We start from the raw sequence: 88,548 nt of genomic DNA, 5'->3' as shown, positions 1-88,548 counted from the left end.
TTGATCGGATTGATGGAAGTGATTCCGGCCATGTCTATGGCTTTGTTTGCTGGGCATATTGTCGATCAATCGGAAAAGCGGAATCTACTGGTGAAATGCATTCTCGGTTTCTTGGTACTTAGTACTGGTTTGTTTCTTCTTACTTGGCCTGTTGTGACTGATGGATTCACAACAGAAACATTGGTTCAAGCTATTTACGGTGTTGTCTTTCTTGGCGGAATTGTGCGTTCGTTCATTGGTCCAACGGTCTTTTCATTGTTTTCACAGGTTGTTCCTAAGAATGCATATCCAAATGGAGCTACTTGGAGTAGCGTGGCTTGGCAATCTGGCGCGGTGGCCGGGCCTGCCATTGGTGGTCTGACCATCGGCTACCTAGGTGTTCATTGGTCCATGCTGCTGATTGTGGCAATTGCAATCATTGCCTTGTTGTTGCTTTTTAGCATACCGAATCAGGAAATCCAGAACAAAAAGACGGGTGAACCAATTGCACAAAGTCTGAAAGAAGGGCTTCGGTTTGTGTTTCGCACCAAGGAAGTGCTTGGGGCCATTTCACTCGATATGTTTGCGGTTCTTTTTGGCGGGGCCGTAGCCTTGCTTCCTATCTATGCGCAGGATATTCTGAAAGTTGGTTCTGTCGGATTCGGTTTTCTACGGGCAGCACCAGCAGTTGGTTCGTTTCTCATTATGATGTTCGTGGCCTACTTTCCCTTGAATAAGAATGCAGGCAAGAAGCTACTTGCCGCCATATTCGGTTTCGGTCTTTGCATAATCGTTTTCGGATTATCAGAGATCTATTGGATTTCGCTCGTTGCCCTGTTCCTAAGCGGAGTGACGGATGGCATCAGCGTGGTGGTTCGGCAAACCATCCTTCAACTATATACTCCTGATCACATGCGTGGACGCGTGTCTGCTGTGAATTCGATGTTTGTTGGATCTTCAAACGAACTAGGTGCTTTTGAAAGTGGCTTGGCCGCCCGAATGATCGGAACAGTTAACTCCGTAGTGGCCGGTGGAATCATCACCTTACTGACCGTAGTTGGAACAGGCGTCATGATTCCAAGCCTTCGGAATTTGGATTTCAACGAGACGTTGAATAAAGAAGAGAGTCAGGAGACTACGGCTTCCGACTGATCTTCATTCGAATGCAAGTCGTCATAGTCGGCTTTGACGTCTTCGTAAAACTTCACCATTGTTACTTGCGCAAATGGCATCAACCAAAGAAATGCGATGCCGAGCGTAAATACACAAAGTAGGCCGAGGCCAAAGAACATGAGCATCAGTCCAAAGAGCTTCATTTTGTATCCATCCATCATCTTTTTGCTCAACGCGATGGCATCATAAGCACCCATTTCCGGATTGTCTGAGATGATATACATGCTTTGCGAATAGGCCAATCCCATGATGATGCCAGGAATGATCAGTAGAAGAGTCCATAGAATTGTGAAAACCGCAGTAAGTAAATAGGTGGCAAGCGCTGTACCAAGGTTTTTGAAGCCATCAAAGATCTGCTCCAATCTGGCTTCATTACCGCTCGAGATGTTCTTCGCGAAAATGATAAGTCCAAGAGCAAAAGGGCCACCAATTACGAGCCCGATAAATGGACCGATTGTCGGAATTGCTTGTAGCGCGCCCACAAGAATCATGTAAACGAGAAAAGTTCCTATTGCGATGCCCCATTTTCCGTTCAACGAGGTACGGGCTTCGCTCATTAAAATGCTATTTGCTGTCATGATTCAGATGGTTTAAAGGTTTAACGAATTTAATGTTATCCCTCAGTTTTGAAAACACCATGTCATCAAATTAAATCCACGTTTTTCCGTAAGTGACAGTTATCACGTCTCAATTTCATTCAATGACTTACTTGCAGTATGCAAAGTTTTATTCAGTTGGTGGCGGTAATTTGGTTGATAGCCTTTTCTGGATGCAACAAGCTTATTTACAATTCTCCCACTGTTCAGCAACTTCCTAAAGAAGCTTACTTGGCCAAATTGAGAGAGGTGGATAAAGCCTATGTTCTTGACATTCGAACGCGGATGGAATATAAGCGCGGGCATATTGAAGGCGCAGAAAGTATGAGTGTGATTGGAAGTGGGTTTGACGAGAAGATTGAATTGCTTGATACAACCCGAACGGTCTTCGTTTATTGCGAAACGGCACATCGAAGTCCCATTGCAACTATGAAGTTAAAACGTGTAGGATTTACGCGGATCTATGATCTGGAAGGAGGTTATTCCGTTTTACGAGAGGATTGACCAAGTGCTGAATTCCTTTTAATCGCGAGCAACATTTCCTCGAATCCGTGGTTAATTTTAGTCCACGAAAAATGAAAAATCATTCACTCGTTAGTACTCAATTGTTGGCGCTGCTTTTCGTGCTATTCTCGTATTCAGCCAATGCTGAGCGAATCGTGTTTGACATGAGCGTTTTCGGATTCAAATTCGGGGAGATGGTGCTGACGCACACGGTGGTCAACGATTCGATTGAACGTTATACGCTCAACGCCAAGGGGAAAACCGATTTTCTGTGGATGAAGCGGGAAGAGGAGAGCATCTTCAAAGTGGAATACCGAAATGGGAAGTTATTTTCATCCGATTATGAGTACTTGAATAAAGGTGAACGCGAAAAGTGGAGTACCATTCAGTATGATGGTTCTAAGTATGTGGTCCGTTCAAACGAAGGAGTGAAGAACTTCAACGATGCGCCTGATTATTCGCTCATCAAACTCTATTTCGACCCTAATTGGAAACGCGAACGCGTTTTCTGCGAAGAGGATTGTACCTACGCGCAAATGACACGTGATGCTGAAAAGAAGACCTTGAACATCAAGTGCCAAGATGGGAGCAAAAGCACTTATCACCTTAACAATGGTAGAGTGGAAGCGATGGAGATCCACTTGCCCGTGGCCACCGTCAAATTGACTCGGGTTAACTGATAGCCGAAGCCTTTTTGGCTTTGAGGTCTTCTCTTGAAGTCTTGCAAACCTTATCCCAGAAATAGGAAACCTCTCCGAAATTGGCGTTCACATCGCTGTGGTGCACATTATGCCATGCAGAGGAATTCAGTAAGAATTTAGGCAACACCGCTTCCAATACTTTGGAGTGAATACCACTGTGCAAATAGAGATTCAGTAGAACGAACGATACAATGGCTGTGAAGTACAGCGGTGCAAAATGCTTTGCCTCTGGAATACAGATAAGTAGCAATGGCCAAAACGTAAGAATCGTTTCCACAGGACCCACGGCAAAACCAGCAAACGGAGTCGGATCTCTAAAAGAATGATGGTGCTTATGGAATGGAAAGAACAGTTTGGTGTGCAGTAATCGGTGCTTCCAATAGGTCATGGCATCAATCAAAACGATTCCACCATAGATCTGCAAGAGCGCCATCCACCATGTAAGACCCATTTCTTCCAATGTCCAGGCCATGCCAGTCGGATAACCCAATTTGTAAAGTCCCATCGGCCAAGCCGCCATGCACGAAACAATTAGGGCAGCACGTGCCGTTCCAAAGGCTTCCATGGCGATTGGTGCTGGTTTCTTACGCTTTCCTTGAATGCGGTTAGCGTGGCGTTCAGTGTATAGATAAGCCGCAAATGCAAAAGCAAATAGTGGAATGCTGATACAGAGAAAAATAAATATGACACTTTGGTAGTAGACCGAAATACTAGGATGGAGTAATCCGGAACCTAAGGCGATCAACACTACTAATGCATCGATGTAAGGAGCGGCTTTTAGCATGGCGCGAAATTAGGGCCAACTAAATAAAATAGTATGGCGTTGTGTCAAACAGCCTCGTCAATTCAAATGCAACGATTGCCTCAGGAAATGGTATGTTTCGGTCTATGCAAATATGGATTGTTTTCGAATTTGGTGATAAGCCGCTGTTGGGAAGGATCAAATTCCTTGATTTTATATCAGTCTTTGCCCTGCGAGCACCTGGCAAAGTAACTTCGGAGCTGAGACTTGTATGTGTTTGTTCATGACCACAGGTTATTAGCGAAATGATTTTATGATTGTCACAAATTGGATAATCAGTTAAAGTTTTTAGGATTGATTAATGTAACTTCGGAGTCCTTATTCCATCTAAATAAATTATGCGAACACTTCTTTTACTACTGGCTTTGGCCATTGCCTCTCCGTCTTTTGCAACCGATCCAGATCCAAACGCACCGTATTTGGTGAGTTATACGCTGGTGAAATCGCATACCAAAAAGACCATCAATGAGCTTTGGAAAAAGAAGGAGGTGCCTAAGATTGCGCTTCCAGTAAAGAATGGGGTAGACATCTATGAGATAATATATCGCGTGAAATGGATTGACGGCACTTGGCGAAATGCCTCTGGCATTTACTATGTGCCAAAAGTGGAAAAGACCGTTCCTTATATGATGTTCGGTCATGGGACGCAGATTCAGAAAGAGCGCACTATTTCTGATGACGATTCGCAGCAGTTTATTTGCCTAGCGCACGCTACTGATGGTTATGCCACCATGTATCCTGATTACTATGGAATAGGAAAAGGCGAAGGAAAGCACCTTTACCAACACGCTTGGTCAGAGGCGCATGCGTTTATCTATATGCTAATGGCCATTGACGAACTGAACAAGAAGTTGGAAGTGGAACCGAGCGGCCAGTTGTTTCTTACAGGTTATTCTCAGGGTGGTCATGCTTCGTTTGCTGCGCATAAATATCTGGAGGAACTGAACGACCCACGATTTCAGGTAACGGCATCTTCTCCTATGTCTGGCGCTTATGATATGACAGGTGAACAGGCGAATTACATGTTTCAGGAATATCCACGTCCATTCTATCTGCCGTATCTCTTGCTTTCATACCAAGAGGCGTATCACATTTTGGACACGAAGAATCCGTACGATGCTTTTAGAGCACCATTCGATACCCTTTTTCCAGCGTTTTTCGAACATAATGATAGACGGACCTTGGAGGAGTTGGATAAACTGTTACCTAAGATTCCAAGCGATGTGGTAGATGCCGATCTGATCAATGAGTACAAAACAGATCCTAATTTTCCGTTTAAACTCAGATTGCAAGAGAACAACCTAACCGATTGGACACCTAAAGCGCCTGTTCAGTTGTGCTACTGCAAAGGCGATAAGGAGGTGAACTACATGAACTCAGAAGTAGCATACGAACGCATCAAAGCATCTGGATTTGATCAGATCAGGTTAAATAACCTAAGCGATCACCTCGATCATAATACTTGCGCTGCTTTTGCCGTGCTTGCTTCCAAATACTATTTCGACCGCTTTAAAAAGCACGGCAAGAATCCGAAAATGAAAGAGATGCCTCCATTCAAACGTTGGGTGCGCGGTTTAGTAAAACGTAAGGTAGAGAAGGAATTCAAAGAAGGCGGGAAAGACCACTCTTACCTGTAACACTTAACAGTGTAATCTTATTTTTCGGTAAAGTTGACCACAGAATGCGCAAATCGATAATCTATCCGCTCATCATTTTGTTCGGTCTTGGTCCTTTGTGGCTTGAAGCACAGACTGTAGCCGACCAACGTTGTGCCTCGCTTGGTAAAGGAATGAATGTCTCAAACTGGCTTGAGCGCGGTTGGGACGGAAATTGGCCCACTAGTAACGGTTATACAAAGCAAGACCTTGAACTGATGCAAGAGGCAGGCATCGGTTCCATCCGGCTTCCTATTTACTTCCACGCTGTGGTTGATACAATTGCACCTTATACCGTTGATACGGAACATTTATTATTTGACATGGTGGATAGCGTGATTCAATGGACGGACGAGTTGAACATGAAGCTGTTGATCGATAACCATCATGGTTGGGACCTGACCAACGAAACTTGGCGGCAAGATCTTCCACGGTTTTCGCATATGTGGGCAGTGGTGGCAGAACGCTATCAAAACCTTGATCCGGAAAGAGTGATGTTTGAGTTGATGAACGAACCAAGCTTATTGTTTGATAAGGATTCCTTAGTGATCATGTACATCGATGCCATTGATTCCATTCGGCAACATACAACGCAACATTCCATTGTTGTCTCGCCACATTGGGGAGGAACGGCCATGGTTTTGCCTGATTTTGAACCGTTGGCTGATACCAATCTAATCTACACGTGGCACGTGTATGATCCATTGGATTTTTCGCACCAAGGCCTTACATGGCACAATCCATTTTTTCCTTCCGGAAATCCATTTCCCAATTCAGATACAACCTTTTTCGAAGGTTGGCTTTATGATGGATGGCAGAACCTAATAGAGTGGAAACAGACCTACAACAAGCCAATCTTCCTTGGGGAATTCGGATTGAGTAGCTACTGCGATTCCGCTAGTGCGTGCAATTGGCTCGACTACAACGCCACGCGATTGATTCAGAATGATATTCCATGGTTTTATTGGGATTGGCAATGGGATTTCTCCATGTTCAATTCGCATGTCATTTCGGAAGACAGCATTTACCCCTGTTTCAAGTACTACTTGGGACTGTATGGAGATGATTCGTTCACGAGCGTTGATGAGATTGTAAAGGGTGATTCACCACAGCTCCATATCTATCCAAATCCGAGTTCCAATGGTCAATTTACGGTGGAACTAAACTCAACAAGCGCTACGATGGGGCAGTTTCAGGTGTATGATCAATTGGGGCAACTTGTCGTTTCCGGAAAGTTGAATTCCGATAAAACTGTTATTGATCAGCAGCTTAGCTCAGGATTATATCTTGTTTCTGTTGAAACCAATGGAGATAGAATAGTGCGTAAGCTAATTGTCCGATAATGCGACTACTTCGAGTGATCTTCTAAATACCGCTTAGCCAAACCATCTGGGTCCTTCAGTACTTTGCGTATCCACTGGTATTTCAGTTCCTGATGTTCTTCCTCAGATAGTTGCCAGTTTATTTCAGATTGCCTCAGTTTGGTGGTGATGTAGTGCAGGCAAATAGCCGCAGATACCGAAATATTCAGGCTTTCTGTGAAGCCGTACATTGGTATATACATGCAATGGTCGGCCTGCCTTAAGGCTTGCGCTGAAAGTCCGCGCTTCTCATTTCCGAAAATCAAAGCCATCGGTTTATCAAGCGGCAGTTCGTGTAGCGAAATGCTATGGGTATGTGGTGTGGCGGCAATAATGGAATATCCTTTTGCTTTCAATCTTTCCAAGCAGAACTCGGTATTTGATTCGTGATGCGAGTAGCGATGCAGGTCTATCCATTTCAGGGCTCCTTTTACCACGCGTGGATTGAGGTCGTAGATATTTGAATCTTCGATAACGTGCACATCTTGAATACCGAAGCACTCGGCCGTTCTGATCACCGCATTGGCGTTTTGCGAATGGTAGATGTCTTCTAAAATAACCGTTACGTGCCGCGTGCGATCGAGCAGGCGTGCGGCCATAAGTTCTTGCTTGTTCTGCGTGACGAACGAAAGCAAATATTCGAGCAATTTCTCGTGTTGATTCTCCGTGCTCATCACATTAATTGTGTGACTAAACTAATAGCTAATACCTTATTCCTAGAAGCTTCATTCAGGCATTCGACCATTGGAAGCACCCATCAAATTGCAGAGATGCAGCAGCATGCGTGCCCCTACATTCAGGTCCCAATCTTTGGTGGAAGGTCCTACTTCAACCAGGTCGAAACCAATGATGGTTCTTCCAGAACTGACCACTTTCTTGATGAGAAAAACGGCTTCTTCAAAGCTCAATCCGCCAGGTACAGGTGTTCCGGTAGCAGGGCAGAGCGAAGGATCCAGTCCATCAATATCGAAGCTGATGTATACGTTTTGGGGTAATTCGTTCACGATATCGTTGCAAACCGTATCCCACGTTAGACCAAAGAAGGCCTTGTGCTTCAATTGTTCATCAAAAAAGGCTACAATCCGTTCGTTCGAGTTGAAAATGGTTGACATTTCTTCTTCGCACACATCGCGAACTCCAACAGAAACCAATTTAGTTACATTTTCAAGCTCCATCGCATTGGTCATAATACTTGCGTGCGAATACTTGAAGCCTTCGTAGGCGTTGCGGAGGTCGGCATGTGCATCTATCTGTAAGATTCCAAACGAATCGTGGGTTTCAGAAAGCGCTTTCATCAACCCAAGCGGTGTGCTATGGTCTCCACCCAAAATTCCAACCAGTTTCCCTTCTTTCAGTAGGGCCAAGGAGCACGAATACACGTATTCCACCAACTCGCTGCATTGTTCGTTTATCTCCTTTAGTAAGGAAGCAAGTTCCGGACCTGTAGCATCTGCGCCATTCTCAATCCTGCGGATAACCTCTTGGGCCATTTTCCGATAATGCTTGTTCAGGTCCAACCAATCCATTGGAACTTCATCCATGGCGATTCCCATTTTCCAAGCTTCCTTGTAACCTGAATAATAGAGGTCAATCTGTTTGGATGCCCACAGAATGGCTTCTGGCGCCTCTGAAGTGCCATCGGCAAAAGAAACGGTCACATCCCACGGAACGGGAAGTATCACCACTTCAGCTTCATCAACGTTAAAAGGCAGACCGAACAGGCCAGAATCTTTCAATCCTGGACCATTTGGGTCAAAACGGTCAATCTTTTCCTGCTTGCTCATCATATCCCGAAAATAAGAAAGGCCCCGTATTCGGAGCCTTTCCTTGTCAACTAATTCACATTCACTATTTCACTGCGTCAGCAAGTTCGCTGCCGGTTTTAAAGCGCACTACTTTTTTAGCTTCAATTTTGATTTCAGCTCCAGTCTGTGGGTTTCTTCCTGTTCTAGAAGCTCTGTCAGAAACCGAGAACGAACCGAATCCTACCAATGCTACACGATCGCCATTTTTAAGCGCCTTTGTAGTAGCGTTAACAAATGCATCCAAAGCCCTTTTCGCGTCTGCCTTAGAAAGACCTGCTTCAGCGGCAACTTGATCAATTAATTCTGCCTTGTTCATGATAAAATATTAATGGTTTGACTCTGTTTGAGTCCTCAAATATATACGGCAAGCAAAGCGCAACAATGGCTCACAACTAAAACCTAAGGTTTTGTTAATAAAAGCAATCGTTTGTTGATAACTGCGGCTGTAATGCCCGTGAATAAAGGGATTCAGCGCATTTAGTGTTTTAGTCCGAAAAAGGTAAACGACAAAACTACTAGCTGCAGCGGTAGTTGGTGACGTCAAATCCACGCAAGAAATCTCCTGTCGACATGCGTTTCTTTCCTGCCATTTGAAGTTCTAGAATTTCCAACCAGCCGTCAGCACATTTGATGAACATGGATTGATTTTCACTAGCGATGAATCCGTTTTCGCCTTTTTCCTTTTTTTCCGTTTTCCGTGTTTCAAAGACCTTCATTCCAATTTCTTCATCGCCTGAAGTAAGTGTTGTGTAAGCAGTCGGGTAGGGCGATAGGCCTCGGATCAGGTTGAAAACTTCATCTACGTTCTTATTCCAATTGATTTTGCAGGTTTCTTTGAACAGCTTTGGAGCTTCCTTCAGTTCGCCAACAATGGTAGTCTGAGGAATGGAAGGTGCGTTTCCACTTTCTATCGCTTCAAGTGTTCTAACTACCAATTTGGCGCCAACAGTCATCAATTTATCATGCAGTTCGCCAGCGGTTTCGTTCTCTGCAATGGCAACTTTCACCTGAAAAATGATGTTTCCAGTATCAATCTGATGTTGCAGGAAAAAGGTGGTCACACCCGATTCCTTTTCGCCATTGATGACGGCCCAATTGATTGGCGCGGCACCGCGGTACTGTGGTAGGAGCGAAGCGTGCAGATTGAAAGTTCCTTTCTCTGGCATGTTCCAAACCACTTCTGGCAGCATACGGAATGCAACCACAACTTGGAGCGTAGCTTTCAGTTCTTTCAATTCGTTGAGAAACTCTTCTGACTTCAGGTTGGTTGGCTGGAGGACGGGCAAACCATTTTCAACGGCAAACTGTTTTACAGCCGATGGTTGCAATTTCATGCCACGCCCCGCTGGCCTATCGGGAGCTGTGATGACGCCCACGACATTAGCATCAGCATCCAACAGTGCTTTCAGCGTTGCCACAGCAAAATCGGGCGTACCCATAAAAATGATTCTTTCTTTATTCATTCTATTTACTTCGAAGACATTTTAATAGCCACAGATTCACTGATTTTCACCGATTCCATCGATTGTTTTTCATGTCATCTGTGAAAATCCGTGTTAATCTGTGCATCAGTGGCAAAAAAAGATATCACAGTAGGTTATTCGTGAACCTTCGCATTTTTCCATTTTCCGCTCCAAAGATAGAGCGCGGAAAATAGTCCCATAAAGGAGAAATAAACGATCTCTGAAGTCCAAACCATATTTAATGGTTGATGCCACTGATGCACCATTCTGTAGGTGAAATTGAGGTAAATGATAAGCGTACTCATTTCAATAAGCAGCGTCATCAGCGTATTTCCTGTTCCAGAAACAACGGATAGGAGAATCATTGCTACCGCAAAAAGCACAATGGAAATGGATATAACGTGAACTACTGGAATCGAATCTGTGATCAGCGTGGCATCGTTCGTGAACACAGAAAGCAATAAGCGCGGGTTGATCAGGTTGAGCAGCATCAATACGACAGATGAGGCCACGGTCAGCAGTATCAGGCGCTTGATGAGTGTCCAAACCAAGTGCGTTCCACCTTGGCCAATGAGTTTACTTACCAAGGTCTGTGTTCCTTGGCCAATACCGATCAACGGAATCATCAGTACTGAATAGCCACTTCTCACAACATTTGAGATTGCCAGTTCGCGCTCGCCCATGCCTTCGATGATGAGAAAGAACGTCATCCAAGAACCGATGGAAACGATATGCTGCACCATTACAGGCGTGGCAATCCGCATGATGGATCTAATCTGTTTGAAATTCGGTTTCGGGAAATGAAAGCAGTTGAACTGAACGCCCAATCGCTTTCTGCGAACCCAACCAATGAGATAAAGCAAGCTGAAGGTTTCCGACAGTACTGAGGCGTAGCCCGCTCCTTCAATCTCCATACGCGGAAAGCCCCAATTCCCGAATACAAAGAGGTAGTTGAAAACGAAATTGAATGCCGCCATGATTCCTGCAGCGTAGGAGATGGCGCGTGTGTCGCTCACTCCCGTAAGGAAACAGCGATAGCCCACCACAATGGCGGCAGGAATCAATCCAATAACGCGGATGTTGGTGTAAGCAAGCGTACTTTTAAGAATGGCTTCCGATGCGATGATTCGCGACAAGATCTCCTCGGCAAAGAAGAAATGGAAGACGATCATGCCTCCAGCCATGGCTAAAAGCATGTACATCAAATGGTCGAAAACAGGTCCGATCTTCTCTGGCTTTTCTTCACCATGAAAGCGCGCCATGATGATCTGCGCGCCAATTCCCAGTCCGAATGCAGCCATTAGCATAATGAGTACATAGATGCCGCCAAGTCCAGACGCACCGATGGCTACTTCGCTCACTCTTCCCAAGAAGGCAGTATCGGTCACATTGATTATCGTCACCGCCACAAACCCGAGGATGAGCGGGTAGGAGATGCGCCAGATGTTACGATATGAAATCGTGTCGTTCAAACCCCTCTGCCTTCGGCATCTCCCCGAAGGGGAGAGTGGATTCTAGGAAAAAATAGAGATCCCATTCTGTCTGAATGATTGACTCTAGGAAACATGCAACATCAAGCCTTTCAGATATTCTCCTTCTGGATGATAAATGTTCACGGGATGATCGACCGCATGGCCCAATCGTTTGAGCACACGAACGTTTCTGCCAGCGTTGATGGCAGCAGCAAGCACCGCACTTTCAAACATCTGCGGATTGACCACCTGCGAGCACGAAAACGTGAACAGCAGACTATTTGGGGCAATCACTTTCAAAGCCGTCTCATTCAGGCGCTTGTAGCCCTGCACAGCACGATGTCTGGCTTTTATCGATTTGGCAAATGCAGGTGGATCGAGGATGATCATGTCGTAACCATCGGCTTTCTCCACAAACTTGAAAGCATCTTCGCAAATAGCCTCATGGTTCTTGTCAAAGCCGTTGATGGTGGCATTCTCAGCAGCCAGATCAATAGCAGGTTGGGAAATATCTACGGATGTTACCTGCTTCGCTCCATTGGCCAAGGCATAGACCGAGAAACCTCCTGTGTAGCAGAAGGTATTCAACACCTTTTTGCCTTTTGCGTATTGCCCAACCAATGCACGGTTATCCCGTTGATCAATGAAAAAGCCAGTCTTCTGTCCGTTCACCCAGTTCACTTTGAACTTAAGGCCATTCTCCAACACTTCGGTTTCTTCCTTCTTTCCTTTCAGGAATGCATGTGTTTTGGAAGCCAAGTTCCGATGATAGATGGAATTCAACTTCAATCCTTTGATGTTCTCTAAGGCTTTGGTGATCTCTTTGGCGCAATTGGCCATGCCATCGGTGTGACTTTGCACCACCGCGCAATCATTGTAAATATCTACCACACAACCAGGCAGTCCATCGCCCTCGGCATGAATGAGGCGGAAACAGTTGGTTTCCTTTGAGAGCAAACCCAAGCCCTTGCGAACCGCAAATGCTTCCTGAAAACGTACGTTCCAGAAGGTCTGGTCAATGCGTTCCTTCTCAAAAGTGAGTATGCGTACCGCAATAGAACCATTATGGTAATGGCCTGCGCCAATGTAATTTCCGGAGGAATCCTCTACGCTTACCAACTCGCCATTTTCAGGCTTTGCAGAAGTTTTGGCAATGGCTCCCGAAAACACCCAACGGTGCTTTCTCAGTAATGAACTCTCTTTGCCTTTGTTTAGAATGATCGTTTTCATGGGCGGCAAAGGTATTTTTTAAAAGGGTGTTGAACGATGGGTGATGAGAGACACGGGAAAGTAATGAGGGGAAAAGGAAAAATGAGAAAAGGTGAAAGGAATAACGAAGCGCGAAGTACGAAATCGGAAGCACTAAAAATGAATAATGAAAAAAAGGGGAAACGAAATACGGGAATGAGCTTCTAACACAGTTTATTGAACAAACCCTCAAGAAATGATCGTTGCTGTTCAACAAATGTTGTTTTACGTCATTGAATATCGTTTGACTGTAGCAAAAGAATTGTTGGACTACGCTGACTATTGGCTACCGAGTATGGTTGATTGGTTGCATATTATATTGTTATTTTAAATAACTTCGGTCATTGGAAGCACCGAACATGGCGATAAGGACCGTGTCTCTCACGTTGGTTATTGCCTTTGTGGCGACCATTTCGGGATGCATAAAAGAACCGTACTGCGAAGTCGGTTATATCATTGATAAGCACCATTCATACGACACCATCTATCCTTCCATTTTTTTAGCGAGGTATCCAGGTTCGTGGTGGGAGTATTCGAATGGAAGTAGGGATAGTTGTCACAATTGGGAAGCTGTACCTATCTGGCTTGCATCTGATGATATAAGTTGTCCGATTGTGTCCGAAGACATGGTCTATCTTCCAAGTGGACATGTTTACAATAACCAGTATGTCTGGACCCCGGAAGGGAAATTAAATACAGTATTTAACCCCATCGTAGACACCTTGATCGGAGTGGTCTATTCCACGGTAGATTATGGTGGATCTGCCAGAATAACTGTTTCTTTGGTAACAGTGGATCGATCGGATACCATGCAAGTTAATGGGGTCATCTATTCGGACGTGATCCATATGAAGTACTCATACGAAGTTTATTATTGGCACATAGATGGGGGGCCACCAGCGACCGTCACCGACAGTTATTATGCACGGAATGTCGGGCTTATTAAGCAAAAGAGATTTGATTATTTTCGGAACATTGATGATCAGATTGAACTCGTAAATCACTACATCGCGCCACACTGATGAAATGCATTGGACTTCATAAGCCTATTGCAAGACTATCCATTTTTATGTGCTTATACTGTTCAACAATGCTTGCAATGGCTCAGGAGGCAGACAGTGTAAAGAAGCATATGACTGTTCTAGAACGGATAGAATTGGAATCATTGTTTTCGTTGCACGTTGGGTCTGGAGCAAAGGTTGGTGGAGGCATGCAACTGGGTGTGCATCTGCCACTATACAACGGAAGACTTCGTCTGGGAATTGATGCAGGGTTTGGCCGCCATAATGGTGCCTTTAAGGCGGATAATACAACACTTAACCTACAACTGAACATGGTGAATCTTGATCTAAGGGTAGGAACCGATTTGTTGGCCAAGCACCCCGTTGATCTTATTGTTGATGTTGGAGCAAGAATGTTTATTCCTACAAATGGACTCTACAATTTCCAATATTACATGCCATACATCTATGCAGATGGCCATTATTTTAAGATTGAAAACAGACCGGTCCCTGCCATTCTTTGCGGGCTTTCCTTTAGAATGCCAGTAAGCTTTCGTTCGATATTGACATTCAGCTATTCATTCAGTTATACCTTCTTGAGCGTGAAGCCAAAAGCAAATACTGAATCGAATGGGGTTTATTATTCTGACCAGCTTGAGAATTACTTTGTAACCCATCCACCAGCCCCTTATCCGCCTGATGGCAAGCAATTTGAAATACCCATTTTAGGCCAAGTACATTATTTTCGAGTAGGTTATTGTTATCGATTTGCTCTTCGCAAATAAGAATATGTTCGATCAATCCTGTAATAGATGAAAAGCCTATTCATTTATCAGCTAATCGCAAGACTAATCGTAGTGGTTAGCTTTCTTACTATCGCGTTTGTCTCTAGGGGTCAGAAATCTGATAGTGCCATGGTTTTTAAATCGATAATTGACCACATTGAGCTTGAGCAAACAGCGGTCGTTTACATTAGTAATGAAGCGACTGCAGACGTTGGTGGTGGATTGAAATTAGGTTGCCATATATCGCTTTTGGATAGTCGCTTACGGATCGGTCTGGATGTTGGGTACGGATTTCATCGGTACAATTACCATCCTGAAAATGGCAACAACAATCCCGATATCCTACTCCGTATGAGTGCTGTGAATTTTGACCTCACATACGGTACTGACCTCCTTCCTAAAAAAAGAACCGATCTTATACTAGGCGCGGGTGTAAGAATGTTCATTCCTGTGGGAGGAAGTTACGGATACTATAATTTGGGATATCCTCAAAAAGATGTTGTTTATGACATTGATAAAAAGTTCTTTCCCGCAGCGCTTTGTAAAATCGTAGCAAGATTTCCTATAGGTCCTCACTCATGCTTTTCACTTGGATACCTTTTTAGCTTTACGTTCGGTAATTTGGAACAGGTGCCTAATGCTGGGGTCGGATATGTGGATAACGTGGGTAAGGAGCACCAGATTAATTTTGGATACTGTTACTACTTTGCCGCTCTAAAGAAACGATGATGATTTGTTATTGTATAAAGGTCCGTTTGTCCACTCCTGTGCTGCGCGTAATGCGAAGCAGCTAAAGCCCTATGTTGATTAGCTGAGAAACCAAGGGAGCCCGATGATCTGAAATTCGTTAAAGCTTGATTTAATCACTTCGAATGCAAAATGCTGACAAGCCAATTCAAAATCAACAGGTGACAAGCCGACAATGGTGGTCAGATAGAAGAGACCATTACAACATTGGGTTGATAGTTGCCGGTATTCTGGCCTTTTTCACTTATGCCATTGTTGGTTCGCTATTATTTGCAAACGACATTGGATTTGAAATCACCATTTTCACAACTGCTTTTCAAGGATTTGGTTACATGATAATGATGGTAGTAGCGAACCTGCTTTACAGTTTAGGTTCGTTTGTAGACCGAATGTTCAATAAAACGAATGACGAGAGCTTCAGGCAACGGCTTTTTATTCTTGGTTGCTTGTTTTCATTCTCACTGCCTTTTCTTGTTCCTGTGATGCTGATAGTAGTCTATTATGTAGGGGGTTGATGTAATTTACAAAGCCGACTAAGTGCTTGTCTTTCCTCTCGCAATCAATCAAAACGATACATTTAAGACCATGAAAAAACCATTCAGCGTAATTTTGCTTGCTGCCTTGTTGGCAAGCTGCGAACCAATAACGAAAGAGACCCAGAACATGGAAGACCAAAAGGATCAAACTGAAAGCGCTTCAACCATAGACACCACGCCAAGAGTGACGGGCATTGGTGGTATTTTCTTCTTTTCAGATAATCCGAAGGAAACGAGAGAATGGTATGCCAAGAATTTGGGCCTTAAGATCAACGATTGGGGTTCATCGAGTTTTGAATCGAGAAGTCTTGAACGACCTGAAGAGATCAATACCCTTGAATGGAATCCTTTCAAGAAAGGCAGCGATTATTTTGCGCCATCCGAAAAAGAGTTCATGATCAACTACCGTGTGCAGCATTTGGAAGCACTCTTGGAAAAACTCAAAGAAAACGGTGTGACCATTGTAGACAGTATTGCTACGTACGACTATGGCAAATTTGTGCACATTATGGATGCAGATGGCAATAAGATAGAACTTTGGGAACCAGTGGCTAGCGAAGAAAGCCACTGATAGCTGTCAACTTCAGTTAGCACGTTTCCATAGAAAGCGATAGGGCAGAAGGGCATCTTCGCCTGCGTAGTCAACCCCAATGCGAGGTCCAATGGTAACTTCATTCGGGTTGACCGCGATGCCATGGTCTTCTATCCAAACGGAATCTCCCGAAAGTTCGAGGTTATTGTGCTGACGGAATTCGATGCCTAAGGCCTTACTCAATTTACCCGGCCCATCGGCAATTCGGTGCAAGGGTTCTTTCGTTTTTCTTCGTGCTACGATTGCTTCAATTCCTTCCAAAGGATGGATTCCACGAACGAGCACTGCGTGTGGAATGTCTTTTTTGTTCGTCACTACATTGAACAGCGAATGCACTCCATAGCATAGATAAACATACGAGATGCCTGGTTTTCCGAACATGATTTCGGTGCGATCGGTGCGTTTGCCACCAAAGGCATGCGAAGCTTTGTCTACCACACCCGCATAAGCTTCCGTTTCGGTAATGATTCCTTTTGTGACTATGCCGTCAACGTTGGTGCAAAGCACTTTGCCGATGAGTTCCTGAGCAATCAGCACCACATCTTCCCGGTCGTAAAAATGGGTAGGCAGTTTTTTCATATCGGACCAACCGTTCCGTTCATGAGGTAGACCAGTTCGTTCGCATCTAACAGAATTTGAAGCGCTTTCAGCACATCCTTTTCTGGTTTTTCTAGCTTTTCAAATAGTTCGAGAATACTGATTTCTTCGCTCACATTCAATTTCACTAGATCGATGTCCTCTTGCGAGAAATCAATCTTAGAAAGCCCGCGGCACACATCGCATTTGCCACAGCTCTTGCTATCCGTTTCGCCAAAATACTTGAGTAGCATCTGGCTACGGCAGACCTTGTCGCTTTGCATAAAATGCAGCGCTGCGCTGATGCGTTCTTGAATGAGGCCGATTCTCAGTTCGTAGACTTCTTTTGAAATATGGATATCCTGCTTACGGACACGACCTCCTACGAAATTCAGCTTCGGAAGTCCGCTTGATGGGCGATAATCCAACACTTCCAGTTTGTGAAGCTTGTGCAAAATGGCCACTGCTTGTTCGGTAGAATAGCCAGAACGTTTGGCAACGAGTTCTTCGTTTATCGGAACAAATTCCTCAAACATTCTTCCGTAGGAGCGAAGCAGAATCTTGGTCAAACGTCCCACTTTTGGATTGCGCATTTCGAGGTCGTAAAGCGAATCGTGGTTCACAAGAATTTTCAATGTGGAGCGGGGATCTGAGCTGGCAGCAAGAATAAGATGGTCGGCCTTTTCTAAGAATGAAACGGCTTCCATGATCTCTTTGGGCTTCCATTTGTATCGTTCCGCCAGTTTAGGAAGATCAAAGTCGAACCATTCGTCTTCGCCACTTCCTTCGGCCAATTGCAGCGAACTTCCAATGGAATAATAAACCTCTTTGATCCGTTCGCGTGTTGGGAAAGCGTGCAGCAGTTTTTGTTCCAGTTCTGTAACGTCATGTTGATTGACCAGTGCCACCGCATAACTCTCTTTTCCATCGCGACCACCACGACCGGCTTCCTGAAAATAGCCTTCCAAACTGTCTGGAAAACCAAGATGGATCACCACGCGCACATCTGGTTTGTCAATGCCCATTCCGAAGGCATTGGTGGCAACAATAATGCGTGTGTTGTCGTTGATCCAATCGTTCTGCCGTGTTTGTCGTTCGTCAAACGAAAGTCCAGCATGGTAAAATGAAGCAGATACGCCCTGCGTTTGCAGGAACTGCGCAAGTTCCTGTGTCCGTCTTCGGTTGCGCACATAGATGATGGCGCTACCAGGCGTTTTGGATAGAATACGCAGCATGCGTCCCTTCAGGTCATCTTCGCGCAAGATCATGTACGAGAGGTTTTCGCGTGCAAAGGATTTCCGGATAACATTCTTCTTTTTGAACTCCAGTTTCTCCTGAATGTCTTCCACCACTTTAGGTGTGGCGGTGGCCGTCAAAGCCAACACCGGAACCTTTGGCATCAATTGCCTGATTTCGGCTATCTGCAAATAGGGCGGACGGAAATCATAGCCCCACTGCGAGATGCAATGCGCTTCATCCACTGCCAGCAAGTTCACTTTCATTTTCTGCAGTCGAACCTGAACCATTTCGTTCCGCAGTCTTTCTGGGCTCAGATATAGGAATTTCACATCGCCATAAACGCAGGTGTCGAGCGCGGCATCTATTTGCGAAAAGTGCATGCCTGAATGCAAAAGCATGGCATTGATGCCCTTCTTTTTCAGGTTTTCCACCTGATCTTTCATCAGCGCAATAAGCGGGGAAACAACCACGCAGATTCCTTCCCTGCAAAGCGCTGGAACTTGAAAACAAATGGATTTACCGCCTCCCGTTGGGAGCAATGCGAGCACGTCTTTACCATCCAACGCTTCTTGAATGATCTCGCGCTGCTGCGCACGAAAGGCATCGAAGCCCCAATATTTCTTGAGAATGGATTCTGGCGTGGGATTCATCTACGCCAAAGATAAGCGGCTATTTCCCCGTATCAGTGGTTGACCACGCGTGGGCTGGAACAGAGAACAGTGATTTGGTCACTTTCCATGTGTTGCGGAAAAGATCCGATTCGCGATATGCGTTTAGCGCTTCTTCGCTTTCCCATTTACTGAGTGTGAAAAACACGTAAGGGCGATACATGTCCTGAACAAGTTCAACTCCGTGGCAGCCCTCGAATGCACGGATCTTTTGGCTATTCACTTCAAACGTTTTGATGAATTCATCAACCAAATGTTCTTGAAATGTGAGTTGTACGATGCGAATGATCATCTGAATGTTATGCTAATGACGTCCTCATGCTTAACCCCAAGAAGTTGAGATGCATTTGAACGATTGATTGCTATTTCTAAAAGTCCTGAAGCTCCAAATAAAGCCATTTTTTCTCCATGTGGCACATCTTCATACGAATCGTAAATGCGATTGATGACGTGCTGTTCCTTACGGAAACGGATTTCGAACGGACGGCCTTGGCCAACAGTGCCAAAAAGCGTTCGGTCAATATTGGTGATCACATTTCCGTAAACATCCACATGAATGGCCAAACCTCGGATGGTTTTTCCATCAATGACAGGAACAAAAGCCGTTTTTTCGTTGATGATGTCGGCTGGTCTTCCAAGAATCTCCATGATTCCGCCTTGCGCCAAATGGCAAGCGGCAATGGCAAAGATGTCGCGACTTGGGAAAATGACCGAAGTGGCTGTCTGTGTGATCAGACTTAGATCGAAGATCCGTGTAGGCGGACGGTCGAAAATGAGCGGAAACATGCCATTGTCTGCACCAATGAAATATTGCCCTTTAAACTCAACCGCCAAATGGTTGATGCGTTCGGTTCTGTTCGGACTTACTCCGATCAAATGCACCGTTCCTTTCGGGAAATCTGCATAGGAATTACGAACGATCATGGCCGCTTCGGGCACATAGAACGACTTTACCTGATGCGATAGGTCGATGACCTTGGCGTTGGGAAATAGCTTGTAGATGGTGCCTTTCAGAACACCAACATAATGATCGCGCAGACCCATATCCGTGGTAAGGGTTATTATCGACATCTGTTGGTTAAATGGCTGATCTTCGAGTAAGTTCTGAGGGCAATTTGCGTTACTTTGTACGCGTTCCAAATCTACATAATAAGAGCACGCACCAAAAGTTGAAACACCTTAATTTGAAGGCTTCTTGAGCGAAAAGACATTCAGTATTGAACCGATTCCCCCGTTAGAGTTCTTTGGGGTGAATGAGCGGAAACTCAAGACCATTGCCAAGTATTTTCCAAAGCTGAAACTGATTGCGCGCGGTCAGGAACTTAAACTGATAGGAGATGAAGATTCGGTAGAGGAATTTGAACAGCGTTTCAAGCAGTTTCAAGGTCATTTCAAGAAATTCGGAACACTTCCAATTCTCGAAATCGAACGCTTGTTGTTAAGCGAAGCACATCACGAAGGAGAGAAATTGGACGATTCTGTTCTGGTTTACGGTCCTGCGGGAAACCTGATAAAAGCGCGAACGCCCAATCAGAAGAAGATTGTAAGTGCAGTAGATAAGGACGATATGATCTTCATTATCGGCCCTGCCGGATCAGGAAAAACCTACACGGCTGTTGCATTGGCTGTCCGTTCCCTCAAGCGGAAAGAGGTGAAACGGATCATTCTTACCAGACCAGCGGTGGAAGCAGGAGAGAGCATTGGTTTTTTGCCAGGCGATATGAAAGAGAAATTGGATCCATATCTGCAACCGCTTTATGATGCGTTGATGGACATGTTGCCTCCGGTAAAGTTGGCCCAATACCTCGAAACTGGCGTGATTCAGATCGCACCTCTTGGTTTTATGCGCGGAAGAACACTCGATCATGCGTTTGTTATTTTGGATGAAGCACAGAATGCTACCGATGCACAAACACGCATGTTCCTGACACGAATGGGAAACTCGGCCAAGTTCATTATTACAGGCGATGTGACCCAGATCGACCTTCCAAAAAAGGTACAGAGTGGACTTCGAAATGCATGGAATATGTTGAGCGGAGTAAAAGGAATTTCCTTCATAGAATTGGGCGGATCGGACATTGTGCGCCATCCGTTGGTTAAAAGAATTGTGGACATTTACGCTAAGTCGGACGAAAAATGAATGAAGCTTTGAAACTTCCAGAAACCTTAACAAAAACAGATTTTGAATTCCCTGGACAAACCCATGTCTATAAGGGAAAAGTGCGTGATGTGTATTCAATAGGCGAAGATCTATTGGTGATGGTGGCCAGCGATCGCATCTCTGCATTTGATCACATTCTCCCGAAGGGAATCCCTTTTAAAGGACAAGTGCTGACGCAGATTGCCGCCACTTTTCTGAATGCAACAAAAGACATCGTTCCAAACTGGTTGGCCGCCACGCCCGATCCAGTGGTTTCGGCTGGTTTCAAGTGCCAACCATATCGGGTAGAAATGGTTATCCGTGGTTATTTGGCAGGGCATGCATGGCGCGAATACAAATCGGGGAAACGCATCCTTTGTGGTGTTCAAATGCCTGATGGAATGAAGGAGAACGACCGCTTTCCAGAACCGATCATCACGCCTGCAACCAAGGCGGAAGAAGGTCATGATGAAGATATATCGAGAGAAGACATTATCGCCAAGAACATCATCCCGCAAGCGGAATATGAAGTGATGGAAAACTACACCAGAAAACTATTTCAGCGAGGAACAGAAATGGCTGCTGCACAAGGACTTATACTGGTTGATACAAAGTATGAGTTCGGGAATAGAAATGGCGAAATAATCCTAATAGATGAGATTCATACACCTGATAGTTCGCGCTATTTCTATGCGGATGGCTACGCGGAACGACAGGCAAAAGGCGAAGTTCAAAAACAGCTTTCAAAGGAGTTTGTGCGCGAATGGTTGATGGAAAATGGATTCCAAGGTTTGGAAGGCCAACAAATGCCTTTTATGCCAGATGAATTCGTTCAGACGGTTTCTTCGCGTTACATCGAATTGTACGAAATGATCGTTGGACAAAAATTTGAGCCGATCGTTTCAGAAAGCATTACAGATCGCATCGAGCAGAACGTGAAATCATTCTTAAACGGATTTAAAGGATGAGGAAGCGACTCTCCAATCAGCAACCCTTAAAGGAAGTCATCGATGATTGGTTGGCCAAACATCCTGCGGCCGACAAGGCCAAGGAAACGCGTGTAGCGCATCTTTGGGGCGCCCTTTTGGGCCCTTCTGTCAAGAACAGAACTACCAGCCTTTATTTCCGAAATGGGATATTGCAAGTGAAATTGGATAGCTCGGTACTCAGAAATGAATTGTCGTTTGCAAAAGCAAGCATCATACAGAATATGAACAAGGAACTTGGCGAAGAGCTGGTTCTGGAAATTATAATGAAGTGATATGAGAAACTTTTTGACCCTATTGTTCATGTTGCCGCTGTTGGCAATGGCACAGGATGATTTCAGGGAATTGTGGCCAAATGGCACAGTAAAGGAAGAAGGCAAACTTGTGGATAACCTGAAGCAAGGCGTTTGGAAGAGCTTTTATGATGATGGAAAGCCTTTCTGCGAAGGCAAATACAAGGATGATAAGAAAACCGGCCGTTGGAAATGTTGGTACCGAGATGGTCAATTGATGAGCGATCAGGAAATTGAAAACGGGAAAAACGTAAGCTATTTTCCTGATGGAAAAGTGGAGTTTCAAGGTTCGCTAAAGGATACCGAAAAGAACGGATTGTGGGAATATTTCTACAAAACGGGGCAGGTAAAACGTAAGGTGAATTTCAAGCTCGGAAAGCAACAAGGCAAGGAAGAGCAATGGCATTTGAACGGTCAATTGAGCATGACCGGCAATTTCGCTGACGGCAACAAGGAAGGTAAATTCACATGGTATTATGAGAACGGAAAGGTTGAAATGGAAGGACCTTTCACCTCGGACAAGCGAAATGGTGAGTGGCAGTTTTTTTACGAGAATGGAATGTTGGGAAGCAAAGGCCTTTTCAAAAACGACAAATTGGAAGGTGAGTGGGTTTATAACTACGAATTGGAAGGCACGAAATGGAAGAACGGGCATTTCGAAGATGGTCTGAAGACAGGTTTCTGGGACCGTTTTTATGAAACTGGAGAAGTGTACAGCAAAGGAGCATTCCTGAACGATAAGGAAACTGGTGTTTGGACATCGTGGTACAAGAACGGACAAGTGAAGGAAACCGGAGAATTCGTGGAAGGCGAAATGCACGGAAAATGGGTCGGTTTTTTTGAAGGTGGCGAACCAAAGTTTGAGGTCGTTTACAAGAATGGAAAGAAAAATGGCAAAGCCTTGCTATGGTATCCGAACGGAAACAAGCAATACGATAAGGCTTACACGGATGACTTGGAAGACGGCCACAGCATCGAATGGCACGAAACAGGGGAATTACGGGCTGAAGGGAATTACAAGAAAGGGGAGAAGGATGGCCTTTGGAAGCTCTTCTATTCCAACGGTTTCAAATTTCAGGAGCTGACCTACTTAGACGGAAAGCTGGAAGGTCTTTCTCAAGCGTGGTATGAGCATGGCGCAAAATGGTTCAGCATCACTTATCATGAAGGAAGACTGAGCGGAACCAACACCTATTGGGATATGGACGGCAACATTTCCTATCGTGCTAAATACGATAACGGAAAACTCGTTAAGGTGATGCAGAAAGGTTCAGGACTCGACAAGTTCTGATATAAAGAAATCGCACGCTGAATTCTAGTTCCGGACGACACGATAGGTTTTTCGTAACCCGTTGGATGTGCTTACGGTGAGGAAGTACATTCCATGATCTTTCAAATTGATAGTTGCCCTATCCACATTTTCCACATCAATTGCCTGTAATTGCTGTCCTGCCACGTTGTAAACGGTAATGCTAGCATCATTCTGAGCTTCTCCGAATTCCACCATCACCGATTGAGCAGTTGGATTTGGATAAACACGAAGCGAGATTTCAGAGTTGGCAGTTTCCTTTACGCTAACCGTCAACGGACAGGCTCCATTTCCTTCAACTGGAAACAGTGTTGTTCCATTCACGCTCATGCATTCAAGGAAATTTGCATACATCGATACGTTGGTCCATGGTTCCATGAAAAGACCTGTTTCGCATCCGATTCCTTCAATCCAGCGAAAGTTATCGGCCCAAACCACGCGTCTGGTCACTCCACCAATGATTTCCGTGCCTATTTGCTGCACAGTGAAATCCTGAAGCATAAAGGATTCATCATTATGGTTTCCTACGTATACGTTCTCCAGCACTTGCGACACTTGTGCGGCAAAATCATACAGTAAGTATTCATCAGTTGAATCAGCAGGAACGAAATAAACAGCGCTGTTCACCTCGCGTAGCGCGCCTTTATATGCATCATCACAGAAGAAAACCTGTGTGTAATCATTACCTTGAATGGTCGTGTCCTGACCGTTCACACAGTAATTGTCCACATCATTCAAGTACGAATCTGGAATAGGATTGGGTGGATTGAACGAATAAGTGTATTCCGTGTTCACCCAAATGGCGCCATCCGTTGGGAAAGGAACCTGAGCATGAAGACTTACGAATAACAAGACAGATACGGAAAGGATTAGGAGTTTTTTCATGCCATTAAAATTAAGCACTCCATTAAATCTGCTTAGGAAAATGTTACACTCAACTCAGTTGAATGTATAACTGTCCAGAAAAGCGCTATTGGTGTTTGGTTGCTTTCCAATTCTCATCAGCCTGCTTTCGAAGCTTATCTGGGCCTTCTTTCTTCCAACTCTCGAAGGTATTGTTGAAAAAAGCATTGTAAAACAGGTACAACTTCCCATCGCGAATCTCAAAGGTTTTAGGGTTGATGGTCACTTTTTCGCCCTTGGCGCCCATCGCGTAAGCACACCAGCCACCATATTGTGGAATGTACTTTTCGGGTGACGAAACGAACTTCTTCGTGTTTTCATCAGAGGAGAATTGAAATGTCACGCCATCATGTTTTACACTGAACTTATTGGAACCTTCCATGGCTTTTCCCTTGAAGTATTCCACCACATCATAGCCTTGGGCTATCAAGCCATCTTCGGTATTGTAAAACGGTTTCTGCGCATAGGTTTCGAGCATACCGAGCGAGATGAATGCGAGGATGAACAGGATTGGTCTCATGGGAGTTTGCTGCCAATGTTCGGAATGTCCTTTCGATAAAAGAACAAAACGGTAATCGAAAGGATTTCGGTAATAAGTGCCAAATAGAAAAGCGAGCCACCATCTCCATTGATGTCGATTCCCAATTGGGTGAGATGCATCATGATGGCTCCACCAATGATGCCAACTGTGAGTCCAGCGCCAGCCCAAACCGTTTTTGGAATCAAGATGAGAATGGCTGAAATGAGTTCCAGCACGCCAATGCCAACTCTGCCGTAAGGCTCAAGACCGACCTGCGTGAATATGTAGACACTATCAGGATGTGCGGTGAATTTGAAACGAAGAGTCTGTACGAGAATGACTGCGACCGCAATGCGTAAGGCCAGTAAGAAGTATTTGATCATGTCGTTTGGTTCTGAACTCCAAAGCTAATTGTGACTCAATCTACGGTGGTGTTGGCCAAGCGACACTCACATCTAAAACCTGAAATAAAAACTCGGCTTCACGATAAAGCCAAGGATGTTTGAATCTTATGACCTGAGAATACCCGACCGAAAGCTGTTGATTTTCTTTCACATTCGGATTGCCGAAAAAGGCTTTGTTTGCTTTGACGTTGGATGGGTAGAAGCTCCATTGCTAATTCTAAAACTTCCAATTGGATTTCTTGATTCCTTCCATAATGATGCTATCACTCAAAGATCCTTTGTACTCGGACAACAGCACTGTTCTTGCTCCTGTTTGTTCAGCAAGATCTCGATACGCACGCTTTTCAACATCAGCCCAACCATCAGGAATTTCATCAACCACATGCATAACCATTGTCACTTCTCTCAATGGGTTCAAATGGCTCTTAACTTCTACAATCATTGAGTTTAATAATTCACGAGCGATTTCAAATTCTGCAAGAATCATCCGTTGATTTGAGAATGGCACAGAGGCGGTTCGTTTAAGACTTCTACCACTTTCCAGATTTTTGATTTCAATTTCATTGAAACGAAATTGAATATAGTAGACTACAGGTTTAAATAATCCAATCATCAGAAGCGAAAGTAAAAACTCGGCTTTACGATAAAACCCAGGGTATTTGAATTGCCAAGTTGCGTAACCCGCCAAGTGAAATCAATACGCGATATTTTGAGGATGTTCTCAATACCGAAACCAACTTCTACATAAGGAATCCGTGTGTTGGTCATTCCATCGGCCAAAATGTATTTGCCGTTCAGATTGTCAGTTGTGAGTCCTCCGTAGTAGAGTTTTCCGATCAGTAAGGACCGCAGTTTGAGTTTTCGAACACCGGGAATAAGGTTGAACAGCAAGCCGTTGAAATGATGTTCCAACTGTAATGAAACATACTTGTCGCTAACGAATTCCATGTAGTTCATCAGGTTAAAACCGTGATCATCGTTGAACACCAACGGATTGCCATCGGGAACGTGCAGGAGTTGATATGGAAGATAACCGTTGATGAGACCACCTTCGGCCAAAATATTGAGGTAACCGGCCTTGTTGGCGCGCAGTTGGTATTCTAGTTTTAGTTTGTATTGCTGATAATTGAACTGCGAACCGAGAAAATCCTTGATGCCAACAGCCGCTTCCAACGAAACCATCGGGTACTTGCGGAAGAAGAATGGCCCATCAACTTGATCGAAAGTTGCAGGCAGCTTATCCTCGCCCCAAGCAAAGCGAAGATTGAACTTGAATCCAGCTGTTGAATATCCTTCCAAGTTCAGCGTGTCGCCTGCAGATCTCATTCGGAATGGATTGCCCAATGGACTGTAATTGTCTCTGAAAACTGACAAGCGTGAAGAAAGACCAGTGAACCATTGGCGTTCAAGATAGACGCTGTAACTCTCTAGCATACTTCGTTTTTCGGATCCGCTGATGCGTACGAAAGAGGTCAACACTTGATCCAAGGGCAGCATGTTCTGACTTCGCCCTTGCTGGAAAAGATCGTTGCGGTATTTGCCACCGAAAATCCAACGCTTACTTAGCTTTCCGGGAAAGATGAAAGCCGCTTCGCCACCACCTTTGAAACGTTGGTCGCCAATGCCGTAAGCGAGGTAGCCACTCAGTTTCACCTGATCACTGAAAAAGTCGTTGGTTCTAAAACCAAGTTTCACGCGCGACTGTTCGTATTGATTCCAACTGTAGAAAGTGAATACGTTTCCAATATCGATCTGTCTGAACGGAATCCAACCTTCGGCCAAGAGTTTCAGTCCGCCAATAAGCAATTTCCACTTCTTGTCGTGGTTCATACGATCGATCATCGAGACCAGATTCTGCTGCTCTGTGCTAAAAGTGTCTCGTCTGACCTCGTTCCAAAAAGCTTCATCGCGGATATTGGCACTGTCGGCCACAATTACTGGGTCGATGGTAGAGTAGAAGCCTGCATTTCGAGGCTCGTTGATCTTGATGTTGCGCAATTCGGTTGTCTTCTTTCCGAAAAAACCGGTCATATCCTTGTCGTTCTCAATCACCGTGAAATCACCGATCACGCGGCTTTTGGTAAGGAACCATTGCTTGTCATCTACGAACGAATAGTTCTGCTGAATCCAATAGTTCCGCACAAAATTGATGTTAGCCTCTACACTGAATTCCAGGTCAACCTGCACCACGGCATAGCTCACAGTATCGATGTACATATCGCCCGTAAAGGCCACATCGCTTTTGCCTTTTGGTTTGAAAAAGATGTGGTGGCTCGGAAACCCGTTGATGTTGTGAATGCCCGAATCCAACACGAAATTGTAATTCCGCTTGTAGAAATCGTTGATCGGACTCGGGAAACTACGGTCGAGGATGATCACGTAATTGTCGTAGATGTTCGGGTCGATGTACATATCCTGCACAAACTCCATGATCTTTGGTGCCTGAAAGAATTTGAAGGTGCGCTGTCCATTGATGACCTTCTTTTTGGAATAAGGTTTCTTGCGATAGAAATGCTCTTCGCTGCTTTCGGTAAGAAGCATCGGTAGGTAATTCACACCATCTTCGGTGGTATCCGTGTTCTCCCACATGTAATCGAACGGACGCAAGAAGAGGTTTTTCTTGATCTTCTCTGTGAAGTTGTTCAAGTCGAACTGCACACGGTGATAAACCTCATATTCGTAGGATTCCAATCGTTCAGGCGTGTTGATCGGTTTATTGGCAATCACCTTCCGAAGGATTTTGAATGCAGGATTTTCGCCTGGTCGCACGTCAACCATTCCGAGTTCGAAGGAAGATGGTGAAAGTTGAACTTCAATTTCCTCCGTCACACCTCGATTGACGGCCAAGGTTTGGCTTCGATAGCCGATCAATGAAACGGTCAGAGAATCGAAATTCCGATTGGTTTCAAGCACAAAATTCCCAAGCGAATCACTGACCGTTCCAATCGTACTTTTCTGAAAGAAAACGTTCACAAAAGGGAGTGGAAGTTCTGTCTTGGCATCAGTCACCGAACCGAAAATGCGGGTTCGCTGAGCTGATGCTTGGAGCGAGAAAAGGAAAAATGAGAAAATGAAAAACGCGAATCTTAGCACATGCGGAGTAGTCTTTATGGAGGTCTTAGAGGTCAATTCCGCATATTTGCCGCCAAGTTAGAAAACGAGCACGAGAGCCCTTTCATTTGAACAAGATCATCGGACCTAAAAGTCATTTCGATTTCTCTGCACCTACGGTGATGGGAGCGAACCTGAGCACTTGGCTGGGAATGGTTTGGCGTTATCGTGCTCAAATTGAATGGCGTTTCATTCCTAAATGTATCGTCATCACACTCTTGATCGTGCTTTTTACCCCGCTCATTTGGTGGGAGCGGTTGAGATGGGATAAGCAAATCCGCGAAACGGAAGTGAAAGCACCTGTGTTTATACTTGGTCATCAGCGTAGCGGAACCACGTATCTGCACTACCTGCTTGGCCGCGATCCGCAGTTTGCCTTCCTGTCCGTAAAGGAAAGTTTCATGCCTTGGTTATACCTCTCATTTGAGAAGATGCTGCAGCGCATGCTCGGAAACCGCGTGCCGGAAAAACGTCCAATGGACAATCTTCGCCTAAGCGTAGATATGCCCACAGAACCAGAGTATTCCATCGGAAATATGAGTTGGGCAAGCATGCTACCAGGCTACATGTTTCCAAAGATCATGTACTGGTCATTCAGACAATTTGTAATGTTTGATGATGCTGAAGCGAAAAAGGAGTGGCAATCAGCATTCAAGTACTTCATGCAAAAGCTGACGTTAAAACACGGTGGCAAGCAACTGATCATCAAGGCGCCAGAGAATCTCTCGAGAATTGAAGCCATTCTGGAGGTTTTTCCCGATGCCAAGTTCATTCACATCTACAGAGATCCGTACCGAGTCTATTTCTCCACTGAACGGCTTTATGCGATTACGCTCCCTTTGGTGGCTTTGCAGCATTGGCCGCAAGAGGTGGTGAACGATTTCATCATAAAGTCATACCGAGAAACGTTCTTAAGGTACTTTGAAACGAGAAAGTTGATTCCTGAAGGAAATCTAGTAGAGATCAAATACGAAGAGCTTATTGGTAATGAAATGGAAACGCTTAAAGGAGCTTACCAAACGCTCGGATTCGATTTTGAAGCAGCTGCGCCATTCATCAAAGCCGAAGTGAAAAGCTATGAGGGCTACAAGACCAATAAGTATGATTACGACCCCAAACAAATGGAAGAGGTGCGTATCGCTTGGGGTCTTGTATTCAATGAGTTAGGTTACTTGTAATGGTTTGTCACGGCAAACCGCTACAGAAGGGTTTTTCGGAACGAAATCTCCATTTCTTCAATCTCCTTTTGGTTCAAGGCTTCATCAAAATAAGCCCATACGAACGCTAGTTCACCATTGTTCTTACTAGCGATCACATTGAATCCGGGAGGTGATGGAACAGGCGGATAGTGATGCATCCGCAGCACTTTTGCTCCGAGGAAATCCTTCACAATTGTTTTCTGCTCACCAAGATCTGAGTAGCCGAAACTGGACATTTTACCTTTGGAAGCAAGATCAACCATGCCCTCGTAAATGAAGAGCGGCATCCTGCGCAAGGCATCCTGAAGCTCGGAATAGCGCTCGATGATTCGTGCTTTGAGCTGTTGTTTCAGTTGGTAGTTGATGGATGAAACAGAGCTGGTGATTTCAGTCAGATCCTCCTTATGTAGGCGGAAAAACAGGAAGCTAAGTTGATTGGAAACCAAGTGTCCAAGCGTTCCTTTTCGTCTGTTGTTGTGCGGTACCGAGAACCAGAGATACGGTGGTTCATCGCCTCGCTTGCAGAGGGTTTCGTTTACGACTTTCGCAGTGGCCGATAAGTAGAACGCGCTCTGTCCGATGCGTGAACCTGCTTTCCAAGCATTCGCTTCTATGCTTGCTGTTTCTTCTTTATTGAAGTGGATTAACTTGAATTTAGGTCTTTCTTTCGGTTTTACATGTTTACCGATCAAGGTGCCAAGTTGGCCGCTGCTTCTGCAAAGCATATAGACGGTCATGTAATGCCCACTACTTAACTTTCTCCAAAAAGAGGAGGGTTCTTTTGCCGGAAACAACGGAAACTCAGCATGAGGCTCTGCCAGCGAATGCAGAAAATTCATCATGCCTTGATGGTCGAAAAGCACGTGATGCATGGAAATGACCATGTGTTTTGTACCGTCTTCCAATTCACATAGGTCGATAAACACTAAGCCGTTATCGTTGTCAACTTTTCTATTGAGAACGGTAGCGTTGAATTCCGAATTTGACATGTTAAACTGAACGAGGACACTTTTCCTTTTTCCTTTTTCCTCATCCCACTTGGGCAGCAATGGCCACCGATGAACCACTTTCAGTTGCCCAACCGTGTTGAGTACCTGATTTTGGTCCAAGCGTTCAGCAATTAAAAGGAGGTTTGCATCCGAATCCAGTTCCAAATGAATCCGCGAGATATTCCCAACCAGACCATTCCGCAGCATTTTTCGGTCCACAAGGAGGTGGAAGTAATCGGAACCGGAAAGGCTTGGATAGTTCATTTGGCCTGATTAGCCATTGCGCAGTTTACCAACGATTCCAGCGATTTGAGATTGTCTCCAGTCAGCTGATCGGCAGGAATCTCTATACTGAATTTCTCTTCAATGTGCATCACAAGTTCCACCACGGTCATCGAATCGATGCCGAAGTCGGCAAAGGGAAGGGCAGCATCCAATTGCACGCCCTTAGCCAAAAAGCGTTTGGACAGGTAGGAGTGGAGCTCGTCTTGAATTTGACTTTGAGTATATGCCATGCTTGACGGCAAATTTAACCGTTGTTATTCCGAATAGAGCATCCGAAGGAAAGAACGTCCATGTACTTGGTTTTTTCCTTGAACAAAAAGTCGCAAGTAGAACGCGCGGAAGGAGTAGAGCAGCGCGCCATTTCCAATCTTGGCAATGCGCTGATTGGTGCGGTTCTTCTTCTTTTCTGCTTCCGAAATCGGGCCATAAAAAGCATGGAATGGTTCGAAGGCTTTCAGATCGGAACGCCCGGCAGCGTTGGCTCTAAGCGCCTCGCTTATCTGCGTGAAGAATGCCAGTTGTTCATCCAAATAACGATGGTAGTCTTCCTTCTTTGGACGGGTCATCAGTCCGATGGCGCTTTCGATGAAAAGCCGTTTGATGGCCAAATTGCAGAACTCGAAATGATGCGCGTCTTCCGTTGCTTCAGCCCATGTTCTGAACTCAGCCTGCAAGGCGCGATTGACAACAGAAAGCTGCTTCACCTTTTCCGCATACATCCGAATAAACTCCGTATCGCCCATAAATCCGCAGAGGAATGGATGCGAATACACGCGCCAGTAGTAGATCGTGTCCCACAGGAATTTGGTGGCCGCCACAGCCGTATTTCCGAAGGTGTGGTAACCATTAATGAAATAGCTCAACTGATCGGGGAAACGCACGTCAAGCACTTCATGGTTCAACAGATCGACCATTTCCTTGCTGAACGTTCCATTCATATCGGAAAGAATGAGATTGCAGGTGTAGGTATTGGTAATGGCGATGGTGTCTGAACCCGGACTGTAAAACGGATCGGAGAAGAGCCCAGCTTCGCCCACGCAACTCCATCGGTTTTCAGAGAAAAGCTGTTCTGAACCGTAGCTATAGTTCTTGATCTTTCGGAAGTCGATGGGCCCTTGTTCTTCTAGATGCTTGGCAAGTTGAGGTTCGTGCGTTTGGAGCCACTGAAAACTGGTTTCGTACGAACGCGAATAGGCCGCGAAATCGTGAATGTCGTTCTGCGTTACGATTCCGATGCTTGTATTTCCAGTCGCCAGTGGAATGAGCCAGACCCAATAACCATGACCCATGAGGTGATTGGTAGAGAGGTAGCGATCTTCAATATTTCGCTGATGCCAGTCGGTGTTTGAAGCAGGAACAAGATCATTGACCGACACTTGTCCTTCTATCCTGAACCAGACAGCACTGGCTGAGTGCAGACTTTCCTTCTTCAGTCCGAACTTGGTCTGCAGGTATCTTCTTCGCCCCATGGCATCAACTACCCAATTTGCCGAAACGCTTCCGCTTTTCCCGTTCAAGGAATAATTTACCTGATGCTTTTCTCCAATCTCCGCGAACTGAATATCCTCCAACGAAGCGCCTTCAAGCAGTTGTATACCAGCCTTTAACGCCATCTCCCGAAGGTCCGATTCAAAAGTGCCGCGGTCGAGTTGATAGGAAGGAACGGGCGAATACATGCTAGTGCCCAATTCGGGACGTTGCTCCAATGGCAACTTTCCACCTCCGTAGAAATAGCGCAGACCCAGTTTGGGCATTTGATGCTGTTGCAGATAGGACTTCAGCCCGAGCACTTCTCCGAAGTAATGCGCCCCGATCTCCACAGTCGATTCGCCCACCTTGTGAGCAGCATCGGGCAGGGGGCGGGTGGTTTTCTCGATGACGGTTACCTGAAGTTCAGGTCGCAGTTTTTTGAGTTGCAGTGAAAGGGTCAATCCCGCCAATCCGCCACCGCAGACCACCACATGATATGGTTGGTTTTGATTGTTGACTCTGGCCATGGCCTAAAGGTATTGCTTATGATGTTGAAGGTCGATATTGAATGATTTCAAGATGTTGTCTTGACATGAAATAGCCACAGATTCACAGATTTCCTCTGATGTCACTGTTTTTTCTCATCTGTGTAATATCCGTGATAATCAGTGAATCTGTGGCTTAAATCATGTTTCGTTCGTTGGCCTGAATTTCTCCTGTATCAGGTCGCTGGCAATTTTGGCCGAAAGCAGACACAATGGAATGCCAGGACCAGGATGAGCTGTTCCCCCGCAGAAAAAGAGGTTTTCCAGATCGGAAGAGAAGTTCGGATGACGCAGAAATGCGGAGAACATGCTGTTCGAACTATTACCGAAAACAGCTCCAAAGGCAGCACCTGTTTCCGAGCTCACTTTCCGCGGATCGAGCACATCTTCAAATACGATATTCGCTTCGATGTCTGTTTTAAGAATGGCATTCAACTTACGGATGATGCGCTTGCGCGAAGAAGAAACCAGCGCATCCCAATCTTGCCCTGTATCGTGCGGAACAGAAATGAGCGCTGCCCAGTTTTCGTGTCCTTCAGGCGCATCCTTCGCGTTCATTTTACTGCTGATAGTGAGGTGAACCGTAGGGTCATTGTAGAGCGTTCCATGTGTGAACAGATGTTCGTATTCCTTCTTGGAATCATTCGTCAGAAACATGTTGTGCACGCCCAATTGAGAAAAGCTTCTGTCCATACCCCAATAGAAGACAATAACCGAACTGGAGCGTGGTTGTTCAATGAAACGCTTTGGCGCCACTGAATTCGGCAACAGCCGCTTGTACGTGTTATACACATCTCCATTGCTTACCACCAGATCAAAATCTTCTTTTCCTTCCTTGGTTCGGATGCCAGTTACCTGTTTTGCTTCGGTGAGTAACTCAAGAACAGGCGTGTTGAAACGGAACTTGACGCCCATTTCTTCGGCCAATTGTTGCAAAACCTGAATGATGCGATGAATGCCACCTTCGGAGAAATACGTACCGAGGGTGATCTCGTAATGCGCAATCACATTCAGTGTAGCAGGAGCGAGGTAAGGGTTCGAACCGTTGTAGCTCGCATAGCGATTGAAGATATCCACCACTTTCTGGTCTGCAAACTGCTTGCTGTTGGCCTTGTTCATCGAACGGAACACATCCACCTTGGCAAAGTTGAGCACACCACGAAGCGTGCTCCAGTTGAGGTAATTCTTGAATTTATGAAGCGAGCGTTGCAGAAAAACCTCGTCTGTGAGCTCATGCTTTGTCTCCGATTGCTTGAGGAAATCGAGCACAGAACTGGCCGATGCGTTGGTTTTCGCCTCAACCTCTGCTGCAAATTTCCGTTGGTCTTTGGATGAACGTATTACGGTGCCATCATCAAAGAAATAATGGAAAATGGGTTCCACAGCCGTGTAGCTCCATTTGCCAGTGATGGACTTGCCGCAAAGCGCAAACAATTCCTCTACATATTCGGGTTTGGTGAGTACGGTTGGGCCTTTATCGAAGCGATAGCCATTGGCTTTCAACTCACTCATTTTGCCACCAGCTGTGGCATTGGCTTCAAACACGGTCACATCAAAGCCTTGCTTTGCCAAACGGATGGCAGCGGCCAGACCGGCAATACCCGAACCCACCACTGCACATGTCCTTGCTTTTTTCAATCCAAGCGTGTTTCAGGCTGTAATATTCGGAAGAAGGAGTGAGAAGCGTATCGTTCCGCTGAAAACCTTGCTATTTATCTTCCGTTGGATCGGTAGCATCTGGAATCTCCTCCGTAGTTTGAACATCTGGTTCTTCCGCTACTTGCGAAATGGCTTCGGGTAGCTGCTCATCGATCGGGTTTTCTGAAGGAGCATCATCTGCCATCGCAGGTTCTAGTTCCGTCTTTTTACTGGAGCCGCTGGCCATCATACCAAAGGTCATGACCAATACAGTGAGAACAATTACCTGAATGATAAGCGAGCGGTTTACCAGTTCAATACTTTCTGCAGGCGTGATATAAAGGAAAAGCAGAATGGTGATGAGCCCACGAGGAGCTACAAATAGGAGAGGAGCAAGGGGTAGTCTGGAAATGGCCAGTTGAATGATCCGAACAATCATGAAAAGACAGACCATTGTAACCGCTAAAAGCCCTGAATCGATGTCAGTAAGTTCGGACGTTTCCAACAGAAATCCGAAAACGAAGAAGAATAAGGAACGGATAAGGAAAGTGCCTTCGATTGTGAGTACGGTGAACAGTTCCACATCCTTTTCTGGATCGTAAGGAATCAGCTTTGCTGCCCAGGGATGATCCTTGAACTTATGCAAATGCCCAATGAACAAGCCGAACAGCAGAATGAATATCAGACTTGGAAGATGATATTCCTTGAGCACTGTATAAAGCAGTACCACTAGCAGGATAATGGGAACGAACTTGACATGATGGGTAATGCGTGCAAGCAGAAACGATAAGGCAAGGGTTGCTGCAATGGAGATGACCAGCATGAGCAATATCTGCAGTCCGAAATGGAGGAAAGTGAATTGGTCGTAGACCTTATTAAGGAGAAGAAAATTGAAAATGAGCACACCCAATATGTCTGAAAGACTGCTTTCATAAATGACGAATTCCTTGGTTTCCGCATCCAGATTCACAGCACTTGGAATAGCGATGGCACTGCTAATGATGCAAAACGGAATGGCGTTGATGAAGCACAGACGAAGGTCATAGTCACCCAAGTAATGGAACCCGTAGGCGATAACTACGGCAAGAAGAATGATGGGAATGAGGGCACCGAAAAACGATTTGGTGATGAGCCCGATCTTCGTTCTGTCTACTTTCAGTTCCAAAGAACCTTCCAACACAATAAGAACCAGACCGATGGTGGCAATGACGGGCAATGCCGGGTTGAAATCAGGTAATTGAATATGTAGGAACACGGTGGCTTGCTTGGCAGCCCATCCCAAAATAAGCAGCAACAGTACCGATGGAATCTTGGTCTTGGCAGAGGTGAGCGCAAAAACGTAGGCCACCAAAAGCAGCGAACAAAGGGTGATGATGATGGCTGTTGTCAATTCCGAGTGTTTGAGAAAGCTACAAGATGCGAATTAGTTCAACAACTTGATGACTATCGATCTGTCATTCTTACAATGGGACCTGCGTAACCTTGGGGTAGCGCAAACGTATGTCTTTAGATTAATCAGCTACACCATGAAGAAATTGGCCATTGTTATCAGTTTGTTTGCCGTTGCATTGGTTTCGAATGCGCAAGATTGCGCCTCGTCTATGGCCACTATCAACGATCTACCTTTCATTGAGGTGGGAACATCCGCTTTGCTGATGGGGGCGGATTCGTTGGCATTGGTCGATGAGCCATGCAATTTGGTTTATAAGGTAAGTTCCTTTGAAGTGCATGTGGCAGATAAGGTGTTTTCTGCTAAAGGCAATCGGATGACCGATGAGATGAAAAAAACCTTTGCCACGCTACAAGACGGTGCCACGGTTGTATTTGAGAATATAAAAACCCAAGGCCGAAAAGATGCAAGTTTGAAAGGAGAGCTTACTGCCTTATCGGTTCAGATTCTTGCTGGAGAGGGGAATTAGATTTTTTTTAGAAACGCTCTACGTGCGACATTGGGCTTTAGTTGTTCTTCCTCGCTAGCGGCCTTCAGTTCAAGGGGTGTAGATGTCAAGACGTTGGGATGATTATATTTCACGGTTCTGGCCCATGGCGGGGAGCTTTCCAATGTGGCCATTTGAACTGTTTTTAGTGATTTTTGAGTCAAACGCACGCTTGGCTTTTCAGTAGACAAGCATCCCTTCATTTCTCTAAACTTAAACCTCTAGCATCACAGCAAGCAATAAAGTACTGCAAAAATGTAAGAAGCTTGTTACATTAGCATTTCCGTTAATGTCAGTTAGCATTAAGCGGAGGATTAATAGAAATAGGATGAACGTTTTTGGCCAATTCCCGACCCGTCAACATGATGGTCCATCTGGCATCGGTATTGCCCTGACAGTGGTTCTTGTGGTGATATTTACGGTAGTAAGTGTAGTGGTACGTGCCCAAAGCACGCCCCTTGCAGATACGTTATATTTTGACAAGAAGTGGGAGCTATGCAATAAGAAAAAACACAGCTATTATCGGGTATGCACCTTTAAAGACTTGCTTTATGTGATCAAGGATTACTATGCCGATGGGCAAATACAGTTCGAGGGCACATGGCTTTTAAAAGACACTAGCCAAACAAGGATACGCTTTAACGGCCATCCGACAGACGACCGAGCCATTGGTACCGCCAAGTACTATTACAAGAATGGAAACCCAGCTAAGCGGATAGATTTCCTACCCATTGGTGAGCCTTGCAATGTGGCTACCAATTACCTGACGGAGCATACCGAGTATTATAAGAATGGGGGTATAGGTGCCACTTGGCAGGAGCGAAGACGAAAAGAACACGGAACCATTTACATGTATGATGAGGAGAAAGGTGCTCTGGTGAAAACCATGGAAATGGCGAACGGATTGGCCCACAGAAGCAGACGCAGTTCTACACAAATGGCACTATATACAGTGTGACAGTATACGAGGACGGTAAAAAACACGGCTATTACACGGAATATTACAGTTACCCCTTTAAACCAAAGTACAGGGAGGAATACGAACACGGCAAACTGATATCAAGAGAAGAATTTTAATAAAGATCCATCATCATTTATCTGATTTTAACGTATGCTTGGAAAGTCTGCCTTTCAAACCTTTTAAAAAACACAATAAACGAACCCTTGCTTCGTAATCCGTACCTGAAAAAGCCCCTTTACATGAACCGAAATTCACTTTTCCTAATGGCCGCGGTGATCGGCATCACCTTCACAGCCTGCAAAAAAGACTGCTACGATAAGGAATTAGAAGAACAATTCTACCTGATAGACTGCACGGCAGATTGCCCGGGTGTAACGGGTTGCGATAGCAAGACCTACTGCAACGAATGTATTGCCAATAGCCAAGGCATACGGGTAGAGTAGGGCTAATAGCGGCCTACTATCTTGGTGCTAATTCCTAACTCCCAACCGAAGCTGGTCGTCAATAATGGCCGACCATCGTTCTGCAAATTGCAATTCGCCATTCAAATGCAGGTCTTCGGTTATATCGAATACAGATATCCGCACATTCAACTTGTCTTTTGACATGGATGCGAAGTGCAGCACCAACGATTCGAGCAATTGATAATTTCCACCATCACTTGTCACTGTGCGGCTATCCTTTTCAAGTCTGCATGACCTCAGGTCGTTCAAGCTTATCACAACCTTTTCGCAGCGGTCGTTGTGCTGTTTTATGAAGAACAATAACTGGTGATTTTCATCCAAGGCTATGGACATTTTTCCGAGGTACTCCACCTTAGAAGCAGTGCCATTATTCTCCCTTAATAGGTCGGAAAGCAATTGCATCATATGCTTCTTTACTTTATTTCTTGATATGTTCACTGCCACGAAGGGCAGGCAACAGATGGCAACCAATACGCTACCCAAAACAATCATTCCTATATTCATTTTAATTTCGTTTTTGTGTATGCTGAATAGACACGATAGATTTATCGCATCCTAAAAATTTACGTTTGACCTAAACGGTCAATGCCTTACACAAACGGTTTACCAGAAGGAATGAAAGGGAAAGATGAGCTGTCTTAAACGGGGCTGAAGCGAGACGTCCGCTGATAATGTGAACCCTCGAAACGCTTGTTGGTCCAAGGCCTGTTCTAGCGCACAGCTTAGGTTTAAATAAGAGGTAGATATCTTCAGTCTGACCAGCGCTCCTATCGTACCCGTTTCAACGGAAATAAAATGGTCTTGGATGCCGTTGATCCCTTGCGCCAGCGTGAAGGCGTATTCTGAGGAAGAGGTAGAAGGGGCAGTAGTTTTACTTGCCGCAGTGCGTATACCCACACTGCCGATGGCAAGTAGATAGAGAGCCAAGGTCAAGCCAATAAGTACGGTTCTAACCGCGTTTTTCACGGGGCAAAATTAGAGTGGCTCTGGTTCCATTATTCCAGTGCCACAAAATATTTCCTTTTACGAAGTAGGTAGATACTTGCTCAAGGGTCAACGGACTTGTGGCGCGACAATGAGACGTAAATCCCAATGGCCAACGAAAGGAAAATGAAGAGGAGCGAAAACCATTCGGGCATCTGATAGAATTCGGCTGTCATCAGTTTGATTGCGACAAAAACGAGAATGGCAAAGACACTGTACTTCAGGTAAACAAACTTATCGAGCATGCTTGCAAGGAAGAAATAGAGCGAACGCAAGCCCATGATGGCAAAGATGTTGGAACTGTAGACAATGAACGGATCGGTGGTAACGCCAAAGATGGCCGGTATGCTATCGAGGGCAAAGAGCAGGTCGCTGAATTCAATGCTGATGAGCGCCCCGAACAGCGAGGTGAATACCAGATTTCCATCCTTACGGGTAATGAACTTTCCGCCATCCACATGACGGAATCGGAAGTACTTTGAAATGCCTTTCGGTTCTTCCACTTCCTCATGGTCGGCCTCGCTTTTTAAGGTCTTGAAAGCGGTATAGAGTAGAAAAAGGCCAAAGACAATGCCTATTCCTTTCACACTTTCAATAAGGGTGAGCCCAACACTTATAAGCAGCGCCCTGAAAACCAACGCACCCAGAATACCAAGGAAAAGTAAACGGTGCTGGTATTGTGATGGAACCTTGAAAGACGCGAAGATCATGGCCATCACAAAGAGGTTGTCAACGCTCAATGAAAGTTCAATCAGATAGCCCGAAATGTACTTGGCCACCGCATTACTCCCCGATAGGCCATCGAGCGTTCCCATGCTGCCCGAATCGTATCGCCAATAGACAATGCCACTGAAGGCCAACGCATTTAGCACAAAGAAGACCGTTTCCAAGGCCGCCTTGCGCATGGTTACCAGCTTATTCTTCCGGTGTAATACCAGAAAGTCGAAAGCCAGGAGGGCCAATAGGTAGGTAATGAGTATGATCCAGAAATTCAACGTTTCAAGACGCTATAAGGTCCTTATAATCCAGTAGGCTCTTCTCAATAACCTTTCGGGCAGCTTCGGCATTCTGGAAATCTTCTACCGCCACGGTCTTGTTTTCCAGTTTCTTGTATTGCTCAAAGAAGAACCTCAATTCGCGAAGGAAATGCGAAGGCAGTTCCGATATGTCGTTGATGTGATTTACGCTCATGTCGTAGTTGGCAACGGCAATGATCTTATCATCGGCCGAACCACCATCAAGCATCTGCATCACACCGATCACCTTGGCAGATACCAAGCAAAGGGGCACAATGCTTATTTGCGATAGCACAAGAATGTCCAAAGGGTCATTGTCATCGCAATACGTTTGTGGGATGAAGCCGTAATTGGCAGGATAATACATGGAGGAGAAGAGCACACGGTCGAGTTTGAGCATTCCGGTGTCCTTATCCAGTTCGTACTTGGCCCGCGAATCCTTTGGGATTTCGATAATGCCTGTTACTATGTTCGGTGCATCTTCTCCTGGATGCACGCTATGCCATGGGTTTTTTGGATCGTAGATCATTTCATATTCCTTAGTCTGTGAATCACCTTGGCCGATAAACAGGTGGCCTTCTGGTCTGGTTATCGAAATCCGTTCGATGTTTCGGATACAAAACTAGTTGAACGTGAATAGTGCTTTACATGCCCTTCAAAATAAACCTTTGGCGATGGCGTGGCTCCACAGATCTTTTCCATGGTGGGCAACGCCAACCTCAAATTCACGGAATGGAACTTTAATAAGGCCTGCTTCTTTCAAAGGTTTTTGCGAGCTATGCAAGCCGCTAAAAGCCATTACCTGGGTCCTAATACCTTTCAATGATCGCTTACAATCCCGAGAGCTTGACAGGAGGGAAGAAGTCCCACGAAATGCCAACAGTAGCTTGGTGGCCAGCATCTACAAAGCGGTAGTTATAGTTGTCGTGCCCGTAGATGTAGCTCACCGCAAAACCTAGCGACTTGGCGCCCTGTATGGGATAGTAAGTGGCAGATGTTTCCATCCGAAGTGGATTTACATGCGGGTGAGCACCAATGATCACTTCAAACTGTTGCTTTAAGCGGATGCGCTGATACCACTGTTTCTTTCCCACCGAAAACGCTTTCACAAACTCATACATGCCAGACAAACGGTGCCTTCCGAATATCTTGATGTCATTGTCAGAAAAACCTCCAAGGTCAATAATGCCGAACATCCGGTTGTGATAGAGCATATAGCCCACACTGATGGAATGAACCCGTATGGCTCTGAATTCGCTATCCAACTTACACGTACGGTAATTGACAATAAATTCGGTAAGGTTGGTAGAGAAGTTGCCGTTCTTCCTGTTCAGCATGGCTGAAAGGTCGGTTTGATCATTGATGAGCGCGTAGACACTATCGCAAGCAGGTGTAGCATCATTAATTGAAGTAGAAAAGGCACATCCCGACTGGCCATTGCTGTAATGGCCACTTTCGAGCGAGAATCCAACAAAACGTGCGATGTCAGCGGCTGGTACTTTCAGCCTGAACAGGTGCTGCGTTCCTAATAGTATGCGATAGGAAGGCATTTTTACTGGTTGCGATTTCTCTGCATACATCCGCAACTGAGGCGATAATGACACATATTGGGCCATGGAGTGTAGTTTACTCTTGTCCATCAGCCGTTTGATGAAATTGTTGTACAGACCGATCTTCATGGTAGGATTGCCATCGAAAAGAATGGTTTCGTACTTCGTATTGCTCGACATGTATCGCAGATTCAAATCCTCTCCAATAGGATAAACCTGCATGAAATTCTCATACCACGAGTATTGGTCTTTGCTTTGAGAAAATGCTACTTGGCACATAATGACAAGAATGGAAAAGGAGGCAATGGTTTTCATCTACTAGTCTAAGGGAAGTTGCAATTTATGCTCACAAGCATGAGGTCCTATTCAGAGTGGAATAGGTAGGACCAGACTGCGCTTAAATGTAGGCAGTAAATGGAAGATGTTGGTGCGAGGTCGAATTGATGTTCATCGTAGAGGCTTCCACCTAGATTAAAGGAAGCTCAAGGTTGTTTTTGGGGATATTGCTGTTACGGTTGTAGTAGCCTCGTTAATTCCATTTGCTGTTCGGTGCTTATGCAATGGGCAACGAAAGCGTGGCTTCCAGCTTCTTGATGTCGCCATCCGTAAAGTCTCCTTGGATGTAAATGGGTGCATGGTAGCGCACAGTGATTTTCGAAAATGGGTAGGGGAAATTCTTTCTATCCCAGGTGTTCAGTACCCATTTGAATGATGCGTCCATGGTAATGGGGATGATGGGAACGCCCGTTTCTTTGGCCATGATGAGCACTCCCGGTTTCAATTTTTTGGGTGGCCCTGCCGGTCCATCGGGGTTTATCATGGTGCTGTAGCCATTTTCAAGTTGGCTCATCACTCTATTCAAAGCTGCTTTCCCTTTATTGCCGCTAGAGCCATAGGCCAGCTCCTTTACGCCCATCCATTTGGCCGTCATGTGTATGGGCTTCATGAACAGCATGGGATGTTGCAGCCATATCTGCGGTTGTTTTATCCGTGTATTCACAGCAAAGTGAATAGGCAGGTTCTCGTGCCAAAAGCAATAGATATGATTTGGGCTCGAAGCCAAGTTCTCGGTTCCAATGTATTCAATACGCTGCGTTAAACGCGCGATGAGCGTAAGCGAAAACCATAGTCCACCGACCCCAAAACCATACAGCCAATTAAGTTGCTTGATAGGAAAGGGTGCGTTTTGAACGGTGTATTTCATTTCGTTACAAGTTTAAGCGCTAATGCCTAAAACCTTATACCTAAAAGCTTGGTTATCTTTGCAGCCCCAAAAACCATCTATCATGACGGGAAACATAGAAGTAATGAGCCCTGCGGGGTCTTTCGATTCACTAATGGCAGCCATTCAAGGTGGTGCCGATTCGGTGTATTTCGGTATTGAACAACTGAACATGCGTGCCCGTGCGGCCAATAATTTCACTTTCGAAGATCTGGAGAAGATCGCAGAGATCTGCCATCCGCTAGGAGTGAAGACCTATCTGACGCTGAACACCATTATTTATGACCACGATCTATCGCTAATGAAGCGCATTGTGGATGGTGTGAAGAAGGCGGGTATTACAGCCATCATTGCTTCCGATCAGGCGGTGATCAACTACGCAGCCAAGATCAACGTGGAAGTGCATATCAGTACACAGACCAACGTCACCAATTTGGAGACCGTTGAGTTCTTCTCGCACTTTGCAGATGTAATGGTCACATCGCGGGAACTGAGTTTGAAGCAAGTGAAAGACATCACTAAAGGAATTGTGCGCGATGACCTTCGTGGACCATCCGGTGAGTTGGTGCGTATTGAGATATTCGCGCATGGTGCCTTGTGCATGGCTGTTTCAGGCAAATGCTATTTGAGTCTGCATACCAACAACTCATCTGCCAATAGAGGTGCCTGTGTACAGAATTGCCGCAGAACCTATACCGTTACCGATGAGGAAGGCAACCAATTGGAGATCGATAACGAATACATCATGTCGCCAAAGGACCTTTGCACCATTGGCTTCTTAGATCAGGTGATGGATGCTGGTGTGACCGTATTGAAAATTGAGGGTAGAGGTAGAGCTCCTGAATATGTGAAAGAAGTGACCAAATGCTACAAAGAGGCTGTTCAATCCATTCAGGATGGAAGCTACACTAAAGAGAAGATCGCTGGTTGGAACGAGCGTTTGTCTACCGTATACAACCGTGGTTTCTGGGATGGCTATTACCTCGGAAAAGAGTTGGGCGAGTGGAGCGAAGGGCATGGTTCTCAGGCCACTACCAAGAAGAAATATGTTGGAAAAGGAGTGAAGTACTTCCCCAAGATCAACGTGGCGGAATTCCTAATGGAATCGCATTCATTGAAGGTGGGAGATAAAATACTCGTTACCGGGCCAACCACTGGCGTAGTGGAAAAGATCATTTCCGAAATGCGTGTGGACGACCAACTGGTGGAAGTAGTAGAGAAAGGCGTAAGCTTTTCTATTCCTATTGATGAGATCATCCGTCCATCTGATAAGCTGTACAAGGTAGAAGCTGTATGATCAGAATTACTCAGCAGCGAGACAAGTGCATTGGATGCAATTACTGTGTAGAGGTGGCTTTGCAGCGTTGGCGCATGAGCAAGAAAGACGGCAAGTGCACACTTATCGGTTCCAAGGAAAAGCGTGGTTTTCATTCGGTTATTGTGGGTGATGATGAACTGGAGGAGAACCTCGAGGCTGTAAAGGTTTGCCCCGTCAAGATCATTAAGGTGGAGAAAATCTAGGTCAGGGTTGAAAGTTAAGGTTCGAGCGCACAGCATTGAGATACTTCCCTTCGACTCGCTGAGTGCAGACTCTCCAAAAGCATGACTAATACCTAAGCGCTAACTCCTAATACCTATCGCCTAATTTATTTCCGATTGGTATGTTTGTTGTAAATATGCAGCAGAACCATAAAAACTCGTAGCATGAAACTTCAAATTACTACCCTTCTTCTTACGGCAGCAATGATCGGAACAACGGCTCAGGCCATGGCCCAAAAAGACAAGAAAGACGACCCGAAGCACACCAATTACTTTAAGGATGTGGAAGAAGCCATTGAAGCCAAAGAAGTGGTGCTTCAGTTCAGTAATGGGGTTTCGCGCATGGATTTTCTGAAGTTCAAGACCAAGTTCACCAACAATACCAACGATTTCCTGTTGATAGACCCTTCGAAATTCTCCATTTCGGTGGATGGAACGGAGATGCATCCTTCCGAAAAGGCCTTTATCCTCGACCCGAATGAGAACAAAAGCAAGACCATCGATCTGAAAGAAGGAGCCAACTTCCATGTAGACCAATTTGAAGTGGCCGTTGCTGGATTTGGGCGTATATCGCTAGATGGAACTCCTGAGAAGATGGATAATTTCCAGTTGCCAGCCAGCAGCAATGTGATGGAATCGGGCAATTTTACCGTTAACCTGAAATACCTGAGTCAAGAGACCAAGCAGACCACGGCCCGTTTTGAGGTGAAGTATAAAGGAGATGATTACGCCATTGTGGACCCAAGCAGGGTATCTGTTAAAACAGAAGGTGGCGACCAATTTGCGAACCTTCATCGTAAATCCAAGACCTTTCTGTTAGAGAAAGGCGAAACCAAGTCGTTTGATGTGGTGGTAGAGATTCCAGCCAAGGTGGTGGATATGCAATTTGCCAAATTGTTCGTGGTCTGGGGCGAATCGATGGTTGAGACCAAAGCCGTGCCATTTGAAGTGGATGATTCCGTTACCTTCGAGTTGGACGAGGCCCTCACCACCGAGAAGAACAAGTAGTAGACAGCATTTTCACGTTAAATAGGGTCCCGTTCCACCAAGTGGTGCGGGATCTTTAGTTTTACCAACCTGAAACTATAAAGATGATTAAAGCAAGTGCATTGGTTCTGATCTGTTTATGTGCCTCCATGTGTTCTATGGCACAACCACATGAAACCCACTACGCCAAGGTGGCAGATATAGAAACGGATGAAATTCGGATTGAGATCATGGACCAGCATTCTCAGAAGACTTTCACTCAGTTCACTGCTCGTATCTACAACAAGACGGATGGCTACATTCTAATCCATAGAGAAGAGGTGAAATTCATTTATGATTGGGGCGAAAAGCACATGATGGAAGCCGTGTTGTTCATAGAACCGAATGGAGATATTACCCGTCTATTCCGAGTAGAAGGTGGAGAGGATTTCCGACAGGATCATTTGAAAATTGAATTCGGAAATTTTTATCGGGTTGCTAGGGAAGGAGTGCGCACTGAGCCGAAGAATTTCTCTATTCCTCCCGAAAAGAAGAGCATTATGGATGGTCCGTTTGCCATTACTGCATTAAAATGGAATGGGAATGCTAAGGAAGCATTCGTGGATTTTAAAATACGCTACCGTGGCGAAGGGTTGGGTACGCTTTTAACAAGTGGCATCAAGATACAGTTGCCTGATGGTAGCATGGTACATAATCAGGAAGGTGTGAATACGCCCTTTTTCCTAACGCCAAATAAAGCAGAAGTTATTCGCGTCATCCACAAATTCAGCAAAGGAGAATCTGGAACAAAAGGCAGTTTTGAAGCGGTCTTTACAGATGCCTTGTACGAAACAGCATCGGAATCGTTTGCCGTTCCGAGCGTGGAATTGATAAAACGTTAGACCTGATCAGCCTTCAACGGCTGTTTTAGCAGCACGTTTTTCTTCCCGTTTACGTCTGATCTTGTTCTTGTCGTAGACGGTGAAAACCCGCGAAATATTGAAACCGATATGAAGGTCGCCTTTCGTGATATCTCCATTGGTTTCTGAGAAGATCATCTTTTCGATAATTCCTCGAGAGTTCGTAACATGAACTTGGAAGACGTGTCCGCCTGTTTCAATATCAACTCCTAAGGAAAACGAATCGCGTACTTTTTGGCCTCCAATAGTAGATGCAATCTGTCCAGGAATAAGCCAGTTGTATTCTGCATTGATGGAAACGCTGCGCGACACCATCACACGACCACCAGCACCAATAGCAAAAACGTCATTCTTATCCGCTTTGGTGGCAACAAGATTTCTGTGAATCAAGGTTGGTGTAAGTTGGAAAGAAAGCCGTTCAGAGAATTTACGCGCAAACATGACCTGGAAGGCATAGTACATCCTCGATGTAAAATAATTCTCTCGGTTCTTGTCAGAAAACTCCTGACTCTTGATCGCCATACTGGCAAATAAGGTTATCGTCATAGGTATTTTGCGCTTTCCTGTACTCTGACGAAGCACGCGGTATTTCAAGAATCCATCGTATGTTTTCTCAAATGAACTCCGACCAAAACCAATGTTCAAGTTATTGGTGATACCGTACTCAAGTCCTAAACGGATGGTCGCATTATCCAATCCGAAGAATTCCTTTACGCTACCATTCACACGTCCAAAACGGTGACCGATAAGCACATTCAACACGCCTTCGGCATTGGTCTCAGCACTTTGACCGATCACCAATCTGGTGGTTTTGAAAGTGGCAATGGTCTGATTGACCGCTTCTTCTTGAGCAGGTTCCACATCATCCAGAATGTCCATCAGGTCATCCTGTGCAAATGCGGGTTGTAATAAGAAGAAAAAGGCGAGAGGGGCGAGTAGTTTACTTCGTGTAAGGTTCATACGAGGCGTTAACAGAGATCTTCATTTCTTTAGCAATCTTTTCTCGAACAACTCCAGGTATTTCTATGTCGTAATCTTCTGGAATCAACATGAACACCGCTTTGGCCGAAAGCTTTCCTCCTTTAACAGTGAAGGTTCCTTTGGTTTTTACTTCTTGACTCTTTCCATGAAGATCCATTGTTCCTGAAACCTCGACTGGATAATCGCCATCTTTTTTAAGGTCAATCTCGCTAGCTGAAGTAAACGTTCCTTTGAACTGTGCCTTCGGAAATTTGTCTGATTCCACATATTTCTCATTGAAATGTTCTTCCATCAAGGCCTTCTCAAATTCAAAGGACTTAAGTAAAACACTGAAGACCATTTCTTTCTTGGCCAGATCAATAACCGTGGTAACCTGATGGTTATCGGCCTCAATTTTCTCCATCGGAGTGTCTGAGTAGAAATTGATATTACCGGTTCGCGTAAAATATTTCTGTGAGAATCCTGCAGTGGCGGTTGATGCAAGAATGGCGAGCGTAATAAGAGACTTTTTCATGTTTATTTTTTTTAGTTGTTCGGTGCTCCATTCAAAATCCATGCCTGCATTTGGTTAACCTGGCAAGAGGTCAGTGGAGTACCAGTTGGCATATCTTTTACAACTACCACGCGCTGCAGCATTGAACCATTATCCACTTTAGCTTTCACTTCCGCATAATTCTCAAATATGCCGTTTCCGCTTCCTCCAGCCACGTGGCATCCGCTAACGCAGTTGCCTTGTATCATAGGCATGATGTCAGTGGCAAAACTCACAGCAGAGGTGTCACAAGTATTGTTGGCGTTGTAGTATTCATAAAGTTGTTCCTCATTATCGTAATAGCAGGATGATAGCAGCGACAAACTGCCAATTGCGAGAATAGATCGGAATGTATTCTTCATATATATCAGTTGTTCTGAGTTCCTTCGTTTATCCACTGACGGATGGTTGCGATTTTACAATCGGACATTATTGCTTGACCTTGTGGCATGGCGCTGTAACCTGCTTGATGTGCAATTGCTCCAAGGAGTCGACCGTTGCTTGCATAGGTGGCAACCTGCGCAAACGTATCGAATGCTATTGCACCTCCACTTGACGCGTTTCCCGAATGACAACCCATGCAGTGAAGCTGGAAAATAGGACGCACATCGTTGGCGTAGGAAACATTCAAAGTATCACAAGAACCTTCACTGCAAGCGTTATTCTGCGCACCTTGAAGAATCCATTCATAGATGGCGTTTTTCTGGTCATTTGTAAGAGTTATGCCAGAACTTAGTGGCGGCATAAGGTCACTACCTGATTCAAAAAGCACGTCATATACTTTACTGCCATTCGGGTCTCCTGGATCAACATCGCCAGTACTCAGAATTGTCTGGTAACTGGTAAGTACCACACCATCTTGGCCATTGGGCGAGTTATGACAGCCGCTCATAGCACACGAAGAAGCAAAAATGGGCAACACTTCGTTTACAAAGTAAGTGGTGTCAGGGTCGCAGGTTGCTGTTGTTGTGGTCGTATCATCTGGACTCGGATTGAAATTGAGCGGAACAATCGGTTCGTGCTTACATGAGCTGGCAAAAAACACAATGGTCAAAAGCAAACTCGTGTAGCCAAAAAGTGCAGTTTTCTTATTCATCCTATATCTAATTGGGTGCAATTTAAGCTTAGGCATTAAAATCATTCGCAGAACCACGACATTTTAAGCAAATCTTAAGCGCGATTCAATGAAACATCACTGATTTATCTAGAAGGCTATTTGACTTCTTTAATGCTACAGTCTGTAATAACCACGTCCATCAATTTACCGGTACATCGGCCCTTTACGCAAACTTCCTGTCCTTCTTTTAAAGGCTCCATGGTTATTGATGTTTGAAAAGTGGTGCTTATTCCACCGATCATGGCATTTTCGGCAGTTAAGATGGCGCTTGTTTGTCCAGCGTCATTCACCGTTATTTCAGCAATGATTCCAGTCACCTCTATGGTCTTGTCGAGGTATTTGGCATTGGCCGCAGCCTCATCCGCCTCGTATTCATCAAATAGCTGATCAGCAGATACGCGGTGGGCAGGTTCTTCACCAGCAATGTCGCGATGCGGTTTGTTGTACATAAAATAGCCTACTGCTCCAGCTGCAATGGCTAGAACTGCGATAATGATGATGATTTTTTTCATGAGGGTAATTGGCATGTTGACAAAACTCGCTATGCAAACGCAGCAATCTCCATCAAGTTGTCCAAGATTTCAACAATCCTAAAGTGATAACGCAAATTCCATGAAGAACCTCAGAATGTCAGTTAGAGAACTGAACATTGCAAGGAAGTGGCTTGCTACTACTATTTGGCGCAGGTACTGATTCCGAAAGGAAGGTACAAAGGGCAGAAAGAAACGACTGAGGTAAGAAAGAACACGCTGCCCAAAACCAAAAGGATAATACCTACTGTTCCAGTTACGGTTCCTGTGAAGTACAGCACTGCAAATATTGCGGCAACCAGTATTCTGACGATACGGTCTGCTGCTCCCATGTTCTTTTTCATCTCTTGATGGTTTAAATTAGACCACAAGGTTAGATCCTATGTAAGATGTAGGTGGTGACATTAGTCACTTGCTGTGCTGACCTTTGAACCGAACGCAAGTGGTGATTAAGCCACGAACGGATTTTCTAATGGAAATTCAGGTCATGTTATAATTCACAGACAACCAGTAGTTTCATCGCTTCAAATGAGGATATCGCTTTTCCGTCCTTTTATACTGATTCTTGCTTCGGTAGTTCTTTTACAGAGTTGCCAAGATGATGTGCTTTCTGAATTACCAGAAGATCCTGATGGCACTTTGACAGATATACCCGAGTTCAGAATCGCTAGCTACAATATTCATGGCGGCAAAGGACCAAATGATGAAGGGGCATTTGGTGATAATATCAGTGCCTTCAGCAATTTACTTCAGGGCGAAGACATCGTTTGTCTGCAAGAAGTAGAGCCCGATAGATGGAACGAGCTGAAAGCGCTTTTTCCCGAATATCCGTACCGCTACTTTGTGCATCAGTGCTCAACCAAATTCGCTACCAAAAAGCAAGGAGGCAACGCCATTTTGTCCAAGTTTCCCATCCAGGAATATTCTTCTCAACTCATCCAGACAGATCCGGGTGGAGATAAATGGGAGCGAAAAGCTGAATACGTACGAATTTACATTGGTAACGATCATCAATACCTGAACGTTTTCCATTACCACAACACCTACAATTGGCACAACGATAATTCGGCTTCTGAAAAGGCGGGATTTAAAAAGTTCGTGGATTTCGTTGAGTCAAAATCCATTTCAGAAAATGAAATGGTTATTGTTTTGGGTGATTTTAACCTCAATGAATCATTAGTCAAAGACATCATTCCCGCAACCAATTTCCCTCATTCGTATTCCAATTGGGTCGATCATATTTTCAGTAATCAGCCACTGATGACCAGTGCGAGTTACGAAACATTCCAGCTGCTTCTTTCCGATCATGATGCAGTTTGGGCTGTTTTCTGCAATCTAGATTGCTGAAATTATATTGCAACCCAATTCATCTGTTTTCGTTAGCCATTAAAATTTTAGTTTCGTCATATGAAGTATATAATAACAGCGCTGATCATTTGTCTTCAATTCGGGGCATCAGCACAAGAAGCAGAGCTAAAGAGTTCGCTTGATTGGAACACGAATCTTGTAGCAGCAGTTGATAAGGCCATAGCAGAGAAAAAACCATTGTTCCTGTTTTTTACAGGAAGCGATTGGTGTGGATGGTGTAAACGACTACAAGCAGAGGTGTTCTATAAACCAGAGTTTGAAAAATGGGCCAACGAAAAGGTGGTTCTATTGGAATTGGATTTTCCGCGTAGAACTGCCCAACCAGAAGAATTGAAACAACAGAATATGAACATTCAGCGGATGTTCGAAGTACGGGGCTATCCAACTGTTTGGTTCGTAAATCCATCCAAAAATGGAACGGAGATCAACTTTGAGAAAATCGGCTCCACCGGATATGTGAATGGCGGTCCACAGGCATGGATTAGCGAAGCAGAACGTATTTTGGCAGGACAACCATAGCAACTCATTTATTGCGATTCAAACGCAATTTCGGTGAAGCAGGTGGATGGTTTGTGAACGTTATTGATTGAAAATAGGAAATGAGCACCAAAAGAAAGAGGCAGGAAGGAATAGTACCAGAATATGCTGGTCCGTACGTTGCACCAAAATCAGAGTATTTTAGAGAAAAAGAGGCGTTTGATGAGGCGGTCGGACTAGACTTCATCACTCACGCCAATGAGGCTACGCGCGGAGGAGGGAAGTTTATTGTAGCACTATCCCACGGAACCTCTCCGGCTGGGGCACATCAATACATTCTAGATCATTTCGATAAGATTAGCAGGCCGGAAAATCTGCGCTTCACTTTTGTCAACTCAAAACTGAAAAGGCAGCGCGGTTTGGTAGATGTAATGGACGCAGCAGGTTTTGTGAAAGCACTTCTGGCCATGGGTAGAATTACCAAAGACCAAATCCTTGGCAGGGGACTTGACCGTGATGACATGGAAAAGTATTCGGCAGATCTGAATACCAAACTCGCTTCCTACCTCAAGGAGAACAACAAGGAAGGAGTTGATTATATGATTGTCGCCACGGATTCGGCAGGTAGGGTTGCAGGAGTTACTCGCTTCTCTTCGGCATTTGAAGTGCAGGAAATTAGTTGCATCGTGCATGATAGGACTGAAAAGGAAATCACCTTTACGCCTCATTTTATTTTAAAGAGCAAACGCATTGCATTTCTTGCCACCAAAGCAGAAAAGAGGAGGGCATTAGCATGGCTGTATTATCGTTGGGGCAAGCATGATGAAAGCCCTAGTTTTCTTCGTTTTATTGAGGATTCTGAAAGACGTCTGAAGGTTTTTATTGACGATAAGGCACTCACGTGGCCACAAATGGAACTTTCACGCGAGACTCCGTATGGTACCAGCAAGATCAAGATCGATATTGCAAAACCATATAGCTATTTCGCCAAAAGTAAGAAGCCGGTGGTGCTTCTCATTCACGGATTCTTAGGCTTGAATTCGTATGACGGATTGTTAACAGCCATTCCAACTAAGCAATATTTGGCAGCAGCTATGCATTATGGGTCGGTTCCAACTGATCTTCCTATCAATGATTACTCGAAGCATATCGTGAGAAATATTGATGCCGTAGTTCAGCATTTTGGAGATTTGGGACATCCGGTTTACATCTTCGATCATTCTATGGGAAATATCTATTTCCTCATGATGGAACGTGATTTCGATAAGTTGCCTGGCATTAGCAAATACTTGAAAGGAAGAATTGGCGCAAATCCATTCTTTGGAGAAGAAGCCAAACATGCAGCCATTGGCTTTTTGGATAACGTGATTCTTCCTTCTGGTCAAGGTGCTGCAGCAAAAGCCTTGTTCTATGCTGCCCGCCAAGTGGTTCCGTGGGAATCGAACGTGGGAATGAGAAATAGAGGCATTTCTCTTTCCGAATGGTTGATCCGAAAAGATTCTAACATGAGAGATCGTGTTTGGAAGGCAACAAAAGGCCGAATTCTACAGCTGATGAGCAGCATGGGGTCGCTGCCCGATTTAAATAGAATTCCAATTGAGCAGGCATTGAACCGACTTCCTGCTAAGATTTTTGCAATTCAGGTTCATTCGGCATTACTGGAATCGAAAGCATTTGATAAACAGAAAAGTTTGCCAAACATGGAAGCGCATGGAATTCCGGTGTTGGTGCTGAAAAGCGAGCGCGATTCGGTTGCTAAATATGTTGGACGGATCTATGATAATTGCCATGCCCAGGTTTTGGACATCACAGACCAGCACGAAAAAGACCTGTTCAGAGAACATTTGTATCACATGGTAAATCCCTTGCTGACAACTGTGATCATTGATGGATTCATTTCAAGGAATGAGTTGTCGAATTCAGACCCAACGGAATCCGATGATGTTGCGGCTTAGTGTGCGATTTTTCAAAAGTATTTTTATTCTATTCTGTGCACTGATAATGGTTTTTGCTGATGCGTCAGCACAAAAGGCAGACTTCGATACAGAACAGCACGCTTCAGCACCAGATTACAGCTTGGAAAGCAGTTGGTCGGCTTTGCCTTTCAGAAAAGATGTTGCTGATGTTCTTCCGAAAGATGAGCAGTGGATAAGCGATAGCCTGAAGGAGGTAGATGTGTTCTACGTTCATCCTACTGTTTATCAAAAAGGTCCATTATGGAATGCCAGTTTGGACATGGGAAGCATCAATCGAAAAGTGGATAAATATCCGGTCAAACTTCAGGCAAGCGTATTCAATGCATCTTGCCGTGTTTATGCTCCGCGTTATAGACAAGCAGTTGTAAAGGTTTTTTACAATGACACTGAAGATGGTGAAAAGGCGCTTGATTTTGCCTTCCAAGACGTGAAACGGGCATTCAACTACTTTTTAGAACATCTCAGCAATGGCCGACCGTTCATAATTGCTGGGCATAGTCAAGGAACGCATCATACCAGACGACTGCTACGCGAATTGATTGATACCACTGAACTAAGAGATAGGATGGTGGCTGCCTATGTTATTGGTTTTTCGGTCAACGATTCGATGTACGAAGACCTGAAATTGTGCTCATCTCCAACTGAAACGGGCTGTTACGTTTCATGGATGAGTTTCAATAATGGCTATCAACCTACAGGAACTTGGTTCAAATCAACCCAAAGTGTCAATCCACTTACGTGGACAGCGGATACTGGTTTAGTCGTGATTGAAGATTATGCATCAACAGTGGTCTTTAATCCGAAGAAAATTCGCGCCAGAAAGATGGAAGTACAGATCAGGGACCTTGGCGGAAAAGTGCTTTCGGTTGATACAAAAGCGCCATGGTTCAGATTGATGAAAAACTTACACATAGCAGACTACGGTCTATTCTATTTGGACATCCGTCAAAATGTGAAGGACCGAATTACTTCGTACATGCATCAAAAAGGTAATTGACGATTAGATTTTACTGATTCGATAATTCAGTCAATCACCAAATAACCAGATGCTGCGTTGGTGCTATCACCAGTAATGTCGATGCTCAATTTTGGAACATCATCAACACTGATTTCCAATTGAGAACCTACAGCGCCTGATGACATGAGATAATACATAACGTCTCCCGCCTGTGCTTTGGTCGTTACTCTCACTTCGGATGTTGTATCCCAATTTGCAATGGTGCCCGTTTCGTTCAGTCCTAATTCTATATGGTATTGCGGCACGGGAGGATGATGGGTTGCGACTACTACAGTGCGTTCAAAATCACTGATCTCATCGCAACCTATGATGATCATTGGTAAAATGACCATCATGGCTGATAAGTGCTTGAATTTCATGCTATTCGATGATGAATTTCAACGGTTTATGTCGCAAACCTTCAATACTGGTAAGTTGCAGAATGTACATTCCTGAACTCAATTTTTCTGTATTCAAACAGCTTCCGTCAAAACGTACAGATTCAATCAATTTACCATCTAAGCCAAATATGTCTGCTTGATTATTTCCGCTGACACTTAATCCTTTTACACACAATTGGGAAGAAGCTGGTTGTGGATAAACGGATACGGATTGAGATGGAGAATTATCATCAATTCCAACAGTTACCACAGGTGGAACGGAAGAGTAGGTGAACTGCTTTGGATTGCCGATACTATCGAAGGTATATTCTGCAATTGCAAGCATCTCTTCTTTGGCATGCCAAGAATATGTCACCGATGTGTCTACAGTGGTAGAAAGGACAGTCCACTGAGAAAACGCGAATAGCTTGTATTCCAGAATGTCGGTGGTGAAATCAACTGATTTGACACGCAACGCATCGTAAGTTCCAGTTGGTGTAATAAGTGTCCCGTAAGCATCTGTAGTGTCGTAAACATGTCCATTATGAGTGAGTTTCACTCTATTGACAGGAATTGGAGTAGGAATGCCTGCGCCATCTGCCTCGGTGATGAATGCATAAGTGTCATCAAAATGGCTTCCATATGTTCGTGGAAATTGGTGCAACAAGAGCGGGTCAGAAAATGGCGACTCAATCTGTTGTCCAGTCCCAAGAAGGTCGCCAGCCGCACCGGTAGTTGTCATCGAGTTGGCATCATGGGTGAAAAACAGGTATGAATCAGCACCACCTGTCATGGCATAATTAGAACTATTGAAAGTGCTAGAAAAGGATGTTGATGCAACTGTTACCACTGTAGTTGTGCTTGTCGTATCGTTTACAGCTGAAGAGAAATCCCACGTTTGACTCACACCTGCGCTTCCTGGTCCATATGTAGGTATCGTGTCTCCATAACGCGTGATCACATCGCCAACTTGAGTCAGATCAGAACTTAATAAGCTTATCTGGGCAGATCCAACTAAAGGATTCAATATTGAAATGGATACAAAAAGGGCTGGTAAAAGTTGCTTCATGGTTTAAGTGGGGTTGTTAGTATGCCGAAAATAGACTTTTCACGGTAATGTCCGTCAGTAAGCATTGAAAAATGCAATGCAAGCATTGGATGTGATATATTTACAACTATGAAAAGAATACTCCTACTCAGCATTATCCTCTCTTGTTCAACTTTGTTCTCAAAAGCACAGGGAACGCTGGTTGAGGATACCATTATTCAGCATCTCAATTTTAATCAGATCACTGACATTTTTGTTCAGAACGGTTTGCCCGTTGGACTTTTGCCAACCGATTATGAGGTAGATGTTCATCGCGTAATATACAACACGCCTGATGTTGATGGATCTCCGACAGTGGCTTCGGGTTTGATCTGCCTTCCAACAGGCGATACATGTCAAATGCCCATGATGACGTATTTGCATGGAACTAAAGTGAAGAAACAAGAGGCATTCTATTACTTGAGTGACGAATGGTCCTTAGGGGTTATTGTTGCTACTTCAGGTTACGCCATGTGTTTGCCGGATTATTTAGGTTTGGGCGCTGGACCTGGAATTCATCCATACCAGCATGCGCGTTCCGAGGCAACAGCTTCTGTGGATATTCTAAGAGCATGCCGTATCATTTGCGAGCAAGAAGAGAAAGAACTAAATGGGCAGCTGTTTATAGTTGGCTATTCGCAAGGAGGACATGCTGTAATGGCTACGCACAGAATGATTCAAGAGGAATTGTCGGAAGAATTTACTGTTACCGCATCTGCACCAGGAAGCGGCCCTTATGACATGTCAGGTGCTCAATTGGATATGGTTGCTTCATTTGATCCATATGCACAACCGGGCTATTTGCCTTATCTCATTCAATCCTATCAGCACGTTTATGGAAATCTTTACGATTCATTGCAGCAGATCTATGTTATGCCTTACGATGAAACGCTTCCTCCATTATTGGACGGAAATTCCAGTATGGGGCAACTCAATCAGGTAATGCCAACCGTTCCTCGTCTCATATTCCAGCAAGATTATCAGGATGCATTTTTCTCAGACACGCTTCATCCTGCATATGTGGCACTTAAGGATAATAATGTTTATGAATGGGTGCCAGAAGCTCCGGTAATGTTCAATTATTGCCGAAGTGATGAAGAAGTTTCATACCTGAATACAATTGTTGCTTCCGAATACATGATCGCCCATGGCGCAACTGACATTCAAGTGGTGGAAAGGGATACCGTTATAGGGCACTTTGAATGTGCACAGCCATCAATTCTGTTCTCAAAATTATGGTTTGATACCATGGCTGATATGTGTGGTTCAGGCGTTGGAATTGAATCTGTGGATGCGGCAGACAACGTCAGCATGTTTCCTAATCCGTGCACGGATAGAACGCTTCACTTTTCGAATAAGAGAAGTGTCGGTGTAAGTATCATGGATATTACAGGGAAAATCGTGTTTACGGAAAGAACAGTTAATCCTAATGGTGTTCTAAGTGTCGGCAACCTTCAACCCGGAATTTTCATCGTAGAACTCAGAGACGAAGACAAAAAGTTTGTGCAGCGGCTCATAGTGCAATAACCATCAACTTTCTTTTGGTGGCGTAACAATAGGAGCATTATCTCTCTTTACAGGAGTAACCGTTTGAAGAAAGCGATACAAGGCTTTCAAATCCGTGTCGTCCAATCTCGAATAAGGCCCCCAAGGCATTGGAGAGGCCATGTGAACACGACCACCGCGCATTCTGGCGATGAACTGTTCTTCACTCCAAGATGAAATAACTCCTGTTTCGGGGTCTGGTGTAAGGTTTGGCGTAACGAACTTCCAAAATTGTGTCGAGGCATCTTCAAAAACAGTTCCTCCAGCGTAAGGCTCACCTACGAAAGCGCCAGTTTTAAGATCCCTTTCTGTATGACATCCCATGCAGTTTGCAACTGCTTCACTTAGATACTTACCATATTCAATGGTAGAATCCCGCTTTATATAATCTGGTGGAGGGGATGATGGCTCTGATGCTTTTAACACAAATGTTCGAATTGCCTTTCCCAGAAAATTGTACTCGTGCTGTGGACGTACTTGTTTTACCGGCTTCAATGATCTCAGGTATGAGATGATGCTTTCAACATCATACTCGCTCATAGCAAAGAAGGGCATCAGTTCGAGGCATATCTGACCGTCATGTCTTACATTATGTCGAAGCATTCGATACAATTGGCCATCTCTGTAGCCGCCAATACCTGTTTCAACATCTGAAGTTATGTTGGGCGTAATAAGCGTCCCGATCGGAAGCTCAAATTCAAATCCACCTGTCATGTCCACTTCCAGGCCCTTTTCAACATCAGGCCAACTTTCGATGGGGGAATGGCAATGAGAGCAATGGGCAGGCCCAAGAGCGAGGTATTTTCCGTGAGCAATCTTGGCCGAGTCTGACTGAACTTGGATATCTGGAACTGGATATTCCGCTTCAACTGAGCGATTGAATTTCGCGTTGACATGATAATTTAAGCCAATTGCGGCAACAAAAATTACCGAGGTAATAACCAGAACGATACGTTTCATAAGTGGTTGGTTATAACGAAAATATAAAACTCATTGGATATTTGTAAAGTGGAAGACAAATAAACCTAGGTCAAAAAAATGCTTCGAATTGGGACAATGTCGTATCGGTTGTACATTCGTTACCTAACCATTAAGAGAACATGAAGCGAATATTTCTTCTATCACTATTCTGTCTGGCATATCTGATGGTGTCAGCACAATCTTCCGTGTTTATTCGGAACAGTACATGGCAGGATTTCGACTTAGAGGTTGGCCAGTCAGGCACACTTACCATGGATCAATCGGAGTGGAACGCGAGTGGTACACCAGTGAGAGGGTGGCTTGATAACACAGGTGAAGAAGTACTTACTGTGAATAGAACGAATTCTGCCATACCTGAAGGAGATACGGCTTATTTTGATGTTAACTTGAACGGAGACACGGATTTTTTAACGATCAAAATTCGTTTGATCGGAGTTGCTAACGGTTCAACCTTGGCTTATTCTGTTGCCGGAAATGGATTTTCTGAACCTTGGTTTGATGATGAGAATTTCCATGAGGTGCAGACAACACTGGCAGGTAAAGCCGTAGTGATCAAGTTCAAACCAGATAATGACGATACCAATTTGGATAGAGACATACGTTTTGCCATCCATGACCTTCCAGTATATGAGTTGGACGAGGCGGATTTTCAAAATCCGAATGTGCTGAATATCATGTACTACAACATTCAGATGATCTCGTTCGGGGTTTCGGGTATGCCACAAGCTAATGAAAGAGGGGGGTTGCTTCCAGCACAGATATCTGAATATCAGGATGTGGTGTCGTTTTGCGAAGCGTTTGACGATGGACCAAGAGTGGATCATCTTATTCCCGCAATGGAGGCCGCGGGCTTTCCTTACCGAACCGAAATTCTCAATGACCCGACCGGAATCATTCCGTTTCCGGTGAATGGTGGCGTGATCATTTTTAGCCGATGGCCTATTGAAACTGAAGATGAAATTGACTTTTCGCTCTGTGGTCAGGCCTCGTCAGATTGCTTATCGAACAAGGGGGTCAAATACGCGCGCATTAACAAACTTGGAAAACGATACCATGTTTTTGGTACGCACATGGATGCTGGTGGTGCCGCAGATGATCTTCTCGCAAAGCGGCAATCTTATCGCGAGCTCCGAGAGTTCATAGCCGACCTCAATATTCCTCAAAGCGAACCGGTTATATACGGAGGAGATTATAATACTTCGCCTAATCATGGAGATCTTTACACGGATATGCTTGATAGTTTAGCAACCATCCGACCGTTGCATATTGGGTTTTATGAGTCAAATTTTAGTGACGAATTCGGAAGAATAATTGACAACGCATGGGGAAATCAAGGTTATTTGCTTCCAACTACGATTACGAACGATATCATTACTATTCGAAGCCTTGATCCGGTCCTTTGGGATATTTCTGAATTCAGCGATCACAGATGTGCTCTAGGAAGGTTTGTTTATCCAGATATTTCTAAGTCAGGTGGAGATACACTTATTTGCCCAGGAGAAGATTTAATACTTTCAGTCAACACAAGTTATCCTGTTACTTATCAATGGCTGAAAGATGGCGTTGAATTGAACGGAGAAACGAACCCACAACTCCAATTTACTGGTGCGCTTGAATCTCAAAGTGGAAGCTATACCTGTGTGGTGAGTTACCAAATGGTATATGGAGATTGGGGAGATTCGCTGACCGCACTCTTTTATCCGAATGGCCCTGAAACGGTTGATGCAAACCTCCATTTTGAATTTGGCGAAATAGTGATTGACGAAGTTCTTTGCCATGTTGGGATAGACGAAGTTGAAGTCAATCAGTTAATTCTATATCCTAATCCAAGCAATGGTTTAGTCAATGTGAATGTTGGCGAGGAAATGAAAAACGCACAACTAACGGTTTACGCTGTCGATGGAAAGCAACTCTTATCCCTTGCCATTTCGAATTCAAACTTTAGCGTAGACCTTTCCAAATTTGATGCTGGATTGTATCTTTTTGAGCTTAGATCATCGAAAACCACCCTTCATCAACGATTGGTTGTTTATTGATTTCTGAATCCATTGTGTCAATCTATCATAAGCGAGGTAATTTAGCCTTGTGATAGATTGTACCATGCTGATAGAAATTGCTTCCATTCCAAGACCGCTTGCTTATGTGTTCATTCTACTTTTAGCGTTTCTGCTAACGCTATGGGTAAGACGGTTCATTCACAAGTTCGTAAGTGCCAGTTCCATCCATCTCAAAGTCGATCCGACCAAATACAATTTCATTAAGAATGCTGCTTCGCTGATCATATTCTCCTTAGCGGCATTCCTTATCATTTACTCGGTTCCTGAACTCAGGTCCTTAGGAACGACATTGCTGGCATCGGCAGGTATCGTAACGGCTGTTATCGCTTTTGCATCGCAAGCAGCATTATCCAATATTATCAGTGGTGTTTTTATCGTCATTTTCAAACCTTTCAGGGTTGATGACATGATCAGAATGGAAGGGGATAAGGCTGGTATTGTTGAAGATATCACGCTGAGGCACACGGTCATCAGAGACTTTCAAAACCAACGAATCATCGTACCCAACTCGGTCATTAGCGAGCAGACAATTGTGAACGCTCATATTGGTGATGAACGTATGAAACGTCAGATCTTCTTCAACATCAGTTACGATAGCAACATCGACAAAGCATTTATGATCATTGCAGAAGAAGCTGAAAAACATCCGCTTATTTATGACGGACGAACTGAAGAAGAGAAGAATGATGGTTGGCCACTTGTGAAATGTCGGGTCATTGGCTTTGGCGATTCTTCTGTGAATTTGAGAGCCGATGTTTGGTCTCGAACGCCAGAGGATTCATGGGAACTTTTCTGTGATCTGAACAAGAGTGTAAAAGAACGTTTTGACAAGGAGGGTATTGAAATCCCGTTCCCGTATCGGACCATTGTCTATAAATCTGATCTGAATAAGCATGACTAGGAAACGCAAGAATCATAAGCGGTCGTCAGATAAGGCTGGACTTCCGCCTGGAACGTTGGTTCTTGTTGGTAACCATCGTGATGAACCCGTTACCATCGAATTGATCGATTATTCGGGCGATACTTATCACGACTCGGAAATTTTGGACGTAACCAAACTGGAAGAATCGCTCAGCTCTTCCACTGTTTCGTGGGTAAACATTAATGGTATCCATAATACAGATGCTATTGCTGCCATCGGAAAGGTCTATAATATCCATAATCTGGTGCTGGAGGATATTCTCGATACGGACCATCGACCGAAGGTTGAACCATTTGAAGATTACGTGTTCTTCACCATGAAAATGATGTGGTTCAACGATGAGGATGAGCTCGAAAAAGAACAGATCAGTATTGTATTCGGAAAACCATATGTTCTTTGTTTCCAAGAGAAAAAGGGAGATATTTTCAATCCCATCAGAGAACGAATTCGCTCGGATTCCGGATTGATCCGCAGAAAAGGAAGCGATTATCTTGTTTACAGATTGATTGATAGTGTGGTAGATAACTATTTCATTATCATCGAAAAAATAGAAGAAAGGGTAGAGGATCTGGAAGAGGCGATCACAGCTGACGTTGACGCAGATCATATGAGAGCCATTCAGCACATGAAGAGGGAGATCATTACCCTGAAACGAGCGTTGCTACCTCTTCGCGAAGCGGTCAGCGGATTGGAAAAGAGGGTAAGTGACTTGGTGGAAAACGAGAATGAAAAGTACTTCCGAGATGTTTATGATCACCTCATTCAGATTGCCGATAATTTAGAATCCAATAGAGAAGTCCTGTCCGGATTGATGGAAATGCACTTGGCCAACCTCAGCAATCGAATGAATAACGTGATGAAGGTGCTGACCGTCATTGCTACGATCTTCATTCCGCTTACGTTCATAGCAGGCGTTTATGGCATGAACTTCGAAAATATGCCAGAACTCCATTGGAAATATGGCTACTACGCAGTTTGGGCTGCCATGATCGCCATCTTCATAACCATGTTAGCTTACTTCAGAAGGAAGAAATGGTTCTGATTCCTTGAATCAGTTAAAGACAACTATTCAGAGTACCAATCTGTAGCCTTATTCAATTCTACTTTGTAGAACTTGTTCGGGTCGCCCCAAACCACGAAATAGCCCACGTTATCCTTGATTCCGAGGCCAACACCACCACGAAGCGTTTGATCCCACATTTTAGCGCCTTCAAGGTCCAACTCTTCTGCGTTTACAGTAGAAATATATTGCATTGAAAATAGTAGGAGAGAAGCACTAAGGAGTAATGTGGAGCCACCAATGAAAGAAGCTAGAATACGCTGACTGATCTTGTCTGAGAACATGGATATCGTTTAGATTGACTAAATGTATGATTATAGCGTTTCAGAATCAGCATCGCTTTCAAATAAAAAGCCGCTAATTTTCTAATCTCCAGCCATTGGAACAACACCAATACCCAATAATTGAAGATTATTAAGCACAATGCCAGGCTTTTCGTAGTACATATCTGCATTTCCAAATCGTTTGTGCATCACATTGGTTCTGTTAGAGGCGAATAGAAAAACGTAGGGCTGATTATCGTAGATAAGCTTCTGTAATTTCTGTACGAGTGGAAATCTTTCGTCTTCGGTCATTGCAAACTTTATGGAGTCAATTAGGGCGTCACTTTCAGAATTTCCAAACCCTCCGTAATTCAAACCTTTGCTTGCCCACGATTCAGTATGCCATATCTGTGTAAAGTCTTCAGCAAAAGATGACCCTCCCCAAGCAGCAAGTGCAGCGTCAAAATCATGATTTCTTGATTTATCTTTTAGCACTGTGAACTCTAATTGAACAGGATTGCATTTAATTCCAGCCTCATAAAGTGATTCTGAGATCATCAACGCCATATCTTTCCAAGAATCACTGTTGCTCATATAAAGTAGATCAAATTCAAAATCAACTTTCTGTCCATCAATAAGTTTGTCTCGTATGTTGTCATTATCGCTATCAATCCAACCAGCTTCTGCTAATAGCTGTCTCGCAAACTCCAAGTCGTGATCAATGAGCCGAAGACTTTTGTTGAACGAGGTTTTTAACGGTGAAACAGGGCCGGGAATTCTACTTCGCATTCCCTGATACAGTACTTGGTTCATTTCATCATACTTAACTAAATGAGCTATGGCTCTTCTAACCGTTACATCTTCAAAAAACTTTTTATGTTTTATCCCATCGGGTCGAAGATTAAAACGTAGATGTGTGTAGTTAAATGTTGGTGTTGCCTGAGCGTGATAGTTTTCGATAAATGCTTCAGATTCTTTCAGCTTTGTAAATGCCGAACTGCTTAGTGCATTTGAGCCATCTAAGACCTGAGTTTTAAACTCTAAAATTTGAGAGTTCTCGTCAGTATTTAACTTGAATATTATCCTTTCAGGATATGCGGTTTCGTAAACTGATGGAGACGTCAACGTACTGGTCCAATGATTCGTTTTCCGAAGAAGAGAAAATGATTGTCCCGTTTTCCATTCCGAAAACTGATAGGCGCCTAGTCCTACAATTAGATTCGGATTTGTACCGTACTTATAATCATTGAATTCTGTGATCCAATTATTTAAGGCTGGGTTGTCTAAATCCAGTTCAGAGTTGTCAAATTCAGAAATAGTATAGCTACGCAAAATGTGGTTCGGATCCCAAAAAGATTCTTGCATCATTGGAAACTCCATCAGCATAGAGGTATTGTGCATATAATGCTTCTTCATCTTGAGTGTAAACTCTCTGGGATTGTCGGGGTTTAATTCAATTTCCTGAAGGTTTTCGATGAATGGTTTGCTGTGCGGATTATTGGTCAGAGGGCACCTATTAGCCTTTAAGGTAAAGACCACGTCATCTACAGAAAGTTGAGAACCGTCATCCCAAGTTGGTTCGTCTCGCAATTCATAGGTAAAATCCAGTTGATTCTCCGAAATGGTTGGCATCCTTTTTACAAGTGAGGGTTGAAGGCCATTCAGACTTACAAGGTCAGCTGTTAGAAGAAAACCATGAATGTAGTTATTTACGAACGAGCGATTTCCAGAATTCCCATTGGTAGGGTGCATATCATTTGGTTCGCCAATTACATGATATACGATGGTGTTTTCGGTAGACCAATCATCCAAGAAATCGTATTCTCGGGAATTTCCAATATAGGTTTTGTTGAGAACTTCAATCGTCTTAGCTGATATCGTATGCTGAAGAGTTGGTTCTTGGCATGAACACAGAAATGATAGACCAGAAACATAAGGAAACAGCTTGGCAAGTGTTTTCATGACCAAGTCTAATAAAAAAGCCCCAGAATCTGAGGCTTTCTTAATGTGATCCCGTCAGGATTCGAACCTGAGACCGTCTGCTTAGAAGGCAGATGCTCTATCCAGCTGAGCTACGAGACCTTTAAATAAAAATCAAAGGCCAACATGGTAAACCAAGTTGGCCTTTGTCGGGGTGGCAGGATTCGAACCTGCGACCTCCTGCTCCCAAAGCAGGCGCGATAACCGGGCTACGCTACACCCCGAAAAATTGGCATTCAGTACTTGCAATCGTACTTGGGAGGCCATCCCAATAACTTGTGGCGGAGAGGGGGGGATTCGAACCCCCGGTACCGATTTCTCAGTACGACAGTTTAGCAAACTGTTGGTTTCAGCCACTCACCCACCTCTCCAATGTGTAAAGAACCTACTTCTGCAAGGTGCTCATACACCTTTTTGAGAGCGGGCTGCAAAAGTATAAATAGTTTTATTTCTTGCAACAGTTGTTTTTATTGAATTTCATGTGAATTCTTTGAGGGTAGTTAGTTGCTCATTCCTACATGCTAACTATTAGCTAATGTTATATTTGCACCCTTCATCAAATTAGACTCTCTTATGAACTTGAAACACAACGGAAATGCATTTGTAGGACTAGCCATTATAGGCGGTTCAATTCTTGGCCTCACCTCATGCGGAGGCGGTTCGGAAAATGATTCAGCTTCCAACGCTGACAACAAAATCGCAGAAGTTGGTGAACTTACTTACGTTGAAGTTCCTGATGCTACGGAGTTCAAACCAGATTGGTCTACTGAAAATACGGTCGTGTTTCACGTGATAGGGGAGCCGGATGATATGCATCCGACCAATGGTAACTCAGCCACGAGGTCATTCTTAAATAGCTACACGCAGCATTTTGTGGTTGGAAGCGACCTTATTGAATTGAAAGGCGGGAGACCAGATGTAATCAAAGCCATGCCTGAAGTATCGGAAGATGAACTTTCGTTCACTTATGAATTGAGAGACGAACCAACTTGGGATGATGGAACTCAATTGACTGTTGAGGATGTGATCTTCACATTCAAGGCCAACAAGTGCCCGCTCACAAATAATCCACATTCAAAACCATACGTAGAGAATTTGGAGGACATCATCAAGGATCCAAGCAATCCGCGAAAGTTTACCTTGAAGATGAAGAAGAAATACATTCAGAACATCGTGTTTCTTACCGATTACCCATTGCTACAAGAAACCTATTGGGATCCAAATAAAACGATGCGCAAGTACACGTTTGCGCAGTTCGATGAGCCAAATTTCAATTCTGATTCTAAAGGTGATCTGAATGAGTGGGCGACAGAATTCAACGATGCTAAGTACAGCCGAAAACCAGAATTCTTGGTTGGAATGGGGCCGTACAGATGGGCAGAGTGGAAGCCAGGACAATCTTATACATTGGTGAGAAAAGAAAATCATTGGACTCAGAAATTGACCGATCCAACGGCCTATGAAACTGCGTATCCAGCGAAGATCATTTTCAAGAACAACACTGATCCTAACTCGCAGGCATTGGAGTTCAAAACACAAGCATTGGATGCATCCACATTCTTGTCTACCAAAAAAATGTTGGAGCTTCAGGAAGATCCAATATTTAATGAGAACTATCATTCTCGATTTACCAATACCTACAACTATTCTTACATGGCATTTAATTGCCGCCCAGATGGTGTGGAGCACAAAAAGTTCTTCGATGACAAACGTGTTCGTAGAGCTGTTGCCATGCTGATATCGGTTGATGAGATGAATATTGTACTGAACAATGGTAAGAACAAGCGAATGGTAGGCCCAGTATCTCCACTTAAAAAGGAGTACAACAGCGACCTTCCTTTGATTGAAAGAGACTTGGAAGGCGCCAAGAAATTGTTGGAAGAAGCAGGTTGGGTAGATTCAGATGGAGACAATGTCCGCGATAAAATGATTGACGGACAAAAGGTGAATTTTGATTTTGACCTTGCTTACATGACCACTCAGGTGACATGGAGAGATCAGGCACAAATGATTTCAGAAGCGTTGTATGAGGCAGGTTTGAAATGCAACATCACTCCGTTGGATTTCGCAATTCTTTATGACAATGCTAGAAATCACAAATTCGATGCAATGCTTGCAGCTTGGGCAGGTTCGTCTGTACCAGAAGATTTCACACAGATCTGGCACACAGAATCTTGGGCTTCTAAAGGTTCAAACTTTACTGGTTTCGGTAATGCAGAAAGCGATGCCTTGATTGATTCTGTGAAGCACGTGCTTGATATGGACGTTCGTATTCCAATGGTTAAGCAACTGCAAGCAATGATCTACGAGGAACAACCTTATGTGTTCTTCTTTTCGTCTACCAACAGGGTTGCCATTCACAAACGTTTCGGAAATGCTGATATGTATTTCGAGCGTCCAGGTGTAATCATCAGTAATTTTAAATTGTTGAATGGAGGTGGAGCTTCAACTCCAACTGCAGCAGCAAATTAAGGTCATTCCAGTAGCTTCATGCTTAAATACGTCTTTCGTAGAGTTCTCGTCTTTATTCCAACGCTGATCGCCATCACCCTTTTGGGTTTTGTGATCATGGTTTCTGCCCCTGGTGATCCTGTGGAACGGATGGTGGTTGCTGCCCAAGCTGGTGGTGAGATCGGTTCTCAGACCTCCAATCAGTTAGAACAAAAGAAATTCTGGAGTAGAAAACTCGGCTTGGACCTGCCCATTTTCTATGTCAGTTTGAATTCGTTGGCGCAGAGCGATACGCTGTATCGCATCTACGACAATAATGAACAGGAATCGCTTTCTCGATTGACCAACCAATACGGAAACTGGCCAGCCATCAGCGATTATTTTTCGGCAATTTCAGCATTACATAATGCTCATTCCAAATTGAAGATCGATAGTTCAACAGCCTTTGGCTTTGATCTTGGCCAATTCAAAGAAGATGTGAATACGAGCTTTTTCGAGTCTTCTAGTCTCAAAGCATCTTATAGTTTGGTGGTTATCGAATCCAAGTTCGAACGATTGGAAGAGCTGTACGCTAAACCTTACATGGCTCCGTTGAAAGATGAGTTTGATATTGCGAGAGCCAAGTTTGAAGCCGTGCAGGAAACTGCGACACCTTGGAAGAAATACGTTCCGGTTCTGAACTTCTATTCTAAAAACCAATATCACCGTTGGATTTTCGGTGATGGAAATTGGTTGACAGGAAAAGGAGCCGAATTCACAAGAGGAATTATCCGTGGAGATTTTGGAACTTCTTACACGACCAAAATGCCTATTCAAGAAGTGATCGGCATCAAGATCTTTTGGTCATTCTTCTTCAGTATGATCTCTGTGTTTCTCGCTTATGTGGTAAGTATTCCTCTTGGAGTTCAGGCCGCAGTACACAAAGACAGCACTTTCGACCGTGTAACCACGGTTCTTCTATTTATCCTTTATTCGCTGCCTAATTTCTTTGCAGCTACGGTATTGTTGATGTGGTTTGCCAATCCAGATGTATTCCATTGGTTCCCAGCGTCAGGCGTAGAACCTGTTCGTGGGTTTGCCCAAGATGCTGGATTCTTTGAAAAGTGGGCAGATCGATTACCATTTCTCGTTTTGCCGATCATATCCTACACCTACAGTTCGTTTGCATTCCTATCGCGTCTAATGCGCGTTTCGATGCTTGAAATTGTCAATCAGGATTACATCAGAACGGCCCGTGCCAAAGGATTGACAGAACGAGTTGTGATTTACAAGCATGCTTTGCGAAATGGTCTATTGCCGATCATCACGGTGTTTGCCAATATTTTCCCGGTAGCAATTGGTGGTTCGGTCATCTTGGAGGTGATCTTTACCATTCCTGGTATGGGAGGCGAATCTTACAATGCCATTGTGAATCAGAATTACCCGATGTTGATTGCCATTTTTACCATTACGGGCGTCTTGACGCTTGTCGGTTATTTGGTTTCCGACATTCTTTATGCAGTTGCTGACCCACGTATTAGTTTTTCAAAATAGATGAGCAGTTCGAAGGACAATACACAATTCAGTTTCAGGCAATATGCTTGGTCTCAGTTCAAGAAGAACAAACCAGCTTATTATTCGCTTTGGATCTTAGGAACATTGGCGGTGATTGCGCTTTTGGCACCTGTCATCTCCAACGATCAGCCGCTTTATGCCAAGTATCATGGCGAGTCGCTTTTTCCGGCATTCTCTACTCAGAATACCTACGAGATAAAGAAAGCAGATGGTTCTGTTGAAAACGTTCAGTTGGATATTGCCAAGTGGAAGCAGATGGACCTCGAGTCTGTTATTTGGGCACCGATACCTTACGCTCCGAGTAAGTCAGACTTTCTGAATTCCGATTATAAGGCGCCATCTGGAAAGCAGTTCTTTAAGGATAAAACAGGTGCATTAGTAGATATGCCAGGACGTTTCCGCCATCTACTAGGAACGAATAAGAAAGGCGAAGACGTGCTTTCAGGACTTATTCATGCTACGCGTATTTCGTTGACGATCGGCATTCTTTCCATGGGAATAGCCACCTTGATCGGATTGGTTTTGGGTTCATTTGCCGGGTATTTCGGAGATGCGAAACTGAGAACTTCCAGAGGTCAATTTTGGACCTTCATTCTAGGTTTGGTACTGGCCTATTATTACGCATTCATGATCCGTGCGGATATTCTTGCTGATGCTATTGGAACCTCTGGCGGAGCCATTTTGCTTCAATTGGTACTCAGCTTAGCCATTTTTGTTGGTATTACAGCTGCTTTCTATTATATCGGAAAGGTTCTAGGAAAACTGCCGATACTGAACACGCAGACCAATATCCCTGCTGATTCCATCATTTTGAGGGTGATTGAAATATTGATCTCCATCCCAAGGTTGATCCTGATCATTTCCATTGCTGCGGTTGCCAAACCGAGCCTTGTGAACCTTATGCTCATTATCGGATTGACCAGCTGGACCGGAATTGCACGCATCACGCGGGCAGAATTCCTCAAGATCAAGAACTTGGAGTACATCGCTGCAGGTCAGTCATTGGGCTTTAGCGAGGCACGCGTCATCTTTCGGCACGCCTTGCCAAACGGAGTAGCACCAGCCTTTGTTCAGGTGGCCTTCGGTATAGCATCTGCCATTCTTATCGAATCGGGTCTTTCGTTCCTCGGTATCGGAGTGCCTGCCGATGTGGTTACTTGGGGTTCATTGCTCAGTTCTGGTCGTGAGGCATTCCAAGCTTGGTGGTTGGTCATCTTCCCAGGTTGCGCCATCTTCCTAACGGTAACGGTCTATAACCTTTTAGGTGAGGGTATTCGCGATGCGCTGGATCCACGTTTGAAAACCTAAGATTTTTATTGTTTGCGAACTCTTTGTGACATCTTCGGTTTATTTTTGTACAATCGAGCAAATGGATAAGAAACTTTACATAGAAGCCACCTCAGTTTCTCCTGAAATTGATTTCGATATTGAAGCACTTCGGTTTTCCATCCGCGGAAGATCCATGCCAGAGAATACCGAGAAATTCTACAATCCTGTTACCAATTGGCTCAATGATAATCTTCGGTTCCAATTTGTAAGGGCAAACATTGACATTGCCCTCGATTACTACAACACAGGTTCATTTATTCGCTTGATGGGGCTTTTCAATCTGCTTCATGAGCTGAATGACACAGGTAACGAATTCCGCGTACGCTGGATATGCGAAGCAGAAGATGAAGATAACGTGGCTGATGGTTTATCCTTCAAGGAGGTTGTAAAGATTCCTTTCGAGATCATTGAATTGTAATTTCACTGCATGAAGACGATTGCAGTATTTACCAGCGGAGGAGATTCTCCGGGAATGAACGCGTGCATCCGCGCGGTGGTCAGAACAGGATTACATCACGGAATGACCATCTATGGCATCATGCACGGATACCAAGGCATGATAGACGACCAATTCAAATTGCTGGACAGCGATGATGTGGGAAACATCCTTCAGCGTGGCGGAACCATCCTCAAATCTTCGCGCTGCAAGGCCTTTTTGACCAAGGAAGGACGCCAGCAGGCTTTCGATAATCTTCAGAAATATGGCATAGAAGGCATTGTGGCCATTGGTGGCGATGGCACGTTTGCAGGCGCCAAGGTCTTTACGGAGGAGCACAATATTCCGTTCATTGGCTTGCCTGGCACCATCGACAACGACCTTATTGGCACCGATTATACCATTGGTTATGATACAGCGCTAAATAACGTACTGGATGCGGTGGATAAAATCAAGGACACGGCCGCATCGCACGACCGATTGTTCTTTGTAGAAGTGATGGGCAAGGATGCAGGTTTCATTGCGCTCCGTTCGGGCATTGGAGTAGGAGCGACCGCCATTCTCATTCCTGAGGTTCATACCGACCTTGAAGAACTGGTGGCAAACTTGCGGGCTGCTTATATCCGCAAGAAATCGAGCAGCATTATTATTGTGGCCGAGGGAGATGATGCAGGTGGTGCCTACAATATTGCCGAACAGGTAGTGAAGCAGCTTCCGCAATACGATACGCGTGTTACCATTCTGGGCCATCAGCAACGGGGTGGAAGTCCTTCGGCATTGGACCGCATGCTGGCTTCGCAACTAGGCTACGAAGCGGTGAATGCACTGCTTGCAGGGAAACATTCTGTCATGGTGGGTATTGTAGACAAGAAAGTGTGCTACACATCATTCGATAAGGCGATCAAACATCACGATAAGGTGAATCCTGACTACCTGAAATTGGCCGAGATATTGGCGGCCTGATGCCAAAGACCAACCTGATTTGAAAGATTGGGAATCTGATGATGCAAGACGAATATCCTGATCGCTGAATCAGAATCTGGTATTATTCCGTAGAAAGAAACATCAATTCCTACGCACCACTAGCACCCTGTCCTCCGCAGTCCAAGGGTCATCTCCCACGTTTCGGGCGTTGAATTCGAAATCTAGCGTACCTGTGCAAGGCGCCACCATTACGTCTATATAGGAGACCGGCACATAATTGTCGTGGTCATTAGCGTCTTCGCTTGGAAAATAGTTCGTCTCGTTGGCATTGCCCGTTGCGCAGCCAGTATAGCTGACGCGAAAGAAAAAGTCATCTACCCCCGAACCACCATCCAAACGGAATGAACCATTGGCCATGATGGTAATGACATCTCCCGAAAAAACGCTGAGTGAGGCCGTTCCGGTGATTGCAGCGTAACCGTTTGTATTGTCGTGCGAATAAACCCCTGTGCTCTTCGTGTAGGCAACATTCTCTGTGCCCTGACTCCATGTGGCGTTACCGGTCGCATCAGTGGAAACAAGTGTTTTTCCGGCAGCGGGTGATCCATTGCGGAAAGTAAGTTGCCCGACCACATCAAGCTTGTTATCCATGTAAACCCTTCCGTTGTGCTCCACCCGCAATCTTTCTGCCCCACCAGAAGAAAGCACACGGAACAGCGGCTTGCCATTGGCAGGACTGCTGAGTGTGCGCACACTGAGACCTTCATTCGGGTAAGCAGCATCGTTGGCCGTTAGGTAAATGGTGCTGTTGCTATTCTGAGGATCTGTGAACATGAGGATGTTTGAGTTGACATGAACATTGCCTAACACATCCAGTTTCTGTGTGGGGCTTTGTGTTCCAATGCCCAGATTGCCATTGATAGCTGCTTCGCGACTTAGGAAGTTACCGTAGATAAGCGGATTCATTGTATTCGAATTATCGATGTAAAGACGGTCATTGGCAGTTTCGTTGGCTCCCGCATCGTTACCTATGAAGACGTTGGCAATTCCTGTGGCATTTGCTCCCGCTCCACTGCCTATCGCCACATTTCGGGATCCATTAAGGTTTTGATATAAGGCATATGTACCAATTGCCACGTTGTCTGATCCTGTAACGTTTCTAAAAAGGGTAGAGCGACCGAGGGCTGTATTACCGTTGCCGGTTGTGTTTGTTTCCATAGAACCAGCCCCAAAAGCAGCATTGTCACCACCAGAAGTTGTTGCTCTGCCTGAAAAATAACCGACAAACGAATTGAACCTTCCGTTCAGGTCATCATTTTGGCCTGCTTCATTGCCCAAAAAAGTGCCACCACCGGTGTTTTTTATATTCATTCTGCCATTGTCAAGCACAAGATACTCTGTTCCGGCAAGGTCAAAACGGATGATGTCCTCATCGGCACTTTCTTCCAGCTGAACCTTGGTGTCTTCATCTGCATCTTGGATCAGATTGACACTTGGTGCGTTGGACCAAGCTGCCGAACCGTTGGCATCGCTCACCAGCACTTTTCCCATTCCCTGTGTTCCATCAACGATTCTGATCTTTCCGGTAACATGTAGTTTTTCCTGCGGCAGCGCATTTCCGATGCCGATGTTGCCATTGTCGTAAAGTGCGCCATCTTCCAGCGTAGTGCCGTTCCATTTCGGAATGATGTTGATTGTGGAAGAACTCACCTGTGGGTCGGTCTCGGCAATGGTAAGTGTGGTGGCATCGGCCCAAGCTGCCGAACCGTTGGCATCGCTCACCAGCACTTTTCCCGTTCCTTGTGTTCCATCAACCATTCTGATCTTTCCTGTAACATGTAGTTTTTCTTGCGGCAGCGCATTTCCGATGCCGATGTTACCGTTGTCATAAAGTGCGCCATCTTGCAGCGTGGTGCCGTTCCATTTCGGAATGATGTTGATTGTGGAAGAACTCACCTGTGGGTCGGTCTCGGTAATGGTAAGCGAGGCGGCATCTGTCCACGAGGCCGAACCATTGGCATCGCTCACCAACACTTTTCCCGTTCCCTGCGTTCCGTCTGCCATTCTGATCTTTCCGGTAATATGTAGTTTTTCCTGCGGCAGTGCATTCCCGATGCCCACATTGCCACCATCCGCAACACGCATAGATTCGCCTGAAACCGTTTCAAGCACAATATCGCCACTGGCGGTTTGAGCCTGAATGACCATATTGGGAGAGGTGGCCCCACTACCCAGATATATCCGACCTGATGATCCGGACCTGACCAGATTCAAGAATGTGGCAGCCGTGGACGTGTTATCGCCAACGTTGACAATGCGGGAAGCAATGTTGACAGTGGTGCCAATATCACTGATCACACCATCCACCAAAGCAGTACCATTCCATTTCGGAATAACGTTGGTTGTGGAAGCGCTTACCTGTGGGTCGGTCTCGGTAATTGCCAAGGTATTCGGATTTACCCACGATGCTGTTCCTGATCCATTGGTCTGCAGCACAAACCCATTGGTACCGGCTCCAGTTGGCAGGTTGTAGGAATTATTGACGTTGAGTGTGCCGTTGATACGGAGCAGACCGCTGGAGAAGTCGCCATAAATGAGTGGGTTTGCGGTAGATGAATTGTGGATGTAAAGCTTGCTGCTGCCCGTTTCATTCTCACCGGCTGCGAATCCGATGAACACATTTCCTGAACCTGTTAGATTGCTTCTGCCCGCATTTCCACCCACCATCGTATTCATGCTGCCTCCGTTATTGAACTGGCCTGCCACGGTCCCGAGCATTGTGTTCCAATCGCCTGTTGTATTGGATCCGCCTGTGTTGTCTCCCAGATACGTGTTCTTCTGCCCAGTGGTCAGGTTTTGAGCTGATTGAAAACCAACGGCCGTGTTCCACCTTCCTGAACCATTGATGGCCGAGCTGATGCTTTTTCCAATAAGGGTGTTGGTTGAGTTTACTTCCAGCCAAGGTGAACCTCCGGCCAACTTGCGCATGGTGTACATCTCACTTCCGGCCGCGTCAAATCGGATGAGGTCCTCATCAGCACTTTCCTCTACCTGAATCTTGGTGTCGTTGTCGGCATCGCGAAGCAGATTGATGCTCGGTGCATGGGTCCATGATGTAGTACCGTTGGCATCGCTCATCAGCACCTTTCCTGCTCCCTGCGTACCATCTACCACTCGGATCTTTCCCGTTATGTGCAGTTTTTCCTGAGGAAGGGAATTGCCAATTCCAACATTGCCTGTGTTGCTGTTGGATATGTCGGGTCCGTTTGCAGACCAATACCCCATAAAGGAGCCTCCAAATGGAATCCAGTTGGTTCCATCATGACCTTCAAACGCGGCACCTGTCCAGCGGATGGAGCCAGCTAATCCTGTGGTAGTGTTCCCGATACGGATTCCACCGGCCACATCGAGTTTCTGTTGTGGATTGGGAATGTCTATTCCTACGCCATTACTTTGCGAAAATGCCTTTAGGCCTGTAAAAAAGAAGAGGATGATCACTGAAGATCGGAGCTTGGATGGTGTTTGCATGATAGGTTCAGTTTATCTCTTCAAACCTATTCTGAACCACGCAGCACCTGCATTAACTTAGGTTAATTTCGAAAACCTTGCCCGCAAATTCAGGCAGCTCCGTGGCGCAGCTCTAGCGCATTTGCCAGCTCTACATACCCGACACCTCGCCTTTCCAGCACGTCCAGTTGTGCATGAATGGCATGTTTGCCTGTAAAACAATACACGATACGGTCTGGCCGAATAATGGCAAATGTCGCATCATTGTCTTTCAACCACCGATTCAGTCTGCTTTCGAGCATAGCGTCTTCCAACCGGTTGCCAACGGAATGGATGCCCATCATGCCTAATCGGAGCATGAGCGAGGGTCCGAATGCATCGGCCGCACCTACCACGGCCCACGCGTAAGGCCATACATCTGTAAACTGACCATCCTGATCTTCGAAGCGGGGCACATGTTGTCCACCAGCCAATGAATGCTGAAAAAAGCCTGCGCTCAATGGGATCGGAGAAAGAAGTTGGGAACGCATGAGGTCGCGTATCGGAGAAAACGTGCCGATGAAAAGGATCTGCGCATATTTCCACAGGCGCGCCACGGCCGATTCGGCATTAAGTCGATTGCTGATGAACATGGAACTGTTCAGCATCTTGGTAAGATGCGGCTGCCGTTCGGTCTGATACGAATTGAGCATTCCGTCTCTATCTGAAAACTGTAGTACATGGCGTAGTTTCCATGCAAGATTGACGGCATCGCGTATGCCTGAGCACATGCCTTGCCCAGCAGATGGAGGCATCAGATGTGCAGCATCGCCCGCCAGCAGTATCCGCCCGACCCGCCACTTTTCGGCTATCTGTGCCCTTTGCGTGTATGGGGTCATTCTCAGTATGTTCAGTTTTTCAGGTTCGATAAAGGCCGATATCCATTTGATCACTTCGGACCGGTCTGGATGTTCCTCTCCTTGTTGCAAACGGAATTCCCAGCGCCTGTTCTGTCCATGGCCGTGCGCATATAGCATCAATCGGTCTAAGCCCATGCGGTACTGAAAATGCTGAGGCAACAGTGCCGCATCGTTCATATCCTTCAGCGTAGCATCAACAATAAGCCAATCTCTGCTTGGCGCCATCTGATGCATTGAAATGTCCAAGCTTTTCCGAACCAGACTACGCCCACCGTCACACCCAACGGCATACTGTGCGTGCACGGTCCGTTCATTTTCGCATTCACGGTCTTTGGCAAAAACAGTGACTCCGTTGGCATGTTGGTCAATCTTAAGAACTTCTGTATCAGGCAAGAATAACACATGCGCATATCGTTTCAACCCGTGCCGTAAGATGGTTTCAAAGGCTGGTTGATCAAAGAAGAATGATCCCGCTTTTCCATGTACATCAGAGATCAGACCGACATGTTCCGTCAGTATGACACGGCCTTTGCTGTCAGCAACTTCCACATTGCCGAATGGCGAGATGTGTTTTGCCAATTCGGGCATCAGGCCGGTAAGTGTGAAATTTCGGACGGTTTCTTCATCGATGTGCGTGGCCCGAGGTACTGGAAACACATCTTTCTCGCGCTCCAGCACAATGGTTTTCACTCCGCATGCGCCTAGCAGGTTTGCCAACATCAGACCCGTAGGGCCGCCACCTACTATGACAACTTCTGTATCATACTGTCCGTTCATTGCACAAAATACATTCTCATCATTCCTTTTCCTTTGGCTTCCACCTCACCGCGGTATTCGCACATGAAGGCATCTTTTACCAGCCCATAGGTAAACTCCGATATGTTGATCTTTCCGACTTCGCCCGAGCTTTCCATTCTGCTTGCAATGTTCACCGTGTCGCCCCAAATGTCATATTGGAACTTCTTGATACCTACAATGCCCGCCACAACTGGCCCTGTATGCACACCTATCCGTATTTCAAACCTGCTATTGCCTGTTCGGTTTCTTTTGGCCATGAAATCGCGAATCTCAATGGCAGCCTGTACCACATCAATGGCGTGGGTCGAATTGGCGGTGGGAAGACCTCCGGCTGCCATGTAAGCATCGCCAATGGTCTTTATCTTCTCTATGTTGTGCCGTTCGCAGATGCGGTCGAATTCTGAGAAGCACTCGTTTATCTCGGCCACCAGTTGCTGCGGGGTCAGTTGCTCACTTAAGGCCGTAAATCCTTTGAAATCAGTAAAAAGCACGGTGGCCATATCAATCATCTTTGCATCGGCACTTCCTTTGCTTTTCAATTCTTGCGCAGTTTCGTATGGAAGTATGTTCAGTAACAACTCCTCACTATGTTCCTTCTCCTTCTTTATCCGGTTTCGCTGTAAAAGAAAAACACTGGCAGATAACAGCATGATGAAAAAGCCTAGCAACGCGGCATTCCTCAAAACCTTCTGTTCCGAAATCTCCTTGTCCTTGATCTCCTTATCCTTGTTCAACAGTACTATCTGCTGTTCTTTCCGTTCGGTTTCAAATCGTGTCTCCATTTCGGCAAGTTGCTCGGATGACGTCTCATTGAAAATGCTGTCTTTATAAAGCACAAAGAGTTTGTAGTGCTCCAACGCAGCAGCCATATTGTTCATGGCGCTATCGAGAATGGACATTTGATGGTAACCATCTCGTATGTGTTCCTTGTGTCCGAGCTTCAAAGCGGTTGATACTCCCTGTTCGATCAACTGTTTGGCCTCAGTAAACCTTTGCTGTTCTATGCGAACGCCACCAAGCGATATCTGATTGCTGACATGCGCCATGGTCATTCCTAGCTCATCGGTCAGTTTCATTGCTGCTTCAAAGTATTCTGAGGCCTCTTGGATCTTTCCCAATTTGAAATTGATGATGGCAATGGTGCTCAAAAGCGCTGCTTCCTGAGCTCTGTTTTCCAGGTTTCGGAACTCGGTCAGCGCGCTGTCGGCCAAGACACGGGCCTCGGCCAATTTTCCCATTTCGATAAGGCATGTGGCCTGATTGCGATGTCCCATGGCCATTCCTGCTGCATCCCCGCGCATACGGTTCATTTCTGCGTATCGGACAAAGTAATTTAGCGCCAGATCGAAACGGTTCTGAGCTGCTTGCACAATGGCCATATTGTTGTAGGTCGAGGCCATCCCTTTCAGATCGTTTATCTGTTCGAAGAAGGAAAGTGCTTTCAAATAGGCGTCCATGGCTGTGGGCAGATCGCCCATTTTGCGATGGCAATTGGCCATCAGTGTGTGGTAATTGCCCCAAAGTCGGTGGTCGTTTGCGCGTGTCACCAGTTGCCTGAGTTCGTCTCTGCTACGCAAGACTGCATGAAAATTGCCTCTTTTCTGTGTGGTATTACCTTGATTGATACGGGCTTCAGCTTCCCATTTTAACGAATGAATGGCCACGGCCCGCTGAAGCGCCTCGCTTGCCAGACTGTCTGAAAGGTCGAAATTGCCTCGGTCTCGTTCCATCGCGCAAAGTCTATTCAACAATTGCAGTTGAATCGTGTCGATGTGTGCATCTTTGAGTTCAGAATAGAGGCTGTCTACAGGAGAAGAAGCCTGCACATGCAACCACAGGAAGGATGCTAAGTAGAGGATGGTGCGTTTCATTAGTATTGAGGATGGGTAAGTTGCAACTACCTTGTTGCTGACCATTCATCCTCCATGGCCAAATTGCAGGAAATCCTGAAGTGGGTCTATTAACTTAGGTTAACTTCCGCTTTACCATGCGGTTTCGCATCCGTGATAAGGAAATGGCGGTAATACCTAAATAAGAAGCCAGATGTTTCTGAGGAATGCGCTGCTCCAAATCCGGAAAATCCTTTTTGAATCTAAGGTATCGGTGTTCAGCGCTTAAGAGTACGAACTGATCGATCCGTTCTATGGCTTCAAGCAGCATGGTTTCCAGTATCTGAGCATATGCCTGCATCAGATTAGGGCTTGCAACCATGATCTTTTTGAATTCGCGCATATCCATCGTCAGCAGCATGGTCGTTTCCAGCGCAACCACATGCTCCACCGCTGGCATGTGCTTTATAATGGATGAATAGGCACCTACGGTCTGACCTTCTGCCGTGAAGAGAACAGTTCTTTCAGCACCATTAGGAAGGTGATGGTAATTCCGAAGTAAACCTTCTATTACCAAGGCACCTGTGTAGTTTACACGGCCAGCTTTGATGAAGGATTCTCCCGGTTCGAGCCTACGCATCTGAAAGAGCGATCCAACCGACATGAGGTCTTCATCGCTGAGGTACGGAAATCGTTGCCTTATAAGTTGAAGGGGATCCATTTTTAACGTATGAACGAAAATAGGGAAGATGCCTCATTTAATATCAATAGGTAGAAGAACAGATCGTTCAGGTCTCTTAGAATGAGGCCATCAAACATCACGATAAGGTGAATTCTGACTACCTGAAACTGGCCGAGATTTTGGCGGCTTAGAAGTAGCCAACGTTTTATTGGTGGCGTTGTGACCTGGTTTATTTAAATTCATTTTCAAGTCAACACAACTATAACATATGATGTCCAAAGTGTTCGGGTTCAAACCAGCTGAAAGTAAATATTGATGTAATACAACCCTGTAAGGACAAACGTTAGTCCAGCAACCACGCGCATTACTTTTTCAACCTTGGTAATGGCCTTGAAATACAAACCGAGTTTCTCCATGCTAAAGGCAATAACGAAGGCGAAAAGGATGACGGGCAGACCCGTGCCGATGGAGAACAGAACGGGTAAGGCCAATCCAGCATCGGCAGAGAGCGTAAGCGGAATAAGCATGGCAAAAAACAGCGCACCACTGTAAGGGCAAAAAGCCAAGGCGAATAAAGCACCTAAGAGAAAGGAACCCCAAAGCCCTTTGGTTTTGAACTTTTCGGAAAGGGTTTCGGTGAAATTGCCTGTTTTAATGAAGCTCAATTTGATCACATCAAGCATGATCAGTCCGATGAAGATGAGCACAAAGCCAATGTATTTCTCGCCATTGCCCTGAAACAACTTGGCCACTTGAAACTTGCTCGCTCCAAAATAGATGATTGCACCTATGAAGGTATAGGAAAACGTCCGCCCCAAAGTGTAGAGAAACCCGCTTAGCAGCACTTTCTTTTTGTTGCTAATGGTCTTAGCAATGTATGCGGTGGCTGTAATGTTGGTAGCCAACGGACAAGGCGAAATGGCTGTAAGAAGTCCAAGCGCAAACGCAGCCAATAATGGCGCTTCGCTGTTTTGAGCGATTTCGTTGAGCCAATCCATGTGATCTATTTCAGAAAGGCATCAATTTTCTTCTTCAATTCAGCTTTGAATTTCTCTTCATTTCCAGCATTCATAAAAGCAAAATCTGTGAGTTCTTGCATCTTGCCTGTTTTGGCGTCATAGAGAAATAAGGCTGTTCCAGTTGCCTGAAATTGCTCCGCCTTCTTTTCGTTCTTCTCATCATCCACATTCACCAACGAAAACGGAATAGAAGGATAAGCCTTGAGGGTTTCCTTAGTGAGTGTTTCAATCTTATTGCAGGTCATGCATCTGTGTTCCGAATGAAACTGAATGACCTCAGTTGCAACAGGAGTTGCATCCAAATTGGCTGTCTGTTGTGCTTCGCTGGTACATGAAGTGAAGATCAGCATGAAGCTGAAAAGGGTGCTGAATAATGCGTTTGTAGATTTCATTGTAATTGAGTTTTAGTGTGTTCCATATTTATTGATGATGGCCATTTGCCCTGCGTGATAGGCTGTATGCGAAACAATCCGTCCGAATACTTCGGCCTTTGTTCTGGTGCCAAATTCCTTGGTGGTAATGGTCGTTTCCCAATCTGCTTCTGATTGTATTTCCACAATGGCTTTCAGTTTCTCAAACGACTCGGAAACGTAGGCTTTCAATTCCGCTAGGTCTGTCCATTCTCCTGTATCATGATTGGCAATAACGGTTTTGGCAGTAACCTTCACATCAGCAGCGCCAAATACGTTCTTGGCAAAAAGCAATTCCACATCTCCCATGTGCCGAATCAGAAACCCGACCGAGTTGGGTGATGGTGCTAGTTTCTTCTGCAAATCGTCAGCTTTAAGCAAGGTCATTTGGTTGGTGAAACGCGTGCGAGCCTCCAGCCAGAGTTCTAAGAGGAGTTGAGTTTTGGTTTTCATGATTGCGTTTTATGCTTTAAGTAAATCCCCCGTCTCGTACCTCGACACCCCCTTTGAAAGGGGGAACTGCAACTTGCAGAAGTTCGGGAGAACATTTCATTCTGCCATTCTAAATCAATTTGGAACCAAATGTCATAGTATCATATTGAATAAATAGCCCGACAGAATGATGAAGAAGGTGACAATGCCGAAGTAAATAGCAACCAACTTCATGGTCATTACCTTCTTAAGTAAAGTTGCTTCCGGAATGGACAATCCTACGGTAGCCATCATAAAGGCAATGGCCGTTCCTAAAGGCACTCCTTTAGCTACAAATACTTGGATTACAGGAACAATTCCCGCTGCATTGGCATACATGGGCACAGCCACAATAACAGCCAAAGGAACGGTCCACCAAGCGCCACTTCCCAAATACTCCGCAAAGAACTGTTCGGGAACAAAACCATGCATGGCAGCTCCAATGGCAATACCGATGATCACATACAGCAATACACTCTTTACAATATCCCAAGCGCCACGGGTAATTTCGGGTAGCCGTTGCATAAAGGTCAACGGCTCTTCGGTATACTGCTGATCGGATGTTTGCTTTTTGGCCATGATGGTCCTGACCCAATCCGTAAGTAGGGGTTCCAAATTGAATTTCCCGAGTATCCATCCGCCTAGGGCGCCAAGAGCAATGCCCGAACCCGCATAGATCAAGGTTGCTTTCAGGCCAAACATGCCCAGAAACATGGCAATGGCCACTTCATTCACAAGAGGAGAGGTGATAAGGAAAGCGAAGGTGACACCCAAGGGGATGCCGCCTTGTACAAAACCGATGAAAAGCGGCACGGACGAACACGAACAGAAAGGAGTAATAGCTCCGAATATGGAAGCGAACAGGTATTCTAGACCGAACAGTTTCTTTCGGTTGAGGTAGTCTTTCAGTTTCTCAATGGGGAAGTAGGTGTTTACCACACCCATCAGAAACACGATGAGAAAAAGTAGAATGAGGATTTTCAGTGTGTCGTACACAAAGAAGTTCAGTGCTACACCAAGATGGGTTTCTGCACCAATGTGGAAGACTGAGTAAATCAGCCAATCTGCGAAGTGCTGTATCCAGTCGAACATGTTTTTAGTTCAGGTTATGAACAGCTCTGACTGAAGTTCACGAAGCTTTCAGGAATGCAATGATTTCGCTAACATCTGCCACACGGCCTTTTGCTTTAATTACATCGTTGACCAACAGGGCAGGAGTGGTCATTACGTTGTACTTCAAGATCTCTTCAATGTCTTCAATCTTTTCTACCTGAGCCTCTAGATTGCTTTGCTTTAAAGCCTCCATCACATTATGGTAAGTGGTTTTACACTTCGGGCAACCAGTTCCTAATACTTTGATGCTGATCATGATAATTGATTTTAGTTCAATAATGAATCATTCGCAAATATACGAATAGAATGGTTGTTCGCAATATTACGAACAGATTGATCTCTTACTCCAGAAATCCAATGAGCACCCCTTTGGCAAGCGCCCAATTCTCTCGGTTAATGCAGTACTTGGTCTTGGGCGGACTGATCTCTCCTTGTATCAATCCTGCTTCTTTCAAAACCTTTAAATGCTGCGAAAGCGTGCTTGGAGCAATAGGAAGTACGTCTGCCATATCGCCATGAAAACAGCAGGCTTGCTTCGAAAGCATTTCCAAAATAGCCACTCTAACTGGGTTTGCTAAAGCGTTGGCAAACTTGGAAACCAATTCCTGTCTCTCTGTAAATTGCTGTTTAGATGTAGGCATGATGATTTTAATATGATTCGTAAAGATACGAATTGAATGAAACTGAATCTCATCTTCTAAGTCTCACTTCGTTTTCTAACATGCCTGTTACGCGCACATCAATTTGAATTGTCAGTTTTAGACTAGACGTTGAGCTATTATTGAAATGCGCCACACAAGTTTTTGTTATTGTGCAGATTTGCCTTGCAGTATCATCTGCTTTTTGATCTGATCTACAAGGAACATCATTTCTGTTCCGATCAGTTTCACGGTCTCGTCATACTTCAGCTCCTCCGAAGGTGTGCCATCATAGTGCTTCGGGTCGTTGTATGGAATAGCAAAGCGCTGTGTGGCTCCATCTACAACAGGACATGCTCGGTCGGCATCAGAACAAACCATGACGGCCGTGAAGTTAGATTTTGGGTTCGCATCATCAGAATACACCTTTGATCTTACGTTCCAAACGGGATACGTGAGTGGACTGATGGATACAATCGGGTTTTCGGCTGATTTATCATAGGAAGTTTTAAACCCTGCACGCTTCATGGCTGCAATGGCTCTGGGATTGAATGCTGTTGCTTCGGTACCGCCCGAGAATGACCCTAATTCGTTTACTCCATAGTACATAAGCGCAAAACGAAACCACAGATCGGCCAAATGACTTCTGCGCGAATTATGAGTACAGACAAAGATCACATCGTGCTTATCGGTTTCTTTCAATACAGATGTAAGATCAGTTGCCAGCTCTTTGAGTTGTTCTTGGCGTTCTGGATTGATCGTATTTGCGTTTGCCACCAGATCAGCAGTATATCGCTCTAGGTTTTTGCTCATTTCCATTTTCATTGTTTGTGCTTGAATGGTGCTTGAAATAAGTAGGGTAAGGATGATAGTGTTCAAGAGTTTCATGATTGTTTCTTTTTCAATTTAATATCAGCAACATCCACCTCCTGGTGTGCAGCATGCTTGTTCGGTAGCTTTCTTTTCTTGCGGAATTCCGCAGGCATCCTTTGCCAGACAGTCTGTTTGAGTGTTAGTGAGGATAAAGGCCTTGTCTCTGAATGCCAGACCATAAACACCAATAGTTTCGGTCTGATATTCAACTTTCACTTCGGCATCTGAGAGTCCTAATTTGTCTTCAGACAAAGCAATGATGTTCAATAATTTGGTGGCAGCCAATCGATGATCATAGTCTGCGGCAGTCCACAGTTGAAAATTTACGGCCTCATCATTTCTGATTGTTCCACCACAGTCTATGAAGTGTCGTTTAACGCTTCCTACTTCTGTCACATGAAAATGTGCCGGTACTTGCGTGCCATCTTCTAAACGGAAAACGACCTCATTCATTCCGTTCAATGCTTCTTTTACTTCTGATAGTTTCATAATAGATTATTCTTGTTAATTGTAATATTACGATGATTTATTTCAAAAAATTTTAACAGCAACTGTCCTTACAGGAAATATCCTGAGACAGAAAACCAGTGAAAACGCTTTTCATTTCGTTCCACTTTACAGGGTCAATGCAATAACAGACACTAGCACCTTCAATACTTCCGGTTATGAGGCCAATATTTTTCAATTCTTTCAGATGCTGCGATACGGTGGCTTGTGCAAGGCCAATCTCGTTTACGATATCGCCACATACGCAGCTTTGCTGATTGATGAGGTACTGAAGAATGGCCACTCGGGCCGGGTGTCCGAATGCTTTCGCAAAACTGGCAATCAGATTTTCGCGTTCAGCGAATATTTCTGTTTTAGATAGTCCCATTTTTAATTCATCGCAATATTACAATTAACAAGAGTGTGGTGCAACAGTTGCGTATAGAAACGTTACAATTTGTTGCTCTGGAACGCAAGGAAGGGTCTCACATTTCGCATGTTATGTAGATGATGGCAATCACTAACAGTTTTGATTAGCGAAAAACGATTGACGAACTGCGATTAACGATTTGGGCAACAATCGCAGTTCGTTAATCGATAATCGTTCTTCGCAAATAATTCAATGAGTGCATGTCGAACACTTGAACCGAATGAATGGCATTTCGAGGGTAGTGCTTTTGCTTGATGATCTCTTTCATGTGAAACTACCTTCAATCCCATAATAAGAGCTAATAAAGGAGGGAATGAAAAACAGAAGCCAAAATGTGGCGCGTGCTTTCAAAATCAGGGTTTTGAATGGCTCCATAAAGTCGTTTGTCATAAGGTTTTAGGCAAGAAGAATGCACTACAGCATGGCACATCAAGTAGGAGAGAGGCACCATGTACTAAACGGCCCTTATAGAAATTCAAAACCCCGAGGCGATAAGACTTAACCCCGGGGTTTTACGTAGGGACCAGTGTCGCTACGCTATCACACTTTTCTATTTAACGTGCAGCGCTCGTTGCCTCTGTGCTTACAGGGCCATCGCCAGCCGAGTTGCCAGCATACACCCGAAAACGATAGATACGCCCGCGCTCTAAATTCCTGTGTAGGTAGATGTTCTTGCCTTGTGTTTTGATGTCTTTCCATTCGCCAAGGTTATCCTTGGTCTCCACAAACATCTGAAATACGTAGCGCTTTTTGTATAGCGTTCCATTACACTTCATGTATACTGAACCTTCAAATTCGCCAGGCTTGGCTATAAAACCCGCAGGAGCTTTTGGAATGGGCCATTTGCTGCCATCACTCTTAGTGTCCATACCTGCCAAGCTGGTCATTTCGCGGTCGCCATGGGTAACGGTCTGTACATAAAGCACCTGTAGGTCCATCATTTCTACCATTTTGGTAAGGTCCATGTCGCGCTTTAGTGTCCGATCCTTGCCACCATCAGCTGTTGCCGCTTCCGAAGCTTCTAGCATATCGGCCTGCGCGCTCAATACCGTTAAGGGTGGGTCAGGAGTGTCAAAGATGGCCGCGTTCTCGGTCATCTTCTGTACAACGAATCGTACTTTCTTGATTTTGTCTTGGACAGAAAATTTGTCCCACTTTAAAACAACTATTCGCATAACTAAAAAGTTTAATGCGCTTTGGCCGCGTTCAAAAGGCCGCTACTATGTTGTCTTATACTTTGGTTTGGTGTTGAACCACCGTTGTGATGTTTTAAAAACTTAGGGGCGAGATAAAATATTGTGCGAGGGATGAAAAAAAATAGCCTGATTCATGTAAGTAATTGAAAATCAGCGAGAAAAATTTCATTTCAATCAAGCAACAAGGCACTAAAAACGTCTCCCTTTTTCATTTTTCCACACTCCATTATCATTTTTCCATACTCCCTTTTTGCTTTTCCATACTCCCTTTTGGTTTTTCCATCTTCCTTTTTCCTTTCCGAAGATCCCCTTTTCATTCTTCCATTCTCCTTTATCGTTTTTCCATCTTCCCGTATCGTTTCCGAAGATTCCTTTTTCATTTTTCCATTCTCCCGAGACGTTTTTCCATATCCGCTTGTCCTTTCCGTAAACCCGAAAGGAAGGAGGGAGAACGGGTTTTGGTTTTTGGGGAGTGGGTTTGGGTAACAGTTGTTGAAAAGTGTTTAAAACGCGTTGTTGAAAATGACAGGAGGAGTTTGTAATATTGGTTGATATAAAAACAACTGGGCTTAGAGTAAGAATTACGCATAGCACGCCAATTTGGAGGGCTATAAAAAGAAATCGTGCTTGGGCAAAAAGGGCTATAGGTAATTGGAGGAGTTTAATTTATCATAGCCAATTGTTGTGTGTAATTGGAAAATGAAGTGGCTGCTACTCATATTGACCCTCTGTCAATTTACAATGGTTCACTCTCAGACGGACACAATTCGTGACACCTTTGAGGATGGAAGCCTGAGGTCTATATCTTGGAGTAATGGCAATCATACAAGTTTGATTTTTTATTACCGTAACGGTAACAAAAGAGTAAGTAGTATAGTCGATTCTACAGGCACTTTGATGGAAAGCTGGTTTGAAAACGGTGTGCAATCCAACATTAGCTGGACGGAAAGCGGCTTTCCAATTAGTTGTGGCTACGAACTTGTTTCTGAAGACTCGGTGAAAGTGACCGAATGCTACTTTGAAAATCAACAAGTGTATTTGGCGGAAGATAACATTTGGAAAACCTTGTCTAATGAGGTTCTCAGTTTAGATTATGACTACAGAACGAGAGTATTCTATGAAAATGGGACACCTAAGTCAAGGGTAATCTATGTGGACGGCAATCTACTTGTGGAAAATTGGGATAGGAATGGGAAGCCGATCGAATGAAAAATGAAACAACTACACACAACAATGCCTAAAACTATTGCGTGGGACGGTACGTCAGTCAGTCTCAGTTTCGTTCTGCTGCGTTACCGTATCTCGAAAACTCAGTAGTTTCAAAACGCAATACTTTTAGGCGCACCGTTGTAGGTAATTGTAAATGACGCAGACCCTCATCATATTATCATTCATATTGGTTGCGACAACAACATTTGGTCAAGTCAAATTCTACTCTGAACATGAACTTGAAACGATGGTTGACGTGGCGTACGGAAGTCATTGTGGAATGATTGGGGAAGAACCTGACCTGCGCGGGTCAATAGAGCGTCTTATTGAATACGGCAATCTTGACCTAGTCGAAGAATGGCTGACAGATACATTATTAGAGAAAAGGGCTTACGCGGCCGAAGCATTTGTTCGCTTACAAAAAAAAGGAGCAGTCCTGACGGAAAACCAAATCGTGCAAGTGAGAAACGTATTGAATAGTGAAGAAGTAATTTGGACATGTAACGGCTGTGTATACGAACCTAAGACGTTCAAGTATGCTCTGTTTAGATTTCGTCTGGAGTGAAACAACTACCTACAACAACCACTAAACCTAATGCGTGCGACCGTACGTCAGTCAGTCTCAGTTTCGTTCTGTGCTGTTTGTGCATGGCGAAAGGACGGCAGTTTCTAACGCATTATCTTTAGCGGAAACCGTTGTGTGTAATAATTGGCGCATCATGAAACCGCACTTTAGAAAGCTAACTTTAGTACTTGTTTTCTCCTTTTTCGTGACGGGGGTTTACGCCATGAAAGGTTGCGGACCATATGGTTTGAAAATATTACCTGAAGGAGACAACATTAATCCGAATTCGTGGATTATTGTTGAAGGTTCAGGTGTCACTGAGAAGATAGTATTGTCACTAGACGAGAAATACCCAGTCTATCTGGAAAGTATCGGACACACAGTTAAAATGTTAGTGAAGGAAGTGCGAAAAGGCAACTCAACAAGAACGCAAACCGTGCTGATTCCAGAGCATAGTCTATTCCCCGGACAGACTTACGAACTTCGTATAATGAACCTTTCGGAAGCTGAGGAAAGAATGATTTGGCAAAATCGAAAAGGGGAAGTTGGCAAATGGAAAGTTGTCCAAATGAATCAAGTGGCATATCCCAAATGGAAAGCCATGCCACACCTAAAAAACACTGAAAGTGAATTTAATGGTTCCATAAGAGGTACTTACGCAACGTTTACAACCCTAGTCGAAACTTCAATAGAAACCCTAGTTGAAACCAAACTCCTTGACTTGACCGATGCAATCGCATACAGTTACTATTTGCCTCTAGAGGGAGACACTTTATCGGTGGGAAACGATGGATGCAGCGGGTCATTTAACTATGACCTTGGACATCAATATCAAATTCAGTTCAGACTGGTTGACATAAATGGATACAAGGATGAAAACTGGACGGAACCCATAACATTTGAAAGTCCTGTCAAGGAATTATAAAATTACTACACACAACATCTGCTATGTAAATAGGGCGTGACGACAGGTACGCAAGCTTTAATGTTTTCTACCAAGTTCGGTTTCGGGCGAAAGGACGAAGGAATTAAAGCCCTATTTTCATAGCAGTAACCCGTTGTGTGCAAGTGAAAACCCGAGGGACATGGACGTGCTGAACTCAAGCATTCAGGAATTAGAAAACAACTACTGGACAGACCTGAAAGACTATCCGACATCGCTGGTGGAAAACTGCCACCGATTGCGAAAAGTAAAGATCAAAGACCTTGCGATTCATGACAT

93 protein-coding genes and 3 tRNA genes are annotated in these 88,548 nt (G+C 44.7%); 38 read left to right on the top strand and 58 right to left on the bottom strand.

Annotation, left to right across the window (positions count from 1 at the left end; translation table 11 throughout):
* Nucleotides 1-1,131, top strand: a 1,131-nt coding sequence (locus tag K9J17_11770; protein MCF8277401.1) for an MFS transporter, incomplete at its 5' end; no start/stop codon positions are given.
* Here the strand turns inward: K9J17_11770 and K9J17_11765 are convergent.
* Complete coding sequence (locus K9J17_11765; GenBank protein ID MCF8277400.1) at nucleotides 1,107-1,733, bottom strand: DUF975 family protein; 627 nt, start codon at nucleotides 1,731-1,733, stop codon at nucleotides 1,107-1,109. The genes K9J17_11770 and K9J17_11765 overlap by 25 nt on opposite strands.
* Nucleotides 1,734-1,868: 135 nt before the next feature.
* Here K9J17_11765 and K9J17_11760 point away from each other — a divergent pair, with 135 nt between their 5' ends.
* Together K9J17_11760 and K9J17_11755 are read left to right on the top strand one after the other, a co-directional pair.
* The gene (locus K9J17_11760) at nucleotides 1,869-2,252 is read left to right on the top strand and encodes a rhodanese-like domain-containing protein (protein MCF8277399.1); all 384 of its coding nucleotides are present in this window, start codon (nucleotides 1,869-1,871) and stop codon (nucleotides 2,250-2,252) included.
* A 71-nt stretch (nucleotides 2,253-2,323) separates the two neighbouring features.
* Nucleotides 2,324-2,932 (top strand): hypothetical protein, encoded by a 609-nt coding sequence (locus tag K9J17_11755; protein ID MCF8277398.1) that lies wholly within the window; start codon nucleotides 2,324-2,326, stop codon nucleotides 2,930-2,932.
* On the opposite strand, the gene K9J17_11750 is transcribed toward K9J17_11755, so the two are convergent.
* Nucleotides 2,925-3,737 carry a sterol desaturase family protein gene (locus K9J17_11750; protein MCF8277397.1) on the bottom strand — a complete coding sequence of 271 codons (813 nt, stop codon included), beginning with the start codon at nucleotides 3,735-3,737 and terminating at the stop codon, nucleotides 2,925-2,927. The two genes, K9J17_11755 and K9J17_11750, sit on opposite strands and share 8 nt — an antisense overlap.
* A gap of 356 nt (nucleotides 3,738-4,093) precedes the next feature.
* On the opposite strand from K9J17_11750, the gene K9J17_11745 reads away from it, so the two are divergent.
* Entirely contained in the window at nucleotides 4,094-5,392 is a 1,299-nt protein-coding gene (locus K9J17_11745) for a hypothetical protein (protein MCF8277396.1), read from the top strand.
* A 44-nt stretch (nucleotides 5,393-5,436) separates the two neighbouring features.
* Nucleotides 5,437-6,753, top strand: a complete 1,317-nt coding sequence (locus K9J17_11740; protein ID MCF8277395.1) for a cellulase family glycosylhydrolase — start codon at nucleotides 5,437-5,439, stop codon at nucleotides 6,751-6,753.
* A gap of 5 nt (nucleotides 6,754-6,758) precedes the next feature.
* Here the strand turns inward: K9J17_11740 and K9J17_11735 are convergent, their stop codons facing one another.
* The 6 genes from K9J17_11735 to K9J17_11710 form a co-directional block, all read right to left on the bottom strand.
* On the bottom strand, nucleotides 6,759-7,445 hold the full coding sequence (locus K9J17_11735; protein MCF8277394.1) for an RNA methyltransferase: 687 nt from the start codon (nucleotides 7,443-7,445) through the stop codon (nucleotides 6,759-6,761).
* Between the two features lie 51 nt (nucleotides 7,446-7,496).
* Nucleotides 7,497-8,555, bottom strand: a complete 1,059-nt coding sequence (locus K9J17_11730; protein ID MCF8277393.1) for an agmatinase family protein — start codon at nucleotides 8,553-8,555, stop codon at nucleotides 7,497-7,499.
* 64 nt (nucleotides 8,556-8,619) lie between these two features.
* Nucleotides 8,620-8,892 (bottom strand): HU family DNA-binding protein, encoded by a 273-nt coding sequence (locus K9J17_11725; protein ID MCF8277392.1) that lies wholly within the window; start codon nucleotides 8,890-8,892, stop codon nucleotides 8,620-8,622.
* Between the two features lie 199 nt (nucleotides 8,893-9,091).
* On the bottom strand, nucleotides 9,092-10,039 hold the full coding sequence (fmt, locus tag K9J17_11720; GenBank protein ID MCF8277391.1) for a methionyl-tRNA formyltransferase: 948 nt from the start codon (nucleotides 10,037-10,039) through the stop codon (nucleotides 9,092-9,094).
* Nucleotides 10,040-10,173: 134 nt separating this feature from the next.
* Nucleotides 10,174-11,511 (bottom strand): MATE family efflux transporter, encoded by a 1,338-nt coding sequence (locus tag K9J17_11715; GenBank protein MCF8277390.1) that lies wholly within the window; start codon nucleotides 11,509-11,511, stop codon nucleotides 10,174-10,176.
* Nucleotides 11,512-11,595: 84 nt separating this feature from the next.
* Nucleotides 11,596-12,741 (bottom strand): class I SAM-dependent rRNA methyltransferase, encoded by a 1,146-nt coding sequence (locus K9J17_11710; protein ID MCF8277389.1) that lies wholly within the window; start codon nucleotides 12,739-12,741, stop codon nucleotides 11,596-11,598.
* A gap of 377 nt (nucleotides 12,742-13,118) precedes the next feature.
* On the opposite strand from K9J17_11710, the gene K9J17_11705 reads away from it, so the two are divergent.
* From K9J17_11705 to K9J17_11685, 5 genes are all read left to right on the top strand, one after another.
* The gene (locus tag K9J17_11705) at nucleotides 13,119-13,781 is read left to right on the top strand and encodes a hypothetical protein (GenBank protein ID MCF8277388.1); all 663 of its coding nucleotides are present in this window, start codon (nucleotides 13,119-13,121) and stop codon (nucleotides 13,779-13,781) included.
* Nucleotides 13,782-13,858: 77 nt separating this feature from the next.
* Nucleotides 13,859-14,545, top strand: a complete 687-nt coding sequence (locus K9J17_11700; protein ID MCF8277387.1) for a hypothetical protein — start codon at nucleotides 13,859-13,861, stop codon at nucleotides 14,543-14,545.
* Nucleotides 14,546-14,572: 27 nt separating this feature from the next.
* A complete protein-coding gene (locus tag K9J17_11695) occupies nucleotides 14,573-15,274 on the top strand; it encodes a hypothetical protein (protein ID MCF8277386.1) in 702 nt (233 codons plus the stop codon).
* A 179-nt stretch (nucleotides 15,275-15,453) separates the two neighbouring features.
* Nucleotides 15,454-15,807: a hypothetical protein gene (locus tag K9J17_11690; protein ID MCF8277385.1), complete on the top strand. Its 354-nt coding sequence runs from the start codon at nucleotides 15,454-15,456 to the stop codon at nucleotides 15,805-15,807.
* A 148-nt stretch (nucleotides 15,808-15,955) separates the two neighbouring features.
* Nucleotides 15,956-16,399 carry a VOC family protein gene (locus K9J17_11685; GenBank protein MCF8277384.1) on the top strand — a complete coding sequence of 148 codons (444 nt, stop codon included), beginning with the start codon at nucleotides 15,956-15,958 and terminating at the stop codon, nucleotides 16,397-16,399.
* Between the two features lie 12 nt (nucleotides 16,400-16,411).
* On the opposite strand, the gene K9J17_11680 is transcribed toward K9J17_11685, so the two are convergent.
* Genes K9J17_11680 through K9J17_11665 form a run of 4 tightly spaced genes read right to left on the bottom strand, consistent with a single transcriptional unit; the run spans nucleotide 16,412 to nucleotide 19,974 of the window.
* A complete protein-coding gene (locus K9J17_11680) occupies nucleotides 16,412-16,999 on the bottom strand; it encodes a DNA-3-methyladenine glycosylase (GenBank protein ID MCF8277383.1) in 588 nt (195 codons plus the stop codon).
* Entirely contained in the window at nucleotides 16,996-18,885 is a 1,890-nt protein-coding gene (locus K9J17_11675; protein ID MCF8277382.1) for a RecQ family ATP-dependent DNA helicase, read from the bottom strand. The genes K9J17_11680 and K9J17_11675 overlap by 4 nt, the downstream gene beginning before the upstream one ends.
* A gap of 19 nt (nucleotides 18,886-18,904) precedes the next feature.
* Entirely contained in the window at nucleotides 18,905-19,195 is a 291-nt protein-coding gene (locus K9J17_11670; GenBank protein MCF8277381.1) for an antibiotic biosynthesis monooxygenase, read from the bottom strand.
* Nucleotides 19,192-19,974 (bottom strand): SAM-dependent chlorinase/fluorinase, encoded by a 783-nt coding sequence (locus K9J17_11665; protein MCF8277380.1) that lies wholly within the window; start codon nucleotides 19,972-19,974, stop codon nucleotides 19,192-19,194. Before K9J17_11665 ends, K9J17_11670 begins: the two co-directional genes overlap by 4 nt.
* A 124-nt stretch (nucleotides 19,975-20,098) precedes the next feature.
* Between K9J17_11665 and K9J17_11660 the strand changes: the two genes are divergently transcribed.
* From K9J17_11660 to K9J17_11645, 4 genes are read left to right on the top strand one after another with little or no spacing between them, the layout of a single operon-like run.
* Nucleotides 20,099-21,043, top strand: coding sequence for a PhoH family protein (locus K9J17_11660; GenBank protein ID MCF8277379.1), 945 nt, complete (start codon nucleotides 20,099-20,101; stop codon nucleotides 21,041-21,043).
* Nucleotides 21,040-22,011 carry a phosphoribosylaminoimidazolesuccinocarboxamide synthase gene (locus K9J17_11655; protein ID MCF8277378.1) on the top strand — a complete coding sequence of 324 codons (972 nt, stop codon included), beginning with the start codon at nucleotides 21,040-21,042 and terminating at the stop codon, nucleotides 22,009-22,011. The genes K9J17_11660 and K9J17_11655 overlap by 4 nt, the downstream gene beginning before the upstream one ends.
* The gene (locus K9J17_11650; protein MCF8277377.1) at nucleotides 22,008-22,304 is read left to right on the top strand and encodes a DUF721 domain-containing protein; all 297 of its coding nucleotides are present in this window, start codon (nucleotides 22,008-22,010) and stop codon (nucleotides 22,302-22,304) included. Before K9J17_11655 ends, K9J17_11650 begins: the two co-directional genes overlap by 4 nt.
* A 1-nt stretch (nucleotide 22,305) precedes the next feature.
* Entirely contained in the window at nucleotides 22,306-23,613 is a 1,308-nt protein-coding gene (locus K9J17_11645) for a hypothetical protein (GenBank protein ID MCF8277376.1), read from the top strand.
* Between the two features lie 24 nt (nucleotides 23,614-23,637).
* Here the strand turns inward: K9J17_11645 and K9J17_11640 are convergent, their stop codons facing one another.
* From K9J17_11640 to K9J17_11620, 5 genes are all read right to left on the bottom strand, one after another.
* Nucleotides 23,638-24,516 carry a T9SS type A sorting domain-containing protein gene (locus K9J17_11640; GenBank protein MCF8277375.1) on the bottom strand — a complete coding sequence of 293 codons (879 nt, stop codon included), beginning with the start codon at nucleotides 24,514-24,516 and terminating at the stop codon, nucleotides 23,638-23,640.
* 85 nt (nucleotides 24,517-24,601) lie between these two features.
* Nucleotides 24,602-25,054 (bottom strand): hypothetical protein, encoded by a 453-nt coding sequence (locus K9J17_11635; GenBank protein ID MCF8277374.1) that lies wholly within the window; start codon nucleotides 25,052-25,054, stop codon nucleotides 24,602-24,604.
* Nucleotides 25,051-25,437, bottom strand: a complete 387-nt coding sequence (locus tag K9J17_11630; GenBank protein ID MCF8277373.1) for a DoxX family protein — start codon at nucleotides 25,435-25,437, stop codon at nucleotides 25,051-25,053. The genes K9J17_11635 and K9J17_11630 overlap by 4 nt, the downstream gene beginning before the upstream one ends.
* 238 nt (nucleotides 25,438-25,675) lie before the next feature.
* Nucleotides 25,676-26,071 carry a rod shape-determining protein gene (locus K9J17_11625; GenBank protein ID MCF8277372.1) on the bottom strand — a complete coding sequence of 132 codons (396 nt, stop codon included), beginning with the start codon at nucleotides 26,069-26,071 and terminating at the stop codon, nucleotides 25,676-25,678.
* Nucleotides 26,071-28,587: a DUF5686 and carboxypeptidase regulatory-like domain-containing protein gene (locus K9J17_11620; protein MCF8277371.1), complete on the bottom strand. Its 2,517-nt coding sequence runs from the start codon at nucleotides 28,585-28,587 to the stop codon at nucleotides 26,071-26,073. The genes K9J17_11625 and K9J17_11620 overlap by 1 nt, the downstream gene beginning before the upstream one ends.
* A 50-nt stretch (nucleotides 28,588-28,637) precedes the next feature.
* On the opposite strand from K9J17_11620, the gene K9J17_11615 reads away from it, so the two are divergent.
* On the top strand, nucleotides 28,638-29,747 hold the full coding sequence (locus K9J17_11615) for a sulfotransferase (GenBank protein MCF8277370.1): 1,110 nt from the start codon (nucleotides 28,638-28,640) through the stop codon (nucleotides 29,745-29,747).
* Between the two features lie 20 nt (nucleotides 29,748-29,767).
* On the opposite strand, the gene K9J17_11610 is transcribed toward K9J17_11615, so the two are convergent.
* From K9J17_11610 to K9J17_11590, 5 genes are all read right to left on the bottom strand, one after another.
* Nucleotides 29,768-31,021 carry a hypothetical protein gene (locus K9J17_11610; protein MCF8277369.1) on the bottom strand — a complete coding sequence of 418 codons (1,254 nt, stop codon included), beginning with the start codon at nucleotides 31,019-31,021 and terminating at the stop codon, nucleotides 29,768-29,770.
* On the bottom strand, nucleotides 31,018-31,272 hold the full coding sequence (locus K9J17_11605; protein MCF8277368.1) for an acyl carrier protein: 255 nt from the start codon (nucleotides 31,270-31,272) through the stop codon (nucleotides 31,018-31,020). Before K9J17_11605 ends, K9J17_11610 begins: the two co-directional genes overlap by 4 nt.
* 24 nt (nucleotides 31,273-31,296) lie before the next feature.
* Complete coding sequence (locus K9J17_11600; GenBank protein MCF8277367.1) at nucleotides 31,297-33,039, bottom strand: tryptophan 7-halogenase; 1,743 nt, start codon at nucleotides 33,037-33,039, stop codon at nucleotides 31,297-31,299.
* A 159-nt stretch (nucleotides 33,040-33,198) separates the two neighbouring features.
* The gene (gene crtI, locus K9J17_11595) at nucleotides 33,199-34,695 is read right to left on the bottom strand and encodes a phytoene desaturase (GenBank protein MCF8277366.1); all 1,497 of its coding nucleotides are present in this window, start codon (nucleotides 34,693-34,695) and stop codon (nucleotides 33,199-33,201) included.
* Nucleotides 34,696-34,765: 70 nt separating this feature from the next.
* Entirely contained in the window at nucleotides 34,766-36,085 is a 1,320-nt protein-coding gene (locus K9J17_11590; GenBank protein ID MCF8277365.1) for a cation:proton antiporter, read from the bottom strand.
* A 49-nt stretch (nucleotides 36,086-36,134) separates the two neighbouring features.
* Here K9J17_11590 and K9J17_11585 point away from each other — a divergent pair, with 49 nt between their 5' ends.
* From K9J17_11585 to K9J17_11575, 3 genes are all read left to right on the top strand, one after another.
* On the top strand, nucleotides 36,135-36,614 hold the full coding sequence (locus tag K9J17_11585; GenBank protein ID MCF8277364.1) for a hypothetical protein: 480 nt from the start codon (nucleotides 36,135-36,137) through the stop codon (nucleotides 36,612-36,614).
* A 346-nt stretch (nucleotides 36,615-36,960) separates the two neighbouring features.
* A complete protein-coding gene (locus K9J17_11580; GenBank protein MCF8277363.1) occupies nucleotides 36,961-37,590 on the top strand; it encodes a hypothetical protein in 630 nt (209 codons plus the stop codon).
* Between the two features lie 242 nt (nucleotides 37,591-37,832).
* Nucleotides 37,833-38,036, top strand: coding sequence for a hypothetical protein (locus K9J17_11575; GenBank protein MCF8277362.1), 204 nt, complete (start codon nucleotides 37,833-37,835; stop codon nucleotides 38,034-38,036).
* 27 nt (nucleotides 38,037-38,063) lie between these two features.
* Here K9J17_11575 and K9J17_11570 read toward each other — a convergent pair whose 3' ends face one another.
* The 7 genes from K9J17_11570 to K9J17_11540 all read right to left on the bottom strand — a co-directional run bounded on the left by K9J17_11570 (nucleotide 38,064) and on the right by K9J17_11540 (nucleotide 42,811).
* Nucleotides 38,064-38,561 carry a hypothetical protein gene (locus tag K9J17_11570; GenBank protein ID MCF8277361.1) on the bottom strand — a complete coding sequence of 166 codons (498 nt, stop codon included), beginning with the start codon at nucleotides 38,559-38,561 and terminating at the stop codon, nucleotides 38,064-38,066.
* 99 nt (nucleotides 38,562-38,660) lie between these two features.
* The gene (locus tag K9J17_11565) at nucleotides 38,661-39,023 is read right to left on the bottom strand and encodes a hypothetical protein (GenBank protein MCF8277360.1); all 363 of its coding nucleotides are present in this window, start codon (nucleotides 39,021-39,023) and stop codon (nucleotides 38,661-38,663) included.
* A gap of 80 nt (nucleotides 39,024-39,103) precedes the next feature.
* Nucleotides 39,104-40,036: a TerC/Alx family metal homeostasis membrane protein gene (locus K9J17_11560; protein MCF8277359.1), complete on the bottom strand. Its 933-nt coding sequence runs from the start codon at nucleotides 40,034-40,036 to the stop codon at nucleotides 39,104-39,106.
* Between the two features lie 4 nt (nucleotides 40,037-40,040).
* Nucleotides 40,041-40,586, bottom strand: coding sequence for an inorganic diphosphatase (locus tag K9J17_11555; protein MCF8277358.1), 546 nt, complete (start codon nucleotides 40,584-40,586; stop codon nucleotides 40,041-40,043).
* A gap of 126 nt (nucleotides 40,587-40,712) precedes the next feature.
* Entirely contained in the window at nucleotides 40,713-40,856 is a 144-nt protein-coding gene (locus K9J17_11550; protein MCF8277357.1) for a hypothetical protein, read from the bottom strand.
* A gap of 31 nt (nucleotides 40,857-40,887) precedes the next feature.
* Complete coding sequence (locus K9J17_11545) at nucleotides 40,888-41,922, bottom strand: hypothetical protein (protein MCF8277356.1); 1,035 nt, start codon at nucleotides 41,920-41,922, stop codon at nucleotides 40,888-40,890.
* Between the two features lie 238 nt (nucleotides 41,923-42,160).
* Nucleotides 42,161-42,811, bottom strand: a complete 651-nt coding sequence (locus tag K9J17_11540) for a DUF374 domain-containing protein (protein ID MCF8277355.1) — start codon at nucleotides 42,809-42,811, stop codon at nucleotides 42,161-42,163.
* An 82-nt stretch (nucleotides 42,812-42,893) separates the two neighbouring features.
* Between K9J17_11540 and K9J17_11535 the strand changes: the two genes are divergently transcribed.
* The 4 genes from K9J17_11535 (at nucleotide 42,894) to K9J17_11520 (ending at nucleotide 46,236) form a co-directional block, all read left to right on the top strand.
* Nucleotides 42,894-44,126, top strand: a complete 1,233-nt coding sequence (locus K9J17_11535; GenBank protein MCF8277354.1) for a U32 family peptidase — start codon at nucleotides 42,894-42,896, stop codon at nucleotides 44,124-44,126.
* Nucleotides 44,123-44,350: a ferredoxin gene (locus tag K9J17_11530; protein MCF8277353.1), complete on the top strand. Its 228-nt coding sequence runs from the start codon at nucleotides 44,123-44,125 to the stop codon at nucleotides 44,348-44,350. Before K9J17_11535 ends, K9J17_11530 begins: the two co-directional genes overlap by 4 nt.
* Before the next feature lie 183 nt (nucleotides 44,351-44,533).
* On the top strand, nucleotides 44,534-45,376 hold the full coding sequence (locus K9J17_11525; protein MCF8277352.1) for a hypothetical protein: 843 nt from the start codon (nucleotides 44,534-44,536) through the stop codon (nucleotides 45,374-45,376).
* A gap of 137 nt (nucleotides 45,377-45,513) precedes the next feature.
* Complete coding sequence (locus K9J17_11520) at nucleotides 45,514-46,236, top strand: hypothetical protein (protein ID MCF8277351.1); 723 nt, start codon at nucleotides 45,514-45,516, stop codon at nucleotides 46,234-46,236.
* A gap of 6 nt (nucleotides 46,237-46,242) precedes the next feature.
* Here K9J17_11520 and K9J17_11515 read toward each other — a convergent pair whose 3' ends face one another.
* The 6 genes from K9J17_11515 to K9J17_11490 all read right to left on the bottom strand — a co-directional run bounded on the left by K9J17_11515 (nucleotide 46,243) and on the right by K9J17_11490 (nucleotide 49,758).
* Nucleotides 46,243-47,214 carry a DUF5777 family beta-barrel protein gene (locus K9J17_11515; protein ID MCF8277350.1) on the bottom strand — a complete coding sequence of 324 codons (972 nt, stop codon included), beginning with the start codon at nucleotides 47,212-47,214 and terminating at the stop codon, nucleotides 46,243-46,245.
* Nucleotides 47,195-47,749 (bottom strand): YceI family protein, encoded by a 555-nt coding sequence (locus K9J17_11510; GenBank protein MCF8277349.1) that lies wholly within the window; start codon nucleotides 47,747-47,749, stop codon nucleotides 47,195-47,197. The genes K9J17_11515 and K9J17_11510 overlap by 20 nt, the downstream gene beginning before the upstream one ends.
* Nucleotides 47,750-47,760: 11 nt before the next feature.
* Entirely contained in the window at nucleotides 47,761-48,129 is a 369-nt protein-coding gene (locus K9J17_11505; protein MCF8277348.1) for a hypothetical protein, read from the bottom strand.
* Between the two features lie 5 nt (nucleotides 48,130-48,134).
* Nucleotides 48,135-48,863 carry a hypothetical protein gene (locus K9J17_11500; protein ID MCF8277347.1) on the bottom strand — a complete coding sequence of 243 codons (729 nt, stop codon included), beginning with the start codon at nucleotides 48,861-48,863 and terminating at the stop codon, nucleotides 48,135-48,137.
* 116 nt (nucleotides 48,864-48,979) lie between these two features.
* The gene (locus K9J17_11495) at nucleotides 48,980-49,396 is read right to left on the bottom strand and encodes an OB-fold putative lipoprotein (protein ID MCF8277346.1); all 417 of its coding nucleotides are present in this window, start codon (nucleotides 49,394-49,396) and stop codon (nucleotides 48,980-48,982) included.
* Nucleotides 49,397-49,557: 161 nt separating this feature from the next.
* Entirely contained in the window at nucleotides 49,558-49,758 is a 201-nt protein-coding gene (locus tag K9J17_11490) for a DUF2892 domain-containing protein (protein ID MCF8277345.1), read from the bottom strand.
* A 184-nt stretch (nucleotides 49,759-49,942) separates the two neighbouring features.
* Between K9J17_11490 and K9J17_11485 the strand changes: the two genes are divergently transcribed.
* From K9J17_11485 to K9J17_11470, 4 genes are all read left to right on the top strand, one after another.
* A complete protein-coding gene (locus K9J17_11485) occupies nucleotides 49,943-50,761 on the top strand; it encodes an endonuclease/exonuclease/phosphatase family protein (protein ID MCF8277344.1) in 819 nt (272 codons plus the stop codon).
* 60 nt (nucleotides 50,762-50,821) lie between these two features.
* Complete coding sequence (locus K9J17_11480; GenBank protein MCF8277343.1) at nucleotides 50,822-51,301, top strand: thioredoxin family protein; 480 nt, start codon at nucleotides 50,822-50,824, stop codon at nucleotides 51,299-51,301.
* A gap of 80 nt (nucleotides 51,302-51,381) precedes the next feature.
* Nucleotides 51,382-53,214 (top strand): 6-phosphogluconolactonase, encoded by a 1,833-nt coding sequence (locus K9J17_11475; GenBank protein MCF8277342.1) that lies wholly within the window; start codon nucleotides 51,382-51,384, stop codon nucleotides 53,212-53,214.
* The gene (locus K9J17_11470) at nucleotides 53,165-54,232 is read left to right on the top strand and encodes a DUF3089 domain-containing protein (protein MCF8277341.1); all 1,068 of its coding nucleotides are present in this window, start codon (nucleotides 53,165-53,167) and stop codon (nucleotides 54,230-54,232) included. Before K9J17_11475 ends, K9J17_11470 begins: the two co-directional genes overlap by 50 nt.
* A gap of 26 nt (nucleotides 54,233-54,258) precedes the next feature.
* On the opposite strand, the gene K9J17_11465 is transcribed toward K9J17_11470, so the two are convergent.
* Both K9J17_11465 and K9J17_11460 read right to left on the bottom strand, forming a co-directional pair.
* Nucleotides 54,259-54,612, bottom strand: coding sequence for a hypothetical protein (locus K9J17_11465; protein MCF8277340.1), 354 nt, complete (start codon nucleotides 54,610-54,612; stop codon nucleotides 54,259-54,261).
* Between the two features lies 1 nt (nucleotide 54,613).
* On the bottom strand, nucleotides 54,614-55,681 hold the full coding sequence (locus K9J17_11460) for a T9SS type A sorting domain-containing protein (protein ID MCF8277339.1): 1,068 nt from the start codon (nucleotides 55,679-55,681) through the stop codon (nucleotides 54,614-54,616).
* Between the two features lie 108 nt (nucleotides 55,682-55,789).
* Here K9J17_11460 and K9J17_11455 point away from each other — a divergent pair, with 108 nt between their 5' ends.
* The gene (locus tag K9J17_11455; GenBank protein MCF8277338.1) at nucleotides 55,790-57,226 is read left to right on the top strand and encodes a T9SS type A sorting domain-containing protein; all 1,437 of its coding nucleotides are present in this window, start codon (nucleotides 55,790-55,792) and stop codon (nucleotides 57,224-57,226) included.
* Nucleotides 57,227-57,229: 3 nt separating this feature from the next.
* Here K9J17_11455 and K9J17_11450 read toward each other — a convergent pair whose 3' ends face one another.
* Nucleotides 57,230-58,204 (bottom strand): hypothetical protein, encoded by a 975-nt coding sequence (locus K9J17_11450; protein ID MCF8277337.1) that lies wholly within the window; start codon nucleotides 58,202-58,204, stop codon nucleotides 57,230-57,232.
* A 140-nt stretch (nucleotides 58,205-58,344) separates the two neighbouring features.
* On the opposite strand from K9J17_11450, the gene K9J17_11445 reads away from it, so the two are divergent.
* The 3 genes from K9J17_11445 to corA all read left to right on the top strand — a co-directional run bounded on the left by K9J17_11445 (nucleotide 58,345) and on the right by corA (nucleotide 62,246).
* Nucleotides 58,345-60,261, top strand: a complete 1,917-nt coding sequence (locus tag K9J17_11445; protein ID MCF8277336.1) for a T9SS type A sorting domain-containing protein — start codon at nucleotides 58,345-58,347, stop codon at nucleotides 60,259-60,261.
* A gap of 64 nt (nucleotides 60,262-60,325) precedes the next feature.
* A complete protein-coding gene (locus tag K9J17_11440; protein ID MCF8277335.1) occupies nucleotides 60,326-61,183 on the top strand; it encodes a mechanosensitive ion channel family protein in 858 nt (285 codons plus the stop codon).
* On the top strand, nucleotides 61,176-62,246 hold the full coding sequence (gene corA / locus K9J17_11435; protein MCF8277334.1) for a magnesium/cobalt transporter CorA: 1,071 nt from the start codon (nucleotides 61,176-61,178) through the stop codon (nucleotides 62,244-62,246). The genes K9J17_11440 and corA overlap by 8 nt, the downstream gene beginning before the upstream one ends.
* 23 nt (nucleotides 62,247-62,269) lie before the next feature.
* Here corA and K9J17_11430 read toward each other — a convergent pair whose 3' ends face one another.
* From K9J17_11430 to K9J17_11410, 5 genes are all read right to left on the bottom strand, one after another.
* Nucleotides 62,270-62,548 (bottom strand): hypothetical protein, encoded by a 279-nt coding sequence (locus K9J17_11430; protein MCF8277333.1) that lies wholly within the window; start codon nucleotides 62,546-62,548, stop codon nucleotides 62,270-62,272.
* Nucleotides 62,549-62,629: 81 nt separating this feature from the next.
* On the bottom strand, nucleotides 62,630-64,489 hold the full coding sequence (locus K9J17_11425) for a hypothetical protein (protein ID MCF8277332.1): 1,860 nt from the start codon (nucleotides 64,487-64,489) through the stop codon (nucleotides 62,630-62,632).
* Between the two features lie 46 nt (nucleotides 64,490-64,535).
* A tRNA-Arg gene (locus K9J17_11420) sits at nucleotides 64,536-64,609 on the bottom strand.
* Between the two features lie 47 nt (nucleotides 64,610-64,656).
* A tRNA-Pro gene (locus K9J17_11415) sits at nucleotides 64,657-64,731 on the bottom strand.
* Between the two features lie 55 nt (nucleotides 64,732-64,786).
* A tRNA-Ser gene (locus K9J17_11410) sits at nucleotides 64,787-64,878 on the bottom strand.
* A 202-nt stretch (nucleotides 64,879-65,080) separates the two neighbouring features.
* Here K9J17_11410 and K9J17_11405 point away from each other — a divergent pair.
* The 5 genes from K9J17_11405 (at nucleotide 65,081) to pfkA (ending at nucleotide 71,240) form a co-directional block, all read left to right on the top strand.
* Entirely contained in the window at nucleotides 65,081-66,979 is a 1,899-nt protein-coding gene (locus tag K9J17_11405) for a hypothetical protein (GenBank protein MCF8277331.1), read from the top strand.
* A gap of 18 nt (nucleotides 66,980-66,997) precedes the next feature.
* Complete coding sequence (locus tag K9J17_11400; protein ID MCF8277330.1) at nucleotides 66,998-68,491, top strand: ABC transporter permease; 1,494 nt, start codon at nucleotides 66,998-67,000, stop codon at nucleotides 68,489-68,491.
* Nucleotides 68,492-69,820: an ABC transporter permease gene (locus K9J17_11395; GenBank protein MCF8277329.1), complete on the top strand. Its 1,329-nt coding sequence runs from the start codon at nucleotides 68,492-68,494 to the stop codon at nucleotides 69,818-69,820. It begins immediately after the preceding gene.
* Between the two features lie 61 nt (nucleotides 69,821-69,881).
* Complete coding sequence (locus K9J17_11390) at nucleotides 69,882-70,259, top strand: DUF1987 domain-containing protein (GenBank protein MCF8277328.1); 378 nt, start codon at nucleotides 69,882-69,884, stop codon at nucleotides 70,257-70,259.
* A 9-nt stretch (nucleotides 70,260-70,268) separates the two neighbouring features.
* Complete coding sequence (gene pfkA, locus K9J17_11385) at nucleotides 70,269-71,240, top strand: 6-phosphofructokinase (GenBank protein ID MCF8277327.1); 972 nt, start codon at nucleotides 70,269-70,271, stop codon at nucleotides 71,238-71,240.
* A 102-nt stretch (nucleotides 71,241-71,342) separates the two neighbouring features.
* Here the strand turns inward: pfkA and K9J17_11380 are convergent, their stop codons facing one another.
* The 15 genes from K9J17_11380 to K9J17_11310 form a co-directional block, all read right to left on the bottom strand.
* Entirely contained in the window at nucleotides 71,343-74,729 is a 3,387-nt protein-coding gene (locus K9J17_11380) for a hypothetical protein (protein ID MCF8277326.1), read from the bottom strand.
* Nucleotides 74,730-74,818: 89 nt separating this feature from the next.
* A complete protein-coding gene (locus tag K9J17_11375; GenBank protein ID MCF8277325.1) occupies nucleotides 74,819-76,384 on the bottom strand; it encodes a bifunctional 3-(3-hydroxy-phenyl)propionate/3-hydroxycinnamic acid hydroxylase in 1,566 nt (521 codons plus the stop codon).
* Complete coding sequence (locus K9J17_11370) at nucleotides 76,381-78,276, bottom strand: tetratricopeptide repeat protein (protein ID MCF8277324.1); 1,896 nt, start codon at nucleotides 78,274-78,276, stop codon at nucleotides 76,381-76,383. The genes K9J17_11375 and K9J17_11370 overlap by 4 nt, the downstream gene beginning before the upstream one ends.
* Nucleotides 78,277-78,370: 94 nt before the next feature.
* On the bottom strand, nucleotides 78,371-78,955 hold the full coding sequence (locus K9J17_11365) for a Crp/Fnr family transcriptional regulator (GenBank protein MCF8277323.1): 585 nt from the start codon (nucleotides 78,953-78,955) through the stop codon (nucleotides 78,371-78,373).
* A gap of 251 nt (nucleotides 78,956-79,206) precedes the next feature.
* Complete coding sequence (locus K9J17_11360; GenBank protein ID MCF8277322.1) at nucleotides 79,207-79,914, bottom strand: aromatic aminobenezylarsenical efflux permease ArsG family transporter; 708 nt, start codon at nucleotides 79,912-79,914, stop codon at nucleotides 79,207-79,209.
* Nucleotides 79,915-79,919: 5 nt separating this feature from the next.
* A complete protein-coding gene (locus K9J17_11355) occupies nucleotides 79,920-80,327 on the bottom strand; it encodes a nitrophenyl compound nitroreductase subunit ArsF family protein (GenBank protein ID MCF8277321.1) in 408 nt (135 codons plus the stop codon).
* A 12-nt stretch (nucleotides 80,328-80,339) separates the two neighbouring features.
* Nucleotides 80,340-80,798, bottom strand: a complete 459-nt coding sequence (locus K9J17_11350; GenBank protein ID MCF8277320.1) for a DinB family protein — start codon at nucleotides 80,796-80,798, stop codon at nucleotides 80,340-80,342.
* A gap of 132 nt (nucleotides 80,799-80,930) precedes the next feature.
* On the bottom strand, nucleotides 80,931-81,908 hold the full coding sequence (locus K9J17_11345) for a permease (GenBank protein MCF8277319.1): 978 nt from the start codon (nucleotides 81,906-81,908) through the stop codon (nucleotides 80,931-80,933).
* A gap of 37 nt (nucleotides 81,909-81,945) precedes the next feature.
* A complete protein-coding gene (locus K9J17_11340) occupies nucleotides 81,946-82,185 on the bottom strand; it encodes a thioredoxin family protein (GenBank protein MCF8277318.1) in 240 nt (79 codons plus the stop codon).
* Between the two features lie 85 nt (nucleotides 82,186-82,270).
* Nucleotides 82,271-82,570: a metalloregulator ArsR/SmtB family transcription factor gene (locus tag K9J17_11335; protein ID MCF8277317.1), complete on the bottom strand. Its 300-nt coding sequence runs from the start codon at nucleotides 82,568-82,570 to the stop codon at nucleotides 82,271-82,273.
* Nucleotides 82,571-82,735: 165 nt separating this feature from the next.
* Nucleotides 82,736-83,455 (bottom strand): protein-tyrosine-phosphatase, encoded by a 720-nt coding sequence (locus K9J17_11330; GenBank protein MCF8277316.1) that lies wholly within the window; start codon nucleotides 83,453-83,455, stop codon nucleotides 82,736-82,738.
* Between the two features lie 24 nt (nucleotides 83,456-83,479).
* Nucleotides 83,480-83,929, bottom strand: coding sequence for a DUF6428 family protein (locus K9J17_11325; protein MCF8277315.1), 450 nt, complete (start codon nucleotides 83,927-83,929; stop codon nucleotides 83,480-83,482).
* A gap of 52 nt (nucleotides 83,930-83,981) precedes the next feature.
* Nucleotides 83,982-84,314 carry a metalloregulator ArsR/SmtB family transcription factor gene (locus K9J17_11320; GenBank protein ID MCF8277314.1) on the bottom strand — a complete coding sequence of 111 codons (333 nt, stop codon included), beginning with the start codon at nucleotides 84,312-84,314 and terminating at the stop codon, nucleotides 83,982-83,984.
* A 596-nt stretch (nucleotides 84,315-84,910) separates the two neighbouring features.
* The gene (locus K9J17_11315; GenBank protein MCF8277313.1) at nucleotides 84,911-85,531 is read right to left on the bottom strand and encodes a fibronectin type III domain-containing protein; all 621 of its coding nucleotides are present in this window, start codon (nucleotides 85,529-85,531) and stop codon (nucleotides 84,911-84,913) included.
* Nucleotides 85,532-85,722: 191 nt separating this feature from the next.
* Nucleotides 85,723-85,932, bottom strand: a complete 210-nt coding sequence (locus K9J17_11310) for a hypothetical protein (GenBank protein ID MCF8277312.1) — start codon at nucleotides 85,930-85,932, stop codon at nucleotides 85,723-85,725.
* Between the two features lie 517 nt (nucleotides 85,933-86,449).
* Here K9J17_11310 and K9J17_11305 point away from each other — a divergent pair.
* The 3 genes from K9J17_11305 (at nucleotide 86,450) to K9J17_11295 (ending at nucleotide 88,251) form a co-directional block, all read left to right on the top strand.
* Nucleotides 86,450-86,761, top strand: a complete 312-nt coding sequence (locus K9J17_11305; protein ID MCF8277311.1) for a hypothetical protein — start codon at nucleotides 86,450-86,452, stop codon at nucleotides 86,759-86,761.
* A 154-nt stretch (nucleotides 86,762-86,915) separates the two neighbouring features.
* On the top strand, nucleotides 86,916-87,326 hold the full coding sequence (locus K9J17_11300; protein MCF8277310.1) for a hypothetical protein: 411 nt from the start codon (nucleotides 86,916-86,918) through the stop codon (nucleotides 87,324-87,326).
* Between the two features lie 154 nt (nucleotides 87,327-87,480).
* A complete protein-coding gene (locus K9J17_11295) occupies nucleotides 87,481-88,251 on the top strand; it encodes a hypothetical protein (GenBank protein ID MCF8277309.1) in 771 nt (256 codons plus the stop codon).
* Nucleotides 88,252-88,548: the final 297 nt, after the last annotated feature.

This window comes from Flavobacteriales bacterium (assembly GCA_021739695.1).
Taxonomy (GTDB): Bacteria; Bacteroidota; Bacteroidia; order UBA10329; family UBA10329; genus UBA10329.
This window is presented reverse-complemented; position numbering and strand designations above follow the sequence as displayed.

What these genes read in the sequence shown, in the direction of transcription:
- K9J17_11760 (MCF8277399.1), top strand. Translation starts at nt 1,869, where the DNA reads ATGCAAAGTTTTATTCAGTTGGTGGCGGTAATTTGGTTGATAGCCTTT.
- K9J17_11755 (MCF8277398.1), top strand. Translation starts at nt 2,324, where the DNA reads ATGAAAAATCATTCACTCGTTAGTACTCAATTGTTGGCGCTGCTTTTC.
- K9J17_11750 (MCF8277397.1), bottom strand. Translation starts at nt 3,737, where the DNA reads ATGCTAAAAGCCGCTCCTTACATCGATGCATTAGTAGTGTTGATCGCC.
- K9J17_11745 (MCF8277396.1), top strand. Translation starts at nt 4,094, where the DNA reads ATGCGAACACTTCTTTTACTACTGGCTTTGGCCATTGCCTCTCCGTCT.
- K9J17_11740 (MCF8277395.1), top strand. Translation starts at nt 5,437, where the DNA reads ATGCGCAAATCGATAATCTATCCGCTCATCATTTTGTTCGGTCTTGGT.
- K9J17_11735 (MCF8277394.1), bottom strand. Translation starts at nt 7,445, where the DNA reads ATGAGCACGGAGAATCAACACGAGAAATTGCTCGAATATTTGCTTTCG.
- K9J17_11730 (MCF8277393.1), bottom strand. Translation starts at nt 8,555, where the DNA reads ATGAGCAAGCAGGAAAAGATTGACCGTTTTGACCCAAATGGTCCAGGA.
- K9J17_11725 (MCF8277392.1), bottom strand. Translation starts at nt 8,892, where the DNA reads ATGAACAAGGCAGAATTAATTGATCAAGTTGCCGCTGAAGCAGGTCTT.
- fmt (MCF8277391.1), bottom strand. Translation starts at nt 10,039, where the DNA reads ATGAATAAAGAAAGAATCATTTTTATGGGTACGCCCGATTTTGCTGTG.
- K9J17_11710 (MCF8277389.1), bottom strand. Translation starts at nt 12,741, where the DNA reads ATGAAAACGATCATTCTAAACAAAGGCAAAGAGAGTTCATTACTGAGA.
- K9J17_11705 (MCF8277388.1), top strand. Translation starts at nt 13,119, where the DNA reads ATGGCGATAAGGACCGTGTCTCTCACGTTGGTTATTGCCTTTGTGGCG.
- K9J17_11700 (MCF8277387.1), top strand. Translation starts at nt 13,859, where the DNA reads ATGGCTCAGGAGGCAGACAGTGTAAAGAAGCATATGACTGTTCTAGAA.
- K9J17_11695 (MCF8277386.1), top strand. Translation starts at nt 14,573, where the DNA reads ATGAAAAGCCTATTCATTTATCAGCTAATCGCAAGACTAATCGTAGTG.
- K9J17_11685 (MCF8277384.1), top strand. Translation starts at nt 15,956, where the DNA reads ATGGAAGACCAAAAGGATCAAACTGAAAGCGCTTCAACCATAGACACC.
- K9J17_11680 (MCF8277383.1), bottom strand. Translation starts at nt 16,999, where the DNA reads ATGAAAAAACTGCCTACCCATTTTTACGACCGGGAAGATGTGGTGCTG.
- K9J17_11675 (MCF8277382.1), bottom strand. Translation starts at nt 18,885, where the DNA reads ATGAATCCCACGCCAGAATCCATTCTCAAGAAATATTGGGGCTTCGAT.
- K9J17_11670 (MCF8277381.1), bottom strand. Translation starts at nt 19,195, where the DNA reads ATGATCATTCGCATCGTACAACTCACATTTCAAGAACATTTGGTTGAT.
- K9J17_11665 (MCF8277380.1), bottom strand. Translation starts at nt 19,974, where the DNA reads ATGTCGATAATAACCCTTACCACGGATATGGGTCTGCGCGATCATTAT.
- K9J17_11655 (MCF8277378.1), top strand. Translation starts at nt 21,040, where the DNA reads ATGAATGAAGCTTTGAAACTTCCAGAAACCTTAACAAAAACAGATTTT.
- K9J17_11650 (MCF8277377.1), top strand. Translation starts at nt 22,008, where the DNA reads ATGAGGAAGCGACTCTCCAATCAGCAACCCTTAAAGGAAGTCATCGAT.
- K9J17_11645 (MCF8277376.1), top strand. Translation starts at nt 22,306, where the DNA reads ATGAGAAACTTTTTGACCCTATTGTTCATGTTGCCGCTGTTGGCAATG.
- K9J17_11640 (MCF8277375.1), bottom strand. Translation starts at nt 24,516, where the DNA reads ATGAAAAAACTCCTAATCCTTTCCGTATCTGTCTTGTTATTCGTAAGT.
- K9J17_11635 (MCF8277374.1), bottom strand. Translation starts at nt 25,054, where the DNA reads ATGAGACCAATCCTGTTCATCCTCGCATTCATCTCGCTCGGTATGCTC.
- K9J17_11630 (MCF8277373.1), bottom strand. Translation starts at nt 25,437, where the DNA reads ATGATCAAATACTTCTTACTGGCCTTACGCATTGCGGTCGCAGTCATT.
- K9J17_11625 (MCF8277372.1), bottom strand. Translation starts at nt 26,071, where the DNA reads ATGATTGGATTATTTAAACCTGTAGTCTACTATATTCAATTTCGTTTC.
- K9J17_11610 (MCF8277369.1), bottom strand. Translation starts at nt 31,021, where the DNA reads ATGAACTATCCAAGCCTTTCCGGTTCCGATTACTTCCACCTCCTTGTG.
- K9J17_11605 (MCF8277368.1), bottom strand. Translation starts at nt 31,272, where the DNA reads ATGGCATATACTCAAAGTCAAATTCAAGACGAGCTCCACTCCTACCTG.
- K9J17_11600 (MCF8277367.1), bottom strand. Translation starts at nt 33,039, where the DNA reads ATGGCCAGAGTCAACAATCAAAACCAACCATATCATGTGGTGGTCTGC.
- K9J17_11585 (MCF8277364.1), top strand. Translation starts at nt 36,135, where the DNA reads ATGACTATCGATCTGTCATTCTTACAATGGGACCTGCGTAACCTTGGG.
- K9J17_11580 (MCF8277363.1), top strand. Translation starts at nt 36,961, where the DNA reads ATGAACGTTTTTGGCCAATTCCCGACCCGTCAACATGATGGTCCATCT.
- K9J17_11575 (MCF8277362.1), top strand. Translation starts at nt 37,833, where the DNA reads ATGAACCGAAATTCACTTTTCCTAATGGCCGCGGTGATCGGCATCACC.
- K9J17_11570 (MCF8277361.1), bottom strand. Translation starts at nt 38,561, where the DNA reads ATGAATATAGGAATGATTGTTTTGGGTAGCGTATTGGTTGCCATCTGT.
- K9J17_11555 (MCF8277358.1), bottom strand. Translation starts at nt 40,586, where the DNA reads ATGATCTACGATCCAAAAAACCCATGGCATAGCGTGCATCCAGGAGAA.
- K9J17_11550 (MCF8277357.1), bottom strand. Translation starts at nt 40,856, where the DNA reads ATGGCTTTTAGCGGCTTGCATAGCTCGCAAAAACCTTTGAAAGAAGCA.
- K9J17_11545 (MCF8277356.1), bottom strand. Translation starts at nt 41,922, where the DNA reads ATGAAAACCATTGCCTCCTTTTCCATTCTTGTCATTATGTGCCAAGTA.
- K9J17_11540 (MCF8277355.1), bottom strand. Translation starts at nt 42,811, where the DNA reads ATGAAATACACCGTTCAAAACGCACCCTTTCCTATCAAGCAACTTAAT.
- K9J17_11535 (MCF8277354.1), top strand. Translation starts at nt 42,894, where the DNA reads ATGACGGGAAACATAGAAGTAATGAGCCCTGCGGGGTCTTTCGATTCA.
- K9J17_11530 (MCF8277353.1), top strand. Translation starts at nt 44,123, where the DNA reads ATGATCAGAATTACTCAGCAGCGAGACAAGTGCATTGGATGCAATTAC.
- K9J17_11525 (MCF8277352.1), top strand. Translation starts at nt 44,534, where the DNA reads ATGAAACTTCAAATTACTACCCTTCTTCTTACGGCAGCAATGATCGGA.
- K9J17_11520 (MCF8277351.1), top strand. Translation starts at nt 45,514, where the DNA reads ATGGCACAACCACATGAAACCCACTACGCCAAGGTGGCAGATATAGAA.
- K9J17_11515 (MCF8277350.1), bottom strand. Translation starts at nt 47,214, where the DNA reads ATGAACCTTACACGAAGTAAACTACTCGCCCCTCTCGCCTTTTTCTTC.
- K9J17_11510 (MCF8277349.1), bottom strand. Translation starts at nt 47,749, where the DNA reads ATGAAAAAGTCTCTTATTACGCTCGCCATTCTTGCATCAACCGCCACT.
- K9J17_11505 (MCF8277348.1), bottom strand. Translation starts at nt 48,129, where the DNA reads ATGAAGAATACATTCCGATCTATTCTCGCAATTGGCAGTTTGTCGCTG.
- K9J17_11500 (MCF8277347.1), bottom strand. Translation starts at nt 48,863, where the DNA reads ATGAATAAGAAAACTGCACTTTTTGGCTACACGAGTTTGCTTTTGACC.
- K9J17_11495 (MCF8277346.1), bottom strand. Translation starts at nt 49,396, where the DNA reads ATGAAAAAAATCATCATCATTATCGCAGTTCTAGCCATTGCAGCTGGA.
- K9J17_11490 (MCF8277345.1), bottom strand. Translation starts at nt 49,758, where the DNA reads ATGAAAAAGAACATGGGAGCAGCAGACCGTATCGTCAGAATACTGGTT.
- K9J17_11485 (MCF8277344.1), top strand. Translation starts at nt 49,943, where the DNA reads ATGAGGATATCGCTTTTCCGTCCTTTTATACTGATTCTTGCTTCGGTA.
- K9J17_11480 (MCF8277343.1), top strand. Translation starts at nt 50,822, where the DNA reads ATGAAGTATATAATAACAGCGCTGATCATTTGTCTTCAATTCGGGGCA.
- K9J17_11475 (MCF8277342.1), top strand. Translation starts at nt 51,382, where the DNA reads ATGAGCACCAAAAGAAAGAGGCAGGAAGGAATAGTACCAGAATATGCT.
- K9J17_11470 (MCF8277341.1), top strand. Translation starts at nt 53,165, where the DNA reads ATGAGTTGTCGAATTCAGACCCAACGGAATCCGATGATGTTGCGGCTT.
- K9J17_11465 (MCF8277340.1), bottom strand. Translation starts at nt 54,612, where the DNA reads ATGAAATTCAAGCACTTATCAGCCATGATGGTCATTTTACCAATGATC.
- K9J17_11460 (MCF8277339.1), bottom strand. Translation starts at nt 55,681, where the DNA reads ATGAAGCAACTTTTACCAGCCCTTTTTGTATCCATTTCAATATTGAAT.
- K9J17_11455 (MCF8277338.1), top strand. Translation starts at nt 55,790, where the DNA reads ATGAAAAGAATACTCCTACTCAGCATTATCCTCTCTTGTTCAACTTTG.
- K9J17_11450 (MCF8277337.1), bottom strand. Translation starts at nt 58,204, where the DNA reads ATGAAACGTATCGTTCTGGTTATTACCTCGGTAATTTTTGTTGCCGCA.
- K9J17_11445 (MCF8277336.1), top strand. Translation starts at nt 58,345, where the DNA reads ATGAAGCGAATATTTCTTCTATCACTATTCTGTCTGGCATATCTGATG.
- K9J17_11440 (MCF8277335.1), top strand. Translation starts at nt 60,326, where the DNA reads ATGCTGATAGAAATTGCTTCCATTCCAAGACCGCTTGCTTATGTGTTC.
- corA (MCF8277334.1), top strand. Translation starts at nt 61,176, where the DNA reads ATGACTAGGAAACGCAAGAATCATAAGCGGTCGTCAGATAAGGCTGGA.
- K9J17_11430 (MCF8277333.1), bottom strand. Translation starts at nt 62,548, where the DNA reads ATGTTCTCAGACAAGATCAGTCAGCGTATTCTAGCTTCTTTCATTGGT.
- K9J17_11425 (MCF8277332.1), bottom strand. Translation starts at nt 64,489, where the DNA reads ATGAAAACACTTGCCAAGCTGTTTCCTTATGTTTCTGGTCTATCATTT.
- K9J17_11405 (MCF8277331.1), top strand. Translation starts at nt 65,081, where the DNA reads ATGAACTTGAAACACAACGGAAATGCATTTGTAGGACTAGCCATTATA.
- K9J17_11400 (MCF8277330.1), top strand. Translation starts at nt 66,998, where the DNA reads ATGCTTAAATACGTCTTTCGTAGAGTTCTCGTCTTTATTCCAACGCTG.
- K9J17_11395 (MCF8277329.1), top strand. Translation starts at nt 68,492, where the DNA reads ATGAGCAGTTCGAAGGACAATACACAATTCAGTTTCAGGCAATATGCT.
- K9J17_11390 (MCF8277328.1), top strand. Translation starts at nt 69,882, where the DNA reads ATGGATAAGAAACTTTACATAGAAGCCACCTCAGTTTCTCCTGAAATT.
- pfkA (MCF8277327.1), top strand. Translation starts at nt 70,269, where the DNA reads ATGAAGACGATTGCAGTATTTACCAGCGGAGGAGATTCTCCGGGAATG.
- K9J17_11380 (MCF8277326.1), bottom strand. Translation starts at nt 74,729, where the DNA reads ATGCAAACACCATCCAAGCTCCGATCTTCAGTGATCATCCTCTTCTTT.
- K9J17_11375 (MCF8277325.1), bottom strand. Translation starts at nt 76,384, where the DNA reads ATGAACGGACAGTATGATACAGAAGTTGTCATAGTAGGTGGCGGCCCT.
- K9J17_11370 (MCF8277324.1), bottom strand. Translation starts at nt 78,276, where the DNA reads ATGAAACGCACCATCCTCTACTTAGCATCCTTCCTGTGGTTGCATGTG.
- K9J17_11365 (MCF8277323.1), bottom strand. Translation starts at nt 78,955, where the DNA reads ATGGATCCCCTTCAACTTATAAGGCAACGATTTCCGTACCTCAGCGAT.
- K9J17_11360 (MCF8277322.1), bottom strand. Translation starts at nt 79,914, where the DNA reads ATGGATTGGCTCAACGAAATCGCTCAAAACAGCGAAGCGCCATTATTG.
- K9J17_11355 (MCF8277321.1), bottom strand. Translation starts at nt 80,327, where the DNA reads ATGAAATCTACAAACGCATTATTCAGCACCCTTTTCAGCTTCATGCTG.
- K9J17_11350 (MCF8277320.1), bottom strand. Translation starts at nt 80,798, where the DNA reads ATGAAAACCAAAACTCAACTCCTCTTAGAACTCTGGCTGGAGGCTCGC.
- K9J17_11345 (MCF8277319.1), bottom strand. Translation starts at nt 81,908, where the DNA reads ATGTTCGACTGGATACAGCACTTCGCAGATTGGCTGATTTACTCAGTC.
- K9J17_11340 (MCF8277318.1), bottom strand. Translation starts at nt 82,185, where the DNA reads ATGATCAGCATCAAAGTATTAGGAACTGGTTGCCCGAAGTGTAAAACC.
- K9J17_11335 (MCF8277317.1), bottom strand. Translation starts at nt 82,570, where the DNA reads ATGCCTACATCTAAACAGCAATTTACAGAGAGACAGGAATTGGTTTCC.
- K9J17_11330 (MCF8277316.1), bottom strand. Translation starts at nt 83,455, where the DNA reads ATGAAACTCTTGAACACTATCATCCTTACCCTACTTATTTCAAGCACC.
- K9J17_11325 (MCF8277315.1), bottom strand. Translation starts at nt 83,929, where the DNA reads ATGAAACTATCAGAAGTAAAAGAAGCATTGAACGGAATGAATGAGGTC.
- K9J17_11320 (MCF8277314.1), bottom strand. Translation starts at nt 84,314, where the DNA reads ATGGGACTATCTAAAACAGAAATATTCGCTGAACGCGAAAATCTGATT.
- K9J17_11315 (MCF8277313.1), bottom strand. Translation starts at nt 85,531, where the DNA reads ATGCGAATAGTTGTTTTAAAGTGGGACAAATTTTCTGTCCAAGACAAA.
- K9J17_11310 (MCF8277312.1), bottom strand. Translation starts at nt 85,932, where the DNA reads ATGAAAAAGGAATCTTCGGAAACGATACGGGAAGATGGAAAAACGATA.
- K9J17_11305 (MCF8277311.1), top strand. Translation starts at nt 86,450, where the DNA reads ATGGAAAGCTGGTTTGAAAACGGTGTGCAATCCAACATTAGCTGGACG.
- K9J17_11300 (MCF8277310.1), top strand. Translation starts at nt 86,916, where the DNA reads ATGACGCAGACCCTCATCATATTATCATTCATATTGGTTGCGACAACA.
- K9J17_11295 (MCF8277309.1), top strand. Translation starts at nt 87,481, where the DNA reads ATGAAACCGCACTTTAGAAAGCTAACTTTAGTACTTGTTTTCTCCTTT.